This window comes from Citrobacter sp. S55_ASV_140 (assembly GCF_018919505.1).
Classification (GTDB): Bacteria; Pseudomonadota; Gammaproteobacteria; order Enterobacterales; family Enterobacteriaceae; genus Citrobacter; species Citrobacter werkmanii.
The window spans coordinates 1-106,140 of record NZ_JAHLQZ010000001.1; the positions used below are offsets into that span (position 1 = coordinate 1).

98 protein-coding genes and 3 pseudogenes are annotated in these 106,140 nt (G+C 51.6%); 38 read left to right on the plus strand and 63 right to left on the minus strand.

Annotated features, from left to right (window positions below):
* Both KQJ18_RS00005 and ansP read left to right on the plus strand, forming a co-directional pair.
* Positions 1 to 294 (plus strand): annotated as a pseudogene (locus KQJ18_RS00005) (hypothetical protein); the annotation flags it as partial.
* A 281-nt stretch (positions 295 to 575) separates the two neighbouring features.
* Positions 576 to 2,018 (plus strand): L-asparagine permease, encoded by a 1,443-nt coding sequence (gene ansP, locus KQJ18_RS00010; protein ID WP_038640693.1) that lies wholly within the window; start codon positions 576 to 578, stop codon positions 2,016 to 2,018.
* A gap of 43 nt (positions 2,019 to 2,061) precedes the next feature.
* Here ansP and KQJ18_RS00015 read toward each other — a convergent pair whose 3' ends face one another.
* Entirely contained in the window at positions 2,062 to 2,283 is a 222-nt protein-coding gene (locus tag KQJ18_RS00015) for a YgdI/YgdR family lipoprotein (protein ID WP_038640695.1), read from the minus strand.
* Positions 2,284 to 2,419: 136 nt separating this feature from the next.
* Positions 2,420 to 3,481: a YncE family protein gene (locus KQJ18_RS00020; RefSeq protein ID WP_038640696.1), complete on the minus strand. Its 1,062-nt coding sequence runs from the start codon at positions 3,479 to 3,481 to the stop codon at positions 2,420 to 2,422.
* 261 nt (positions 3,482 to 3,742) lie between these two features.
* On the opposite strand from KQJ18_RS00020, the gene pqqU reads away from it, so the two are divergent.
* Positions 3,743 to 5,863, plus strand: coding sequence for a TonB-dependent receptor PqqU (gene pqqU, locus KQJ18_RS00025; protein WP_216421170.1), 2,121 nt, complete (start codon positions 3,743 to 3,745; stop codon positions 5,861 to 5,863).
* 31 nt (positions 5,864 to 5,894) lie between these two features.
* Here pqqU and KQJ18_RS00030 read toward each other — a convergent pair whose 3' ends face one another.
* Together KQJ18_RS00030 and KQJ18_RS00035 are read right to left on the minus strand one after the other, a co-directional pair.
* Positions 5,895 to 6,932 (minus strand): NADP-dependent oxidoreductase, encoded by a 1,038-nt coding sequence (locus tag KQJ18_RS00030; RefSeq protein WP_216421172.1) that lies wholly within the window; start codon positions 6,930 to 6,932, stop codon positions 5,895 to 5,897.
* Positions 6,933 to 6,989: 57 nt separating this feature from the next.
* Positions 6,990 to 7,565, minus strand: a complete 576-nt coding sequence (locus KQJ18_RS00035; RefSeq protein ID WP_204525135.1) for an XRE family transcriptional regulator — start codon at positions 7,563 to 7,565, stop codon at positions 6,990 to 6,992.
* A 37-nt stretch (positions 7,566 to 7,602) separates the two neighbouring features.
* Here KQJ18_RS00035 and mddA point away from each other — a divergent pair, with 37 nt between their 5' ends.
* Both mddA and KQJ18_RS00045 read left to right on the plus strand, forming a co-directional pair.
* Positions 7,603 to 8,121, plus strand: a complete 519-nt coding sequence (mddA, locus tag KQJ18_RS00040; protein WP_216421173.1) for an L-methionine sulfoximine/L-methionine sulfone acetyltransferase — start codon at positions 7,603 to 7,605, stop codon at positions 8,119 to 8,121.
* Positions 8,118 to 8,567 carry a DMT family transporter gene (locus tag KQJ18_RS00045; RefSeq protein ID WP_042308290.1) on the plus strand — a complete coding sequence of 150 codons (450 nt, stop codon included), beginning with the start codon at positions 8,118 to 8,120 and terminating at the stop codon, positions 8,565 to 8,567. Before mddA ends, KQJ18_RS00045 begins: the two co-directional genes overlap by 4 nt.
* An 80-nt stretch (positions 8,568 to 8,647) precedes the next feature.
* Here KQJ18_RS00045 and KQJ18_RS00050 read toward each other — a convergent pair whose 3' ends face one another.
* A complete protein-coding gene (locus tag KQJ18_RS00050; protein WP_216421176.1) occupies positions 8,648 to 8,881 on the minus strand; it encodes a YdcY family protein in 234 nt (77 codons plus the stop codon).
* Between the two features lie 17 nt (positions 8,882 to 8,898).
* A complete protein-coding gene (locus KQJ18_RS00055) occupies positions 8,899 to 10,497 on the minus strand; it encodes an ABC transporter substrate-binding protein (RefSeq protein ID WP_216421178.1) in 1,599 nt (532 codons plus the stop codon).
* Between the two features lie 282 nt (positions 10,498 to 10,779).
* Between KQJ18_RS00055 and KQJ18_RS00060 the strand changes: the two genes are divergently transcribed.
* The 3 genes from KQJ18_RS00060 to KQJ18_RS00070 are packed head-to-tail and all read left to right on the plus strand — an operon-like array spanning position 10,780 to position 17,229.
* A complete protein-coding gene (locus KQJ18_RS00060) occupies positions 10,780 to 12,087 on the plus strand; it encodes an SrfA family protein (RefSeq protein WP_216421180.1) in 1,308 nt (435 codons plus the stop codon).
* 4 nt (positions 12,088 to 12,091) lie between these two features.
* Positions 12,092 to 15,073, plus strand: coding sequence for a virulence factor SrfB (locus KQJ18_RS00065; RefSeq protein WP_216421182.1), 2,982 nt, complete (start codon positions 12,092 to 12,094; stop codon positions 15,071 to 15,073).
* Positions 15,070 to 17,229: a virulence factor SrfC family protein gene (locus KQJ18_RS00070; RefSeq protein ID WP_216421183.1), complete on the plus strand. Its 2,160-nt coding sequence runs from the start codon at positions 15,070 to 15,072 to the stop codon at positions 17,227 to 17,229. The genes KQJ18_RS00065 and KQJ18_RS00070 overlap by 4 nt, the downstream gene beginning before the upstream one ends.
* 10 nt (positions 17,230 to 17,239) lie before the next feature.
* On the opposite strand, the gene KQJ18_RS00075 is transcribed toward KQJ18_RS00070, so the two are convergent.
* Positions 17,240 to 17,413, minus strand: coding sequence for a GhoT/OrtT family toxin (locus tag KQJ18_RS00075; protein WP_069324931.1), 174 nt, complete (start codon positions 17,411 to 17,413; stop codon positions 17,240 to 17,242).
* Between the two features lie 192 nt (positions 17,414 to 17,605).
* On the opposite strand from KQJ18_RS00075, the gene yncL reads away from it, so the two are divergent.
* Positions 17,606 to 17,701 (plus strand): stress response membrane protein YncL, encoded by a 96-nt coding sequence (yncL, locus tag KQJ18_RS00080; RefSeq protein ID WP_071524268.1) that lies wholly within the window; start codon positions 17,606 to 17,608, stop codon positions 17,699 to 17,701.
* A 119-nt stretch (positions 17,702 to 17,820) separates the two neighbouring features.
* Here the strand turns inward: yncL and KQJ18_RS00085 are convergent.
* Positions 17,821 to 18,599 (minus strand): annotated as a pseudogene (locus KQJ18_RS00085) (helix-turn-helix transcriptional regulator).
* 101 nt (positions 18,600 to 18,700) lie between these two features.
* Between KQJ18_RS00085 and KQJ18_RS00090 the strand changes: the two are divergent.
* Entirely contained in the window at positions 18,701 to 19,825 is a 1,125-nt protein-coding gene (locus tag KQJ18_RS00090; RefSeq protein WP_216421186.1) for a multidrug effflux MFS transporter, read from the plus strand.
* Positions 19,826 to 20,020: 195 nt separating this feature from the next.
* Here KQJ18_RS00090 and patD read toward each other — a convergent pair whose 3' ends face one another.
* The 8 genes from patD to KQJ18_RS00130 form a co-directional block, all read right to left on the minus strand.
* Entirely contained in the window at positions 20,021 to 21,448 is a 1,428-nt protein-coding gene (patD, locus tag KQJ18_RS00095; RefSeq protein ID WP_038640724.1) for an aminobutyraldehyde dehydrogenase, read from the minus strand.
* A 21-nt stretch (positions 21,449 to 21,469) separates the two neighbouring features.
* Positions 21,470 to 22,276 (minus strand): ABC transporter permease, encoded by an 807-nt coding sequence (locus KQJ18_RS00100; RefSeq protein WP_003020204.1) that lies wholly within the window; start codon positions 22,274 to 22,276, stop codon positions 21,470 to 21,472.
* Complete coding sequence (locus tag KQJ18_RS00105) at positions 22,266 to 23,210, minus strand: ABC transporter permease (protein WP_216421187.1); 945 nt, start codon at positions 23,208 to 23,210, stop codon at positions 22,266 to 22,268. The genes KQJ18_RS00100 and KQJ18_RS00105 overlap by 11 nt, the downstream gene beginning before the upstream one ends.
* Positions 23,211 to 24,227, minus strand: coding sequence for an ABC transporter ATP-binding protein (locus KQJ18_RS00110; protein ID WP_121529078.1), 1,017 nt, complete (start codon positions 24,225 to 24,227; stop codon positions 23,211 to 23,213).
* A 16-nt stretch (positions 24,228 to 24,243) separates the two neighbouring features.
* Positions 24,244 to 25,389 (minus strand): putative ABC transporter substrate-binding protein YdcS, encoded by a 1,146-nt coding sequence (ydcS, locus tag KQJ18_RS00115; RefSeq protein WP_069324934.1) that lies wholly within the window; start codon positions 25,387 to 25,389, stop codon positions 24,244 to 24,246.
* 329 nt (positions 25,390 to 25,718) lie between these two features.
* Entirely contained in the window at positions 25,719 to 27,128 is a 1,410-nt protein-coding gene (locus KQJ18_RS00120; protein ID WP_069324935.1) for a PLP-dependent aminotransferase family protein, read from the minus strand.
* Between the two features lie 92 nt (positions 27,129 to 27,220).
* The gene (locus KQJ18_RS00125; protein ID WP_087856629.1) at positions 27,221 to 27,637 is read right to left on the minus strand and encodes a type II toxin-antitoxin system HicB family antitoxin; all 417 of its coding nucleotides are present in this window, start codon (positions 27,635 to 27,637) and stop codon (positions 27,221 to 27,223) included.
* A 46-nt stretch (positions 27,638 to 27,683) separates the two neighbouring features.
* Entirely contained in the window at positions 27,684 to 27,860 is a 177-nt protein-coding gene (locus tag KQJ18_RS00130) for a type II toxin-antitoxin system HicA family toxin (protein ID WP_137347305.1), read from the minus strand.
* A 263-nt stretch (positions 27,861 to 28,123) separates the two neighbouring features.
* On the opposite strand from KQJ18_RS00130, the gene KQJ18_RS00135 reads away from it, so the two are divergent.
* The 4 genes from KQJ18_RS00135 to KQJ18_RS00150 all read left to right on the plus strand — a co-directional run bounded on the left by KQJ18_RS00135 (position 28,124) and on the right by KQJ18_RS00150 (position 31,082).
* Complete coding sequence (locus KQJ18_RS00135; RefSeq protein WP_085048164.1) at positions 28,124 to 29,527, plus strand: cytochrome ubiquinol oxidase subunit I; 1,404 nt, start codon at positions 28,124 to 28,126, stop codon at positions 29,525 to 29,527.
* Positions 29,527 to 30,537: a cytochrome d ubiquinol oxidase subunit II gene (gene cydB, locus KQJ18_RS00140; protein WP_199952054.1), complete on the plus strand. Its 1,011-nt coding sequence runs from the start codon at positions 29,527 to 29,529 to the stop codon at positions 30,535 to 30,537. Before KQJ18_RS00135 ends, cydB begins: the two co-directional genes overlap by 1 nt.
* Positions 30,537 to 30,662, plus strand: coding sequence for a DUF2474 domain-containing protein (locus KQJ18_RS00145; protein WP_064507023.1), 126 nt, complete (start codon positions 30,537 to 30,539; stop codon positions 30,660 to 30,662). Before cydB ends, KQJ18_RS00145 begins: the two co-directional genes overlap by 1 nt.
* A gap of 189 nt (positions 30,663 to 30,851) precedes the next feature.
* The gene (locus KQJ18_RS00150) at positions 30,852 to 31,082 is read left to right on the plus strand and encodes a DUF2554 family protein (RefSeq protein ID WP_038640744.1); all 231 of its coding nucleotides are present in this window, start codon (positions 30,852 to 30,854) and stop codon (positions 31,080 to 31,082) included.
* Here KQJ18_RS00150 and KQJ18_RS00155 read toward each other — a convergent pair.
* Together KQJ18_RS00155 and KQJ18_RS00160 are read right to left on the minus strand one after the other, a co-directional pair.
* Complete coding sequence (locus KQJ18_RS00155) at positions 31,079 to 33,040, minus strand: U32 family peptidase (protein WP_110498016.1); 1,962 nt, start codon at positions 33,038 to 33,040, stop codon at positions 31,079 to 31,081. The two genes, KQJ18_RS00150 and KQJ18_RS00155, sit on opposite strands and share 4 nt — an antisense overlap.
* 79 nt (positions 33,041 to 33,119) lie before the next feature.
* On the minus strand, positions 33,120 to 33,656 hold the full coding sequence (locus tag KQJ18_RS00160) for an XRE family transcriptional regulator (RefSeq protein ID WP_216421188.1): 537 nt from the start codon (positions 33,654 to 33,656) through the stop codon (positions 33,120 to 33,122).
* Between the two features lie 105 nt (positions 33,657 to 33,761).
* Between KQJ18_RS00160 and KQJ18_RS00165 the strand changes: the two genes are divergently transcribed.
* On the plus strand, positions 33,762 to 34,928 hold the full coding sequence (locus KQJ18_RS00165) for a benzoate/H(+) symporter BenE family transporter (protein WP_085048161.1): 1,167 nt from the start codon (positions 33,762 to 33,764) through the stop codon (positions 34,926 to 34,928).
* On the opposite strand, the gene KQJ18_RS00170 is transcribed toward KQJ18_RS00165, so the two are convergent.
* Positions 34,911 to 35,780, minus strand: a complete 870-nt coding sequence (locus KQJ18_RS00170) for a helix-turn-helix domain-containing protein (protein WP_085048160.1) — start codon at positions 35,778 to 35,780, stop codon at positions 34,911 to 34,913. The genes KQJ18_RS00165 and KQJ18_RS00170 overlap by 18 nt on opposite strands.
* A 185-nt stretch (positions 35,781 to 35,965) precedes the next feature.
* On the opposite strand from KQJ18_RS00170, the gene KQJ18_RS00175 reads away from it, so the two are divergent.
* Entirely contained in the window at positions 35,966 to 36,874 is a 909-nt protein-coding gene (locus KQJ18_RS00175; RefSeq protein ID WP_216421190.1) for a DMT family transporter, read from the plus strand.
* Positions 36,875 to 36,912: 38 nt separating this feature from the next.
* Here the strand turns inward: KQJ18_RS00175 and KQJ18_RS00180 are convergent, their stop codons facing one another.
* The 3 genes from KQJ18_RS00180 to tehA all read right to left on the minus strand — a co-directional run bounded on the left by KQJ18_RS00180 (position 36,913) and on the right by tehA (position 39,340).
* Complete coding sequence (locus KQJ18_RS00180) at positions 36,913 to 37,587, minus strand: DUF3313 domain-containing protein (RefSeq protein WP_038640757.1); 675 nt, start codon at positions 37,585 to 37,587, stop codon at positions 36,913 to 36,915.
* A gap of 155 nt (positions 37,588 to 37,742) precedes the next feature.
* Positions 37,743 to 38,339 carry a tellurite resistance methyltransferase TehB gene (gene tehB / locus KQJ18_RS00185; RefSeq protein WP_160956186.1) on the minus strand — a complete coding sequence of 199 codons (597 nt, stop codon included), beginning with the start codon at positions 38,337 to 38,339 and terminating at the stop codon, positions 37,743 to 37,745.
* The gene (tehA, locus tag KQJ18_RS00190; protein WP_085048156.1) at positions 38,339 to 39,340 is read right to left on the minus strand and encodes a dicarboxylate transporter/tellurite-resistance protein TehA; all 1,002 of its coding nucleotides are present in this window, start codon (positions 39,338 to 39,340) and stop codon (positions 38,339 to 38,341) included. The genes tehB and tehA overlap by 1 nt, the downstream gene beginning before the upstream one ends.
* Positions 39,341 to 39,453: 113 nt before the next feature.
* Between tehA and ydcK the strand changes: the two genes are divergently transcribed.
* Positions 39,454 to 40,434 (plus strand): YdcK family protein, encoded by a 981-nt coding sequence (ydcK, locus tag KQJ18_RS00195; protein ID WP_216421192.1) that lies wholly within the window; start codon positions 39,454 to 39,456, stop codon positions 40,432 to 40,434.
* Here ydcK and rimL read toward each other — a convergent pair.
* The 5 genes from rimL to KQJ18_RS00220 form a co-directional block, all read right to left on the minus strand.
* Positions 40,426 to 40,971 (minus strand): 50S ribosomal protein L7/L12-serine acetyltransferase, encoded by a 546-nt coding sequence (rimL, locus tag KQJ18_RS00200; RefSeq protein ID WP_199966912.1) that lies wholly within the window; start codon positions 40,969 to 40,971, stop codon positions 40,426 to 40,428. The two genes, ydcK and rimL, sit on opposite strands and share 9 nt — an antisense overlap.
* 100 nt (positions 40,972 to 41,071) lie before the next feature.
* Positions 41,072 to 41,296: a YdcH family protein gene (locus KQJ18_RS00205; protein ID WP_038640766.1), complete on the minus strand. Its 225-nt coding sequence runs from the start codon at positions 41,294 to 41,296 to the stop codon at positions 41,072 to 41,074.
* Positions 41,297 to 41,462: 166 nt separating this feature from the next.
* Positions 41,463 to 43,118: a glucan biosynthesis protein gene (locus KQJ18_RS00210; RefSeq protein ID WP_038640767.1), complete on the minus strand. Its 1,656-nt coding sequence runs from the start codon at positions 43,116 to 43,118 to the stop codon at positions 41,463 to 41,465.
* 193 nt (positions 43,119 to 43,311) lie between these two features.
* Complete coding sequence (locus KQJ18_RS00215; protein ID WP_069324946.1) at positions 43,312 to 44,655, minus strand: VOC family protein; 1,344 nt, start codon at positions 44,653 to 44,655, stop codon at positions 43,312 to 43,314.
* A gap of 121 nt (positions 44,656 to 44,776) precedes the next feature.
* Positions 44,777 to 45,679, minus strand: coding sequence for a manganese-dependent inorganic pyrophosphatase (locus KQJ18_RS00220; RefSeq protein ID WP_216421194.1), 903 nt, complete (start codon positions 45,677 to 45,679; stop codon positions 44,777 to 44,779).
* Between the two features lie 230 nt (positions 45,680 to 45,909).
* On the opposite strand from KQJ18_RS00220, the gene KQJ18_RS00225 reads away from it, so the two are divergent.
* On the plus strand, positions 45,910 to 46,833 hold the full coding sequence (locus tag KQJ18_RS00225; RefSeq protein WP_087856565.1) for a LysR substrate-binding domain-containing protein: 924 nt from the start codon (positions 45,910 to 45,912) through the stop codon (positions 46,831 to 46,833).
* A gap of 39 nt (positions 46,834 to 46,872) precedes the next feature.
* On the opposite strand, the gene KQJ18_RS00230 is transcribed toward KQJ18_RS00225, so the two are convergent.
* The 5 genes from KQJ18_RS00230 to KQJ18_RS00250 all read right to left on the minus strand — a co-directional run bounded on the left by KQJ18_RS00230 (position 46,873) and on the right by KQJ18_RS00250 (position 52,688).
* A complete protein-coding gene (locus KQJ18_RS00230; RefSeq protein WP_159121777.1) occupies positions 46,873 to 48,561 on the minus strand; it encodes a methyl-accepting chemotaxis protein in 1,689 nt (562 codons plus the stop codon).
* A gap of 169 nt (positions 48,562 to 48,730) precedes the next feature.
* Positions 48,731 to 49,849, minus strand: coding sequence for an S-(hydroxymethyl)glutathione dehydrogenase/class III alcohol dehydrogenase (locus KQJ18_RS00235; RefSeq protein ID WP_038640779.1), 1,119 nt, complete (start codon positions 49,847 to 49,849; stop codon positions 48,731 to 48,733).
* A gap of 32 nt (positions 49,850 to 49,881) precedes the next feature.
* The gene (locus KQJ18_RS00240) at positions 49,882 to 50,157 is read right to left on the minus strand and encodes a metal/formaldehyde-sensitive transcriptional repressor (RefSeq protein ID WP_003833178.1); all 276 of its coding nucleotides are present in this window, start codon (positions 50,155 to 50,157) and stop codon (positions 49,882 to 49,884) included.
* A gap of 112 nt (positions 50,158 to 50,269) precedes the next feature.
* A complete protein-coding gene (locus KQJ18_RS00245; RefSeq protein ID WP_216421196.1) occupies positions 50,270 to 51,463 on the minus strand; it encodes an MFS transporter in 1,194 nt (397 codons plus the stop codon).
* Between the two features lie 88 nt (positions 51,464 to 51,551).
* Entirely contained in the window at positions 51,552 to 52,688 is a 1,137-nt protein-coding gene (locus KQJ18_RS00250) for an alpha/beta hydrolase (protein WP_087856561.1), read from the minus strand.
* A gap of 175 nt (positions 52,689 to 52,863) precedes the next feature.
* Between KQJ18_RS00250 and KQJ18_RS00255 the strand changes: the two genes are divergently transcribed.
* Positions 52,864 to 53,748 carry a LysR family transcriptional regulator gene (locus KQJ18_RS00255; protein ID WP_085048147.1) on the plus strand — a complete coding sequence of 295 codons (885 nt, stop codon included), beginning with the start codon at positions 52,864 to 52,866 and terminating at the stop codon, positions 53,746 to 53,748.
* A gap of 18 nt (positions 53,749 to 53,766) precedes the next feature.
* Here KQJ18_RS00255 and KQJ18_RS00260 read toward each other — a convergent pair whose 3' ends face one another.
* From KQJ18_RS00260 to cybB, 3 genes are all read right to left on the minus strand, one after another.
* Positions 53,767 to 55,032, minus strand: coding sequence for a Y-family DNA polymerase (locus KQJ18_RS00260; protein ID WP_216421198.1), 1,266 nt, complete (start codon positions 55,030 to 55,032; stop codon positions 53,767 to 53,769).
* Between the two features lie 2 nt (positions 55,033 to 55,034).
* Positions 55,035 to 55,454 carry a translesion error-prone DNA polymerase V autoproteolytic subunit gene (locus KQJ18_RS00265; protein ID WP_087856558.1) on the minus strand — a complete coding sequence of 140 codons (420 nt, stop codon included), beginning with the start codon at positions 55,452 to 55,454 and terminating at the stop codon, positions 55,035 to 55,037.
* Positions 55,455 to 56,236: 782 nt separating this feature from the next.
* Positions 56,237 to 56,767, minus strand: a complete 531-nt coding sequence (gene cybB, locus KQJ18_RS00270) for a cytochrome b561 (protein ID WP_137351444.1) — start codon at positions 56,765 to 56,767, stop codon at positions 56,237 to 56,239.
* Between the two features lie 189 nt (positions 56,768 to 56,956).
* On the opposite strand from cybB, the gene gap reads away from it, so the two are divergent.
* Positions 56,957 to 57,958 carry a type I glyceraldehyde-3-phosphate dehydrogenase gene (gene gap / locus KQJ18_RS00275; RefSeq protein WP_216421200.1) on the plus strand — a complete coding sequence of 334 codons (1,002 nt, stop codon included), beginning with the start codon at positions 56,957 to 56,959 and terminating at the stop codon, positions 57,956 to 57,958.
* Between the two features lie 86 nt (positions 57,959 to 58,044).
* Here gap and aldA read toward each other — a convergent pair whose 3' ends face one another.
* The 3 genes from aldA to hrpA all read right to left on the minus strand — a co-directional run bounded on the left by aldA (position 58,045) and on the right by hrpA (position 64,464).
* Complete coding sequence (aldA, locus tag KQJ18_RS00280; protein ID WP_137347880.1) at positions 58,045 to 59,484, minus strand: aldehyde dehydrogenase; 1,440 nt, start codon at positions 59,482 to 59,484, stop codon at positions 58,045 to 58,047.
* Between the two features lie 199 nt (positions 59,485 to 59,683).
* Complete coding sequence (locus KQJ18_RS00285) at positions 59,684 to 60,481, minus strand: YdcF family protein (RefSeq protein ID WP_185655821.1); 798 nt, start codon at positions 60,479 to 60,481, stop codon at positions 59,684 to 59,686.
* Between the two features lie 80 nt (positions 60,482 to 60,561).
* Complete coding sequence (gene hrpA, locus KQJ18_RS00290; RefSeq protein ID WP_216421202.1) at positions 60,562 to 64,464, minus strand: ATP-dependent RNA helicase HrpA; 3,903 nt, start codon at positions 64,462 to 64,464, stop codon at positions 60,562 to 60,564.
* Positions 64,465 to 64,665: 201 nt separating this feature from the next.
* On the opposite strand from hrpA, the gene azoR reads away from it, so the two are divergent.
* Positions 64,666 to 65,271 (plus strand): FMN-dependent NADH-azoreductase, encoded by a 606-nt coding sequence (gene azoR / locus KQJ18_RS00295; protein WP_006684422.1) that lies wholly within the window; start codon positions 64,666 to 64,668, stop codon positions 65,269 to 65,271.
* Positions 65,272 to 65,313: 42 nt separating this feature from the next.
* On the opposite strand, the gene KQJ18_RS00300 is transcribed toward azoR, so the two are convergent.
* The 5 genes from KQJ18_RS00300 to KQJ18_RS00320 form a co-directional block, all read right to left on the minus strand.
* Complete coding sequence (locus tag KQJ18_RS00300; protein ID WP_042308220.1) at positions 65,314 to 65,505, minus strand: hypothetical protein; 192 nt, start codon at positions 65,503 to 65,505, stop codon at positions 65,314 to 65,316.
* Positions 65,506 to 65,645: 140 nt separating this feature from the next.
* On the minus strand, positions 65,646 to 65,972 hold the full coding sequence (locus KQJ18_RS00305; RefSeq protein WP_038640808.1) for a YdbL family protein: 327 nt from the start codon (positions 65,970 to 65,972) through the stop codon (positions 65,646 to 65,648).
* A gap of 7 nt (positions 65,973 to 65,979) precedes the next feature.
* Positions 65,980 to 66,171 carry a YnbE family lipoprotein gene (locus KQJ18_RS00310; RefSeq protein WP_038640810.1) on the minus strand — a complete coding sequence of 64 codons (192 nt, stop codon included), beginning with the start codon at positions 66,169 to 66,171 and terminating at the stop codon, positions 65,980 to 65,982.
* Complete coding sequence (locus KQJ18_RS00315) at positions 66,168 to 68,807, minus strand: YdbH family protein (protein ID WP_216421204.1); 2,640 nt, start codon at positions 68,805 to 68,807, stop codon at positions 66,168 to 66,170. The genes KQJ18_RS00310 and KQJ18_RS00315 overlap by 4 nt, the downstream gene beginning before the upstream one ends.
* A gap of 165 nt (positions 68,808 to 68,972) precedes the next feature.
* Positions 68,973 to 69,185 carry a hypothetical protein gene (locus KQJ18_RS00320; RefSeq protein ID WP_074458538.1) on the minus strand — a complete coding sequence of 71 codons (213 nt, stop codon included), beginning with the start codon at positions 69,183 to 69,185 and terminating at the stop codon, positions 68,973 to 68,975.
* Between the two features lie 246 nt (positions 69,186 to 69,431).
* On the opposite strand from KQJ18_RS00320, the gene KQJ18_RS00325 reads away from it, so the two are divergent.
* Both KQJ18_RS00325 and hslJ read left to right on the plus strand, forming a co-directional pair.
* Positions 69,432 to 70,421 (plus strand): 2-hydroxyacid dehydrogenase, encoded by a 990-nt coding sequence (locus KQJ18_RS00325; RefSeq protein ID WP_038640813.1) that lies wholly within the window; start codon positions 69,432 to 69,434, stop codon positions 70,419 to 70,421.
* 112 nt (positions 70,422 to 70,533) lie between these two features.
* Positions 70,534 to 70,953 carry a heat shock protein HslJ gene (hslJ, locus tag KQJ18_RS00330; protein ID WP_137351439.1) on the plus strand — a complete coding sequence of 140 codons (420 nt, stop codon included), beginning with the start codon at positions 70,534 to 70,536 and terminating at the stop codon, positions 70,951 to 70,953.
* 13 nt (positions 70,954 to 70,966) lie between these two features.
* Here hslJ and KQJ18_RS00335 read toward each other — a convergent pair whose 3' ends face one another.
* Positions 70,967 to 71,233 carry a DUF333 domain-containing protein gene (locus KQJ18_RS00335; protein WP_003833199.1) on the minus strand — a complete coding sequence of 89 codons (267 nt, stop codon included), beginning with the start codon at positions 71,231 to 71,233 and terminating at the stop codon, positions 70,967 to 70,969.
* 274 nt (positions 71,234 to 71,507) lie between these two features.
* Between KQJ18_RS00335 and nifJ the strand changes: the two genes are divergently transcribed.
* The 5 genes from nifJ to ttcA all read left to right on the plus strand — a co-directional run bounded on the left by nifJ (position 71,508) and on the right by ttcA (position 78,560).
* Positions 71,508 to 75,032: a pyruvate:ferredoxin (flavodoxin) oxidoreductase gene (gene nifJ / locus KQJ18_RS00340; RefSeq protein ID WP_216421206.1), complete on the plus strand. Its 3,525-nt coding sequence runs from the start codon at positions 71,508 to 71,510 to the stop codon at positions 75,030 to 75,032.
* A gap of 366 nt (positions 75,033 to 75,398) precedes the next feature.
* Positions 75,399 to 76,553 carry a porin OmpC gene (ompC, locus tag KQJ18_RS00345; protein WP_110497982.1) on the plus strand — a complete coding sequence of 385 codons (1,155 nt, stop codon included), beginning with the start codon at positions 75,399 to 75,401 and terminating at the stop codon, positions 76,551 to 76,553.
* A 146-nt stretch (positions 76,554 to 76,699) separates the two neighbouring features.
* Entirely contained in the window at positions 76,700 to 76,912 is a 213-nt protein-coding gene (locus tag KQJ18_RS00350; protein ID WP_069324961.1) for a KTSC domain-containing protein, read from the plus strand.
* An 81-nt stretch (positions 76,913 to 76,993) separates the two neighbouring features.
* Complete coding sequence (gene uspF / locus KQJ18_RS00355; protein WP_085048138.1) at positions 76,994 to 77,428, plus strand: universal stress protein UspF; 435 nt, start codon at positions 76,994 to 76,996, stop codon at positions 77,426 to 77,428.
* 196 nt (positions 77,429 to 77,624) lie between these two features.
* Complete coding sequence (ttcA, locus tag KQJ18_RS00360; protein WP_038640822.1) at positions 77,625 to 78,560, plus strand: tRNA 2-thiocytidine(32) synthetase TtcA; 936 nt, start codon at positions 77,625 to 77,627, stop codon at positions 78,558 to 78,560.
* Positions 78,561 to 78,608: 48 nt separating this feature from the next.
* On the opposite strand, the gene dbpA is transcribed toward ttcA, so the two are convergent.
* From dbpA to KQJ18_RS00380, 4 genes are all read right to left on the minus strand, one after another.
* A complete protein-coding gene (gene dbpA / locus KQJ18_RS00365; RefSeq protein WP_085048137.1) occupies positions 78,609 to 79,982 on the minus strand; it encodes an ATP-dependent RNA helicase DbpA in 1,374 nt (457 codons plus the stop codon).
* Positions 79,983 to 80,010: 28 nt separating this feature from the next.
* Positions 80,011 to 80,193 carry a hypothetical protein gene (locus KQJ18_RS00370; protein ID WP_071888136.1) on the minus strand — a complete coding sequence of 61 codons (183 nt, stop codon included), beginning with the start codon at positions 80,191 to 80,193 and terminating at the stop codon, positions 80,011 to 80,013.
* Between the two features lie 274 nt (positions 80,194 to 80,467).
* Positions 80,468 to 81,451, minus strand: coding sequence for a zinc transporter ZntB (gene zntB, locus KQJ18_RS00375; RefSeq protein WP_038640826.1), 984 nt, complete (start codon positions 81,449 to 81,451; stop codon positions 80,468 to 80,470).
* A 162-nt stretch (positions 81,452 to 81,613) separates the two neighbouring features.
* On the minus strand, positions 81,614 to 82,723 hold the full coding sequence (locus KQJ18_RS00380) for a methyl-accepting chemotaxis protein (RefSeq protein WP_216421211.1): 1,110 nt from the start codon (positions 82,721 to 82,723) through the stop codon (positions 81,614 to 81,616).
* Positions 82,724 to 83,436: 713 nt separating this feature from the next.
* On the opposite strand from KQJ18_RS00380, the gene KQJ18_RS00385 reads away from it, so the two are divergent.
* Positions 83,437 to 84,669, plus strand: a complete 1,233-nt coding sequence (locus KQJ18_RS00385) for a sensor domain-containing diguanylate cyclase (protein WP_087856155.1) — start codon at positions 83,437 to 83,439, stop codon at positions 84,667 to 84,669.
* Positions 84,670 to 84,681: 12 nt separating this feature from the next.
* Here KQJ18_RS00385 and smrA read toward each other — a convergent pair whose 3' ends face one another.
* Positions 84,682 to 85,245, minus strand: coding sequence for a DNA endonuclease SmrA (gene smrA, locus KQJ18_RS00390; RefSeq protein ID WP_199951033.1), 564 nt, complete (start codon positions 85,243 to 85,245; stop codon positions 84,682 to 84,684).
* Between the two features lie 213 nt (positions 85,246 to 85,458).
* Here smrA and ogt point away from each other — a divergent pair, with 213 nt between their 5' ends.
* The 3 genes from ogt (at position 85,459) to uspE (ending at position 88,023) form a co-directional block, all read left to right on the plus strand.
* Positions 85,459 to 85,974, plus strand: coding sequence for a methylated-DNA--[protein]-cysteine S-methyltransferase (gene ogt / locus KQJ18_RS00395; RefSeq protein ID WP_137347874.1), 516 nt, complete (start codon positions 85,459 to 85,461; stop codon positions 85,972 to 85,974).
* A 194-nt stretch (positions 85,975 to 86,168) separates the two neighbouring features.
* Positions 86,169 to 86,921 carry a fumarate/nitrate reduction transcriptional regulator Fnr gene (gene fnr, locus KQJ18_RS00400; protein ID WP_003020397.1) on the plus strand — a complete coding sequence of 251 codons (753 nt, stop codon included), beginning with the start codon at positions 86,169 to 86,171 and terminating at the stop codon, positions 86,919 to 86,921.
* Between the two features lie 151 nt (positions 86,922 to 87,072).
* Positions 87,073 to 88,023, plus strand: coding sequence for a universal stress protein UspE (gene uspE / locus KQJ18_RS00405; protein ID WP_038640838.1), 951 nt, complete (start codon positions 87,073 to 87,075; stop codon positions 88,021 to 88,023).
* 47 nt (positions 88,024 to 88,070) lie between these two features.
* Here uspE and KQJ18_RS00410 read toward each other — a convergent pair whose 3' ends face one another.
* A complete protein-coding gene (locus KQJ18_RS00410) occupies positions 88,071 to 88,331 on the minus strand; it encodes a DUF2534 family protein (RefSeq protein WP_038640840.1) in 261 nt (86 codons plus the stop codon).
* Between the two features lie 244 nt (positions 88,332 to 88,575).
* Between KQJ18_RS00410 and KQJ18_RS00415 the strand changes: the two genes are divergently transcribed.
* Positions 88,576 to 89,607 (plus strand): mechanosensitive ion channel family protein, encoded by a 1,032-nt coding sequence (locus tag KQJ18_RS00415; protein ID WP_087856154.1) that lies wholly within the window; start codon positions 88,576 to 88,578, stop codon positions 89,605 to 89,607.
* 38 nt (positions 89,608 to 89,645) lie between these two features.
* On the opposite strand, the gene KQJ18_RS00420 is transcribed toward KQJ18_RS00415, so the two are convergent.
* The 3 genes from KQJ18_RS00420 to KQJ18_RS00430 all read right to left on the minus strand — a co-directional run bounded on the left by KQJ18_RS00420 (position 89,646) and on the right by KQJ18_RS00430 (position 91,912).
* Positions 89,646 to 90,698, minus strand: a complete 1,053-nt coding sequence (locus tag KQJ18_RS00420) for an NAD(P)-dependent alcohol dehydrogenase (protein ID WP_085048132.1) — start codon at positions 90,696 to 90,698, stop codon at positions 89,646 to 89,648.
* A gap of 29 nt (positions 90,699 to 90,727) precedes the next feature.
* The gene (locus tag KQJ18_RS00425) at positions 90,728 to 91,408 is read right to left on the minus strand and encodes a carboxymuconolactone decarboxylase family protein (protein ID WP_256444606.1); all 681 of its coding nucleotides are present in this window, start codon (positions 91,406 to 91,408) and stop codon (positions 90,728 to 90,730) included.
* A 120-nt stretch (positions 91,409 to 91,528) separates the two neighbouring features.
* The gene (locus KQJ18_RS00430) at positions 91,529 to 91,912 is read right to left on the minus strand and encodes a VOC family protein (protein ID WP_087856151.1); all 384 of its coding nucleotides are present in this window, start codon (positions 91,910 to 91,912) and stop codon (positions 91,529 to 91,531) included.
* A gap of 117 nt (positions 91,913 to 92,029) precedes the next feature.
* Here KQJ18_RS00430 and KQJ18_RS00435 point away from each other — a divergent pair, with 117 nt between their 5' ends.
* Entirely contained in the window at positions 92,030 to 92,800 is a 771-nt protein-coding gene (locus KQJ18_RS00435; protein WP_121529105.1) for a DeoR/GlpR family DNA-binding transcription regulator, read from the plus strand.
* Between the two features lie 26 nt (positions 92,801 to 92,826).
* On the opposite strand, the gene KQJ18_RS00440 is transcribed toward KQJ18_RS00435, so the two are convergent.
* Together KQJ18_RS00440 and KQJ18_RS00445 are read right to left on the minus strand one after the other, a co-directional pair.
* Positions 92,827 to 93,096 carry a Rho-binding antiterminator gene (locus KQJ18_RS00440; RefSeq protein WP_199978512.1) on the minus strand — a complete coding sequence of 90 codons (270 nt, stop codon included), beginning with the start codon at positions 93,094 to 93,096 and terminating at the stop codon, positions 92,827 to 92,829.
* Between the two features lie 66 nt (positions 93,097 to 93,162).
* On the minus strand, positions 93,163 to 93,393 hold the full coding sequence (locus tag KQJ18_RS00445) for a glutaredoxin domain-containing protein (RefSeq protein WP_087856150.1): 231 nt from the start codon (positions 93,391 to 93,393) through the stop codon (positions 93,163 to 93,165).
* Positions 93,394 to 93,509: 116 nt separating this feature from the next.
* Between KQJ18_RS00445 and KQJ18_RS00450 the strand changes: the two genes are divergently transcribed.
* Positions 93,510 to 94,073, plus strand: a complete 564-nt coding sequence (locus KQJ18_RS00450; protein ID WP_137347868.1) for a MarR family transcriptional regulator — start codon at positions 93,510 to 93,512, stop codon at positions 94,071 to 94,073.
* A gap of 85 nt (positions 94,074 to 94,158) precedes the next feature.
* Here the strand turns inward: KQJ18_RS00450 and KQJ18_RS00455 are convergent, their stop codons facing one another.
* From KQJ18_RS00455 to KQJ18_RS00465, 3 genes are all read right to left on the minus strand, one after another.
* Positions 94,159 to 95,028 (minus strand): aldo/keto reductase, encoded by an 870-nt coding sequence (locus KQJ18_RS00455; protein WP_150345074.1) that lies wholly within the window; start codon positions 95,026 to 95,028, stop codon positions 94,159 to 94,161.
* A 406-nt stretch (positions 95,029 to 95,434) separates the two neighbouring features.
* Positions 95,435 to 96,844, minus strand: a complete 1,410-nt coding sequence (locus KQJ18_RS00460; RefSeq protein WP_216421208.1) for a hypothetical protein — start codon at positions 96,842 to 96,844, stop codon at positions 95,435 to 95,437.
* A gap of 613 nt (positions 96,845 to 97,457) precedes the next feature.
* On the minus strand, positions 97,458 to 98,060 hold the full coding sequence (locus tag KQJ18_RS00465) for a helix-turn-helix transcriptional regulator (RefSeq protein ID WP_160955946.1): 603 nt from the start codon (positions 98,058 to 98,060) through the stop codon (positions 97,458 to 97,460).
* A 43-nt stretch (positions 98,061 to 98,103) separates the two neighbouring features.
* Here KQJ18_RS00465 and KQJ18_RS00470 point away from each other — a divergent pair, with 43 nt between their 5' ends.
* Together KQJ18_RS00470 and KQJ18_RS00475 are read left to right on the plus strand one after the other, a co-directional pair.
* Positions 98,104 to 98,799: a B3/4 domain-containing protein gene (locus KQJ18_RS00470; RefSeq protein WP_216421209.1), complete on the plus strand. Its 696-nt coding sequence runs from the start codon at positions 98,104 to 98,106 to the stop codon at positions 98,797 to 98,799.
* Positions 98,800 to 98,820: 21 nt separating this feature from the next.
* Positions 98,821 to 99,714 carry a dihydrodipicolinate synthase family protein gene (locus KQJ18_RS00475; RefSeq protein ID WP_216421210.1) on the plus strand — a complete coding sequence of 298 codons (894 nt, stop codon included), beginning with the start codon at positions 98,821 to 98,823 and terminating at the stop codon, positions 99,712 to 99,714.
* Positions 99,715 to 99,765: 51 nt separating this feature from the next.
* On the opposite strand, the gene KQJ18_RS00480 is transcribed toward KQJ18_RS00475, so the two are convergent.
* From KQJ18_RS00480 to dpaL, 4 genes are all read right to left on the minus strand, one after another.
* Positions 99,766 to 100,929: a M20 aminoacylase family protein gene (locus KQJ18_RS00480; protein ID WP_087856145.1), complete on the minus strand. Its 1,164-nt coding sequence runs from the start codon at positions 100,927 to 100,929 to the stop codon at positions 99,766 to 99,768.
* A 19-nt stretch (positions 100,930 to 100,948) separates the two neighbouring features.
* Positions 100,949 to 102,187 carry a Zn-dependent hydrolase gene (locus tag KQJ18_RS00485; RefSeq protein WP_087856144.1) on the minus strand — a complete coding sequence of 413 codons (1,239 nt, stop codon included), beginning with the start codon at positions 102,185 to 102,187 and terminating at the stop codon, positions 100,949 to 100,951.
* Between the two features lie 25 nt (positions 102,188 to 102,212).
* Positions 102,213 to 103,505: an aromatic amino acid transport family protein gene (locus KQJ18_RS00490; protein WP_137347863.1), complete on the minus strand. Its 1,293-nt coding sequence runs from the start codon at positions 103,503 to 103,505 to the stop codon at positions 102,213 to 102,215.
* Between the two features lie 119 nt (positions 103,506 to 103,624).
* Positions 103,625 to 104,827 (minus strand): diaminopropionate ammonia-lyase, encoded by a 1,203-nt coding sequence (gene dpaL, locus KQJ18_RS00495; RefSeq protein WP_087856185.1) that lies wholly within the window; start codon positions 104,825 to 104,827, stop codon positions 103,625 to 103,627.
* Positions 104,828 to 105,161: 334 nt separating this feature from the next.
* Here dpaL and KQJ18_RS00500 point away from each other — a divergent pair, with 334 nt between their 5' ends.
* Positions 105,162 to 105,623 (plus strand): Lrp/AsnC family transcriptional regulator, encoded by a 462-nt coding sequence (locus KQJ18_RS00500; protein ID WP_038640872.1) that lies wholly within the window; start codon positions 105,162 to 105,164, stop codon positions 105,621 to 105,623.
* Positions 105,624 to 105,970: 347 nt separating this feature from the next.
* On the opposite strand, the pseudogene KQJ18_RS00505 reads toward KQJ18_RS00500, so the two are convergent.
* Positions 105,971 to 106,140 (minus strand): annotated as a pseudogene (locus KQJ18_RS00505) (oligopeptide ABC transporter substrate-binding protein OppA); the annotation flags it as partial.

Below are 106,140 nucleotides of genomic sequence, written 5' to 3' on the forward strand. Positions count from 1 at the left end.
AAGAACGTCGCCAACGTTAACAGCGGCGTCAAAATGGTGGAGCGAACGGAAACGCATCTCACCGGGATGATTGGTGATGTCCTGCAGATGTCGATGATGATCAAAGAGATTAGTCTGGCCACGCGAGAGCAAACCCAGGCGCTGGATCTGATTAACGATTCAATTTCACGCGTGGGCGCCATGACACACAATAACGCCGAAATGGTGGAACGTGTTACTGATGCTACCGCCGATCTGACCCAGCGATCATCACGCTTACAGCAGGCCGTTCAGGTCTTTGGCGTATCAGCATAACGTTACGGCGCTTATCGGGCGAATGTCTTAATAAGCGCACTCCTCTCCCTGGTTAAAACGCCCCTTTCTTTTATTGGCTGAATCGAGGCCACACCGCGCCAGTTCCGGCAGCACAAAAATGCTGAATTCTTGTTATCGGGGCTTTGCGCAAGTGAACAATTGAATGTAGGATGCTCGGCCGGCAGTTTTCCCCCGTAACACAATGAAGGGTAACGCTGTTTTCGCCGCAGCAGGTGCGGCAAAAAGGATTTTGTAAATCAGTCAGGTCAACAGGAAACGTAATGAACACACACAACACGCAAGCCGCGGAACAACATGCGGCGAAACGACGCTGGTTGAATGCTCACGAAGAGGGGTATCACAAGGCGATGGGCAATCGACAGGTACAAATGATCGCCATTGGCGGCGCGATTGGTACCGGATTGTTTTTAGGGGCAGGCGCACGTTTGCAGATGGCTGGCCCCGCTTTGGCGCTGGTCTATCTGGTGTGCGGTATTTTTTCGTTCTTTATTCTTCGCGCGCTCGGCGAACTGGTTTTGCACCGCCCTTCCAGCGGTAGCTTTGTCTCCTACGCCCGCGAATTTTTAGGTGAGAAAGCCGCCTATGTGGCGGGCTGGATGTATTTCATCAACTGGGCGATGACCGGTATTGTCGATATCACCGCAGTTGCGCTGTATATGCATTACTGGGGCGCATTTGGCGACGTGCCGCAGTGGGTGTTCGCCCTCGGGGCGCTGGCCATTGTCGGCACCATGAACATGATCGGCGTGAAGTGGTTCGCAGAGATGGAGTTTTGGTTTGCGCTGGTCAAAGTGCTGGCGATTGTGATTTTCCTGGTTGTGGGTACCGTTTTCTTAGGTAGCGGAAAACCGCTGGATGGCAACGCCACGGGTTTTCACCTGATAACCGACAACGGCGGATTTTTCCCGCATGGCCTGCTGCCAGCGCTGGTACTGGTTCAGGGGGTCGTCTTCGCGTTTGCCTCCATCGAACTGGTCGGCACTGCCGCGGGTGAGTGCAAAGATCCGCAAACGATGGTGCCGAAAGCGATCAATAGCGTTATCTGGCGTATCGGTCTGTTTTACGTGGGTTCGGTGGTCCTGCTGGTTCTGCTTCTGCCCTGGAACGCCTACCAGGCGGGGCAAAGCCCATTTGTCACCTTCTTCTCCAAACTTGGCGTGCCATATATCGGCAGCATCATGAATATTGTAGTGCTCACCGCGGCGCTTTCCAGTCTGAACTCCGGCCTGTACTGCACCGGGCGTATTTTACGTTCCATGTCGATGGGCGGTTCCGCGCCAAAATTTATGGCTAAAATGAGCCGCCAACAGGTGCCATGGGCCGGGATCCTCGCCACACTGGTCGTGTATGTCGTAGGGGTATTCCTGAACTATCTGGTGCCGTCGCAGGTGTTTGAGATCGTGCTTAATTTCGCCTCGCTGGGCATCATTGCGTCGTGGGGATTTATCATGGTTTGTCAGATGCGTCTGCGCCGGGCGATTAAAGAAGGTAAAACCGCAGACGTCAGTTTTAAACTGCCGGGTGCGCCGTTTACCTCCTGGCTCACGTTGCTGTTCCTGCTGAGCGTGCTGGTGCTGATGGCGTTTGATTATCCAAACGGCACTTATACCATCGCATCATTACCGTTAATCGCCATCCTGCTGGTTGCGGGCTGGTTCGGCGTGCGTAAACGCGTAGCGGAAATCCACCGCACCGCGCCGTAAGGATAAAAAGGCCTGATAGCTTACCCCTTCAGGCCTTCTTTTTTTAGTCTGCTTCAATGAGCTGCGCAACATCGTTGCTATTAATTTCCCGCGCATTCCCATCCTGATCGGTATAGCTGGTCATTCCCGTATCTTTATCCAGCTTTGGCTTGCCTTGGGTGGTAATCGTTTGTCCGCTTTTGGTCGTCATAACGTAATTGGTTGTGCAACCTGCCAGCGTAAACAGCATGACGCCTGCACAAAGACACATAAATGGCTTTTTCATGGTATTCCCGTGTTATTCAGTTAGCCGTTGAGGGCGTAGTGTAAGTCCCTGAAGTTAGTCAGGCTACTGGCGGGGTGTAACGAGGCGTATCGTGAGGTTTAGAGAAATGACAGGAGGGGTTTCCCCCTCCGGTTAATTACAGCGCAATACGAATCACATCGTCCGGCTGAGTAGCTTCCTGCTCGCGGGTAGATTTCTGTTTCACGCTAACGTACAGCGTTTTACCGTCGGCGGAGAGCGCCAGGCTGTTCGGGAATGTTGGGGTCTCGAACGTTTTGACAACTTTGTAGCTTTTCGCGTCGATCACGCTTACTTTACCGGCCTGACGATGGGTCACATAGGCCTCGTTGCGCGCCGGGTTGAACAGCACGGCCAGGGATTCCGGCGCGGCGACTTTCGCCAGTACATTGCCGTTGCGGGTGTCAATAACCAGCACTTCCGCAGCCTTAGAGTCGGTAACAAATGCGCGGTTACCCGCCGTGTCCAGACTCAGGTTGATAAAGAAGTGCTCTTTTCCATCATCCAACAGCTTTTTACGGCTGAGAATTTTGTTATTGGTGGTATCGATAGTGATAAATTCGCCGTCCGCATTGGCGGTGTACAGGCGTTTAGCCTTGCTGTCGACAGCCAGAGCGGTGCTCATTTTGCCAGTATTTTGGATTGTGTCCTGAAGTTTGATCGTCTCACCGTCCACGACCCAAATTACGCTCTCTTTACCAATACCGCTAATGTAGACCGTGTTGGTCGCATCATCGGCGACCAGCTCACGCGGCTGCAGCGGGCGCACATCTTCAGAACGCTTACGCGCATCCAGCACCAGGCGCCCTTTCACCGCGCCTGTTTTGGCATCCATCGCCGTCACCGCGCTGTTTACCGTATTACCAAACCACAGCGTTTGCGTGGTGTTATTGATGGTGGCGCCAAACGGTTTGAGATCGTTATGGATAACCTGAGTCACTTCGAGCGTCACCGGGTCAAGACGGTAAACCACGCCCCCGGTATCCAGTTTGCGGCTCTGTGAGGTCGCCAGCCACAGCGCGTTCTCTTGCTGGCTGTATGCCATTTCATAGGCACCTTTGCCCACGGCTTTGCGCAGCAATTCTTCCGCAGCCTGTGTCGTAAAAGATGATGCCACGAGCAGTGAACCTAACAGTAAAGAACCACGCAGGCGCGGCGAAAACAGATGACGTAAAGACATGACGACTCCCTTTGATAAATTCGTTTGTTACTGCTTCACATAGCTTCAATGAGCAAAATCATGGTTTTGCCTTTTTAAGAATGAGAATAGTAATCATTATTCATCGCAAAGTGGAGCACTTCTTCACATATTGACTACACTCGTTTTCATTGCCCGAAAAATTACCGCAATTCAGTAGCGCTAAAATTCATCTTTTTTATAAAAAAATTCACATGCTTACCGTCCGTTTTCCGGCGTCAGCATCCTAAACTGGCCTTATTCATGACGATTTTTTCAGCCCGCTATACCGTCTTTCCTGTTTCATTACTGCCTGTCTTCCTCTCGACTTTTGCCGCGGCAGAAAGTGAGCTAAACGAGCAAACGCTGATCGTTAGCGCGACGCCACAATCCGTTTCAGAGCTGGATACGCCTGCCGCCGTCAGCGTCGTTGCCGGTGAAGATATGCGTCTGGCAACACCGCGCATTAACCTGTCCGAATCGCTGACCAGCGTCCCTGGACTACAGGTGCAAAATCGGCAGAACTACGCGCAGGACCTCCAGTTGTCGATTCGCGGTTTTGGTTCACGCACCACGTATGGTATCCGTGGCATTCGTATGTATGTAGACGGAATCCCAGCCACCATGCCGGATGGGCAAGGCCAAACATCCAATATCGATATCAGCAGCGTACAAAATATTGAAGTCCTGCGGGGTCCCTTCTCTGCGCTGTATGGCAATGCTTCCGGCGGTGTGATTAATGTCAGTACTGAAACAGGGCGTGAGCCGCCCACCATTGAAGCCAGCAGCTATTACGGTAGTTTTGGCACCTGGCGCTACGGTTTAAAGGCCACCGGAGCGCTGGGCGACGGTACTCAGCCAGGCGATGTGGATTACACCGTTTCAACGACCCGATTTACTACCCATGGGTATCGCGATCACAGCAGCGCGCAAAAAAATCTGGCTAATGCCAAACTGGGCGTACGCATTGATGACGCGAGTAAACTGACGCTGATTTTCAACAGCGTGGATATTAAGGCCGACGATCCCGGAGGCCTGACGAAGTCAGAGTGGAATGCCAATCCGCAGCAATCGCCCCGCGCCGAGCAATTCAATACGCGAAAAACCATCAAACAGACCCAGGCGGGATTGCGCTATGAACGCCAGCTTAGCGCGCAGGATGATCTCAGCATCATGACCTATGCGGGGGAGCGTGAAACCACCCAGTATCAGTCGATCCCAATGGCCCCACAGTTAAGACCCTCCCATGCCGGAGGCGTTATCACTCTACAACGTCATTATCAGGGGATAGATAACCGTTGGACTCACCGTGGCGAATTGGGGATCCCGGTGACCTTCACCACCGGCATAAACTATGAAAACATGAGTGAAAACCGTAAAGGCTATAACAACTATCGGCTTGATAATGGTGTGCCTGAGTATGGTCAGAAAGGCGACATGCGACGCAATGAACGTAACCTGATGTGGAACGTCGATCCCTATCTGCAAACCCAGTGGCAATTGACGGAGAAGCTTTCGCTGGATGCCGGCGTTCGTTACAGTTCCGTGTGGTTTGATTCCAACGATCGCTACATTACGCCGGGTAACGGCGATGACAGCGGGGACGCCAGCTATCACCAATGGCTCCCTGCCGGATCGTTGAAATATGCAATGACGGACGCCTGGAACGTCTATCTGGCTGCGGGGAGAGGATTTGAAACGCCGACAATTAACGAACTCTCCTACCGTTCCGATGGCCAAAGCGGGATGAATTTTGGTTTACAGCCGTCCACAAATGACACCATTGAAATCGGCAGCAAAACGCGCATCGGCGATGGGCTGTTTACCGCGGCCCTGTTCCAGACCAACACGGATGACGAAATCGTCGTTGATAGTAACAATGGCGGTCGTACGACCTATAAAAACGCCGGGAAAACCCGCCGTCAGGGAGGCGAGCTATCCTGGGACCAACGCTTTGCCACAAACTGGCGCGTAAAAGCGGCATGGACCTGGCTGGATGCAACCTATCGCAGCAATGTCTGCGGCGATCAAAACTGCAACGGCAACCGACTGCCCGGCATAGCGCAAAACATGGGATTCGCGTCACTGGGCTACGTGCCTGATGAAGGCTGGTATGCGGGAGCAGATGTGCGTTATATGGGGGACATTATGGCTAATGATGAAAATACGGCGAAAGCCCCGTCATATAGCGTAGTCGGCCTGAATACCGGCTATAAATTTTATTACAGCAACCTTATGATCGACCTGTTTGGCCGGGTGGATAACCTGTTTGATAAGACCTACGTCGGTTCGGTGATTGTGAATGAATCAAATGGCCGGTACTACGAACCGGCGCCAGGACGAAACTATGGCGTGGGTATTAATCTGGCCTGGCGTTTTGAATGATACTGGCGGGAATCGCTCCCGCCAGCACTCTTTACGCATCGTCTGCTACGCGAATAACCACCTTGCCGAAGTTTTTACCGGTCAGCAAACCGATAAAGGTCTGCGGCGCATTCTCCAGACCGTCAGTGACCTGCTCACGGTAGTGGATTTTACCCTCTTTAATCCAGCGCCCCATCTCCCGCTGAAACTCATGAATGCGGTGACCATAATCCTGACCAATGATAAAACCCTGCATCCGGATACGCTTTTTCAGTAAGGTTGCCATCAGCAACGGTAATCGGTCAGGGCCGGTCGGAAGCGATGTCGCATTGTAACCGCTGACCAGTCCGCAAAGCGGAATGCGCGCCGAGGTATTGAGTAACGTCAGCACAGCGTCAAATACCTTACCGCCAACGTTCTCGTAGTAAATATCAATCCCCTGCGGACACGCTTTTGCCAGTTGTTGAGCAAAATCGTGCGCATGGTGATCGAGACAAACATCAAAGCCCAGCACTTCGGTAGCATGCCGGCATTTCTCTGCCCCGCCCGCTACACCGATCACCCGACACCCTTTGAGCTTACCAATCTGTCCAACCGTTGCGCCCACCGGGCCAGTTGCAGCGGCAACAACCAGCGTTTCCCCTGCTTTCGGCTGGCCAATGTCCAGCAAACCCATATAGGCGGTAAATCCCGGCATCCCCAAAACACCCAGCGCCCAGGAGGGATGTTCAGGATTATCGCCAAGCTTCACCAGCCCGTTGCCGTCCGAAATGTCATAGTCCTGCCAGCCACTGTAGCTCAGCACCCATTCGCCAGGCTGGTAATCAGGATGGTTGGAGGACACGACGCGGCTCACGGTGCCACCGACCATCACACCGCCAATCTCAACGGGAGGCGAGTAAGACGGTTCATCGCTCATGCGCCCACGCATGTAAGGATCGAGAGAAAGGAAAACGGTGCGCAGCAAAACCTGACCTTCTCCCGGCGTTGCGACTTCATCTTCTTCAAGACGGAAGTTATCCGGGATTGGCGCGCCATGTGGGCGGGAAGCCAGTACCCAACGGCGGTTACGATTAGTCTGTTGACCCATGATGTGCTCCTCTGCTTTTGGCATGAATCCATCAATAGTAGCAGCCTGCGCCAGCATTTAGCTCACGACATGGTTTAATCGCACAACCAGATAAACGCAGGTTTGCGTGGTTTCATTGATAAACCGACAGTCATTCGGCGGCCCCAGTTCCAGACAATCGCCCGCTTTCATTTCATGACGCACATCGCCTTCCACAAAGACTAACTCCCCCTGCTGTAGCCAGATAAGCTGTCTGGCCTGCACGTAGGAGGATGCTGGCATTGGGATATTGCTTCCGGCGGGCAATTCGATTTGTACCAGGTCGATGGGGAGATCGCTGCGCGGTGAGACATGGCGTCGCAGATAGTGGCTCTGCGGATCGTGCCAGACGGGCTGGTCAGCGAGGCGCAGCAACTTGCCCTCCTGCATTTCGGCTCGTGCAATCAGCATCGACATGCTGATGCCAAACGCCCCGGAGAGCCTGCCCAGCAGCGTGGCCGTGGGGCTACTCTCACCACGCTCTATTTTATGGATCATTGCCCGCGACACGCCTGCACGCTCGGCGAGTTCCGTCAGAGACCAGCCGCGAGATTCTCGTTCAAGGCGAATTCTTGCACCGATCCGTTGATTTATGCTGTCTTCAATAGTATTCATATTGTAATACTATAGTGAACAAGCCCTGAGGTTCAACATGTCAATTCGATTTGCCAGCAAAGCAGACTGCGCCGCTATTGCTGAAATTTATAACCACGCGGTACTGCATACGGCGGCTATCTGGAACGATCAAACGGTCGATGCCGAAAACCGTATCGCCTGGTTCGAAGCCCGCCAGTTGATGGGCTATCCCGTGCTGGTAAGTGAAGAAAACGGCGTAGTCACTGGATATGCTTCGTTCGGCGACTGGCGTAACTTTGACGGATTTCGTCATACCGTTGAACATTCGGTGTATGTCCATCCTGATCATCAGGGCAAGGGCCTGGGACGAGCGCTGCTCAGCCGACTAATAGAAGAAGCGCGCACGTGCGGCAAACATGTGATGGTGGCGGGGATTGAGTCTCAGAATCAGGCGTCGCTGCATCTGCACAGTACGCTGGGATTTAACATCACCGCACAAATGCCGCAGGTTGGCACCAAATTTGGTCGCTGGTTGGATCTGACCTTTATGCAATTGCAGTTAGACGATCGTCGCGATCCGGATGCCGGCAGATGAACCAGACGCTGACCCTCTCCTTTCTGATTGCCGCAGGTATTGGTCTGGTGGTGCAAAATACCTTAATGGTGCGTATCACGCAGACCTCCTCGACGATCCTGATTGCCATGCTGCTGAACTCACTGGTTGGGATTGTGCTGTTTGTCAGCATTCTGTGGTTTAAGCAAGGCGCAGCGGGGTTTGGCGAACTGGTCTCCAGCGTGCGCTGGTGGACGCTGATCCCCGGTTTACTGGGGTCTTTTTTTGTTTTTGCCAGTATCAGCGGCTATCAAAATGTGGGGGCTGCCACCACGATTGCGGTACTGGTCGCCAGCCAGTTAATTGGCGGACTGGTGCTGGATATTCTGCGCAGTCATGGCGTACCCCTCCGTGCGCTGGTGGGGCCAGTTTGCGGCGCGGTGCTGCTGGTCGTCGGGGCCTGGCTGGTCGCGAGACGCTCTTTTTAACTGCCGGATGGCGCTTCGCTTATCAGACCTACGGAATTTATCCAGCCTGAACATACAGGCCGGATAACAGTAATAACGAATTAAAGGATTGTGCCGCCTTTGGTCAACTGTTCGCGACGGGCTTCCATATCCTCTTTATGCTGACGACCATGATGTGCGATAGCCGTACGCAAACGCTGTTGCTGGGTGTAGCGATCTTCCCGGCTCAGCGCGGCATCATCGCTGAGTTCAATCAGCAATTCATTCATATGCGTAATGACGCTCTCTTCAATGGCGGCATCAACACGTGCGCTGACCTCATCCAGATGCGGCATAACCTCTCCTTAACTCATTAATTTAATTTTGCTTTTGAAAAATCACTGCCCATCAGGCTGACGCTGTATCCGCTGACGTTGCTACGCGTGGCATAGAACGTTTTGCCATTTGCCAGGGCTATCCACGGAGCCTGCTGGTAGAAAATCTCTTGCGATTGCTGGTACAGCGCGGCGCGTTCTTCAGGTTTGCTCACCAGTTTCGCCTTTTGAACCAGAGAATTATACTCTTTATCGCACCAACGCGCGGCGTTAGATCCGGTTTTAATGCTGTCGCAGCCCAACAGTACATCCGCGAAATTATCCGGATCGCCGTTGTCTGACATCCAGCCGAACAGCGCGGTGTCATGCTCGCCTTTGCGCATTCCGGAGAGATATTCGCCCCACTCGTATGACACTATTTTTGCCTTTACGCCGACTTTTGCCCAATCGCTCTGGATCATCTCGGCAATACGTCGGGAGTTCGGGTTGTATGGACGCTGAACCGGCATTGACCACAGCGTCGCTTCAAATCCGTTTTCCAGCCCAGCCTGTTTCAGCAGATCTTTCGCTTTTTGCGGGTCGTAAGCGTAATCTTTTAGATCGTTATTGAACCCCATCATATTCGGTGGAATCGGCGATTTTGCCACCGTACCGGAACCTAAAAAGACGGCGTTAATAATGGCTTTTTTATCGGTCGCGTAGTTCAACGCCTGACGCACCAGCACGTTATCAAACGGTTTTTTCTCGGTATTAAACGCCAGATACCCGACGTTCAGCGCTTCAACCGAATGCAGCGTCAAATCTTTATTCTTGTTGATGTCGTCAAACTGGATTGGCGCAGGCGCTGGGATAATCTGGCATTCGTTAGTTTGCAGTTTTGCCAGTCTGGTCTGTACATTTGGTGTGATCGAGAATATCAGGTGCTTCGTCGGGACGGCGCCATCCCAGTAGTTCGGGTTGGCCAGATAACGGATTTGGGAATCCTGTTTGTACTGCTGCAACACATATGGCCCGGTGCCAATCGGCCAATTATCAACGTTTTCCGGGGTGCCTTTTTGCAGCATCGCGTCAGCATATTCCGCAGAAAGAATGGAAGCGAAATCCATCCCCCAGTCGGCAAGAAACGCGGCGTTAGGTTCATTCAGCACAAACTGAACGTGATAATCATCCACCTTCTTCACTTCTTTGATCAGTTTATCCAGACCGACATCGTTAAAGTATTCGTAGCTGCCCTGAGAAACCTTGTGGTACGGATGATCGGCATCTTTCTGGCGCAATACCGAGAAAACCACGTCATCGGCGTTGAAGTCGCGGGTAGGTTTAAAGAATTTATTACTGTTGAATTTCACCCCCTGGCGCAGGGTAAACGTGTAAGTCTTCCCATCGGGAGAAATTGTCCAGTCCGTTGCCAAAGACGGTATTGGGGTATTCTTTACCGGATCAAAGTTAATGAGTCGGTTGTAGAGCACCTGTGAACTTGCCACAAACGACGGACCGGAACTGGCGATTTGCGGGTTAAATGACTCCGGCGACGCTTCTGAGCAGTAGATGATGGTGTCAGTGCTGGCCGCGAACGCAGCGCCTGAGGGTAAGGCGGCGCTGAGCGCCAGCGCGAGTAACGTTTTCCTTGCAATCATGGTTATAAGCCTTCTTATTTTATTATTAACCGGAATATCAGAGCATAGCTGACAAAAACTGACCAATAACAAATCACTATCAGGTTATTCTAATCCGGTGGTTTTCGCTGAATTATTCATCACCACAAGCGAATTAATTTCCCTTAAGTCTTTTTCAAAACGTCAAGATTTTTCCCGGCACTCTATGCCATGAAAATTCGCCCCTTTTTGCCTCTCTTCCGTCGTTTGCTCGTTTTTATAAACCGTAAAGTAGATGTGTGAAGAAGTCTAAGGGGTAACAACGTGGCAAAAACTCTCTTACGCAGCGGCAATTTGGATGACTATCAGGCCGTGGGTGGCGGTGGTCAGGCCGTGTTTGATTCAGCACTGCAAATTCGTGAAACGCTTCGCTTGCGTAAGCAGCAGGCGATGGTGGATTGTCTGGCGATCCCACAAATTAACGACAACGGCGATCGGGTTGACTGGTATTCTCCGGTTGAAGGAAAAGTCGTTGCGTGGAAAGCCGCTGATGAAGAGGCTCGTTTTCGTGCGCTGCGCTATCTGGGGAGCACGCTGGAAAATGCGGCGGCCCTGAGCCGTAAAAGCCTGCAATCGGGGAAAACCGCCCTCCAACTGTTTGGTTCATTGCTCGAAAAAGCCATCCAGTTTCCTGGCGAGAATCACGTGTTTCTGGTTGATGGTAAACCCGTTATTACGTTCTGGGGCTTCGTCAATCTGAATGAAAATCCCCGCGACGATGTGCTCGATTGCCTGCGCCTTGCCGATATACCACCGGTTGTCACTGTGACAGAGCCTGACCCGGAAGAAGATACTTCACCTGAAATCACCTTCACTGAGGCCGATGCCCCTTTACTGACGCCGGTCGTTGAACCGCCAAAACCGGTTGAACCTGAATCACAACCGCTGGCCATGATCAGCGAACCGGAAGTCACACCGCCACCGGTACAGGTGAAGCCCGCACGTCGCCTGCCACTGTGGAGTCTACCCGTTGCCGCCGTAATTATCGCAGCCATTGTCGGACCGTTGCTGTGGAAACAACAAGCCGTTATCCCTACCCCCTCAGTTGCCCCCATTGCAGTGGCTAAAGCAGACATGACGCCGTTGCCGGAACTGACCTCTGCACTACCTTTGCATCGGGCTGAAGTCATTCCGGTAGCGAAAAAAGAGAAACCTGACGCAGGACCGGTAGTGATTGCCGCTATTCCCAAAGATGCGCTGGTCATGGATGCCAGCCAGATGAAGGCAGGAACGACGCGTTTCCTCAACGGTAACTGGCGCGTCATGGTCGACGTGAAAGATCCGGTCAGCGGCAAAGCGCCGTCGCTGCGTTATCAGATCCAGACGAATAAAGGCACTGCACGCGTCGTTCATGGCGACAATATTGTTTGTCGTGCCGAGATTTTCTCTGGTTTGCATCAGACTGGCGAATTAATGATTAAGAGTCGCGGCAATGCCCGTTGCACGGACGGATCACGTTATCCGATGCCTGAAATTACCTGCAAAGCGGGAACCAATGACGTCGCCACCTGCACCGCACGATATGACGATCACGCGGAAATCCCTCTGACGATCAAAAAGATAGGTGCCTGATTTTATGTTGGTGAATCTGTGTGACTACAAACAAAGCGTGACGCTCATTGCCAATAGCGGTGTGCAATTTCTGGATTTTGGCCTGACGCCGCAGGAATCTGCGCATCATGGCCGCTTTGTGCGCAAAACGGCCAACGGTCCCCTTCTACGGCTGGACTTCGATCTGACAACGGGACGCTATACCTTGCCGGGCAGCACCGGCGGTCAGCCCGAAGTGGTGAAGCCGGAAAGCACCCAGACGCTGCATTATTCTCTGGACGTGCTCGACGGCATCTGGCTACCGCTGCCGTTCCTGCGCTTTAATCCGCCGCGTACGTTTGTTGAAGGCCCGGATAACTGGGCGCGTGTACAGGTGCGAAAACTGGCGCAACCTGACAGCGCGGGCAACACTCACCGCGTTACCCTGGCGCTGGACAGCCAGCTCACTGAAAATGCCCCGGCAGCGTTAACCCCCAACGCAAATGACCTGCTTAACGGTACGCGATTTGCACTGGCCTGGCATGATAACGAAATTGCCGATTTCCTCGACCAGACCTGGATTGACGGCTGGCTGCGCGAATCCTTTATGCATCATGTCACGCAGCATGAGAATCGCTCAGAACATGAGATCCAGCAGGCGCTGCGTAATTTTGAATATCAGGCGCACTGGTTAAATTTGTTAACCCTGTTAGGCGAACAGCTTTCTATTCCGGAAGTCAAGCTGGTCACACATACGCTCAGTACACCGGCGATTCCCGTCGATCTGATCCTGGACATTGGTAATACCCATACCTGCGGCGTCCTGATTGAGGATCACGGCGATGCCAATGATGGACTGCGTCAGACCGCTGAATTACAGGTGCGGTCATTAAGCGAGCCGCAGTTTCTTAACGATCCACTATTCACCAGCCGACTGGAGTTTTCCGAAGCGCGGTTCGGTAAACAGCACTTTTCCGTTGAGAGCGGTCGTGATGACGCCTTTATCTGGCCGTCGATTGTTCGCGTGGGCGATGAAGCCCGAAAGCTGGCGATGCAACGTATGGGTACGGAAGGCAGCAGCGGGATCTCCAGCCCGCGCCGTTATCTGTGGGATGAAACGCCGGTGCTCCATGACTGGCGCTTTAGCCAGATGAATGGCAAAACCCAGCGCGAACCGCTGGCTACCGCCTTCCCGCTGATGAATCTCATGAATGATGACGGACAACCGCTGTTCAGCCTGCCGCAGGATGACCGTCTGCCGGTGTTCTCACCGCAATACAGCCGCAGCACGTTGATGACGCATATGCTGTGTGAGATCCTGGCTCAGGCGCTGGGTCAAATTAACAGCGTGGCGACGCGTTTGCGCCTTGGTTTCCCGGCCTCTCCTCGCCAGTTGCGCACATTGATCCTGACCCTACCCTCAGCGATGCCAAAACAGGAGCGCGAGATTTTCCGCCTGCGTATGTTTGAAGCCATTGCACTGGTCTGGAAAGCAATGGGCTGGCACCCGCAGGATGAAGACTTCACCACCCGTAAGCAGCAGGAAAAGAGCGTGGTTCCCGTCCCCGAGATCCAGATGGAGTGGGATGAGGCCAGCTGCGGTCAGTTGGTGTGGCTGTATAACGAGGCGATTTCCCACTACGATGGTCACACGGAATCGTTTTTTAATGCCCTTGCCCGTCCGGACCGTCTGCCGGAACCTGGTGAGATAAAAGGCCGTGCGCTGCGCGTGGCATCCATCGATATTGGCGGTGGGACCACGGATATGGCCGTCGTCCATTACCAACTTGATGACGGCGTTGGCGCGAACGTCAAGATCACCCCGCATTTGCTGTTTCGCGAAGGCTTTAAGGTCGCAGGCGATGACATGCTGCTGGACGTGATTCAGCGTTGCGTACTACCTGCCCTGCAAACCCGCTTGCAGCAGGCTGGCGTGACCGACGCCGCCGCATTACTGGCTACGCTGTTTGGCGATTCCGGACGCATCGATACTCAGGCGATCCTGCGTCAGCAAACGGCATTACAACTCTTTATGCCGCTCGGTCATGCGGTACTCTCCGCCTGGGAACAAAGCGATATTAACGATCCGGTAGCCGGACTGCATGCCACCTTTGGCGAGCTGCTCAGCCAGCAACCCACGCGTAACGTGATGAACTATATCCAACAGGCTATCGATCATGCGTTGCCGTCTGGTTCGCCAGCGTTTGATGTTTTGAGCGTGCCGTTACAGGTGCAGTTCAGGCAGTTACAAGAAGCGTTACTGGCGGGGCAATTTACCCTGACCTCGCCGCTGCACGCGGTTTGTGAGGCTATTTCACATTATCGTTGCGATATTTTATTAGTGACCGGCAGACCCGCTTGTTTACCGGGCGTACAGGCGTTGATCCGCCATCTTCAACCCGTTCCGGTTAATCGTATGATCTGGATGGATAACTATCGGGTGCACGAGTGGTATCCGTTCAGTCAGCAAGGGCGGATTGGCAACCCCAAATCCACCGCAGCAGTCGGTGCAATGCTATGCAGCCTGGCGCTGGATCTGCGTTTACCGCGCTTCAATTTTAAAGCTGCCGATATCGGCGCTTACTCGACCGTACGTTATCTTGGCGTGCTGGATAATACGGTCAACACGCTACGCGATGAGAACATCTGGTATCACGATATCGATCTGGATAAACCCGGCGCGAAGCTGGATACCCGTTTGCACTTCCCGCTGCGCGGCAATGTAACGTTAGGCTTCCGCCAATTGGCAAACAGCCGCTGGCCTGCCACGCCGCTGTATACGCTGAGCATAAATTCTGCCGAACTGGCAAAAAGTATCGCCGGAGATGGCGTGTTAAATGTACGGCTGCAGTTACGCGGCGGCAGCAAAGAGAGCGGCCCGGAATGCTTCGTACTCAGCGATGCCTGGTTACAGGATGGCACCCCCGTTGCCGCCAATGCCTTAACGTTAAAATTGAATACCCTGGCGGATCGTCGCCATAGCGGTAGCCATTACTGGATTGATAGCGGGAGCGTGTACCTGAAATGAGTAAGATGTTAAACACCGCGCAGGCCGTCATCGAGTGGGTAACAGAGACCCGCCAGCGTTCCGTACGTCTTGATGATGAGGCGGATGCCCTGCTGACACAACTTACGTTAGCCGCGGTTAATGAATCTGCGCTGACAGCGACCTTTTCAGCACGAGGCTGTGTTGGGTTATATGGGCACTCACAATCAGCGAAAGCGCATCTGCTCGCGGCATTGTGCAGCAATGCCAATGGCAAAGTGAACATCGTGACCCCGGATCGCAGTTTTGATTATTTTTCGCATATTAATCCGGGGCATGCACCGACCAATATGGCGATTCGCTTTACGCGTGAAGATAATCCGCTCAATAGCGAATGGCCGCTGCGCTTACGCTTACTCAGTGAAGCCGAACTGGTACAGCTGTTTATCACACAGTTCTGTGCGCTCCCGGACAACCGCCAGGTTGAGAAATCGATTATTGAGGCGCGCCTGGAAAAATGGCAAACCCTGCGTCAGCGTCATCCGGTGCAAGGCATCACGGCTCAGGATGTCGCGGCAATCGGTCGTTTCTGGCGCTCCTGCGTACCGGCTAATCAGCAGCAAATTGACGATGCGCTATGGCATCAGTTTGCTACGCTTCTCCCCGCTCTGGATCTGACGACCCGGGCAAACGCCTGGGCATTATTGTGGGGAGAACAACCAGAGCTAACGCAGCAGTGGCTGGCGCTGGCGCATACGCTGCAACAAACCGGGAACGCGCAAGAACTGGCGGCTCCGCTGAGCCTGTTGGTTGACCATTTTGGTTTACCTGCTGAGAGTTTTCTCACTCAGGTGGCATTGCACGGGAGTGAGGCGCAAAGTGATGTGGTTGTTCATCCAATTGAAAACCATCAGTTGCTCAATGCGGTCAGTCTCTCACAGGCATCACTAGCGCTGTTGACGCGCGAGCTGATCCTGACGGTGGAAGATGCTGTGCTGGAGAATGTCGATCTGCTCGATATCCCTCTCGCCCCGGATGCCCATCCCCATCCGCTGTGGCAGGCAAAATTAGGCTGGATGCTGGAGCATTATCGCCAGCAACTGCAACCGGATGTGCTCTTAATCTGCAATGCGGTATCTACCCGCGCCCAGACGCCAGCCATTACCCGCAAGCTGCTGGGCTGGGTCAACGATACGCAACCCGTACATGACGCCGCATTACCGGGCGTAGTCTGGGCCATCACCCCACAGGATGCGCGTTTTAGCACCCAGCAAAACCTGGATGAGTCCGTACAGCAATTAATGGGCAAACCGGGACTGCACTGGGGTACGCTGCAGGCGCTGGATAACCACAGCTTACAACGCCTTGTCGAATGGCTGACTCAGGCGACTTCACCACAACAGCGTCAGGCCAGGCTGACCTCTCTGCGCGAACAACACCAACAGCGCATCCGCGAAACGCTGATGAGTTGGATTAACACCCGCGCTGATGAGTCAGGTAGCAGCGAGTCGGTGATCCGCCAGTTACAATCCCAGGCGGCAAAACATGGCGAGCTACTGGAGGGGTTACTGCCGCCAATGCGCCTCTTTGAGTCGCTGCTGCGTGTTCATCAGCCGCGCGAGGAACAGGTGAACGGGCTATTTAATGAAGAGATCGACCTGTTTGCTGAAGTGCGTGACATACCGCACTCGCCGGAAAGCAAAGAAACTGGTTATCTGGCACACAAAATGTGGGTTAATCACGTACGTCAGTGGTGTCGCGATGAAAATAATGCGCGCCGTTTAGGTCTCGATCCTCGTACGCTAAGGCAGGTGGCTGACATTCTTGTGACCACCAGTTATCGCCTGGAGATGCCGCAACGCTTACAGCGCATGATGCAGCGCGAAAACGTCTGTGCGGCGCAGCTACATGCCGATATTGGGGATTTTATTACCTGGCTTGGATTTACCAACGTTGCTGAGGAACAGCGCCCTGCCAGCAGGATCCAAAAAGGCGCGGCTATTTTTAGCGCGCCAAAGCAACAACCGATGTCGCGCCTGGCCAAACTGGAAGAACAGCCCTCGCACGGCGCAAGCCGCTATGTTTACGACTGGCTGGTTGCTTTGTACACCCGCGCGAATGAGAACGTGGGATATCAGCACCCACAGGATGTTACTGAAGCCGACAAAAAACGTTTAGATGCCCTGCTTTCCGTCTGAAACGGCCTCATCAGAAAAGTGAAAACATCAGCGCGACGGGAAAGCTCATTGGCCAGGTCGCCCCGACTAATACCGCGCTGAGAAAACGAATCCGCTTTTTCTCGCGTGACAGAAACCAGGTGATGATTGCCGTAATAGCGGCCATCACCGCATAAAAGACCAACATTTTTTGGTACAGAGACATGTAAGGCATCCTGGCCGGAAGGTAAAATCGCGCGCAATATGCTCTTTTTCATGACTCACATCAAGTTTTATTAATTATTTTAAGAGAAACGGCGGTAAAACAACCCGTTTTCATTATGTTCAGAATTCGTACTATTGCGGATAGTTATAACCCGTACTATACCCATAGGGGTTAAAACGAAAGGTGGCACAAATGAATGTTTCCAGTAAAACTGTGGTGCTGATAAATATATTTGCTGCTGTAGGACTTTTCAGTCTGATTTCCGCAAGGTTCGGCTGGTTTGCTTGATGTGACTCTTCTGAATTAATTGCAGCGTCCACTGGCAGAGAGGGTTTTCTCTCTGCCATTAGCCAACGATCTTCCCACTCTACCTTCATCCGGTAAATCATCCTTAGGATGTAATATCCCTAATCCTTCTGCGGCATTATTTGCCAGTAAAGCGGGCTGGCGTGGTGCCGGTATGCTGACGGAAAAATGCAATAAAAGCACTGTCACTGACAAATTCCAGATGTTGCGCCACCTGACTACCAGGACTCCCGTCAGCCAGCATTTCCATGGCTTTTAACAGTCTAAATTGCTGCCGCCAGTGCTGATAATTCATCCCGGTATCTCTGATGAAGATCCGGCTGATGGTCTTCTCACACGCCCCAACCCGTTGGGACAACTGATTCAGTCGCGGTGGCAACGCCCCCATGCGCAATTGCTCAAGCCATACGTCCAGCCGTGGATCTGAGGGAAATTGTAATGTCCAGTTTTCACTACGTGAGGCCCGCAATTCCTCACAAAAAACGGTGATGAGGCTGGCCTGTTGCACCGCAGGCATATCCCATGACCAAAAGGCCATGCGTTCTATGACTTCGAAAAAAAGTGGATTAACCTCGACGATATGCATTGGCAGATCGGATAACGGCAGCGAGGATGAAAAGTACAAAGAACGATAAGCCATTACGCCACGCATGATGGCGCGATGAACCGTACCGGCTGGGATCCAGACCGCACGCCGTGGCGGCAGCAGGCACAGGGCCTGCTCCAGTTCAATCGTGATGCTCCCCGCCGCCGAAAAAAGGAGTTGATGACGAAGGTGGCTATGTCGTCCGGAATCGTGTACGCCCATATCGGCGGCAATCCCAATTACCGGGTTATCAAAGCTATCCGCATCGAAAATTTCATCGGGGGCAATTTTCATTATCTGTCCGATATTTGATATATAAAGTCCTGATAATAGTAATAAGACAGCCCGCTTTCAGCAATAATTCCCGCCTGTTTTCGGTCTCTTCGGATATTGCTATGAATATTCTTCGTCGTCCGCCGCTTTGGCTGCTCACTCTGCTGATAATGTTTCCGCAACTGGTGGAAACCATTTACAGCCCGGCATTGCCAGGTATCGCTACCGCTTTTCACATAAGCAGTGAACGTGCAGCTCAAACACTCTCCGTTTACTTTGTGGCCTTCGCCGTCGGTGTGGCGATGTGGGGCTGGCTGAGCGACAGTATCGGACGACGGCGGGCGATGCTGGCAGGACTAATCTGCTACGGCACAGGTTGTGCATTGGCCATTGTTGCCACCAATTTCAACGTGTTGCTGCTGGCGCGGATGGTGTCAGCCATCGGAGCGGCTGCCGGGTCAGTCGTGGTACAGACCATATTGAGGGACTGTTATGAATCAACCACGCTATCCCGCGTCTTTTCTGTGATGGGCGCTGCGCTGGCCCTGAGTCCGGTTTTCGGCCTGCTAAGCGGAGGTTGGCTGGTGTGCCTGTATGGTCATATCGGTGTATTCGTTGCTCTTGTTTTGCTGGCGATATTACTGCTCATACTGACAGCAACCCGTTTGCCGGAAACAAGGCCGGAGAATACGATCCGCCCGCGGATGGCTGTGCTCCTTCTCCGCATGGCACGGGACGATGAGCTGTGGAAAAATGCTATGCTGATCGCCCTGTTAAATACCATGCTGTTTAGCTATTACAGTCTGGCGCCATTTCTTTTCAGACAGTTGGGATGGAGTTCCAGAGCCTTTGGCTGGACGGGGGTGTTACTTGCGCTTGCTTCGCTGTCGGGAAGCCTGTTGAATCGGCGTCTGTTAACGACAGGTCTGACGCCGCAACAGCTGGTACGTCATGCCTGTGTGCTGGCCATGTTCTCAGGTCTGGCGGCGTGGTGGCTACAGCATACTGCATGGATCCTGATACCGGTGTTTGGGGTGGTACTGGCCTATGGTATCGCCATTCCCAATGTATTGAGCCAGGCACTGCGTCGCTATCGTGAACAAGCCGGGGCCGCTGGTGCTTTGTTCGGGTTAAGCTATTACCTGTTGCTGGGAATGATGCTGGGATTGGCTGGCATGGTGCAACAACTGGGGCTGGTGCTGAGCGTCTGTGCGCTACTTGCCTGGCTTTGCAGCTACCGCCGCTGATAACTGGACGGTATACCTGAAAGCACAAAGCCCCGGCGTTAAGCTGGGGCTTTGTCGTATCAATTAGCCTGACCTCGCGGATATTTCCAACTTACCGCCGTCCGATGGCGACGAGGCCAGTGGCGCGAATAGTATAGAGACCCGTTTGCTAATTTTTAGCTATCCGTGCCTCATTAGGAGTTCACGTCTAAATTGTTACTCATGCTTGATCATGACATGGCGAACAATCGTGTAATCCTCAAGCCCGTACACCGACATATCTTTGCCATAACCAGACTGTTTTTGCCCACCGTGCGGCATCTCGCTGACCAGCGTGAAGTGGGTATTGACCCAGGTGCAACCATATTGCAGACGAGCACTGAACCGATGCGCGCGGCCGACGTCCCGGGTCCAGACAGAAGATGCCAGTCCGTATTTCGAATCATTCGCCCACGCCAGTACCTGGTCTTCATCATCAAATACGGTCACGCTGACCACCGGACCAAAAACTTCCCGCTGCACGATGGCATCTTCTTGCTTTGCCCCGGCCAGCAGCGTTGGGGCAAAGTAGTAGCCTGCGCCGTCCACTTTTTTACCACCGGTGATAACCTTAATATGCCCCAGGGCTTTGGCCTCATCGACCGCTTTGGCCACGCGATCAAGATGTGCCTGCGAACTTACCGGTCCCAGCTCCGTCGATTCGTCGTTCGGCGCGCCAATTTTCAGGCTGGCAACCGCCGCGCCAAGTTTCTCAACCAACGCGTCATAAATGCCTTTCTGGGCATAGATTCGACAAGCGGCGGTACAGTCTTGTCCGGCGTTGTAATAACCAAAGGTTCGCACGCCGCTCACTACCGCATCCAGATCCGCATCATCAAAAATGATGACCGGGGCTTTGCCGCCCAGTTCCATATGTGTGCGCTTAATTGAAGACGCGGTATGCTGGATAATATGTTCGCCGGTGGCAATAGAGCCGGTCAATGAAACCATGCGGACCTTTTCATGTCCGGTCAGCGGATCGCCCACGGTTTTTCCACGGCCAAACAGCACGTTGACAACGCCTGCCGGATAAATATCTTTGGCAAACTCGGCCAGTTTAAGCGCGGTCAATGGGGTAATTTCCGACGGTTTAATCACCACGCAGTTCCCCGCCGCCAGCGCCGGAGCCAGTTTCCACGCCGCCATCATCAGCGGATAGTTCCACGGGGCAATAGAGGCGACCACGCCCAGCGGATCCCGGCGAATCATTGACGTATGCCCTTCCAGATACTCTCCGGCGGCCTGTCCTTGCAGGGTGCGGGCCGCCCCGGCAAAGAAGCGGAAAACATCGACGATGGCCGGAATTTCATCGTTGAGCACACAATGCAGCGGCTTACCGCAGTTGAGCGATTCCAGCTCAGCGAAGGTTTGCGCGTTATCCGCGATAGCATCCGCCAGTTTCAGCAGTAACTCGGAACGTACTTTCGGTGTGGTTTGTCCCCAACTGGCAAAGGCACTGTCGGCCGCACGGACCGCGGCATCAACCTGCGTGGCTGAGGCCTCGGCAATCTCCAGAATGCATTCACCAGTTGCAGGGTTATAGACTGGCTGCTTTTCACCTTCACCGTTGACCAGCTCGCCATTAATCAGTAATTGATGTTGCATAGCAATTTCCCATATCGTCGTTTATTTACCGTTTCCGGCGAGAGTGTCGCCTTCACGCGTTAGCCACCAGGCCCCTAAAATTGGCAGTGTAGTCACCAGCATTACCAGCAATGCCACAACGTTGGTGACAGGCACATCCCGTGGACGACCCAGTTGATTGAGCAGCCACAAAGGAAGTGTTCTTTCATGTCCGGCGGTGAACGTTGTCACGATGATTTCATCAAATGACAAGGCAAACGCCAGCATTCCGCCCGCCAGCAGTGCTGATGCCAGGTTCGGCAGCACCACGTAACGAAAGGTTTGCCAGCCGTTGGCGCCAAGATCCATAGACGCTTCAACCAGACTCCATGAGGTACGGCGAAAACGCGCCACAACGTTGTTAAACACCACCACCACGCAAAACGTCGCATGCCCCACCACGATCGTGAGAAAACCCGGTTCCAGGTTGATGGTTTTAAACGCCGTCAACAGCGCCAGACCGGTGATGATCCCCGGTAACGCGATTGGCAACAGCAGCAACAGCGATATTGCACTCTTGCCAAAAAAGTCCCTGCGCCACAGCGCGGCAGCGGCCAGCGTCCCCAGAACGAGAGCAATAGCCGTCGACAACGCAGCGATTTTAAGTGACAACGTCACAGACTCCAGAATATCGCTACGCTGCGCCGCAACGCTAAACCACTTCAGCGTCAACCCCTGCGGTGGAAAACTAAAAGCAGCCTCCTCAGTATTAAAAGCATAGGTGGCGATGATGAGGATGGGAAAGTGCAGGAAAATAACCCCGCCCCATGCCGCCAGTTTGAGTAACCAGGGTGCGCGTTCAGAGTGCATCGAAAGCTCCCAGACGCTTCACGAACGCCAGATACAGTGCGATTAACACAATCGGCACCAGAGTAAATGCCGCCGCCATCGGCATATTGCCGATCGCCCCTTGTTGCGAATACACCATGTTGCCGATGAAATACCCCGGCGGTCCCACCAGTTGCGGCACGATAAAATCGCCCAACGTCAGAGAGAAAGTAAAGATAGATCCCGCCGCGATACCGGGTATTGCCAGCGGAAAAACCACATAGCGGAAGGTTTGACGCGGGCGCGCGCCCAAATCAGCGGAAGCCTGTAACAGTGACGGCGGAAGCCTCTCCAATGCGGCCTGTACCGGGAGGATCATAAACGGCAACCAGATGTAAACGAACACCAGAAAGCGCCCTAACCCTGAGGTCGACAACGTATTGCCGCCGACAGCTGGTAGCGTCAGGAACGAAAGCAGCAGCGGCTCCAGCCCAAGATGGGTTAAAAACCACTGCGCCACACCGTCTTTCGCCAACAGTAACGTCCACGCGTAGGCTTTAACAATGTAACTGGCCCACATCGGCAGCATCACCGCAATGTAAAAAAAGGCTTTCATTTTGCCGCTGGTATAGCGCGCCATATACCACGCCATCGGAAACGCCAGAATCGCGCTGGCAATGGTGACCGCTATCGCCATCGTCAGGGTACGCAAAATGATGTCGTAGTTGGCGGGATTAAACAGCGCCTGCAGATTCGCCAGCGTCAGGTCCGGCGTGACCGACATGGTGAAATCGTCGAAGGTATAAAAACCTTGCCACAACAGCGTCAGCAGTGAGCCAAAGTAGACGATACCAAACCACATCAGCGGCCCGAGAAGCAGTAAAAACAGCCCCAGCCCCGGATTACGCCAGAAGAAACCGGAGATCTTGTTCAGATTTGTCGGTTGCGATGGCGAATGTAAGATGTTCATAGCCATTCACCTCTCCTCAACCAACGGCACCATCACGTCGCGTGACCACGATGCCATCACCTGCTGACCCGGCGACAGCGTTGACGGCAGCATTTCTCCCGTCAGGTTCGCCTGGCTCACCAGTAATTTTTCACCGCCAGCCAGTTTCAGTTCAAACCGTGTCGCCGCGCCCTGGTACTGCACCGCCTGGATAACGCCCGGAGCCTGGACGTCTCCCCCGGCATCATTCAACCGAATGTGTTCCGGACGCAGGGAAAACATTCCCTGTAGCCCGCAAACGTTCGCTGACATCGTGGCATCAAAGACATTGGACGTCCCGACGAAGCTCGCCACAAACGGTGTCCGTGGACGCATGTACAGTTCACGCGGAGAATCCACCTGTTCGATACGACCGTTATTAAACACCGCCACACGGTCAGACATCGACAGCGCTTCGCCCTGATCGTGAGTGACAAAAATGAAGGTGATACCGAGAGATTGCTGTAACTTCTTCAGCTCTAATTGCATCTGTTCGCGCAACTTAAGATCCAACGCCCCGAGCGGCTCATCCAACAGCAGAACGCGCGGTTCATTGACCAGCGCCCTGGCAATCGCCACGCGCTGACGTTGTCCGCCGGAAAGCTGTGACGGTTTGCGCTCATGAACAAAACCGAGTGCGACTTTATCAAGCGCCTCACGGGCTTTGGCGTGACGCTGTTTTTTATCAATCCCTTTGACCATCAGCCCGTAAGCGACGTTGTCGAGGATCGACATATGTGGGAATAGCGCGTAGTCCTGAAATACCGTATTGACGTCCCGCTCCCAGGGGGGCAATTCGCTGGCCTGTTTTCCAAAAATGGTGATTGCGCCGCCTGAAAGCTGCTCGAACCCGGCAATCAGACGCAGGCAGGTGGTCTTGCCGGAGCCGGATGGCCCCAGCATTGAGAAAAACTCCCCGTCGTTAATCGCAATACTCACGCCATCAACTGCACGAACATCCCCGTACAGACGCGAGACGTTATGAAACTCTACTGCGTACGTCATAAAACCCCCAGCGGAATTAACGACCGCCCATAATGGCGATGTAATCCTGCGTCCAGCGACTGTAAGGAACGAATTTGCCGCCTTCCGCAATTGGCGTTTTCCAGAAAGCGATTTTGTCAAAGTAGCTATAGCCGTTGGTTTCACAGCCCTTTTCACCCAGCAGCGGGCTGGCTTTACATCCTTCAGGCACCACTGGCAGAGAACCAAACCAGGCCGCTACGTCGCCCTGTACTTTCGGGGTTAATGACCAGTTCATCCATTTGTAAGCACACACCGGGTGTTTCGCTGCACTGTGCAGCATGGTGGTGTCAGCCCAGCCGGTAACCCCTTCTTTTGGGAAAACCGTGGCAACAGGCTGACCTTCGGCTTTCAGGGCGTTAGCCTGATAAGGCCAGGCGCTGGATGCCACCACGCCTTCGTTTTTGAAGTCACTCATTTGCACAGTGGTATCGTGCCAATAGCGATGGATTAGCGCATGTTGATCGCTCAGGACTTTGATAACCGCCTGGTACTGTTGTTCGGTGAGTTGGTAGGGATCGGTGATGCCTAATTGCGGCTGGGTGGCTTTAACGAATAACGCGGCATCGGCAATATAGATCGGACCATCATAGGCTTGCACGCGTCCTTTATTGCTTTTTCCATCCTCGAGTTTTTGCTCAACAAACACCACGTTCCAGCTATCCGGCGGCGTTGGGAAGGTTTTGGTGTTATACATCAGCAAGTTTGGTCCCCACTGATACGGGGTGCCGTACACTTTTCCGCCAACGTTAAACCACTCGCCTTTCACCACGCGTGGATCGATAGTTTTCCAGTTTGGGATCAGCGCGGTATTAATCGGCTGCACGCGTTTACCCATAATCAGACGCAGTGAAGCGTCACCGGACGCGGTCACCAGGTCGTAGCCGCCTTTTGCCATCAGGCTGACCATCTCATCCGATGTGGCCGCCGTTTTCACATTGACCGCGCAGCCGGTATCTTTCTCAAACTGCGAGACCCAGTCATATTGTTTATCGGTTTGTCCGCGTTCGATATAACCCGGCCAGGCAATAATATCCAGGCGGCCTTCTGGTTTATCTAATGATGTCGGGGGTTCGGCTGCCTGTGCAGTCATCAGCGTCATACTGAGCGCACACAGGCTACTGAGGGCAAATTGCTTGCTCATAACATCTTACTCCTGTCTAAAAAATATTGAGCGGCAGCCTTGCCGTAAATATATGTCCTTTCCTAAAAATAGTCGGGGTGTGCTAAGCGTTCCTGCTGGCGCAAGGAAATTTAATCAGGTTGTGAGCTAACGCTCATTACGCTACTGATTCAGACTGGGTGTTTTAATCTTCTGGAGTATAGACAAGGAGTTAGCTGCAAAGGTGGCAATAGTTAGAACTATTGATTTTTTGTATGGTAGCACCCGATATAAATAACATCAGGGTTCGGTATTCTCTATTTCGAAAATAAGAACGCACTATTCTTTTATATTGAATAGCGCGTTACATTTTATTTCATCATGTCGCGAATTAATTTTCCAAGCTGTTTCACCGCCAGTTCCTCGCGTTCCCCCCAGTGCCATGCGGTATTAAAGCGAAAGAAACGTGTCCAGCTTCCCGAGGTTGAGAACATTTTTCCCGGCGCAATGCTGATGTGGTGCGCCAGCGCTTGCGTACTGAGCTCTCCCGCATCCAGCGGTTCCGGCAGTTCGAGCCACAGAAAATAGCCGCTGTCGTTGTGGTGAATTTTGACCTCCGCCGGAAGATGGCGCAGTAGCGTTTGCCAGGCCTGCTGTTTGCGTTCCGCAAGCTGACGGCGTAAACGACGCAAATGCGCGTCATAGCGTCGTGTTGACAGATAGTCGACGAGTGCAAGCTGCATGGGAGAACTGGTGGATAAGGTGCTCATTAGCTGGAGTCGCTGAATGCGCCGGGCATGTTTCCCCGCCGCCACCCAGCCAATGCGAAATCCGGGCACCAGGCATTTTGAGAATGATGAGCAATGCAGAACGCTATCGCTGCGATCCCAGGCTTTAGCGGGGAGCGGTTTTTCCCGGCCAAAGTAAAGTTCGCTATAAACATCATCTTCAATCAGCATCACATGATATTTCTCCAGTAATGCAACCAGATGCGCTTTTTTCTCTGCGCTGAGCGTAAACCCCAGCGGATTTTGGCTGTTGGTCATCAACCAGCACGCTTTTACCGGATACTCCTGCAACGCCTGCTCCAGCGCGGCCAGATCGATCCCCTCTTTGACATCAGTGGCAACAGACAGCGCCTTCAGACGTAATCGCTCCAGTGCCTGCAATGCGCCATAAAAACAGGGGTTTTCGACAATCACCCAGTCCCCCGGTTCAGTGACCGCCTGCAGACTCAGGTTGAGAGCTTCAAGCGCACCGGTGGTGATCACAATTTCGTCAGGTGAAATGGTCATTCCCTGTTGGGCATAGCGACGGGCAATGGCATGGCGCAATTCATGATTCCCCGGCGGCAGGTTTTCAATCACGCTCATAGCCGTGGCCGTTTTACTCACCTGCGCCAGCGAGCGGTTTAACTGCTGAAGGGGAAACAGACGCGGGTCAGGGAATGCAGAGGCAAATGGCATTACTGACGCATCCCGGCTGGCCTGCAGCATATCAAAAATGTAGGTGTTGATATCCACCGCTTCGTCGCGCATCACCTGCACCTGAGGTGCTGCAGAATGACGTTCAGGGCGCGCGGCAACATAATAACCCGACTGGGGGCGGGCAATAATCCGCCCCTGGCTTTCCAACAACTGATATGCGTGGCCAACGGTCATAAAACTCATCCCGCTACTGACCACCTGCTCACGCAATGAAGGCAGACGATCGCCGGGTTGCCATACGCCAGACGCGATTTGATCGCGAATTTGCTCTGCCAGTCGCTGGTACTTTTTCATCTTTCGTCCTGATTACCGGTGTTGGTGACAACCACTATATATATCAGTTTACATAATCAAGACATTTTTTATAACTGTTATAGTTAACAGTTTTACAACATCGTTACCGACAGTTCTTTTCCTAAAGCGCGGGCAGCTATCTGCACAGCATCAATTTTTGTCGCGTGCTTTAAATCGAATAAACGGGTGATTTCCTGCTTAGGCCTGCCGATCCTGTTTGCCAACTCCTGCTGGGTAATATTCGATTCAAGGAAGGCATTTAACAACAGAACCTTAGACGCAACGCTCAGTGGTATTTCCACATAGTCAGCGCCAGCGACAACCGCTGAAGGCAAAGGAATCGGTTCGTTATCGTCGAAATAGAATTCAAAAGCGGTGACCAATGCGGCCTGCGCAGCCTGCAAAGCATCATGGCGAGTTTCTCCCTGAGTTAATGCTTCAGGAATATCCGGAAAAGACACCATGAACCCACCTTCTACGGCGGGTATTAGATTAACGGGATAACGCATAATTTTCTCAAAATTTCTCATATAGTCAGCCTTATAGAGATGATGATTACTGTAAGCCAGGCTGCTTTTGGATCGCTTTTCGCAGGGCCTCTTTTATCTCATCACCAGGATGCCTGGGCATAACGCTACGCCTTCCCTGATACCTCAACTTCAGATGATTTGAGCCGTTTGTAACTTTAACTCCCTGAGATTCAAGCCAGCGTCTGAACTCACTTTGCTTCACTGCGCCTCCCTGTCGTCTATTATATACACAAAGTAAACATTTATGCTTACTTTTTGATTGTGTTGCTATTAATAACGCAACATCACTAGCGTGGGGAGGACGCTATTTAATAACAGGAATCCAGCTTCCAGATTTCATATCAGCCAGGCCAACCTATAACAGAGCGACAACTGTTATGGTTAAAAAGAACTGTTCTGTTTCTGCCCTCCATTGCTTCCCAGGCTTAGAATTGCGCCAAATCAATTTTGCCTGCGGAGTTAAGCATGTTCGGTCTTGACGCGTTTCACCTGGCGAGGATCCAGTTCGCGTTTACGGTATCCTTTCACATTATCTTTCCGGCCATTACCATCGGCCTCGCCAGTTATCTGGCAGTGCTCGAAGGGCTGTGGCTAAAAACGAAAAATCCCACCTGGCGCTCGCTATATCATTTCTGGTCGAAAATATTCGCCGTAAACTTTGGTATGGGCGTGGTTTCCGGGCTGGTGATGGCCTATCAATTCGGCACCAACTGGAGTGGTTTTTCCGAGTTCGCCGGGAGCATCACCGGACCGCTGCTGACCTATGAAGTGTTAACCGCCTTTTTCCTCGAAGCGGGTTTCCTGGGCGTAATGCTGTTCGGCTGGAATCGCGTGGGGCCAGGCCTGCACTTCTTCGCGACCTGTATGGTTGCGTTGGGTACCATTATTTCTACCTTCTGGATCCTCGCCTCCAACAGCTGGATGCAGACGCCGCAAGGCTACGAAATCGTTAATGGTCAGGTTGTTCCCGTCGACTGGTTCGCTGTTATTTTCAATCCTTCATTTCCTTATCGTTTGCTGCATATGTCCGTTGCCGCCTTCCTCAGCAGCGCGTTATTTGTCGCCGCTTCTGCGGCGTGGCATTTGCTGCGCGGAAATAATACGCCAGCTATTCGCGCTATGTTTTCGATGGCGCTGTGGATGACATTAATCGTCGCCCCGCTCCAGGCATTGATTGGTGATATGCACGGTTTGAATACGCTGAAACACCAGCCGGCAAAAATTGCGGCGATTGAAGGACACTGGGAAAATCCGCCCGGTGAACCCACTCCGCTATTGCTGTTCGGCTGGCCGGATATGGAACAGGAGCGTACCCGCTATGGACTGGAAATCCCGGCGCTGGGCAGTCTGATCCTGACCCACAGTCTGGATAAACAAGTCCCGGCCCTGAAAGAGTTTCCTAAAGAAGACCGGCCCAATTCAACCATGGTGTTCTGGTCGTTTCGCATTATGGCAGGGCTAGGCATGCTGATGATCCTGCTGGGCGCGATCGCCCTGCGGCTACGTTACAAGCAGCGGCTATACACCTCACGTCCTTTCCTGCGTTTTGCATTATGGATGGGGCCCTCCGGTCTGATTGCTATTCTGGCTGGCTGGGTAACCACTGAAGTTGGCCGTCAACCGTGGGTGGTCTACGGTCTGCAACGTACTGCGGATGCAGTTTCCGCGCATGGCGATTTACATATGAGCATCAGCTTGCTGTCATTCTTTGTGGTGTACAGCTCCGTATTTGGCGTCGGTTACAGCTACATGATCCGCCTGATCCGTAAAGGGCCACAGGAACATGAACCGTCAACGCCGCCATCCGGCACGCCTGCACGACCGCTTTCTGCTGCAGTTCTCGATTCTCAACCGGAGGCTCACCGCTAATGGGTATCGATTTATCAGTTATCTGGTTTGTCATTATCGTGTTCGCCACGTTGATGTATATCGTGATGGACGGTTTCGATCTCGGTATCGGCATTTTATTTCCTGCTATTCAGGATGCGGATGACCGTGATGTGATGGTGAATAGCGTCGCCCCCGTGTGGGACGGCAATGAAACGTGGCTGGTACTGGGCGGAGCCGGACTATTCGGCGCTTTCCCCCTGGCCTATGCGGTGATTGTCGATGCGCTGACGATCCCACTCACCCTGATGCTGCTCGGCCTGATTTTTCGCGGCGTCGCTTTTGAGTTTCGCTTCAATGCCACGCCGGCACATCGACCATTCTGGGATAAAGCTTTTCTCGGCGGTTCAATTCTGGCGACATTCACTCAGGGCATCGTAGTAGGTGCAGTACTTAACGGATTTTCTGTCACCGGACGCAGCTACAGCGGCGGCCCTTTCGACTGGCTGACCCCGTTCACGCTGTTCTGCGGTGTTGGCCTGGTCGTGGCTTACGCCCTGCTGGGGGCCACATGGCTGGTGATGAAAAGCGAAAATCCGTTGCAGGATAAAATGCGCCGTGTGGCCAAAAAACTGCTGCTGGCGATGCTGGTTGTTATCGCCATTATCAGCCTATGGACGCCGCTGGCGCACAGTGCGATTGCCGAGCGCTGGTTTAGCCTGCCTAACCTGTGGTTCCTGATGCCGGTTCCGCTGCTGGTGGTGTTGTTCAGCATGTGGTTGTGGCGCTCGCTGGACCAACAGCACAGCCATGCACTGCCCTTTGTTTTGACGCTGGGATTGATCTTCCTTGGGTTCAGCGGTCTGGGGATCAGCATATGGCCGCATATCATTCCGCCATCCATTACGCTCTGGCAGGCGGCAGCGCCTGCGCAAAGTCAGGGCTTTATGTTGGTTGGCGCACTACTGATTATCCCGATAATCCTGGTGTATACCTTCTGGAGCTACTACGTTTTCCGCGGCAAAGTTCAACATGGTGAGGGGTATCATTGATGCAACAATCAATCTGGAAACGCCTGATGTGGCTGGTGATCCTCTGGGGCGGCAGCGTACTGGCCCTGGCCGCCGTCGGTATGTTCTTTCGTTTACTGATGACGGCTGCTGGCTTTAAGTCCTGATTCCCTCCCTGAAAACAACCGGGCAGCGCAATACTACCCGGTTGTAACAAATCCCAACGTTGACCAAACAAAAATGCAAAAAACATCTCATTGGCAAAACAGAGATTGCCATTTCCCCGATTAAAATATTGAATAGTCACCTGGCGAAATTATCGCCACTTCCGCTGCTAACGTACCAGAGGGTTCACGATGTTTAAGAAAGGGTTAACGGTGTTATTGCTGGCCAGCGCGCTTTTTTCGGGTCAACTTCTCGCAACCAATCAGGGACATGAGTATCTTCAGGTGCAGGATGCCGATCACGTATTACGGCACACCGCCGACAGCGATGAACTGCGCGTGACGGCGGAAGAATCCGCCGCCGATCTTCGCGAACATCATTACTGGCAAAAATCACGCAAACCTGATACTCACCAGGGTTAAGGTTTACGCTTTGGCAATGTTTTCATCAGTTCTTCGGGACTGACGGAAGCGACGATGCTGCCCGGCAACGGCATTTTCAGAATATGATGTTTCATCTTGCCGATTACATGCATTTCGCACGGTCGGCAATCAAATTTCAGCGTCAGAACTTCATCGCCGTTTACCAACTGCATCGGTGTCGCTTTCCAGCTCTTGATGTTTCCTTTCGCCTGTTTCGGACACAGGTTAAATGCAAAACGCAGACAATGTTTGGTGATCATCACCGGCACATCGCCCTTTTCTTCATGCGCTTCATAGGCCGCATCAATCAACTGAACGCCATAACGGTGATAAAACTCACGCGCTTTATGGTTGTAGACGTTTGCCAGGAAGCTCAGATGCGTTTGTGGATACACCGGCGCCGGCTGTGACACCGGTTTGCGACTGCCGCGCTGATAGTTTTGCAAACGCGCCGCATCCAGCATGTCGACAGCTTCACGTCGCAGTTGATTGAGTTGACCGTTTGGCACAAACAGCGCCCCCGGGAGATTAACCTGAATATCGCGGGCGTAATAAAGCGTTTGTCCAAGTTTGGCCAGACCATCCTGCAGGTTGCTTAACGCTTTTTCCGCATTGTTCGCTTCGTCAAAGTGGCCGTCCAGCGTATGCGTGATGCTCACCCCCTCTTCACTGGTGAGCGTCAGGATCAACTGCTCCTGCCAGCCGCCCAGTTCAATATCAACCGCGATACGACGTTCGCTGGAGGTTTTGGTTAACGCCTGCTGCCAGTTATGATCGAGATTACGGTTCAGCGGATGATGCGCACGCACTTTGTGCAAATCGGCTGGCATTTCATTCGGCCACACCCGATATCGATTGTGCCCCGTTTTTTCAACGGTATTGGCACGGAAACCAACCACCTCACGCTTGATTAACACGTTCAGACCATCGCCGTTCGCCAGCGGCTCGGTGACCTCAACATCCAGATGATCTTTCGCGACCTTCAGGACTTCACCAACCGGCAGACCAATGAATTTTGGCGAGTCAAACGCGCCGATATCGCCCTTACGCGCATTGACAAAATAATCGGTGCTACCGCGATGGAAGGTTTTTTCCGTAGAGGGGGTAAAGAAATGTTCGGTGCGTCCGGCTGATGAACGGGCAAGGTCGCCGCGCTCTTCAATGATGGCGTCGAGCATCTGACGATAATGCGCGGTAATATTCTTCACATAGCTCATGTCTTTGTAGCGCCCTTCGATTTTGAAAGAGCGCACGCCTGCATCAATCAACGCGCCCAGGTTGGCGGTCTGATCGTTATCTTTCATCGACAGCAGGTGTTTTTCATAGGACACCACGCGCCCCTGATCGTCTTTCAGGGTATACGGCAGACGGCAAGCCTGGGAACAGTCGCCGCGGTTAGCGCTACGTCCGGTTTGCGCATGTGAAATATAACACTGACCTGAATAGGCAACGCACAACGCACCGTGAATGAAAAATTCAATGGTCGCGTCCGTGGCCTGGTGGATGGCGTTAATTTGCTCAAGGCTCAGTTCCCGCGCCAGGACAATCTGGGTAAATCCGACATCAGACAGAAACTTCGCCTTCTCGACGCTGCGAATATCACACTGCGTGCTGGCATGCAGCTCAATGGGGGGAATATCCAGCTCCAGAATCCCCATATCCTGCACAATCAGAGCATCAACACCGGTCTGGTACAGATCGGTAATTAATCGCTGTGCGGGCTCCAGTTCATCATCGTGCAAAATCGTATTCAGCGTCACAAAGATTTTCGCCCCGAAGCGATGAGCGAATGGCACCAGTTCGGCGATATCTTTCAGGCTGTTGCTGGCGTTATGACGCGCGCCAAATCCCGGTCCGCCAATGTAAACGGCGTCTGCGCCGTGCAGAATGGCTTCGCGCGCAATGGCGGTATCCCGAGCCGGGCTTAACAATTCAAGGTGATGAGGTTGCTGGCGCATACAGTTGTTACCATCCACAAGCGGTAAAAATGGCGGCTATTGTAGTCACAAGCGCGGCATTTCGGAATAGTTTTCCCGATCAACTGCGCGGGTAATGGATCAGCGAATGAAAGTGAACCGTTTGTTCACCGCTGTTACGGTAACTATGGGCCGTATCGCCGGCAAAACGGACACCTTCACCGGCTTTAATGGTATGCCATAGACCATCAATGCACATATCCAGCAGTCCACTAATCACCACTACGTGCTCTATAACACCGCTTTCGTGTGGCGTGGATTCACTAAGCGCGCCGGGCGCCAGCAGTATCGAAAAGTGATCGAAACACAACTGAGGATCCCATGGGAACAGCGGCGTGACGACCATCGCCTGGTGTTGGGGATCGAAAGACGGCGTGCCGTCTGACTCAGGTGGTGAAATAAACGTCGAAAATGGGACATTCAGCCCGGTGGCGATTTTCCACAATGTCGCCACTGTAGGGCTGGATTCATTGCGCTCAATCTGCCCCAGCATCGCTTTTGACACGCCGGTTTCCTCCGCCAGACGCGAGAGGCTCCATTCCCGCTGGTGGCGCAGCGTTCTGAGCGTCGTCGCCAGATAGTGAGTTAAGTTATCCATGTTTCTCCTCCTTCGCCCTTCCTTCTCAAGGCTACAGCTTAGCACTTGTACGCTATAACGCACAGTGCTACAGTGGCTGACCGTTATAACGCACACGGAGTTGCTATGCGCACATTTTCAATCCCTCTGCCTACCGTGCTATCAGGTTTTGTCGCGGTGCTGGTCGGTTATGCCAGTTCGGCAGCCATTATCTGGCAAGCGGCGCTGGCCGCAGGTGCGACGACAGGGCAAATTGCGGGTTGGATGACCGCGCTGGGAATAGCGATGGGCGTTAGTACGCTGGCGCTGACATTATGGTATCGCGCCCCTGTTCTCACTGCATGGTCAACGCCCGGCGCCGCACTGCTGGTTACGGGCCTGCAAGGGGTAACGATTCAGGACGCGATCGGTATTTTCATCGTGGCTAACGCCTTAATTGTGCTGTGCGGCGTAACCGGACTCTTTGCCCGACTGATGAAAATAATCCCCCACTCGCTGGCGTCAGCCATGCTGGCCGGGATCCTGCTACGCTTTGGCCTGCAGGCGTTCAGTAGCCTTAATAGTGAGCTTATCTTATGCGGTAGCATGCTGGTGGCATGGTTAGCATTTAAAGTCATTGCCCCACGGTATGCGACAATCGCCGCGATGCTGATAGGTATAATCATCGCGCTGATAAAAGGTGACATTGTCACTAATGAGGTAAGTTTATCTCCAGTGTTACCTGAGTTTATCGCCCCGCATTTTTCATTTGCCCACAGCATTAGCATCGCACTGCCGCTGTTTCTGGTCACCATGGCCTCACAAAATGCTCCTGGTATCGCCACCATGAAGGCGTCAGGCTATGCGTTACCCGTTTCACCGTTGATTGTCTTTACCGGTCTGCTGGCGCTGCTGTTTTCCCCTTTTGGCGTCTATTCCATTTGCATTGCCGCCATAACCGCGGCAATTTGCCAAAGTCCCGAAGCGCATCCTGATGCAACGCGACGTTGGCTAGCCGCGGCGGCGGCGGGTGTCTTCTATCTTTTGGCTGGGGTTTTTGGCGGTTCGGTCACCGGACTGATGGCGGCCTTGCCCGTAAGCTGGATCCAAATGCTGGCGGGCCTGGCGCTGCTTGGCACGATTAGCGGCAGCTTATACCAGGCATTACATCATGAATCCGAGCGTGATGCGGCTATCATTACTTTTCTGGTCACTGCCAGTGGCCTGACGCTATGGGGGGTTGGGTCTGCATTTTGGGGGCTGATCGCCGGAGGTGTGTGCTACGCGGTGTTTGCTTTATTTCGCCGCACGTAACTGCGTTGGCGTTTTACCCGTCACCTGCTTAAACCGGTTGCTGAAATGGCTCGCTGAACTGAACCCGCAAGCCATCGCAATATCCGACAAACTGCGGGAAGAATGACAGACCAGATGCTGGGCTAATACCATACGTCGTTGCATAACGTACTGATGCGGCGCCATATTCATTGACTGGCGAAACATTCTGGCAAAATGGAACTCACTCAGCGCCGCCTCACTTGCCAAATCGCTCAGGGTAATGGGGTACGCCAGATGCGCTTCTATGTAGGCCAGCACATTGCGCAATGTGGCAGGCGCAAGTCCCCCGGTGACAACGGGCAACTGCCATTGGACGTTGCTGTAATGCTGGATCAGATGCGTGAGCAGTAGCGAAGACGCGGCGCTGAGCGTGAGATGGTTGGCCGGTTGTTGCCAGTCATTCCCGAGTAAAAACTGACGATAAACCGCTGTTATCCCCGGATCGCTGCCAAACGTATGCTCATCCAGCGTGAAGCTATAAGGGCTTTTGTCCCAGACTTTTTCACCCACTTCGCGCAAATGGCCGTCCGTACAATAGAGATGAACAAAGGAAAGATCGTCACGAATATCCCAACTGGATTCGCTCTCTTTCGGCATCAGGCAAAAACGGTCCGGCCCACCGCCATTCTTCCAGCCGCCGGCCGTCTTGTGGTAACTCTCGTAACCATCGGCGATGTATAAGCTGAGGGTATGGTGATCGCAATACTGGGTAATGGTATCACGCTTATTTGACCAGGCCGCCAGTTGGATCCCTGAATGTAACGCAACCGACTCGTGCAGCACGGCATTGTGTTTGCGTAAGTTTTCAAAGGCACCGTAGGGCTGAGACATACCATCACATTCAAAATAAGTTAGCAGGCTTTCAGTCTATATCAGCTACATATTGTTAACAGCTTCCTTTTCACATTTGCGCGAAAAAAAGCGCAAGATTTTGCAAGTCCACCGCAATCTGATGAAAGCCCCCTGCTACCCAACGTGACACAGTGTGCGCCTGAAGATCAAAAAGAGAGAGTTGTATGAACGCGCTATTGTACTGCCTGGTGGTGGTGATTTGGGGGACGACATGGATTGCCATTTATCTGCAACAAGGACCGGTTTCAGCGCCGGTTTCTATCTTTTGGCGCTTTGCCGTTGCCAGCTCGGTAATGATAATAATCCTGTTGGTTAGCGGTAAATTACGCAAACTATCTGGTCGTGACCATCTGTTTTGTCTGTTACAAGGCGGATGCGTTTTTTGCTTTAACTTTTGGTGCTTTTATACGGCTGCGGCGTGGATTAACACGGGCCTTGAATCGGTGATTTTCTCGATGGCCGTCCTGTTCAATGCGGTCAATAGCTTTCTGTTTTTCGGTCAAAAACCGCCGATGCGCTTTTATATTGCCGCCAGTCTCGGTCTGACTGGCATTGTCACCCTGTTCTGGCAGGACTTACTCAACAGTGGGTTCAACCATTCACTTCTGCTGGGCATCGGCTTAAGCGCTCTGGGAACCTTTGGTTTTTCATTGGGCAACATGATAAGCCTGCGCCATCAGAAAAAAGGGCTGGAAGTATTGACCACCAATAGCTGGGCCATGTTGTACGGTACATTGCTGATCGCCGCTATTGCGCTGGTGCGTGGCGATGACTTCACTCCGCAGTGGACTTTCAGCTATCTTAGCGCACTGCTGTACCTGGCTATTTTTGGTTCGGTGATTGCCTTTGGCGCCTATTTCACACTGGTCGGTCGCATTGGTCCCAGTAAGGCCGCATACAGTACGCTGCTTTTTCCTCTGGTCGCACTGACGCTGTCAACATTGTATGAAGGGTATATCTGGCAGGTAAATGCGATTGTGGGATTAGTATTGATTTTGCTGGGGAATCTGGTGATGTTTGCCCGACCAGAAGCGCTGATGGGTAAGCTCGTATATCGTCGCCGGACGGCATAAAAAAAACGCACCATCCTTAGATGGTGCGTTCATCATTATTATTGTGTTTTTTTGTTCACGTCAAACATGGAAGCATCAGTCGCCATGTCATCAACAACTTTCTTCAACGTTTCGAACGCCATCGGCGTGCTTTCGTTGTTCAGATCTTTACCTTCACCCTTACGTACAACCTTAACAACCGGTTTATTGGTCGCCGCATCAATCAACTCACCCTCAAAGTAGAGGTTGGTATCCATGGTACGGTGGCCCGTTGCCATTTGCGTTCCCGCAACCAGCAGCGCAACCGGGATCACTTCGTAGAACTGCAGCCCTTCTTTACTGGTCGCTACACCGGTAATTGCCCCGCGGAAAATCAGGCTACGTGGCCCAGGGGTAGTCACCAGGGGTTTACGTTTACTGATTGCGGATTTCAACTGTGTATTGGTATAGGTTAGTAGTTGATCAAGAACCTTCTGCCCTACCTGCGTAGTAGGTTTAGGAACCGGATAATACGTTACCGGGTTATATACAATGTTGTCATATTTGGATTCGTTGTAGTTCGGGTCAACCCAACGGAGTACCGTTTGTCCGGTTGCCGATTTTGTTTCCTTCAGATCAGAGTAATTTTTTAAAAACCCAGAATATTTATCCGGTTCGGTCACTTTTGACGCACAGCCGGATAATGCCAACAAGCCAGTAAGCACTGCAACTTTAAATAAAGTATGAGTACGCATGAAACGATCCCTTTAGTTTTCGCAATGATGCCTAAAAAGAATAGCAAAACAGATTCATTTTGGATGCACTAAAAATGGTAAGGACCGCACAATTTTATCTTTGCGCTCAACATAAAAAATGCTGAACGCAGAGAGAGTTAACCCAGACAGGAGGTTCAGACAGTTTTGCGTGCCAGCATAGTGGCAAAGCGCAGTTTAATGCGATTACCATTTTCATCCGTACGATGAAGTTCACCCACGTCTTCGTTGTATTTCAGCAGATCCCACCCGCTGTAATAGTTGCGTAATTCACCCGTTTTAAACGCAAACGGAAAACCAACCGTGCACGGGAAATCATCAGTGTCCATTGCCGCAACGATTAAATTATATCCGCCTGGCTTCGTGCAGCGCTGCATATTATCTATCAGTCCCGGGATAGTTTTAGCCTCAAGGAACATCAGCACAACGGTAGAAAGAATAAAATCATATTCGCCATCAAAGCGTAAGGCGTTAAGATCCGCGACTTGCGCATGCAGGTTGGTCAGTCCTTCCGCCGCTTTAATACGTTCAAGGTTCGCTATGCTCATGGGGTTTTTATCCCATGCGGTAACGTCATAGCCGTTTGCCGCAAGGTACAGGCTGTTACGACCATTACCGCAGCCCAGATCTAATGTTTTACCTGGCGCGACCACTTTTGCCGCTTCAACAACATCGGAATGCGTACGGGTTAAATCGTATTTCTCAGTAAAGTAGTTTTCGTCGCAATGAGTCATCATTTATCCTCAGATTTCAGTAATGCAGCACGTTCTGTGCGGATAAGCAGCTTTCCCTGCAGCAGCAAAGCAAGCGTACGTATCAGTAATAATGCAATGATAAAATTGGTAAAAATAAACAGAGGGATAGACAGCGTATGAAAAAATCCTGATTCGCTGCCGTGTCCCAGATGCAGGCCCGTCGTCGCCAGGGCCGACACGCCAAACGAGAAGCTCCAGAACGAGGCATTAAATGGTTGCGACAGATACCATGGCATGAGACGTAGCATAAACAGAAGTTGCAGCAGACCATAGCCGAACAGCATTTTGGCTAACGTATCCCCCTCACCGCCGTTGACGCTAAGCCAGGCGCTGCAAGCGACCAGTGCGGGCGCCAGTTGAATGCCAAGCGAAGTCCGTAAGACCGCTGGCAGTTCCCCGCAGCTACGTAAACGTTGCAGGATCACCGGTTCCAGGCTGAGCCAGGAAAATACGCCAGCCCCCAAAAACACCATTCCGGCATCATTGAAACCAAGCGCACCACAGGCCATTGCGCTGATAAAGTTATTGGCGACGGTCGGCAGATACAGACCCGGCGTGGTGGCTTCCTCTGGATGCGCTCCACGCCATAATCCTGCCGTTTGCCAGGCCGCGTACGCCAGTTGTATCACCACGCCAATGCTGAATAACCCGATCGCCAGCGGTCGATACCAGGGAACAAAGCCAATTGCTACCAGCATGGTTGTGGCCGGAAACAGACTGACAAAGCTACTCATCACCGGGTGACGAATTTCAGCCAGTACGCTGTGCGGGAAGTGCAGCAAGCGATACATAAAAGCCAGCGTCAGCAGCCCCCAAATGGCCATGGCGAGAATCACTAAACCGTCGCCAATCCAGTGGCTCACCGGCCAAATCTGGCTGGCATAGCGCCAGGCGAATCCCATCCCGATAGTACCCAGAACCATGCCAAAATAACCGGCCGGAAGATTGAGGACCCGTTCACTCTGTTTGCTCTTACTCATTTTGTTTATTTTTTAAAGTATATTTGAAATGCATTTTATGGAATTTCAGCGGGTTTAGCCAGTACGGAAAACTTTGCTACGTTTAACTAAGGTGCGCAACATGGAAATGAGCAATGACCAAATATCGACTCAGCGATGAGCTTCGCTCCTTTAGTTACCAGGATAATGGCAATAAAAAAAGCGTATTACTACGCCAAATCATTGCGCTCATTGATTTTAATGATGTTACCGCCGGTACGCCTGGCGGCTGGATTGATGACGAAAGCGTCTTGTCGCAACGCGGTGATTGCTGGATTTACGATGTAAATGCGCTCGCATTTTCCGGCGCATCGATAACCGGAAACGCCCGGGTTACTCAGGCAAGTGTCGTCAGAGATGGCGCGCAAATAGGCGATGCCGTGTGGATTGACCGGGCAGAAATCAGCCATTACGCACAAATACGTGACAACGTCACGATACAGGATTCGGTTATTCGCGGCGAGTGCCTTCTCTGGGGTAATGCACGCGTTGTATGTGGCTCCGAAATCATTGCCGCCAGGGGACTCACTGTTGAAAACGACCAGTTGTTGCAGATTTACGATCGGGCGACCATCAGCAACTCACGCGTAGTGCATCAGGCGCAGATCTATGGCGATGCGAAAATCAACCACGCCTTTATTGAACATCGGGCGGAAGTTTTTGATTTTGCCCAGGTGGAAGGTAATGAAGAGAATAATGTCTGGATTTGCGATTGCGCCAAAGTCTACGGGCATGCGCGCGTCATCGCCGGAACCGATGAAGATGCTATTCCTACCCTGCGCTACAGCTCACAGGTGGCAGAACACGCGGTAGTCGAGGGTAATTGCGTGCTGAAGCACCATGTGTTGGTCGGGGGACATGCTACATTACGCGGCGGACCAATCCAGCTTGACGATCACATCCTGGTTGAAGGTCACGCCTGCGTTCTTGGAGAAGTGTTGGTCGAGAATCACATTGAGATAACCGGCCAGGCGCACATTGAAGCGTTTGATGGCGATGCTATTCATCTGCGCGGGCCGAAGGTGATCAATGGTGAGCAGCGCATTACGCGCACACCTATCGCAGGCTTATTCTGAGGGACTATCAATGATGCGGGCATAGAGATTCACATCATAGTAATCGCCATTGAGGAACTCTGCTTGTCGTAAACATCCTTCCAGTTGGAAGCCATTGCGCAATGCCACCCGGTTGCTCTCAACGTTTTCTACGCGGCATTTAATCACAAAGCGGCGAATTTCCTGGCGCTGCGCATAATGATGAATCAATGCCTGTAGCGCCAGGGACATAATGCCCTTACCCTGATGAGCTTCATCCAGCCAGTAACCAATATAGGCCGCTTTGTTCAGCGGCTCTATCTGGTTAAACGCGATGACGCCCACCAGATCCTGTTGTGCAAAAATCAGGAACATTTTGGCGTAGCCGCGCTGGTGCAACATCATATTTCCCTGCACGTTTTTGCGCGTGTCGTCCTCGGATTCGACAAACTGCGGCCAGTTCAGCGACTGCTGGAGCCAGGTTTTATTTTTCAGCACCAACTGATGCAGAGGGGTGACGTGTTGTTCTTCGACGGCACGCAGTTCCAGCGAATCATTAATGGTTATCACTTCTGGCATTTTCTTTCCGTTACGATCGTTAAGCAGCTAATTCTGCTCATCATAAAACAGGAAGGGCTTCCCTGTTGGAAGCCCTTTTACACAGCAAGCGCTGTTTTACTTAGCTCTCACCGACACTCTCTTTTTGCAAAATTTTGAGCAGATCTTCCTTCAGGTGGAGTTTCTGTTTCTTAAGGCGAACAATGTCCAAACTATACCCCCGACCATCCGCACCTTCCAGTCTGGAGATCTCATGATCAAGGCTGTTGTGTTTTTCGAATAAGGACAGAAAGCGAGGGTTCTCGGTTTTCAGTCGGGAAATAAGGTCTCTGTATTCTGGAAACATACTTTCTCCCTGTTAGTGGACAAGAACGTGTATAAGAAATACACAGCTCCAGAGTACCCATTTCCCATACAGAAAAATGCGAACAGGATCGAGTAAATAGCGTACAGACTATTTTCAGAAAGATTGCAGATACGGCTCCCCCTCAGGAGAGCCGTAAAAGGAGTGATTAACGCATCTCACGGTCGTCAACGTACTGACGTTTATCCGGCGCTGGCGGGAAGTACTGATACAGCCAGGTTTCGCTGATGGCGTCGCCCTGGCAACGCAAGAACATACGCATATCTACCGGGTCGGTTGAGTCAGACGTCGGATACCAGTCAAACTGGATACGGTAGCCGTCGATAGGCTCCACGTAGAGGATCTCAATCTGTTTTGCTTCACCGCTGGAGAGCGTTATCACCGGCTCAATGCCTTTCGGCGCAGCGGCTTTCAGATCGCCACCGACGAAGTCAACGGCAAAACGACGCGCCCATTTCTCCGGGTAGTGCTCGCCCGGCGCCCATCCTTCCGGGAAGCCGCCCATGCCTGTACGGGTCGCCATCACGCGAGCCAACGGCGAACGTACCGGCGGCTGCGCGCTCCAGTACAGACGATATTTAAATTCCAGCTCATCGCCGGCTTTAATCGACTTCTCCGGCTGCCAGAAGCAGACGACGTTATCCAGCGTTTCGCCAGTCGTCGGGATCTCCATCAGGCCGATGGTCCCCTTGCCCCACTGGTTACGCGGTTCGACCCACAGGCTCGGACGCTTGTTATACCAGCCCATGATGTCCTGGTAATGAGAGAAGTCGCGATCGAGCTGCAGTAAACCAAACCCTTTCGGGTTGTTATCGGTATAGGCATTGAACTGCAGTTTTTGCGGGTTATTCAGCGGACGGCAGATCCACTCGCCGTTGCCCCGCCACATCGCCAGACGATCGGAGTCATGAATCTGCGGGTGAATGGTGTCGCACATCCGACGTTCATTGTTGCCGCAACTGAACATGCTGGTCATCGGCGCAATGCCGAGTTGCTTGATGTCTTTACGCGCGTAGATATGGTTTTGTACATCCATGATCACCTGCGTTTTCTCGCAGTGGATCACGAACTTAAAGGCACCTGTTACGCTTGGGCTATCGAGTAGCGCATACACGGTAAAGGAGGTCGCGCCCGGTTTAACCGTTTCGAACCAGAAAGCGGTGAAATCAGGAAACTCTTCTTTGCTGTCGGTATAGGTATCTACCGCCAGACCACGCGCCGATAAACCGTACTGGTAGGTGTCATCCACAGCGCGGAAGTAGCTGGCGCCGAGGAAAGAAACCACATCACGACGAGCCAGTTCTGGCGCTTTAAATACGCGGAAACCCGCGAACCCGAGGTCGGTTTGCCCTTCCAGTTGTTTGGTATCCACACCCGCGTCGTTGTATTTAAACAACTCCGGACGGAAGTGGATTTCACGCGCCATATGCGTACTGTCATCGACCGAGAACATGCGAACCCGGCGGCGGAATCCCATTCCCACATGGAAGAACTGCGCATCAAGCTGACGATTTTCAACATTGTTCCACAGAGACTGCTCTGCGTCATATTGAATGCTGTTGTAGGCCTGCGGCGTCAATTTCGCCAGCGTGTCGGGTAACGCACGCGGCTCGCCGCCCCAGGGTTTCTGTGCTAAGTCGTGGGCCATCGATTGCAGAACGGAAAAATCAAAACGTACGGTTTTTCCGTCTGCAATGTCAGACTCTGCCGCAAAGGCGGCGCGGGAAAAGAGTGATGCAATACCACTGGTTCCGCACACGGCGGCCATTGCCATTGAACCTTTAATAAATCGTCTGCGATTCATGCCTGAAAGTGAGTCCTTCTGGTCGTGTAAATGGTCCCGCGCCGGTCAAAATCTGCGGCAAGAGAGTGCACATTTCTGACCGCTCACTCTAGACAAAATTCATTAATAATCCAATTGTTGGTCGCCGATTATCTGTACAAAATCGAAAATATTTTATGTCGATGGGAACAGACTGAATCCCGTGTAAATTCTGTTAAAGTAAACCACACCGCCGTTTACTTCGCTCTTCAGCCTCCTGATACAGCATAAATTCGTCATATACCTTGCAACCCAGTGCCTCTTCAAACGCGTCGCGACTGGAATTCCCATGGCTGCGAGCCTGAGTTTCATTACCCAGATTTGACTGGAAAATCCCCGCTGCGCTAACCGGTAAGAAATCTTCGTAGGTGATAGGTTGCGCAACCAGCCAGCCGCGCTCAATGAGCGGTTGCGGATCGTCATCCGGGCGAATAGCCTGGCGATGCGCCTCGCCTGACGGCGTCAGTCGATAACGAAACCAGGCGAGTCCCTGTTGGCGCAGCAGAAACTCGCTATCCGGGAATGCCTTGAATACCTCCTGAAGATGCAACTGGTGCGTCAGATTGTCTTTTCCCGTTCCCGCTTTATTCAACAGTTCGTCATACAAGGCTCTGCCTTTCGGTGTGAGCGCTACGCCGCGCTGTTCAATCTCGCCAAAACGCGCCGTGTGAGTGCCGCGCATTTCACCGGCAAACAGCACCGGTTCTTCCAGCGCTTTGAAACTGGTCTGACGTAATAAAATCGGCACCTCGCGGCGCGGCGGCCCTTCAATCAATATTTTCGGCTCTATGCCGCATTCCGGCATCATGGACTGTACCCGGTCAATATCCAGCGTGCGCGGCGTCAGATGGTTGATGTGACAACCAGGGAAACACACCACATCGGCAATCAGCCGGTGTTCGTTGTGTAATGCATGATAGGTCGCTTCATCTACCGTGGCGTGCTGATGCCAGCGAAAGGTTTCCAGTGCTTCATGGACAAACTCCTGCGCCTGCTCAGGCGTAAAACTGCCCTGCGCATCAAACTCATCCAGCAGTTCATGACAACGACGAGTGAAAATGTCGCGTTTTGCAAGGATCTCCGCAGCCTTTTGCCGCAGCGCTACGTTCTCGATTAATTCGAGCCGTAATAACGAGGTGAATACCCGAAACGGGTTGCGCGAAAGCGAGGCATCGTCGATGGGCCGAAAAGCCGTGGAATGTACAGGGACGCCGGCCTGAGAGAGGTCGTAGTAACTCACCGGATACATGCCCATAATGGCAAACATCCGGCGCAGCGTAGCAAGCTCCTGCGCAGTGCCCACCCGGATGGCGCCGTGGCGCTCAACGTTTAGCCGGGCCAGTTCATCCGCATTAGCCAGTTTTTCATGCAGCGTCGGATTATTTTCCAGTACCGCCAGATTCACATCAGCGACAAGTTCCAGCAACGTGCCATACTGCGGGACTTCCTGCTGGTACATTGCTGACATTGCCTGCGAAAATTGTTCCCGAATCTCATCTGCCGTGATGGTGTTCGCCATAATGTCATGCCTCCAGTGAATATTACCTGGAGTGTAGAGAACGCTGCAAAGTCCGGTGGGAAGAATTTACAAAGTGTGACCCCGCGTAAGTTTCCCACCCCATACAGACGGCGAACCGAACCTACTGGCGTGGTTTTAAATGACTTTCCAGCCAGGGGAGCATCTGTTTTTTACGGCTGAGCATACCTTCCACCTTGCAGGGCTGCGGGATGTCAGAAAGCTCAGAACCGGCAAACCACAGACTGGTGTCGCCCAGATTAATATCGGTGAGCATGAGCACAACCAGTGCGGCATTCTTTTCCTGCGCATAGCGCGTCATTTCCTGGCGTAATTCATCCAGCACTGTATCAACCTGTTGCAGCGCGTACAGTTCAAGCTGCGCCACACAGACCTGATGCCCATGGATAGTGAAGGTTTTAATGTCTTTCTGCAGGAGTTCGCGGGCGCTCATCCCTTCCACGCTCGTTTTGGCAGACAGCAGGTCGCGACTGAAGGCGTCCAGGTCTACACCGGCCTTTTGAACCAGCGCATCGACCGCTAAACGATCATCAGCGGTGGTCGTGGGCGAACGAAACGTGACAGTGTCACTCAGCACGGCACCCAGCAACAAAACGGCCTCCGCGGGAGATAACTGGCTACGCTCATCTTCCGACATCAGTTGCCATAACAGCGTCGCGCTACTGCCGACAGGCTTCACCCACACTTCTGGCGGCAGACGGGTGACTAATCCACCGAGTCGGTGGTGATCGATAATCCCCACGACGTTACTGTCTGCCAGCGATTGCGGCCCCTGGGCAGGTTCGGTGAAATCAACCAACCAGACGTCACGATCGGTCAACTCAAACGTCAGCCGTTCAGGAAGTGCCAGCCCCGCTTGCGCAAAGATAAACTGCGTTTCGCGGTTAGGTTCACCCAGACGCCATGCTGTGGCCTGCTGACCGCGTAAGGTAAGCCAACGCGCCGTCATTGCGGCAGTGCAAATAGCATCGCTATCGGGATTCAGGTGTCCTACTACATGTATCATTAATCAGTGCCTTGTGAGTGAAAGGGTGCAAAAGCAAACAATATTCAAAGTATAACGACTGGGTGCATTCCCTTCCATGATCCCACCACCCTGCCTGGCTGTACAAAACATGAGCAAAATAAATAAGTTGTAAGTAAAACATGATAAATGTTAATAATATTTTGCTATCAAGTTATCAAAAACGAACAACTTCACTTGTCACCGACACGGCTCTGTTTTTAACATCGCTTATGGAAAAAAATGTTCTGTTCAATCAGCGCATTCGCTTGCGCCACCTGCATACTTTTGTCGCCGTTGCACAACAGGGAACGTTGGGGCGCGCGGCTGAAACCCTTAATCTGAGCCAGCCGGCCCTCTCCAAAACACTGAATGAACTGGAGCAGTTGACCGGTACCCGGCTGTTTGAACGCGGTCGCCTTGGCGCGCAGTTAACATTGCCCGGCGAGCAGTTTCTTACCCACGCGGTGAGAGTACTGGACGCGCTCAATACTGCCGGACAGGCGTTAAACCAGCGCGAAGAGTCGCAGACGGACGTCATACGGATTGGGGCCTTACCCACCGCTGCGCTGGGTATTCTTCCGGCGGTAATCGGTCCGTTCCATAAGCAGCAAATGGAGACGACGCTGCAAGTTGCCACCATGAGTAATCCCATGATTCTGGCCGGTTTAAAATCGGGAGAAATCGATCTCGGTATCGGTCGGATGGCCGATCCGGAATTAATGGTCGGTCTGAATTACGAGCTGTTGTTTCTTGAGTCGCTCAAACTGGTAGTGCGGCCTAACCACCCGTTGTTGCAGGAAACCATCACGCTGAGTCGGGTGATGGAATGGCCCGTTGTGGTGTCACCAAAAGGAACCGCTCCTCGTCAGCACGCGGAAACGCTGCTGCAAAGCCAGGGTTGCAAGATGCCGCCGGGCTGCATCGAAACGCTGTCAGCATCGCTTTCCCGCCAACTGACGGTTGACTACGACTATGTATGGTTTGTACCGTCAGGCGCGGTCCGGGAAGATTTACGTCAGGCGACGTTGGTATCATTGCCGATTCCCACCCACGGGGCGGGTGAACCTATTGGCATTCTTACCCGTGTAGACGTTCAGCTTTCCTCTGCCGCGCAAATCCTCATTGGCGCGATACGCAAAACCATACCGTTTTGATACCCAAAATTAAGGGACCATCTGGTCCCTTATAGCGTGTTAAAACGTTTCCCAGTTATCATCACTGACCGTTGCTGCCTGCAAACTTGAATGGCCCGATATTTTGGTACCAGCAGCGCGCTTTATTGCGCTTCCCCCATTTAAGCGGAATGTACCGACGGCTTCAGTTAAACGTGCCGCCTGTTCTTCCAGCGATGCCGCTGCGGCCGACGCTTCTTCAACCAGAGAGGCGTTTTGCTGCGTCACCTTATCCATCTCCGAAATCGCCTGGCTCACCTGCACAATGCCCCGGCTCTGCTCATCAGAGGCCGCCGCAATTTCCAGCATGATATCCGTCACGCGTTTTACCGCATCGACAATATCCGTCATGGTATTGCCCGCCGCGACCACTTCATCGGATCCCTGGTCAATGAGTCGTACCGATTCGCTAATCAAACCCTCAATCTCTTTTGCCGCCTGCGCGCTTCGGCTCGCCAGCGTGCGTACCTCACTGGCGACCACGGCAAACCCGCGTCCCTGCTCTCCCGCCCGCGCCGCTTCTACCGCCGCGTTCAACGCCAGGATATTCGTCTGGAAAGCAATGCTGTTTATAACGGCTGTGATTTCAGAGATTTTCTTCGAACTACCTGAGATATTGCCCATGGTTTTCACCACGCCAGAAACCATCTGACCGCCACGACTCGCCTTGCCGGAAGCGTCTTCCGCCAGCTTGCTCGCATGGTGCGCGTTGTCAGCGTTTTGCTTCACCGTAGCCGTTAGCTCTTCCATACTGGCCGCCGTTTCTTCAATCGCCGCGGCCTGTTGCTCTGTACGTGAGGACAAATCGGTATTCCCTGCAGAAATCTCACTGGTACCGCGATAAATTTCCTCTGCCCCCTGGCGCACCGTGCCCACGGTTTTCACCAGCGAATGCTGCATAGTTTGCAGATGACGACTCAGGCGACCAATTTCACTGCGCCCGGTCGGTTCCTCTGGCATGGTCAGGTCGCCTGCCGAAATTTGCTCGATGCGCAGGGCTGCACGTAACAGAGGATGGATAACGGTGCGGCGCAGAACGATAAACGTCATCACGGTGAGCACCAACGCGAGGGCAAATGCGCCGAGCATAAACGCCATACCAAGTTGTGTACGTTGGTGCGCCTGCTCACTAAGGTTATTCGCCCTGGCAGTACGAATCTCAATGGCTTTCAGCAGCACCTTGTTGTAAGCGGAATCCAGCGGTCTGGCCTGTTCATTTTCATGGTTGATAATCGCTTCAAACATGCCGTTTTTAGCGTATTTCAGCATCGGCTGTAAACCGTCGGTATAGGCTTTGAAACTGGCGCTTAATTCGGCGTCTAACGCTTCATCAGCAGACGTTTTCACCGTACGCGCCATATAAGCATTGAAGCCGTCCTGCGATTGCTTAATCCGTTTTTCTGCCTCGGCGATATTGGCCTTCATGTCATCCATTTCGGCAATACGGCTCGCCGCGCCGGCATGGATCATGTTGATACGTGCGGTGCGTAAGTGGTTAGAGCTGTTAGATAACCCCATCCTGACCTGAATCTCATCGGTCACGTCGCGCTGATCGCGATCGGCCTGCATAAGAAAATAGCTTGCCAGCCCTGAACTTAAGGCGAACAACAGAAGGATGCCACCGAGAATGGAGGAAAACAGCGGAACCAGTCGGATTTGATGCAGAAATCCCAGTTTATGCTGGGCCTGCATCGATGTTGTGTTGTCCATGACCGTCGACTCTCTTGTAGGGTTTATGCGTGAAAACACGCCCGTTAGATAGTCATCGGCAATCCGTGAGGTTTACTTACCGTAAAAAGCGCCGGATTCGTCACACTTTCACAACATAATTCTAAAAAATTCAGGAAAGTGCCAGCGGATAAATCCGCTGGCCAATGAATCAGTTATCGCCAAAGTGGATAACGGTACGGATGGACTTACCCTGATGCATTAAATCGAATGCTTCGTTAATCTGCTCCAGCGGTAAGCGATGGGTGATAAACGGATCCAACTGGATTTTTCCGCTCATCGCTTCTTCGACCATTCCCGGGAGTTGAGTGCGCCCTTTCACGCCGCCAAACGCCGAACCGCGCCAGACTCGCCCGGTAACCAGTTGGAACGGACGCGTTTTGATTTCTTGTCCGGCGCCTGCCACGCCGATGATGATGCTCTCGCCCCACCCTTTATGGCAGCATTCCAGCGCCGCACGCATTACGTTAACGTTGCCGATACATTCAAAGCTGAAGTCCACACCGCCATCGGTAAGCTCAACAATCACATCCTGAATCGGTTTATCGTAATCATTCGGGTTGATGAAATCCGTCGCGCCCATTTCACCCGCCAGTTTGAATTTCTCCGGGTTGGTATCAACGGCCAGAATACGTCCGGCTTTCGCCTGCACCGCGCCCTGAATCACCGCCAGGCCGATGCCGCCAAGACCAAATACGGCCACGGTATCGCCTTCTTTCACTTTCGCGGTGTTATGTACTGCCCCGATCCCGGTAGTGACGCCACAGCCCAGCAGACATACTTTGTCCAGCGGCGCCTGCGGGTTAACCTTCGCCAGTGAGATCTCCGCGCAAACGGTATATTCACTGAAGGTACTGGTGCCCATATAGTGATAAATCGGCTCGCCGTTATATGAGAAACGAGTCGTGCCATCCGGCATCAACCCCTTGCCCTGGGTGGCGCGTACAGCCTGACACAGGTTGGTTTTCCCTGACTTACAGAACTTACACTCACCGCATTCTGCCGTGTACAGGGGGATGACATGGTCGCCCGCTTTCAGGCTGGTGACGCCTTCACCCACTTCAACCACAATACCGCCGCCTTCATGGCCAAGCACCGCCGGGAACACCCCTTCCGGATCGTCGCCTGAGAGCGTAAAAGCGTCAGTATGACACACGCCAGTGTGGGTAATTTTAACCAGAACTTCACCTTTCTTTGGCGGTGCGACGTCGATTTCGACAATTTTTAGCGGTTGGCCGGGGCCAAATGCAACTGCTGCACGTGATTTCATTTGTCTCTTCCCATTATTGCGAGGTGATGGTGTTATTTTAGATAAGCGCGAAGAAGATGGCCGATTTCAGCCATACGCACGGCTCGCTGGTCTGGCGTTGTCTCGCCGCTGACCAGTTCGTCTTTCAGGTGGATCTCCACCATTTCGCCCATCAGGCCATTGGATGCGCCGCGTACAGCGGCAATTTGTTGCAGGATCGCAAGGCACGGTTCGCCGGACTCCAGCGCCCGCTCAAGCGCGTCAACTTGACCGCGAATACGGCGAACACGGGTGAGGATACGTTTTTTATCTTCAGGTGAATGTGGCATACGCCCTCCAGATACTATAGGGGGGTATACTATCAGGATTTTTACATAATTGTAAAATTGAAGGGTTATTTATTCTCCGTCACTTAATCCATACAGATTTGCTGATGGTGTATTAGTGACGCTGGCGTATTTGGCGGAACGTAAGAAACGTTACGGCTAGCGCACCAACAAGTAGTAGAGCGCTGAGTCCAAAAGAACTTTGCCATCCCAGACGGTCGAACATTAGCCCCCCAGCCGTTGAACCAAGCGCAATCGAAAGCTGGATGACGGCGACCATCAGACCACCGCCCGCCTCAGCATCCTCGGGCAGCGTCCGCGCCAGCCATGTCCACCACCCCGTTGGCGCAGCAGTAGCGAGCATTCCCCACAGGCTTAATAGCACAGTAACAGCCCAGGCACAGTGCCCGACCAGGAGTAACATTCCGGCAATGATAGCCATCAGTAGTGGTATAGCCATAAGTGTTTGATAAAATCTGGCGTTCAGGAATGTCGTCACTATAAGCGTACCAGCCAACCCCGCGATGCCAATTGCGAGCAAAATCAAAGATAGACCAGAAGCATTTACCCTGGTCACCGTCTCCAGAAACGGACGGACGTAGGTAAATAATGCAAACTGCCCCATAAAGAAGAGTCCGCAGGCCAGCAGACCGCTTGATACAATGGAGACACGAAACAGACGAAGTACCGACCCACGCGTCTTGTGCACCGTATCCTTTTTCATTTCGGGCAAACTGATGCTTTGCCAGATGAACGCCGTTATCGCAAGAGGCACGAGGCATAAAAAGGCCCCACGCCAGCCGACGGTTGCCCCCAGGTAACTGCCCAGCGGGGCTGCCACGACGGTTGCCAGCGCATTCCCGCCATTAAAAATAGCCAGCGCCCGGGGAACCTGGTGCTGCGGTACCAACCGTATTGCCGTTGCTGCCGACAATGACCAAAAGCCGCCAATGACAATACCAATTGTGGCTCTTCCCAACATATAAAGCGGATAACTGGGAGCTAATCCGATCATTATTGCCGACACAGCCATTAAAATGGTCAACCCCAGCAGAAGATATTTACGATTCAGATCCCCGGCAACATGTGAAATGGTCAGGCTGGTTAGTACTGCCAGCACGCCGGAAATCGCTATTCCCTGACCAGCCAGTCCCTCTGAAACGTGCAAATCTCTGGCAATCGGCGTCAATAAACTGACCGGCATAAATTCTGAGGCAATAAGAATAAAGACGCAGAGCGTCATGGCAAATACGCCGCCCCAGTGTGCGTGCGTTTTATTACACAAGGTATTATGGCTCAGTGTGGACATTATTATTTTCTCTGTATATTGCCGGGGCAAAACAAGGGCAAAGCCACCTGCCAAACAGGTAGCTTTGTTAAGTTTTCCGGCCAGGAATTTATCTTAAGGAGGTTTTGAAAAACTGCTCAAATTTGCTGAATGGTATTTTACCGGCCACATTGTCATATAAATCAACATGGTTAGCCCCCGGAACGACCACCAGCTCTTTATCTTTACTACCAACGGCCTTAAAGGCGTCTTCGGCAAAATAACGTGAGTGAGCTTTTTCACCCGTTACGATCAGCACAGGAACAGTAATTTCATTGGCGTAGCTTAGCAGCGGCATATTCATAAACGACAGGGGCATTGTTGCGTTCCATGCGCCTGTTGAATTGACAGAACGCGCATGGAAACCACGTGGCATCCGGTAATAATCGTAAAACTCTTTCAGTACCGGATGCGGATTTGCAGGTAAGGTTTCCGGCAGAATACGATCCCCTGCACTGACATTACCTTTTTCGTCAACATTAATGTCATGTCCACCCGGGGCAAATGTGCCCTTTTCCGCATCTTTCCAGCGCTGCGCATTCAGATACTGCAATACCGCGTGGCGGTCTGCGGAGGTATACCGGTCTTTGCCATCACCGACGCCATGGCCCATTGCGCGACTCATGTCATACATTACGCTAGTCGCAACGGCCTTAACACGTGTATCCATTGCTGCGTCATTTAACGCCATCCCGCCCCAACCGCAGATACCAAGTAAGCCGATGCGATTGCGATCCACTTCTTTTTGTAGGCCAAGGAAATCAACCGCCGCGCTGAAATCCTCGGTGTTGATATCAGGAGAGGCAACATTACGTGGAATACCGCCGCTTTCGCCGGTATATGAAGGATCGAAGGCCAGCGTCACAAAACCCTGTTCAGCCAGCGTCTGCGCGTACAGTCCACTGGACTGCTCTTTTACTGCGCCAAAAGGACCGCTAACCGCAATTGCCGCCAGTTTGCGTTCGCCTCGATCTTTTGGAATATAGAGATCTCCAACTAACGTGATCCCATAGCGGTTCTGAAAAGTTACCTTGCGATGATTGACTTTCGTACTCTCGGCGAAGGTTTTATCCCATTTTTCGACCATCGAAACGGGCGCGTTTGGGTTGGTTGTATCAGCATAACTCATCGTTGTGACTCCATTTAATGATGCGCATAGCAGCATGGCAGGTAGGGTGGTCGACAGTTTTCTGGTGAAAGCTTTCATCACTTGTTCCCCTAAAAATAGGTTGTGGGTACAGGTCTTATACGGACAACATTGCTGTGCCTGGTTGCAATGCGCTCATTATAGGTAGCAGTATTCGTTCTGATTAGAGGGTGTAAAATGCTAGAATTAATATCATATTGTTATAAATGGCGGCATATCAGGCGAGGACTGAAGAATGGCAAAACGGGAAAACTATAACGATCTCTACCTGTTTATGCAGGTAGTGCGGGAAGGCAGTTTTACCGCGGCCGCACAACGACTTGGGTTGGCGCAATCAGGCATCAGCCGTTCAGTGCGTGAGCTGGAGCAGCGTCTGGGGGTTCAGTTGCTGGCCCGTACTACGCGTAAATTGTCGTTGACGCATGCCGGCGAACAGCTCTACCGGACTGTAGAATCGGGGTTTGATGCTTTGAATTCAGGACTTTCCACTCTGGCGTACTATCGTAATACTCCCTCAGGTACGGTACGTATCAATGCCAGCCAGCACGCCATTGATAAAGTACTCCTGCCGAAGCTGGCGGTATTTAAACAACGCTACCCCGATATCCGACTTGAACTTATTAGCGAAAGTCGGTTCGTCGATATTATTGCTGAACGATTTGATGCGGGCGTCCGCCTGGGTTCAGAAGTAGGTAGTGGCATGGTCGCGGTGCGCATTTCACCCGATATGGAGATGGCGGTAGTTGGCACGCCGGAGCATTTTCGTCGCTACGGCTTTCCCCAAACACCAGCAGATTTAGTGATCCACCCCTGCATCGCATATCAGTTTGGTGATGGAAGCCTGTATGCCTGGGAGCTCAACGATGGTGGTAAAAGAATCACCCACCGGCCGCAGGGACAGTGGGCCTTTGCTGACAGTTACATGGAAGCAAAAGCAGCCAGACTGGGCCTGGGGCTGGGTTATGTCCCCGAAGAGTTGATTGCCGATGATTTAGAACGAGGCACGCTTATCCGGGTTCTGCAACGTTACAGTCAGCGTCTGGATGGTTCATTTCTGTATTACCCGCACCGTAACGTGTCACCTGCCTTGCGAGCCGTCATCGATACATTAAAAATTTGAATCAGCAGGTATTAAGACTCACCTGACGCGCAGTAAATCAGTAAAACGCGTCGTATAGCGGGGGGAGAGCATCTCTCGTTTCATTTGCCACGGCTGTTCAATCCCCTGCCCGGCAAACCAGATTGTCCCACGTCCCTTTTTATTCAACCGATCAATCACCATCATTAATTCCGCGCTGTGGCTCCGGGGGGCGTTGCCATCAAACAGATTCAGTTGCGCCACGCCAGAACTGAAAAAATCGCCCAACATCACACCCGCTTTTTGATAATGTTGCCCCTCTCGCCAGATAGCGTCCAGGCTGCGCGTTGCCGCACTCATAATTTCCCGGGTGTCCTGGGTCGGGATCAGCAGCTTTACCGACGCGCTGTTAGCGTAATACGGTTCCTTCAAGGCAAATGGACTGGTTTTGATAAATACAGAGATAAACCGACAGAACTGATGCTCCCCGCGCAGCTTTTCCGCCGCACGTGAGGCATAGGTGCAAATCGCCTCACGCATCGCGTTGTAATCCGTGAGTTTTTCACCAAACGATCGTGAACAGACGATTTCCTGTTTAACCGGCGAAAACTCTTCCAGCGCCAGGCACGACTCACCGCGCAATTCCCGTACGGTTCGTTCAAGAACTACGTTGAAGTGTTTGCGAATAAAGCGAATGTCGGTATCAGCCAGGTCACGGACGGTTTTAATCCCCATCGCGTTCAGTTTTTTACTGATACGGCGGCCCACGCCCCACACTTCACCGACAGGGAGTGCGGCCATCAGCTTACGCTGGTGGTCAATATTTGATAAATCCACCACTCCGCGAGTCTGTTGCGGCCATTTTTTGGCGGCGTAATTCGCGAGCTTTGCCAGCGTTTTGGTCTGGGCGATGCCAACGCCAACCTGAAGGCGTGTTTTCTGTAGAATTGTGGCCCTGATTTCGAGACCAAAATCCGTCAGTTCCCTACAATTTCTTACTCCCGTCAAATCGCAGAAGGCCTCATCAATACTGTACCTTTCCACATGTGGAGAGAGGTCTTCCAGGATAGACATGACCCGACTGCTCATATCCGCATACAGTTCATAGTTGGAACTAAAACACACCACGCCGTAGCGCCGAAACAGATCTTTCTGTTTGAAGTACGGAGCGCCCATTGTGATGCCAAGCGCCCGAGCCTTCGCGCTACAGGCGATAACACAACCGTCGTTATTGGAAAGAACGACAACCGGTTTGTCTTTCAGATCGGGCCGGAATGCCATCTCACAACTGGCGTAAAACGAATTAACATCCACCAGGGCAAACATAATCAGCCAGCCGCCTTAACGATAAAGGTCACCACGCCAAAGATATCCAGCGAGTCCTCGCTGCCGATGATAATGGGCGCGTAGGTTCTGTTCTCTGGCTTGAGCATCACAATTGGATGCAATTGCAGACGTTTAACGGTGAACTCTCCCCCAATGGCGGCAATCACGATGTCTCCATGAGCCGGGTTTCTGGCGCTGTCGACAATCAGCAAATCACCCTCACCGATCCCCGCCCCGACCATAGAATCACCCGATGATTTTACAAAATAGGTTGCGCTGGGATGCTGTACCAGCAGGTCATTGAGATCGATACCTTTTTCAACGTAATCCTGCGCCGGAGAAGGAAAACCACAGGGCACAAGGTCGCTGAACAGGGGAAAATTTTTCGTTTGTCGACGTTTTGCAGGCTGGAAAAACAACATAATAATCTGCCTCTCACTTAACTGTATTTATATACAGTAGTTTTAATGAGGACGGCGATCAAGTGACGAGAGTAGCGAACTGGGTATTGTTTAATCATCTCGTCGGTAAGCTTTTATCGTGTCTGGAAAAATAATTTTTTGTTTTATTCCGCAGAGGAAGATGTTCATTTAACCGGAACGATAAGGACGGTATTGGCGTAGGTAATAAACATGCTATTTCAGGGAAAGGGTTCCGTTCACCTCAGCCGTATCTCTTCTCTGTACACTGAACGCCAGTGAACGTGTTAAGGGTACTATCGCCGTACCCTTAACAATCCCGGCTCCCGGCGGGAAAATTGCCGCTCCGCGGTCCCCTCCGTTTATTCCTCCAGGCGACCGGGCCGGGCGCGAGGTAGCGTCCCTGCAAAGCGCGCCCTGAGCCAGCATCCATGCTGGCTCTCCCGGCCTTACGGAAACACGTCGGCAATTTTCAGCCGGACCAGCCACACCTGACCTCCTGTGTTTTTATTTGAATATGTTGAACAGCAAAAAAGATTTTACTGAAAGTCAGAGCGTTGAAGCGATGACCCCGACCCGACAGGCAGACAGCATAAGACGAATAGCTCGCGCAGCGACGATTTTCCCGCCGGGAGCCTGGGATGCAAGGGAGGCGGCGGTGAGCCTCCCTTGCACGTTCACGAGTATCTGTGCTTTAGAAAAGTGATACGGCTGAGGTGAACGGAACGCTGATCAAGAATCACATGTTCAACCTGAACGACATTGCGCGCTTGCGGGGCTTTACGTCAGGAACGCTTACGCGGCATCATGCGCAGCAACGTATTATCCTTCCAGAAGTAGTGATGCATCAGGGCGGCTGCGGCATGCAAACCAATAACAAAATAGCCCAGGTTTGCCAGCGTCACGTGCCAGGACTTCAGCATCTCCACAAGATCAACGTTGGCTTTTGCCGCATATGGCATGACGATGCCAAATGCCATCCACGGATTGCCCCGGTTGTACATCATCACCAGACCAATAATCGGCAACGCAATAAACAACAGATAGATGACCAGATGGCCCAGATGCGCCATTCCGGTCATCATCGGTTTCGGTTTTGGTACAATCGGCGGCGCCGGATATTTCAGCCTGACCAGCAGACGCGCCACCATCAGCGTTAAAATCGTGATGCCACAGGATACGTGCACCATGTTGAACAAGGGACGATAGCTACGCGGGAAAAATCCGCGAAACTCCATGGCGCTGTAGGCCACAATGACCAACAAAAAAACCAGCCAGTGAATACCAATTTGCAGGCCAGAATACTTATTCCCCATAACACTTCCTGAATAAAAACAATAATGCGTCAACATAACGGGCTTTTGTTAAAAATTCATTAATTTTTGTTCATCCATTATCAGTCAGTTACGTTTAAGCGCAAAAACAGCTATTGCCCCGGATGCCTGACTGGACTATGCCTGGTAGGGAAAATATGTCGTACCGCCTCATCCTGACAGGAGAAAACCATGAGTAAAATTGGCATTAACGGCTTTGGTCGTATCGGTCGTCTGGTATTGCGTCGACTACTGGAGGTCAAAAGCAGCGTGGAAGTCGTCGCCATTAATGACCTGACCTCGCCCAAAATTCTCGCCTATCTGTTAAAACACGACTCAAATTACGGTCCATTTCCCTGGAGTATCGACTTTACCGAAGACGCGCTGATTGTCGACGGTAAAAGAATCGCTGTTTATGCAGAAAAAGAGGCCAAAAATATTCCGTGGAAAGCCACTGGCGCAGAGATCATCATCGAATGCACCGGTTTTTACACCTCAACAGAAAAAGCCAACGCCCACCTGGACGCAGGCGCCCAAAAAGTCCTGATATCCGCCCCTGCCGGGGATATGAAAACCATTGTTTTTAACGTGAACGACGACACGATGGATGCGAACGATCGAATTATCTCTGTCGCATCGTGCACCACTAACTGCCTGGCGCCGATGGCGAAAGCCCTGCATGACAACTTCGGTATTCAACTGGGCACTATGACAACCATCCATGCCTACACAGGGACACAATCGCTGGTAGATGGCCCTCGCGGAAAAGATCTGCGCGCCTCGCGGGCGGCGGCGGAGAACATCATTCCCCATACCACCGGTGCAGCGAAAGCGATTGGCCTGGTGATTCCGGCATTGAGCGGAAAATTAAAAGGCCACGCCCAGCGCGTACCGGTGAAAACCGGATCCGTCACGGAACTGGTGTCGGTATTGAGTAAAAAGGTCACCGCTGAAGAGGTTAATAACGCGCTGAAAAAAGCCACGCTGAATAATGAGTCATTTGACTATACCGACGAGGAGATTGTCTCGTCAGATGTGATTGGCTCACATTTCGGTTCGGTATTTGATGCGACACAAACTGAGATTACCGAAGTGGGCGATCTGCAACTGGTAAAAACCGTCGCCTGGTACGATAACGAGTACGGTTTTGTGACCCAACTTATTCGCACGCTGGATAAATTTATCAAGCTCTGACGTTGTGGCGGAGGTCGAATGCACGGGATAGCCGCCAAAGTGTAAAAATTACGCCGGGTGACGTACAAACTCACCCGGCTAAAAGCTTAGGACTGCAGATAAACCACCTGCGTTTGCAGATATTCATTCAGGCCGTGTTTACCGTCTGCCCCACCAATCCCGGACTTGCGCCACCCCGCGTGGAAACCCTGCATTGCCTCGAAGTTTTCACGATTAATATAGGTTTCGCCAAACTTCAGCCCCTTAATCGCCTTCATCGCGGTGTTCAAATTTTGCGTGTAAATTGATGAAGTCAGCCCGTAGTCGCTGTCGTTGGCCATCGTCAGTGCCTCTTCCAGCGTATTAAACGCCACCACCGGCAGCACCGGACCAAAGGTCTCCTCGTGCATAATCGCCATCTCCTGACGCACATCCAACAGTAATGTCGGCGGATAGTAATAGCCTTTGCCTTCTACCGCCTTACCGCCCAGCACTACTCTGGCCCCTTCCTGCACCGCTCGCGCAACTTTCTGCTCCACTCGTTCCAGCGCAGCGGCGTTAATCAACGGTCCCATCGCAATGTCATTGCGCTCAGCCGGATTGCCGAACTGTACGGCTTTCATCGCTTCACCCAGACGATTAACGAACTGGTCATAAATACCTTTCTGGACGTACACGCGTTCGGCGCAGTTGCATACCTGCCCGGTATTGATCACCCGTGAGTCAACAATTGCCTTCACGGCCAGCTCAAGGTCAGCATCATCCATCACGATAGCTGGGGCTTTGCCCCCCAGTTCCAGGCAGACTTTAGTGATGTTTTTGGCCGCTGCAGCCATAATTTTCTCGCCCGCTCCGACGCTACCGGTCATGCTGACCATTGCCACTTTCGGGTTTCCGGCCAGTTCCTGGCCGACCGTTTCACCGCGTCCCAGGACCAGATTAAATACCCCGCGAGGCAAGCCGATATCATCAACAATTTTGGCAAAGGCGATGGCGTTGTTGGGCGTAAACTCACTCGGTTTAATGACAATGGTATTGCCCGTCAGCAGCGCGGGGGCCAGTTTGCGAGCAATCAGGAAGAACGGAAAATTCCACGGCAGAATGCCCGTTGTCACGCCCAGAGCGCGCTTAAACAGCAGGATATTCTCACCCGGGCGATCGCTTTGCAGGATCTCGCCTTCATAACGGCGTGCCCACTCGGCCATGTAATCGATATAATCGGCGGTAAATGCGACTTCAACGTCGGCCAGTTGCTGTATTTTCCCGCCTTCAGCCACTATCAATGCGCTGATTTCGCTGGCGCGTTGACGGATACCCGCAGATATTTTGCGTAGCCAGTTCGCCCGTTCAATGGCAGGCAGCGCTTCCCATTCAGGCTGAGCGCGCTCGGCGGCGTCTATCGCTTTACGCGCATCTTCGGCACGTCCATCCGGAATACGCGAGATAACCTCTTCCGTGGCCGGATTGACGACATCAATCCAGGCGTCATCGTGCCAGGTCACAAACTGCCCATCGATATACATAGGATGTTGTACGGGTACTGACATGCGCTTCTCCTGTGATTGATTTGTTTTTAACAAGTAAAACTATTGTTAATTAATATCAATCATGCCTGACGAATTATCACTACAGTGACTGTTCTGTGAGCGGCTTCATAAAAGCGTCTGGCAACGCGCTGATGAAAGGAAAAAACGGGCGGGATTTATGCCCGTTTGCAACAAAACGCTTACAAACGGGCAGCGGGGATCACAGAGAGCGGCTCTCCAGTAAGTCTGACAGCGCGGTATCGCTTTTCAATTGCTGCCAGGCGGCCTCAACGTTACCGGGAATATCCACGTGCACGATAAAATCGCGGCCACAGGGACCATAGCCATTAACATCGTCCCGCAGACGCGGCAACTCTCCGGTAATGAGCGAAAGATAGCGATCCACTGACCATAGCCCTTCGGCCGTCGGCGCAAAGTCCACGCCGTCGCCCTGTTGGACCAGCTCAGGAACGAATCCCGGGAAACTCAACCAGCGCGGCGCATGCGGCTCATCGCGGGTTACGCGCTGAAACGTGGCCATCGTGCGGCGTTGCATGGTCGGATCCTGCACCACAATGACGGTATGCATGCTTGCTGTCGCCTGGCTCAGTAACGCACAGCTAAATCGGGCATTCTCACCGCAGTTTGTTGACTGGTCTTCCACCCAAATCTTCTCCCCCGGAATGTGCCAGAACTGGTGAGCGATATCGGCAAGGATCGCCGCTTCCGCACGTCCGGTGGTTCGAATGATATTGTAGCGAGGATGTCGGGCAATCGCGTCATACAGAAAGCGCGTGGAATGGCCGATGCCCCCACTAATCAATAAGGGAACCTGTTGGTCTTTCGCGATCCGGCAGGCGGCATCGATGGTCGGGATCACCGCGTTCCCCGCCAGAATTACGCAATCTGACTGAACCGTGATGTCCCCCGTAAAATCGCTCTGCGCCAGCCATTGCCCTACAGTATTGATCGCCGCCAGCGTGGTCGCGGAGAGCGTCGGAAACTGACTCATATTCATGACTCCTGGTGTTTATTCTTTACCGGGTACAGAGGCCGGATGGCGGTTACGCCTTGTCCGGCCGGTGGTTCAGCGCGGCGTTATCCCGTGATCTGATCCATCGCCTGCAGAATACGTTTATCTGAAATAGGGTACGGCGTACCAAGCTGCTGGGCAAAGTAGCTGACGCGCAGCTCTTCTATCATCCAGCGGATCTCTTTGACGTCGTCATCTTCACGGCGCGCAGGCGGTAGTTTATTGAACCATTGCTGCCAGGCCTGCTGCACACTATCCACTTTCAGCATCTGTGCACGGTCACGGTGCGGATCGATGGCCAGTTTTTCCAGACGCTTTTCAATAGCCTGCAAATAACGCAACGTATCGCCCAGGCGTTTGAAACCATTACCAGTGACAAATCCGCGGTACACCAGCCCGCTCATTTGCGCTTTGATATCTGAAAGCCCTAACGCCATGGTCATATCCACACGCCCTTTCAGACGCTTATTGATATTAAACACCGCGGTGAGGATCTGTTCGACCTGCTTCGCGATATCCACCACCGTATCGTTCAGTTCAGCCCGTACCTTCTCATGCAACGCCGCAAAGCCCTCTTCCGTCCACACGGGACCACCATGGGCGTCGATCAACCGATCCACACCGCAGGAGATACAGTCGTCAATCAACTCCAACACTTTGCCATACGGGTTAAAATACAGCCCCAGCTTGGCTTTGTTAGGCAACTTCTCGTGTAAATATTTGATCGGTGAAGGAATGTTCAACAGCAACAGGCGGCGTAAGCCGCACCACATAGCCTGTTGCTGCTCCAGCGGATTATCAAACAATTTGATGGCGACGCTGTCACGCTCATCGACCAGCGCTGGCCACGCTTTTACCTTATAGTTACCGCGTTTTTGCTCGTAACTTTCCGGAAGCTGTCCGAAGCTCCAGATATGCAATCCGCTCTGTTCGATACCGTCATCCGCCACCGCGGACAGCGTTTCCTGAACCTTACCCTTCAAGGCGTCTTTCAGATCCTGTAGCGAACGCCCTTCCTGTAGCTTCTTGTTCTTGTCATCCACCACCCGGAAGGTGATTTTTAGGTGATCGGGTACCTGATCCCAATGCCAGTCATCGCGGTCAACGGTAACGCCGGTCATCCGTCGCAGTTCACGTTCCAGCGCGTCCAGCAGCGGCAGTTCCAGCGGCGTCACGCGGCCTAAAAATGCCTCAGCATAGTTCGGAGCAGGAACAAAGTTACGTCGTACCGGTTTCGGCAACGACTTAATCAGGGCGATCACCAGCTCGCGGCGCAGGCCAGGAATCTGCCATTCAAAACCGCTCTCTTCGATCTGATTGAGCAGTGGGAGCGGAATATGCACGGTCACACCGTCCGCATCGGCTCCCGGTTCGAACTGGTAGCTCAAACGCAGTTTGAGATTGCCCTGATGCCAGAAGTTCGGATAATCCAGCTTACTGATTTTTTCCGCGCCCTCTTTGATAAGCATGCTCTTTTCAAAGTTGAGCAGGTCCGGGGTCTCGCGGGAAACTTTCTTCCACCAGCTATCAAAGTGGCGAGCAGAAATCACATCATGGCTAATACGCTGGTCGTAAAACTCAAACAGCGTTTCATCATCAACCAGGATGTCGCGACGGCGCGATTTATGTTCTAACTCTTCCACCTCCGCCCGCAGCTTCAGGTTGTCACGGAAGAAAGCATGGCGCGTTTGCCAGTCTCCCTCCACCAGCGCATGACGAATGAACAGTTCACGTGACAGCGCCGGATCGATCTGGCTGTAGTTCACCTTACGGGCAGCAACAATCGGTAAGCCGTAGACGGTGACCTTTTCTGTCGCCATGACCGCGCCCTGCGCGCGTTCCCAGTGCGGTTCGCTGTATGAACGTTTGATCAGATGCTGCGCAACGGGCTCCACCCACTCGGGATCGATACGCGCGGCAATACGTCCCCACAGGCGGCTGGTTTCCACCAGCTCCGCCACCATCGTCCATTTCGGCGGTTTTTTGAACAAACCGGAACCCGGGAAGATTGAGAAACGGGCGTTACGCGCACCGGTAAATTCCTGCTTATCGGCATCTTTCATCCCAATATGGGACAGTAAACCGGTCAACAATGCGACGTGGATCTCCCGATATTCAGCGGGTTCGCTGTTGACCGGAATGCCCAACTCTTTTACCACCTGGCGCAGTTGTGTGTAGATATCCTGCCATTCACGTACGCGCAGATAATTAAGAAAGTCGACTTTACACTGACGGCGGAACTGGTTTGACGACAACGCTTTTTGCTGCTCGCCGAGGTAATTCCATAAGTTCACAAACGCCAGGAAATCAGACTCTTTGTCATGGAAGCGGCGATGCTTCTCGTCGGAAGCTTGCTGCTTGTCCATTGGACGCTCGCGCGGATCCTGAATGGACAGCGCCGAGGTGATGATCATCGCCTCACGCACACAGCCATGTTTTTGCGCTTCCAGCACCATACGCGCCAGACGCGGATCCACCGGCAGTTGCGACAGCTGGCGGCCCAACGGCGTTAATTTGTAAGCGGTTGCCTGTTCATCGGTGGTTATCGCACCCAGCTCTTCGAGCAGGCGCACCCCGTCCTGAATATTGCGTTTATCCGGCGCTTCAACAAACGGGAACGCCGCGATATCCCCCAGCCCCAGCGCGGTCATCTGCAAAATAACGGACGCCAGGTTGGTACGCAGGATCTCCGGATCGGTAAACTCCGGACGCGACAGGAAATCGTCCTCAGAATACAGACGAATACAGATCCCTTCCGAAACGCGACCGCATCGGCCTTTACGCTGGTTGGCAGAGGCCTGCGACACCGGTTCAATCGGCAAACGCTGGACTTTCGTGCGATAGCTGTAGCGACTGATACGCGCGGTGCCAGGATCAATGACATACTTGATACCCGGTACGGTCAGCGAGGTTTCCGCCACGTTGGTGGCCAGCACAATACGACGACCGCTGTGCGAATGGAACACACGGTTCTGCTCGCTATTGGAGAGACGTGCATACAGTGGCAGCACTTCGGTGTGACGCAAATCCAGCTTATTCAGGGCATCAGCGGTATCGCGGATTTCGCGCTCGCCGCTCATGAAGATCAGTATGTCGCCCTGACTTTCACGGCCTAACTCATCTACGGCATCAAAAATTGCCTGCAACTGGTCACGCTCGGTGTCATCTGCGTCTTCAACAATCGGGCGATAGCGAACTTCCACCGGATAGGTGCGACCAGAGACTTCGATAATCGGCGCATTGTTGAAATGCTTAGAAAAGCGTTCCGGGTCAATGGTCGCCGAAGTGATGATAATTTTTAGATCCGGACGACGCGGCAGGAGTTCTTTCAGGTAGCCAAGCAGAAAATCAATATTCAGGCTGCGTTCATGCGCTTCATCGATGATGATGGTGTCGTACTGCATTAGCAGCCGATCCTGCTGGATTTCCGCCAGCAGGATACCGTCCGTCATCAGCTTAACCATGGTGTTGTCACTAACATGATCGCTAAAACGGACCTTATAGCCGATACAGCCGCCCGGCTCGGTTTGCAGCTCTTCCGCAATACGATTCGCCACGGTACGCGCCGCCAGACGACGCGGCTGAGTATGGCCGATCAGCCCTTTCACCCCGCGCCCTAGCTCCATACAGATTTTCGGCAACTGGGTGGTTTTACCTGAACCGGTCTCACCAGCCACAATCACCACCTGATGGTCGCGAATGGCTTCCAGAATATCCTGTTTTTTCTGGCTGACAGGCAGGTTTTCCGGATAGCTGATGACCGGACGCGCCGCTTCACGCAGCACAACTTTACCGGCTGCCTGGTCGATCTCATTTGCCATTTCCTGGTAAATGGCCTGTTGTGCATCAGGATTTTTAACCTTCTTCACGCCGTGCAAACGGCGGGTAAAACGCTGTCTGTCACGCAGCATCAGCGAGTCCAGCTGTTGCTGCAACATGTTGAAGGTTAATTTTGGTTGTTCTGTCATAGCGTTAAAAGGCAGCGATCTGCCGGGTTAAATCTCTTTTAGATGATAGATATAGAGTACCACATCGGGGCTTTTCATGTGTTGTTCAATAATTTCGAACATAGGATTCGATATATTGCGCTATCACTGCGACAGGATTGTGAATAAAGTGTCAACAAGCAACGGGGCACTACCCCTTCAAACACATAAAAGGAAACACCCATGAGCAAAGTATTAGTTCTTAAATCCAGTATTCTGGCAGGGTACTCTCAGTCTGGTCAGTTGTCTGATTATTTTGTTGAACAGTGGCGTGAAAAGCACTCTGCTGATGAAATCACCGTCCGCGACCTCGCTGCAAACCCGGTTCCGGTACTGGATGGCGAACTGGTGGGTGCGCTGCGCCCAAGCGATGCGCCACTGACGCCGCGTCAGCAAGAAGCGCTGGCGCTGTCTGACGAATTGATCGCTGAACTGAAAGCGCATGATGTGATTGTTATCGCCGCGCCAATGTATAACTTTAACATTCCGACGCAGTTGAAAAACTACTTTGACCTGATTGCCCGTGCCGGCGTGACCTTCCGCTACACCGAGAAAGGTCCGGAAGGTCTGGTGACCGGTAAACGCGCAGTGGTGCTGACCAGCCGTGGTGGTATTCATAAAGATACGCCGACTGACCTGATCACACCGTATCTGAACGTGTTCCTGGGCTTTATCGGTATCACCGACGTGAACGTGGTCTTTGCTGAAGGTATCGCTTACGGCCCGGAAGTGGCATCTAAAGCCCAGTCCGATGCGAAAGCCGCTATCGACAGCGTGGTTGCTGCCTGATAATTCACCCTCTCACCATCCGGTGGGAGGGATTCTCGGTACTTACTTCTTTGCCCGCACATGTACCTGCTTGCCGTGAATGCGATTAATATCACGCCAGATGGTGGCATACTCCCTGCACTTCGCCAGATTTTCTTCCCAGCAATGAAGTAAAAATTGTTCCGGCTCCGCGACATCCCGGCTTAATAGCTTGAATACCCAACGATTCCAGACATACCATTTGAGAAGCCACATGATTTCACTCCACGACGCGACCGGTGTTGAACTATATCAACATCCGTTTGATGCCGTGTGGCAACTATTGCGATGTCGATGAATAATCCGGAAGGATCCTCCACTTGTAATACCATTCCCCCAGTGGCGTTCAGAAATGATTATTCTTTCCTCAACCACTTACCATTAATACCTTGCACGTACTCCCCCGGTTTAGCGCGAGCGACTAACTTTTGTCCGGCCATTTTTGCCACTTCCTCTGGCGGAATATTATTGCTCTCAGCCAGTTGCTGATAACTGGCGCTTCGCGCCTTATTAATCTCACTCACCAGCGCCTGCGTTTCAGCATCGGTTTGTAATGCCACCAGATAACCATTGAGTGTTTCCCCCACTCGCCCCTGAGTTCTGGCTTCATTCAGGGTCAACGCCCATGCATTGCTGGTGATAAAACTCAGCGCCACCAGGATCGCTGCAAGCTGTTTTTTCATCATTACCTCAGAACAGATCGCTGCGCGATTTCAATAAGCTCTCGACGTCTTTATCAACTTTGATATGAATCTCATGTTCGATTTTGACGTTCATATTAATCGTGATCGGCTCTTTTGGCGCAGCCACTTCGATTCTCGGGGTACAACCTACCACCAGAGATGAAGCCAGCAACCCCAGCATGGCGGCTATCGTTTTCATTGTTGTTCCTCACATTCCTTGCCTTCCAGGCAATGGGTTTCCGGCAGCGTTGCATTTTGCTCAAGCCATGCCTGTAAATTGTCGCCAAAACGCAAACTGCGCCATAGCGTAAAGACGTTTTCTTCGTGGGTGTAATTCAAATTAACCGTCCCCACTTTGCCATCTACCCGGCTATTGCCAGTAACGGTTGCCTGCATCGTTAAGACACCCAGGTTATCCAGGTTTATTTTCGTCCAGGAATGGGTTATTTCCATATAGCGCAGCCAGTTAATTGCCGCGCCAGCCGCCATATTATCTTTAACGACGGCATCCGCCGTGTCTTTATCAATACGCAGCGTCATCGGACCTGGGTTGGTTAACCAGCCGTCTTTGATGATCCACTTTTCGTTATCCAACCATAATGGCAACGCGCCGCTGACCGGACCCGACATAGCGAACTGCTTGGGGTTAACCGCGCTAATAAGCTCGCTGGAGGAGATATTCTGCACCCGTAATAAGGCCGGGTCGTGCTGTGGCATCCGCAGTTGCCGCATGATGACTTTGCCTCCCAGCAGTTCGGCGCTGACATCGCTCAGCAATAACGGATTGCCTTCACTCCAGGGGTACGCTCCCTGTAGATCGGCAGTAATATTTTTCGCCGTCACCTGATTCACGATTTCCGCAATACGCAGTGAAACAGGCCCACGCGTACCCAACTGCCATGCGCCTTCGCTAAACCGAAACGGTAAGATAAAATCGACGCCATTAATTTGGTTATCAGGCATCCAGGCGCTACCGCCTTTTAATACCCCATGACCGCCCGCTTCAAAGCCCTGTTCCGGCGCGGCCGAGAATGCGACCTGCGCATAGAGATCACCTTCACGCAGTTTCATTTTCCAGTCAGGCGGGAGCAGCGGCTGGAACACGGTGAGTGATTGTTTTGGCCACCAGGCCTGTCCGCGCAGACGGATCCCGTCCCAACGGCCATTTAGCTGTACGGGGCCAATCGCACCCGCGTGAAGCTGGCCCTTGAACTGGAAAATCGTCGGGTCGCTGCCTTCCACGCTGAACTTTAGCGTTGAGGGAGGTAAGACGCTTCCGCCGGTGAAGACGGTTTTTCCTGCGTCCAGTGACAGTGCGCCGCTAAACGTCGGTTTGGTCGCGTCCCGTACCCATACGATCGGTTCGTCCATTACCAGGCGTGGGTTTTCCACCGTCATGGTGCCGTATTGCAAGTGGTCAAATCCGGTGGAGAGATCAAAGAGCTTCAGCGTGTTGTCATGCCACTCTCCCTTACCCGCCACGTCCCAGCGGGCATGCATCGGCGTAAAGCTGCCTTCGCCCCAGTAGCGCCATTGCCAACGACCAGCATCAGGAAGAAAATTATTTGCCAGACCATCCAGGTGCAGTTCAAAGCCACCCATCTGGTTTTCATGCGCACGCAAAATAGCCTGTAGACGACCATCCACACCGCGTTGTGTTACCTTTACGCCCGCCAGCGGCCAACGAATCTCGTCAATATCCAGCGAATCAATTACCCGCCCCCGCGAACGCAACAGCGCCCCTGGCTCAAACGCCAGTTGCGGATCGTTCAGGCTACCGGTGAGTTTGGCGGGTAATTTCGCGTAGAAGATCAGATCGCCCTGTTTCGCTTCGCCGATTAGCTGTAACGGCATCTCGTTGTTATCGATACCCAGCTTACCCGGCCCCAGCGTTAAAACAGCGTTTCCTTTACCGGCATCGCCTTGCGTCAGAATGTTCAGACGCCCGCTCACCACCGCGTTTTCCAGCCCGGCCTGCCAGTTTTCAACTTTCATGCCCAGCCGTCCGCTTAACGGGAATCCCTGATAAGGCCAGTTCCAGCGACCGTCGCTGATAGTCAGTTGTTGACGGGTTATTTCCCACGGAAGATCGAGCAGCGGATCGGCACTATCGCGCGCCATGACGATCAGTTGTCCGCTGTTTTCTTGCCACTCCAGTTCGGCGTCCACAAGCGTAGGCTCCTGCGGCAAGTTCAGCGTCGCAACGGCATGACCGCTCACCGGTAACCCATCAGGAACCAGCGGCATGGTAAATTCACCGACCAGTTTTACCGGCGGTTGCCCTTCAAATGCAGCGACATCCAGCTCATTTACCGTGAGATTTTGCCCGTGCAGCCGCCCCTGGAATTTAACCTTTTCCCCCTGGTAGCGCAGTTGCTGAGTAGAGGGCGTTAGCGAAAGCGACAGTTTCCCCTGCCATTCCTGCCAGGGAGAGAGAATAAGTTTGTCGATGTTAATCCAGGTATTGGGCAGCATCGATTGCCATTCAGCCAGCGTTTTGGGTGCTACCGGAGACGCTTCTGTCTGCGGTAATTTGGCCAGGCAAGCGGAATCCAGCTCAATTGTCCCGACATTGAGCAACCAGCGGCTGGGATGGGACAGGTCCGCCTGAGTAATGCGCGCCAGCGGGCAATCATCGACCAGATAGCGGAGTTCCGGGATATGCAGCCCATGCCGTGTCAGCCGTGGACTCTCATCCAGCGCGATACGTGTCCCCACAGGTAACCAGACGCCCACCAGGGTCGGGACCCACAGGCCAAGCGTCATCACCAGCGTCAGCGGCACGAGAATCAATAATAAGAGGAGTGCCAGAACGGCTTTATATTTACCCTTCATGGGTAGTTAATATCCTGAATTAGCAAAATTTAAGCCGGTTTAGGCCTGTATTGTGGCATGTTTAACTGCATATTCCCACATTAAGGACAGATAACAGCGCTATGTGGCACGCTGTTACACGTGCCGTCAGGAATGATTCCAACACAGTAGCGCGTGGATTCGGACTCAATGATGGTTCAGTTGTCCATCGCTATGTTTAGGTCCTATCCGACCAGCCTCTATCAGTATTTCTTCTATAAGTTCTTCAAGACACTCCTTGCCATGATGATCACAGACTAAATGCACCTGGCGGGAAATTTCTTCAGGTTTCATTCCATCGCATAAAGCCGCCTTAAGCATTAAGGTGGCCCATCGTTTTGCTTCAGAGTGAGTTAGCATAACTCCTCCCGATATCTGCTACCTGTATAAGCGTAGCTGTCTGGATGTGAATCACCTGGCTTTTTGCCCACACTACCTGCTCAGCGAATGGAAAATATCCAGTTGTTGAAATCGCGTAACCTGCCCACACTAACAAAAGATACGCTTTAAACATTCATTACTTCTATGACTATCAATAACTTTTTAGATTTTGTAAAATAATTTTAATTGGATTAATGTGACGTCAAAATCACTGGAGAAAGTCTTATGAAACTCGCCATCTATAGTACAAAACAGTACGACAAAAAGTATCTGCAGCAGGTTAACGAGGCTTTTGGTTTTGAACTTGAATTTTTTGACTTTCTGTTGACGGAGAAAACAGCTAAAACAGCCCATGGTTGCGAAGCTGTATGCATCTTCGTCAACGACGATGGCAGCCGACCGGTTCTGGAAGAACTGAAAAAGCTGGGTGTGAAATATATCGCCCTGCGCTGCGCCGGGTTCAATAACGTCGATCTCGACGCGGCAAAAGAGCTGGGTCTGCAGGTGGTACGCGTCCCTGCCTATTCGCCTGAAGCCGTCGCTGAGCATGCGATTGGCATGATGATGACCCTGAACCGCCGTATTCATCGCGCGTATCAACGTACCCGTGATGCCAACTTCTCTCTTGAAGGGCTGACCGGCTTTACCATGTATGGCAAAACGGCCGGGGTGATTGGTACCGGTAAAATCGGTATTGCTGCGCTGCGGATCCTGAAAGGTTTTGGTATGCGCCTGCTGGCGTTCGATCCCTACCCAAGCGCCGCTGCTCTGGAATTAGGCGTGGAATATGTCGATCTTAAAACGCTGTTTGCTGAGTCCGACGTTATCTCCCTGCACTGCCCGTTAACGCCGGAAAATTATCATCTGCTCAATCAGGAAGCCTTTGAGCAAATGAAAAACGGCGTGATGATTATTAACACCAGTCGCGGAGCGCTGATCGATTCACAGGCGGCTATCGATGCCCTGAAAAACCAGAAAATTGGTTCTCTGGGTATGGATGTGTATGAAAACGAACGCGATCTGTTCTTTGAAGATAAATCCAATGATGTGATTCAGGATGATGTGTTCCGTCGCCTGTCAGCCTGCCATAACGTGCTGTTTACCGGGCATCAGGCGTTTCTGACCGCCGAAGCGTTGACCAGCATTTCTGAAACGACACTGCAAAATCTGGAACAAATCTCCAAAGGCGAAACCTGTCCAAACGCCCTCTTTTAATCCCTGTGCTCCCCTGATTTAAGGGGGGCATTTTCAGACAATTGCCGATGATAAAACAGTCAGTATCATTATCATATTGAATGTATTCCGGTCATGAAATTAGAGAATGTTAATGAAGAAAGTTGTCACGTTGATTGCCCTCAGCACGCTGATGGCTGGCTGTGTGAGCAGTGGAAACATTTCCGTCAATCGCGACCAGTTACAGCATCACCGTTTCGTTTTGCAGAGCGTGAATGGTAAAACCGTTACCGTCGCTAACAACCCACCCGAATTGAGTTTTGGCGAAAACATGACGGTATCGGGAAAGATGTGTAATCAATTCCACGGTCAGGGCAAGTTGTCCGACGGCGAGTTGAAGGTGAAAGATATGGCGATGACCCGCATGATGTGCGCCGATCCACAGCTTAACGCGCTCGACGGTATCGTCAGCGAAATGTTTAAGCAAGGCGCACAGGTAGATTTGACTGCTGACCAGTTGACACTGGCGACAGCAGAACAAACGCTGACGTATAAACTTGCGGATTTAATGTAATTAACGCGCAGGCTCAATAGCTCCCACAGCTTCCGGCGGCAAGCGACTGCTCACTACAGCGTTTGCCGTTGGGTAGCGCGCACATCCCGATGGCTGAGCCATCCAGCTGACGGGCAACGGAGAGCGAACCACCAATCATGGCGCAATTAGCTTCTCCAGAACTGGACATTGCTGCCTTCATGCCCGGTGCGACATGTGCTGCCGTTGCCTGCTGAACAGGTTCACTGCTACACGCCGATAATAATAACGCGGCACACCCTACCCAAAACGCTGCGCGCATCTTACTCCCCTCTGAAGATTAACCAAACGACACAGCCATAAATAATAGGCAGCAGAGACACCGCCGTCGAGAGGCAAACCACGCATTTATGCGCGCTGTTTACATTTTCTGGCAATTTTTTGGCTGCTCCTTTGATCAAACCATACATTCTCTTTATTCCAGGGACACAAAAGCGAAAATGCGCCTGAATGGCTTTTGCTAAAATAGAAGGATAATTACAGGACTCGCAACGCTTTCGCGAGTCCCTCTTTTTGCGCAATGTAAGGGTGTCAGTATGATCACAATTGACGGTAATGGTGCGGTTGCTTCGGTCGCATTTCGTACCAGCGAGGTTATCGCCATCTACCCGATTACGCCCAGTTCGACGATGGCGGAACAGGCCGATGCCTGGGCCGGAAATGGGCTTAAAAACGTGTGGGGAGATATCCCTCGCGTCGTAGAAATGCAGTCGGAAGGCGGTGCGATTGCGACCGTTCACGGCGCGTTGCAGACCGGTGCGCTCTCTACGTCGTTTACCTCATCACAGGGTTTGCTGTTGATGATCCCAACGCTGTACAAACTGGCCGGTCAGTTGACCCCGTTTGTACTGCACGTTGCAGCGCGAACTATTGCCACGCACGCGTTATCGATCTTTGGCGATCATTCCGACGTGATGGCTGTACGCCAAACCGGATGCGCGATGCTGTGCGCCAGTAGCGTTCAGGAAGCGCAGGATTTTGCGCTAATTTCGCAAATGGCCACCCTGAAAAGCCGGGTTCCGTTTATTCATTTCTTTGATGGATTCCGTACATCACATGAAATCAATAAAATTGTGCCGCTGGCTGATAACACCATCCTCGGGCTGATGCCTCAGGCGGAGATCGATGCTCACCGCGCTCGGGCACTAAATCCAGAGCATCCGGTTATCCGCGGTACATCAGCGAATCCGGACACCTACTTCCAGTCACGCGAAGCGACAAACCCATGGTACAACGCGGTTTACGATCACGTAGAACAGGCGATGAACGACTTCGCCGTAGCCACGGGCCGCCAGTACCAGCCATTTGAATATTACGGTCATCCGCAGGCAGAACGCGTCATTATTTTAATGGGCTCGGCGATTGGCACCAGTGAAGAAGTTGTCGAAGAGCTGATGGCGCACGGCGAGAAAGTGGGTGTGCTGAAAGTCCGTCTGTTCCGCCCCTTCTCCGCCAAACATTTACTGCGCGCGCTGCCGGAAAGCGCGCGCAGCATCGCCGTTCTGGATCGCACCAAAGAACCCGGCGCGCAGGCAGAACCATTATATCTGGATGTCATGACCGCGCTGGCGGAAGCTTTTAACTGTGGCGAACGAGAAACCTTACCGCGTGTGATTGGCGGACGCTATGGTCTTTCGTCCAAAGAGTTTGGCCCCGACTGCGTCATGGCGGTCTTTAATGAGTTGAATAGCACGAAACCTAAACCACGCTTCACGGTCGGTATCTATGATGATGTCACCAATCTGTCATTGTCGTTGCCGGAAAACACCCTGCCCGGCACCGCTAAGCTCGAAGCGCTGTTTTACGGCCTGGGTAGCGATGGCAGCGTGTCGGCCACCAAAAACAATATCAAGATTATCGGTAACTCTACGCCATGGTATGCGCAGGGTTATTTCGTGTATGACTCGAAAAAAGCAGGCGGCCTGACCGTCTCCCACCTGCGCGTCAGTGAGCACCCCATTCGTTCAGCGTATCTGGTTTCACAAGCCGATTTTGTCGGCTGCCACCAGTTGCAATTTATCGATAAGTACCAGATGGCCGAACGCCTGAAACCTGGCGGTATATTCCTGCTTAATACCCCATACAGTGTGGATGAAGTCTGGGCGCGTCTGCCGCAGGAAGTTCAGGCGGTGCTGAATCAGAAGAAAGCCCGTTTCTACGTGATTAATGCGGCTAAAATCGCCCGTGAGTGTGGTCTGGCGGCGCGTATAAACACCGTGATGCAAATGGCGTTCTTCCACCTGACGCAAATTTTACCAGGCGACAGCGCGCTGGCAGAGTTGCAGGGGGCGATTGCGAAAAGCTACAGCAGTAAAGGCCAGGATCTGGTCGAACGTAACTGGCAGGCGCTGGCTCTGGCGCGTGAATCCGTCGCCGAAGTGGCCCTGCAGCCTGTTGATCCGCATAGCGCCAACCGCCCACCGGTGGTTTCTGATGCCGCACCAGATTTCGTGAAAACCGTCACCGCAGCAATGCTTGCCGGTCTGGGCGATGCGCTGCCCGTTTCCGCGCTGCCGCCGGACGGTACCTGGCCAATGGGGACTACGCGTTGGGAAAAACGCAATATCGCCGAAGAGATCCCAATCTGGAAAGAAGAGCTGTGTACGCAATGTAACCACTGCGTTGCCGCCTGCCCGCACTCGGCTATCCGCGCCAAGGTGGTTTCCCCAGAAGCGATGGAAAACGCCCCTGCCAGCCTGCATTCTCTGGATGTGAAATCACGCGATATGCGCGGCCAGAAATATGTCCTGCAGGTTGCGCCTGAAGATTGCACCGGTTGTAATCTGTGCGTCGAAGTGTGCCCGGCGAAAGATCGCCAAAATCCTGAGATCAAAGCCATCAATATGATGTCGCGCCTTGAGCATGTCGAAGAAGAAAAAGTTAACTATGACTTCTTCCTCGAGCTGCCGGAGATTGATCGCACCAAACTGGAACGTATTGATATTCGCACCTCGCAGTTGATTACACCGCTATTTGAATATTCCGGCGCCTGCTCAGGCTGTGGTGAAACGCCGTATATCAAACTGCTTACGCAGTTGTACGGTGACCGCATGTTGATTGCGAATGCCACCGGGTGTTCATCAATTTATGGCGGTAACCTGCCCTCAACGCCATACACCACCGATGCCAATGGGCGTGGGCCAGCATGGGCAAACTCGCTGTTTGAAGATAACGCCGAGTTTGGTCTGGGCTTCCGTCTGACGGTGGATCAACACCGGGCGCGCGTTATGCGTCTGCTGGAGCAGTTTGCCGATAACATCCCGGCTGAACTCAATGACGCTTTGCACGCAGAAGCCACGCCGGAGGTCCGTCGTGAGCAAGTCGCGGCCCTGCGCGAGCATCTGAAAGATGTCGAAGGCGCACAGCAGTTGTTAACCGATGCTGATGCGTTAGTCGAGAAATCTATCTGGCTGATTGGCGGCGATGGCTGGGCCTACGATATTGGCTTCGGCGGGTTGGATCACGTTCTTAGCCTGACCGAGAACGTCAATATTCTGGTGCTGGATACCCAGTGTTACTCCAACACGGGCGGACAAGCGTCAAAAGCCACGCCTCTTGGGGCCGTCACTAAATTTGGGGAGCACGGCAAACGTAAGGCTCGTAAAGATCTTGGCGTCAGTATGATGATGTACGGGCATGTTTATGTCGCGCAGATTTCCCTGGGTGCCCAGTTGAACCAGACGGTGAAAGCTATCCAGGAAGCGGAATCCTATCCGGGGCCGTCGCTGATTATCGCGTATAGCCCTTGTGAAGAGCATGGTTATGATCTCGCGTTGAGCCACGATCAGATGCGTCAGCTCACGGCAACCGGATTCTGGCCGCTGTATCGCTTTGATCCGCGTCGTGCAGACGAAGGTAAACTGCCGCTGGCGCTGGATTCTCGCCCGCCGTCAGATGCTTTGGCTGAAACTTTACTTAACGAGCAACGCTTCCGCCGCTTAAATGCCCAACAGCCTGAAGTCGCTGAACAGCTGTGGAAAGACGCAACAGCCGATCTGCAAAAACGCTACGATTTCCTGGCGCAACTGGCAGGTAAAGCGGAAAAGAGCGGAACCGAGTAATACGTTTAGATCACTATTAAAGTGGAACGAAAAAAAAGCCCGAACAGTTGTTCGGGCTTGTCAATTTATTCGCTGGCTAATTAATATTGGCTATCAATACGACAACGAAAAAATAAAACGTGACAATAAAGGCATATAACACGCGCAGAATAGCTCAACAAAATTCACTTGTATAATTTTTATTTTATATATATTAAATCCATACATTCATAATAATTATCACTGTTTCTGTAGAATTATTTATTTAAGGTTTTACTTAAGACGTAACAATTCATATTTATCTGTTTACGGAACTTCTCCTTTAGCATGCTTTTACTCCCTACATGGGTAGTCACAGGTTAATAAAAAAACTAAAGGATTATTTCAATGAACAGAAAAGTACTGGCTCTCGTAATTCCTGCCCTGCTGGCTGCAGGCGCGGCTCACGCTGCTGAAGTTTATAATAAAGACGGCAACAAATTAGATCTCTATGGCAAAGTAGACGGCCTGCATTACTTCTCTGACGACGCGAACAGCGATGGCGATCAGACTTATATGCGTATGGGCTTCAAAGGCGAAACCCAGGTTAACGATATGATCACCGGCTATGGCCAGTGGGAATATCAGGTTCAGGCTAACACTACCGAAAACGATAAAGGTAACTCCTGGACTCGTCTGGCGTTCGCGGGTATTAAAGTTGGTGACTACGGCTCATTCGACTACGGTCGTAACTACGGCGTACTGTACGATGTGGAAGCCTGGACCGATATGCTGCCAGAATTCGGTGGTGACTCCTACACCAAAGCGGATAACTTCATGACCGGTCGTGCTAACGGCGTAGCGACCTACCGTAACACCGACTTCTTTGGTCTGGTTGACGGTCTGAACGTTGCACTGCAGTACCAGGGTGCTAACGAAAATCAGGTTACCAACGAGCAGGAAGGCACCAATAACGGTGGCGACCGTAATATTAAGAACTCCAACGGTGACGGCTTCGGTATCTCCTCTACCTACGATCTGGGCATGGGCGTAAGCTTCGGTGCTGCCTATACCTCTTCTGACCGTACCAACGAGCAGGTGAACCATTCTACCGCTGGTGGCGATAAAGCTGATGCGTGGACTGCTGGCCTGAAATACGATGCGAATAACATCTATCTGGCAACCATGTACTCCGAAACCCGTAATATGACTCCGTATGGCGGCTCTGACGGTAGTGATAATACTATTGCCAACAAAACTCAGAACTTCGAAGTTACTGCGCAATACCAGTTCGATTTTGGTCTGCGTCCGGAAGTGTCTTTCCTGATGTCTAAGGGTAAAGATCTGAATATGCCTGGTAATGCTGCAAGCCCTGCAGGAACTACTGGCGATAAAGATCTGGTTAAATATGCTTCTGTAGGTGCGACTTACTTCTTCAACAAAAACTTCTCCACCTACGTTGATTACAAAATCAACCTGCTGGACGAAGACGACAGCTTCTACACTCGCAATGACATCTCTACCGATGACACTGTAGCTCTGGGTATGGTTTACCAGTTCTAATTTTGTCAGCCCGCCGGCAACGGCGGGTTTTCTTTCTGTTATCGCAATTCTGTTTTATCCAGATCAAAACATTATATCTGTTGCTTCAAAACACATCCCTGATAGATGATATATTGCATAAAAACCTGTAGTAGAGGATACCTGCAATGAATCATCACCCTGTAAAATCATCCCGTATTGCATCCGTCGGTTATGACGAATCCTCCTGCACGCTTGAAATTCGCTTTCATCAATTGTCTACGCTGCAATACCAGCATGTGCCTGCCCGTATTTTTCGTGATTTCCTGAGCGTAGTCTCTAAAGGTCGATTTTATGATGGGGTAATAAAAGGAAAATTCCCTGAAATCAAAATAAAGTGATGCCAAAATGTGATCTTTGTCATTGTACATAAAGTGCCATTACGCGGTAAGCTTTAGATGGATACTTAAACAGGAGGTTTTATGAACAGAACGATTCTTGTACCCATCGATATTTCAGACTCAGAATTAACTCAACGCGTTATTGCCCATGTTGAAGCAGAAGCAAAAATTGACGATGCGCAGGTCCATTTTTTGACCGTTATTCCGTCACTGCCCTATTACGCTTCCCTGGGACTGGCCTACTCGGCAGAGTTGCCGGCCATGGACGATCTGAAAGCCGAAGCGAAATCTCAACTGGAAGAGATTATCAAGAAGTTCAATATCCCAACGGACAGAGTGCACGTTCATGTCGCGGAAGGTGCGCCGAAAGATAAAATTCTGGAGATGGCTAAAAAATTACCGGCTGATATGGTCGTTATCGCTTCTCACCGACCTGACATCACCACTTACCTGCTGGGTTCTAACGCCGCGGCCGTGGTGCGTCATGCTGAGTGTTCAGTTCTGGTTGTCCGCTAAGCTGTTTGGCCCGCACATCGTGGCGGGCTTTTTGTTTTCCCCTTCATACCCCCGATTCCTGTCCTAAATGTGCTGACATTTTTCCCGCTTATCCGTACCATACACGCCACGGTTTTTATATCAGACTTCTTTTGCCGGACTATCCGGCGTGATGCATACTCTTCTGATGCCACACTATGAATTGAGCCTCTATTAAATGTCGCAAAATCAAGATATTAGTAAGAAAGAACAATACAACCTGAACAAATTGCAAAAACGTCTGCGTCGCAACGTGGGCGAAGCGATTGCCGACTTCAATATGATCGAAGACGGCGATCGCATTATGGTGTGCCTTTCCGGAGGGAAAGACAGCTATACCATGCTGGAGATCCTGCGTAATTTGCAGCAAAGCGCCCCGATCAGTTTTTCCTTAGTTGCGGTTAACCTCGATCAGAAACAACCCGGCTTCCCCGAGCATATTCTGCCGGAGTATCTGCAACAGTTGGGTGTTGAGTATAAAATCGTCGAAGAAAACACCTACGGGATCGTCAAAGATAAAATTCCTGAAGGCAAAACGACCTGCTCGCTCTGCTCTCGCCTGCGTCGCGGCATTCTGTACCGCACGGCAACCGAGTTAGGCGCCACCAAGATTGCGCTCGGCCACCATCGTGATGACATCCTGCAAACGCTGTTTTTAAACATGTTCTATGGCGGGAAAATGAAAGGTATGCCGCCGAAGCTGATGAGCGATGACGGTAAGCACATCGTGATCCGTCCACTGGCCTACTGCCGTGAGAAAGATATTGAGCGTTTCTCCGAAGCGAAAGGTTTCCCGATTATTCCGTGTAACCTGTGCGGCTCCCAGCCTAATCTGCAACGTCAGGTCATCGCTGATATGCTGCGCGACTGGGACAAACGCTATCCAGGCCGCATTGAAACCATGTTCAGCGCAATGCAGAACGTTGTGCCTTCTCATTTGAGTGATATCAATCTGTTCGATTTTAAAGGCATCAAACACGGTTCAGAGGTGGTGGACGGTGGTGATTTAGCGTTTGACCGCGAAGAGATCCCGCTGCAACCCGCGGGCTGGCAGCCAGAAGAGGATGATACCCAACTGGATGCGCTGCGCCTGAACGTGGTGGAAGTGAAGTAACTTATCATGCCAGATAAGCGGAGCGCCATCAGGCGCTCCGACGCGCATTTATTTCAATAAACGAACGCGGCAGGTCTTGCCTTTAATCTTACCGTTTTGCAATTGTTTCCATGCCTTATGCGCCACAGTCTGGCGAACAGCGACGTAAACATGCGCCGGATGGACGGCGATTTTGCCGATATCAGCGCCAGCCAGACCAATATCACCGGTCAGAGCGCCCAGAACATCGCCGGGACGCATTTTAGCCTTTTTACCGCCATCAATGCATAACGTAGCCATCTCAGCATCCAGCGGCAGAATTGAACCATTGCCCGGCGCTGGCAACCAGTTCAGTTTTAGCTGCAGCATTTCAGCCAGGATATTGGCACGTTGCGCTTCTTCCGGCGCGCAGAAACTAATCGCCAGACCGCTGTTGCCAGCGCGAGCGGTACGGCCAATACGATGGACATGAACTTCCGGATCCCACGCCAGTTCGAAATTAACCACCAGTTCCAGCGACTTGATATCCAGGCCACGCGCGGCCACATCGGTAGCGACCAGTACACGTGCGCTACCGTTGGCAAAACGTACCAGCGTCTGATCGCGATCGCGCTGTTCAAGATCGCCATGCAATGAGAGTGCGCTTTGCCCCGCCGCATTCAGTGCATCGCATACGGCCTGACAATCTTTTTTGGTATTACAAAAAACCACACAGGATGCAGGCTGGTGCTGGCTGAGCAATTTTTGCAGCAACGGAATTTTGCCGTGGCTGGACGTTTCAAAAAACTGCTGTTCAATAGCTGGCAGCGCATCAACCGTATCAATTTCGATCGTTAGCGGATCTTTCTGTACCCGGCCGCTGATGGCGGCAATCGCCTCCGGCCAGGTCGCAGAAAAAAGCAAGGTCTGACGTGATGCAGGCGCAAAGCGGATCACCTCATCAATCGCGTCGCTAAAACCCATATCCAACATACGGTCGGCTTCATCCATCACCAGCGTATTCAGGGCATCCAGAGAAACGGTGCCTTTTTGCAGGTGGTCAAGTAAACGCCCCGGCGTGGCGACAATAATATGTGGCGCATGTTGCAGGGAGTCACGCTGTGCGCCAAAGGGCTGGCCGCCGCACAGGGTTAAGATCTTAGTATTTGGCAGAAAGCGCGCTAAACGACGCAGTTCCCCTGCCACCTGGTCGGCAAGTTCACGCGTTGGGCACAACACGAGAGACTGCGTCTGAAACAGCGCGGCATCAATATGCTGCAACAACCCCAGACCAAAAGCAGCCGTTTTGCCACTGCCGGTTTTAGCCTGCACGCGAACATCCCTCCCCGCCAGGATTGCCGGTAACGCAGCAGCCTGAACAGGCGTCATTTCAAGGTAACCCAGCTCGTTGAGGTTCTCGAGTTGGGCGGCAGGTAAAACATTCAGGGTTGAAAAAGCGGTCACAATTTAATCTCGCGGTAAAAACTCACATTCAGCAGGCGCGTATCCTCGCAGATCTGCGCCCGCGATGCGACAATTTAATCGGCTCCTCATCCGGTGGCGGATCCGGCATCGGCTGCGGACGAGGTAGCGGATCGGGAACAGGAACCGGGTCGGTGGGTAGCGAATCAGCGTTTGGTACTTGCCACTGTAGCATTGCAATCAGACAGGTCATATAGCCCTCCAGTCATCAGGTTGACTCTTTTAGGGTAGACGCTGATTTCCTGCAGGCAAAAAAAAGCCGACTAATCTAAGTCGGCGTCGTACGAATCAATTGTGCTATGCAGTAATTCAAAAAAGGAAGTAAGACAATATGGAGCGCAACGCCCATCGCTTGACGTTGCATTCACCTGCGAGTGAGATATTGCCCCGAATAGGTAGATGGTTTATTGACTTCGCTCAAAAACCTGGCCGTTTTCATGCGCAAAAGCCACTAAAAAATGTTGTTGTTACAACCATTTACTACGATGCAACCATAAAGTAACACCACCAATCAGGACCACTAACAGAATACAGAAAAATGAGAAACCAAACTGCCAGCCGCCGCCGGGGATACCACCGAGGTTAACGCCAAACAGTCCGGTTAAAAATGTACTGGGTAGGAAAACCATCGCCATCAAGGACATTGTATAAGTTCGGCGCGCCAGAGACTCCTGCATAACCTGCGCAATTTCGTCCGCCATGATACCGGTCCGGGCGATACAGGCGTCTATCTCATCCAGCCCTCTTCCCAGCCTGTCGGCGATATCCTGCATCCGTCGCCGATGATCGTCGGTCATCCAGGCTAAACGCTCACTCGCCAGGCGCGCATAGACATCGCGCTGAGGTGCCATATAGCGGCGCATCACAATCAGTTGCTTGCGCAGTAATGCCAGGAACCCGCGCGGGGGGATTTGCTGATCGAGCAGATTATCTTCCAGGTCTATAATCTTGTCGTGCAGTTGCTCGATAAACTCGCTGGCATGATCGGTTAACGCATCGCAGACATCCACCAGCCAGCTACCGCAGTCAGCCGGCCCTGTACCTTCCTGGAGATCGCTGACCACATCATCCAGTGCCAGTACTTTGCGCTGGCGCGTTGAGACAATCAGACGTTCATCCATATACAAGCGCATAGCGACCAGTTGGTCAGGTCGCTCGTCGGTGCTGCCATTAATACAACGCAGCGTGATCAACGTACCTTCCCCGACTCTGCTTACACGTGGGCGCGTACTTTCACCCGCCAGCGCATCACGCACATTATTAGGAAGCAGAGGCGTGGTCGCCAGCCATTGCGCACTTTCAGAATGGGTATAATTAAGATGCAGCCAGCAGGGATGCTGAGCGTCGATAACATCGTTATTTTCCAGCGTTTTCACCCCACCACGGCCATCCAGCAGCCAGGCAAACACGGCATCCGGCACATTAACATCCGTTCCCTTAATGGCTTCCACAGCGCCTCCACAAACATTCAGCTTTTTTCGATAGTCTAGCCGTCAGAATAGGTTAAGCAATATCTCATTGTCCCATTGCGCTGAAATGATTCATAAAAGTATCTGATAACAGAAAAAGCGCCGACGAATGCGACGCTTGTGGTGAGAGAGAGAGAGATCCTGTTATGCTCGCTGGCGTATTGCAGGCTCAAGATTTTTACTTAAGCGAAATTGATGGGTTCGGGACTGGAGATCAATCACCTGGTTTTTCAGGATGCCCGAGGAATCAGAAAGCTCATCCACCATGGCGGCATTACTTTGGGTTACGTTCTCCAGTTCGGCCAGAGCATGAGTGATCCTGATAATCCCTTTCTCCTGCTCCTGGGTAGTCGTTAATATCTCGCCCATCAACTGGTTTAATTGTCCGGCGCCCCCGACGATATCCTGCATATTTTTTTCTGCTTCGCGTACGATAGCCGCGCCTTGCTGAACATTTTGATGGGTTTGGGCAATCAGCTGTTTAATATTTTTAGCTGCATCTGCGCTGCGGTGCGCCAGCTTCCTTACTTCACCAGCCACCACGGAAAACCCTTTTCCATGCTCCCCGGCCCTCGCCGCTTCCACCGCTGCATTCAATGCCAGAATATTTGTCTGGAATGCGATACCATCTATCAGCGTAATAATTTCGGTCATCTGCTCCGCGCATTCGGTGATTGAACGCATATTTGCCGCCACCTGCACCATTAATTCGCCTCCCTGTCGGGCGCACTGCGTAGCAATTGTCGCCTGAGCGCTGGCTATTTGCGTGTTATCAGCATTATTTCGCGTATTCACCGCGATCTCATCCATGTTGGCAGCCGTCTGCATTAATGCTCCGGATTGCTGTTCTGTTTTCACTGAAAGCTCAGCGCTGCGTTCTGCAAGCTGTTCTGAGAGCGCCATCGCCGTTTGTGAGGATATCCTGATCTCATTCACAAGTGTTGAAATATTACTTGATAAGCTATTGATGCCTGGTATAAGTCTACCCGCGCAATTATTACCAAATTCTGGAATGCTGATCGCCAGATTTCCGGACGTAACCTCTTCAATACTTCTTTTAACCGTATTAATCGGCATCACCAGATATTTGGTCATATACCACCACAGACATAATAGAGAAATAATGCTTACCGAATTGCTGCCAATAATAACATCAATACCGGCTGCAAGTATTATCTCCACCACATTAAGAGTCACTGCTGTTATTACCAGAAATAAAACAATAAAAGTCCTGACGCTAATATTATTTAACATTTTAGCCCTGTTTACCAAGAAAATGAGGTGAATATTATTTTTTATAGCACCTGCCATGCAAATTGCCATTACCCTGATACAAAAGGCGAATATTCAATAAGAGTCGGCAGCCCTTTCACTTAAATCACAGAATGATGCTGATTATTTGTCTTAATCTGGTGGTTTGTTCTACCAAAAATGATTGCCAGGCTTGTTATCAGATTATTGTGATGGTGAGCACGCAGAGAATACAAAATGTACAGAATTATAATTAGCATGAATACTTATATAAGCATTACCGCATTAATATCAATATTTTCATGTTCTAACTAATACACATTGTAAAAGCATGAGTACAGCAAGGTGGCGATCTCTGGCCGACGTTGATCTACCTTCTGGCGGGTATCTGGTGGCGCGACAGTGTGTATGGGGATCACCATTTTTGTTGATGATTCCAGCGCCATTCATTCAAATATACTGATAATTAAATCACGTCCGGCACTGACATTAAAAATTGGAAGTCTATTTGCCAAAGATTTTAGCGATAACAGTAAAAATACCAAAATAGTGTCTACTATTATTGGCATAGCCTGTAGCATGAATTGATAACAACATCAGACTAAAGCCAGTTGTACCCCCTTGTCTCACCGACAATCAATAACATCATGAGACGGTAATATAAAAACATTCGCCATTAAATGGGCAACACAGCAGATAAGATAACGGGATTATCGATGAGTATAAACGCGCTGCACTCACTGGACTTATTAACTCTTCCGGTGTGGATTGTTTCACCACATACCGAAGAACTTGTGTTCGCTAATACCGTTGCACGGGAGCTAATGCAGGATTCCTGTTTTGCTACACTGCGAAAAGGCATATTCTCAACATATGCCCAAAATGATTTAACCATGTATCTCAGTGACTTGAAAAATCATCACTCTATTGTGGAAATTCTCACGGTTTATCGCAACGGTGAGGAAATCGCGATGGCCAGCCGCCTGTCCATTAAGTCGCTCCCGGATATGGGGGACATCATTATTTTCGAAGGCATTGAAACACCGACCGCGCAGGGATTGAAAGCCAGTCGTTCTGCGAACTATCAGCGAAACAAGCAGGGATTTTACGCGCGCTTCTTCCAGACCAATGCGGCGCCGATGTTACTTATCGATCCGTCCCGCGATGGTTTGATCGTCGATGCGAATCTCAGCGCACTGAATTTTTATGGTTACAGCCATGATGTGATGTGCCAGAAACATACATGGGAAATCAACATGTTGGGCCGTCATATCCTACCGGTGATGCATGAAATCGCCCATCTGCCCGGCGGTCATAAGCCATTGCATTTTGTCCATAAGCTTGCAGATGGCTCCTTACGTCACGTACAAACTTATGCCGGACCGATCGAAATCTACAGCAATAAGCTCATGCTGTGCATTATTCATGACATTACTGAACAAAAAAGGCTGGAGCAGGAACTCGAACAAGCGGCCCTGCGTGACGCCCTGACCGGATTACTGAACCGCCGACATTTTTATCAGGTAACCGAACCACAACAGACGCACGCAATGTCATTGACGCAGGACTACAGCCTGCTATTAATCGACACCGATCGCTTTAAAAGCATTAACGATCTCTTCGGTCATTTAAGAGGTGACGATGTGCTTTGCGCTCTGGCGCGAACGCTGGAGTCCTGCGCGAGAAAGGACGACCTGATTTTTCGCTGGGGAGGTGAAGAGTTTGTACTCCTTCTGCCGCGAACCTCACTGGAGGTTGCCCTTAATCTCGCAGAAGTAATACGCGCGGCGGTGGCCAAGGTGACGCTTCCTGGCCTTCCCCGCTTTACCGTCAGCATTGGCGTTGCGCGGCACGAAACCAATGAAAGTATCGATGAGCTATTCAAACGCGTAGACGACGCGCTGTACAAAGCCAAAAACGAAGGGCGGAACCGGGTGCTGGCCGCCTGATGTTTATGTCGGTCAGCGACTGCGCTTAGCGTGACGCTCCCAGTTCTCCTGTTTTGCCTGCGCGGTTTTACGTAATGCCACATAGCATGCTCCGCTGCCGCCGTGATGCGGCAGTGCGGCGCAGTAGGCTTGTACATCTTCAAATTCCGTCAGCCAGCGCGCTACATAGCTGCGAATAATGTTGGCATGAGAATTATCGTCGCGCCCCTTGCCGTGTATCACCAACACGTTACGCAACCCTTCTTGCTGCGCCTGCAGAATAAAACTGAAGAGCATCTGACGGCAGGTTTCAACGGGCTGACGGACGAGATTGAGACTCGCCTGCTGCGGATATTTACCGGTTCGTAGTTTGTCAGTCACACCGTGCTGCAAACCTTCGCGGCGAAACTCCAATGGTACGCTCAACGGGACAATATCGAGAAAACCCGTTGAGAGAAAATTATCCAATTGCAGCGTATCAATACGAGCCGGAGCGCGGAGATTGCGTGTAGGCTGCCAGTGCACCTCGGTGCGGTTTTTCAGCGGTTGAACATCCCCCATCGCGTCAAGAAACAACGATGCGTCATCAAGGTTCATGTTTCATCCTCCAGCGTATTGCGACGGGTCTTATCATAACCGTGCACTATTATACCGACAACGGTTTACGATTATTTCCAATAATTCACCAGGTTCACGTAGTGGAAGCGATCTACTTCCAACAAACGGATATCCATTTTAGAGGTATAGCTGCGACGATAACTGGCGTGATAATGTGTCATCTTGCCTGTAATGTTGCAATGAGAGAAACGGATGCTGAACTTACTGGAAGACACCATCGCCACGCCGCTGGGCCCGCTGTGGATCATTTGCGATGAGCAATTTCGTCTGCGCGCGGTCGAATGGGATCAACACAGCGATCGTATGGTGCAGTTGCTGGACATTCATTACCGCACTGAAGGTTATCAGCGTATCGCTGCCAAAAACCCCGGTGGATTGAGTGATAAGCTGGCTGAATATTTTGCCGGAAACCTTAGTATTATTGACACGCTGGAAACCGCCACCGCGGGTACCCCCTTCCAGCGTGAAGTCTGGCAAGCGTTACGTACCATTCCCTGTGGACAAGTCATGCATTATGGTCAACTGGCCGAACAACTGGGACGCCCTGGCGCTGCCAGAGCCGTCGGAGCGGCGAATGGGTCAAACCCGGTAAGTATTGTCGTGCCTTGTCATCGCGTCATTGGGCGTAACGGTACTATGACTGGATATGCCGGCGGTGTGCAGCGAAAAGAGTGGCTATTGCGTCATGAAGGCTATTTACTACTCTAGAATCCAGGCAATTAATGCCTTATTCATCACACTTCCACATAATACAGCCTTAAATAAAGTACGGTTAATCAGGTAGATACAAACATTCAACCCAGTTATGCCTGAATTATTCTCTATTGGGAGTAGCTCAGGCTTACGTGCTCACCAAAAAGATGTTAAAATTGACAAATATCAATTACGGCTTGAGCAGACCTATGATCCCGGAAAAGCGAATTATACGGCGCATTCAGTCTGGCGGTTGTGCTATCCATTGCCAGGATTGCAGCATCAGCCAGCTTTGCATCCCGTTCACACTTAACGAGCATGAGCTTGACCAGCTCGATAACATCATCGAGCGCAAAAAGCCTATCCAAAAGGGGCAGACGCTCTTTAAAGCAGGTGATGAACTTAAATCACTCTATGCTATCCGCTCCGGAACGATTAAAAGCTATACCATTACCGAGCAAGGCGATGAGCAAATCACCGGTTTCCATCTGGCAGGTGACCTGGTAGGTTTTGACGCGATTGGCAGCGGTCATCACCCGAGCTTTGCCCAGGCTCTGGAAACCTCAATGGTATGTGAGATTCCTTTCGAAACTCTGGATGACCTGTCCGGCAAAATGCCGAATCTGCGTCAACAGATGATGCGTCTGATGAGTGGCGAAATCAAAGGCGACCAGGACATGATCCTGCTGTTGTCGAAGAAAAACGCTGAAGAGCGCCTGGCGGCCTTTATTTACAATTTGTCCCGCCGCTTCGCCCAGCGTGGATTCTCGCCTCGTGAATTCCGTCTGACCATGACTCGTGGCGACATTGGTAACTACCTCGGTCTGACGGTTGAAACTATTAGCCGTCTGCTGGGGCGTTTCCAGAAAAGCGGTATGCTGGCGGTAAAAGGCAAATACATCACTATTGAGAATAGCGATGCGCTGGCAGTTCTTGCTGGCCACACGCGTAACGTTGCGTAATCGTTCTGCAAGTATCTCTGTTATCCTTCTGTCAAATCACTAAATTTTCCCGATTTATTGATCTGGCAGGAGGTTCTCCCCTGTTTCAATCCACATTATTGGGTTACTCTTTTAATTACAAACTGCGATGACAGTTGTAAGGAGACCCTGTATGGCTATGTATAAAAATATGCTGGTCGTCATCGACCCTAACCAGGACGATCAACCAGCATTACGGCGAGCTGTTTATTTGCATCAACGGATTGGTGGCAAAATTAAAGCCTTTTTGCCGATCTATGACTTTTCCTATGAGATGACTACCCTGCTGTCGCCCGATGAGCGTACGGCAATGCGTCAGGGTGTCATCAGCCAGCGAACAGCGTGGATTCGTGAACAAGCGAAATACTACATCGAAGCAGGGATCCCTATTGAGATCAAAGTGGTCTGGCACAACCGTCCCTTTGAAGCCATCATCCAGGAAGTCATCAGCGCCAGGCATGACCTGGTGCTAAAAATGGCGCACCAACACGACCGTCTGGAAGCCGTAATTTTCACCCCGACCGACTGGCATTTATTGCGTAAATGCCCAAGCCCGGTGTGGATGGTTAAAGACCAGCCGTGGCCTGAAGGCGGTAAAGCCCTGGTTGCGGTGAACCTCGCCAGTGAAGAGGCTTATCACAACGCGCTCAATGAAAAACTGGTCAAAGAAACGCTGCAACTGGCGGAACAGGTTAACCATACCGAAGTGCATCTGGTTGGCGCCTACCCTGTTACCCCCATAAACATTGCGATTGAGCTCCCTGAATTTGATCCCAGCGTATATAACGATGCGATCCGTGGACAGCATCTGCTGGCAATGAAGGCATTACGCCAGAAATTCAGTATCGATGAGAAAGTAACGCACGTTGAAAAAGGATTGCCTGAAGAGGTTATTCCTGATTTAGCCGAACACTTACAGGCGGGCATCGTGGTCCTGGGTACCGTCGGACGTACCGGTATCTCTGCTGCATTCCTCGGTAATACTGCTGAGCAGGTTATCGATCATCTACGCTGTGACCTGCTGGTTATCAAGCCGGATCAGTATCAGACGCCAGTTGAACTGGATGACGACGAAGACGACTAACCACACCATACAATGCCGGATGGATATTCATCCGGCATGACAAACACTTAGTGTTTCTCGTCGCCACCAAGGAAATAGATGCCCAGCGGAATGGCCAGCAGAATGGTAAACACCATGCTGTAGACACAAATCATTGCAGATTGAATGGCATACATTGAGGCGGTCCAGTCGGATAGCGGAATGTCATACTGTTCAATAACGCCGCCGATCGTCGCTCGCGTGACTACCGACGCTGCGATAATAAACACTCCAAGCAGGCACAACAAAAACTTTCGTCCCTTCGCTGTCTTCAGCTTAGCCATGATCATAGTACTGTCCTTTTGCAGATGAAAATCTTGTTACTTTGCGCTAACAATACCATGACATCAGCTTACTGTCTGCTACATAACGCCCCTTCATCAGTGACGCCTGCGTGATTGCGCTGAAAATAGCGCTGATTGCATTATTTCTCTCGCCCTTTGATTAATGATCTGAGCGCCAAAACTGCGTAAAATATCCGATGAGCGGGATGTCAGATGATATTTAGCAACCACGGAGCTGCCAGGAAGGATCATGATCGCTGAACTGTTTATGAATAATGCGTTTAATTTGACGGTAATTCTCAGCTGCTTTACCGCACTGGTGCTGATGAGCGTTTGGTTTCACCGTGGTGAAAGACGTTGCAAAGGGTTCATATTTCATGCGGCACAATTTTTCGTCTATGCCATTATCATTGGAACCTTCGGCAGTATTGCCAATAACGTGATCGAGAGTTACGACCTGAAATTTATCTCTCCCAGCGTAGTCGATTTTATCTGCACCTCGTTAATTGCGCTGATTCTGACAATCAAACTTTTTCTGGTGATTAATCAGTTTGAAAAGACGCAGATTAATAAAGGCAGAGATATTACCAGCGCGAGGATCCTGTCGCGGATCATTAAGATTACCATCGTGGTCGCCATCATTTTGCTGTATGGCGAACATTTCGGCATGAGCTTATCGGGTCTGCTAACCTTTGGCGGCATCGGTGGTATCGCTGTAGGTATGGCAGGTAAAGACATTCTGAGCAATTTTTTCTCCGGCATTATGCTCTATTTCGACAGACCGTTTAGCATCGGTGACTGGATCCGTTCCCCGGACCGTAATATTGAAGGCACAGTGACAGAAATTGGCTGGCGAATGACCAAAATAAACACCTTCGATCATCGCCCCTTGTACGTCCCAAACTCGATTTTCTCCTCAATCAGCGTAGAAAATCCAGGGCGTATGACCAACAGAAGAATCAAAACGGTGATCGGATTGCGATATGAAGATGCTGATAAAATTGGGGCTGTTGTCGAGGCGGTCAGACAAATGCTGCAAAATCATCCGGGGATAGACCAGAAACAAACTCTACTGGTCTATTTCAATGAATTTGCTGATTCATCGTTAAATATCATGGTGTACTGCTTCACGAAAACTACCGTATGGCAGGAATGGCTTGCGGTACAACAGGACGTTTATTTGAAAATTATTTCGATAGTCCAGACAAACGGCGCCGACTTCGCCTTCCCCAGCCAGACGCTGTATATGGATAATCCTGAAGTATCGCCATCGACACACTAACAAACGTAAAGACGCGGAAATCCGCGTCTTTTTTAGCGTTATTTCAGCGAGGCAATATCAATCACAAAGCGGTATTTCACATCGCTTTTCAACATCCGCTGCCAGGCGCTATTAATATCCTGAATATTAATCACTTCGACATCGGCTGTAATACCGTGCTGGCCGCAAAAATCTAACATTTCCTGCGTTTCTGCAATCCCGCCGATAACCGAACCCGCGACGGATTTGCGCCCGAGAATCAGTGGAACCGTATTCAGGAACGGATCCAACGCGCCCAGATAGCCAACCAGCACCAGCGTACCGCTTAGCGCCAACGTTGGGATATAGGGATTCAGGTCGTGGACATACGGGACAGTATCAATAATCAGATCAAACTGATTACCGGCGGCCTTCATCTGCTCAGGGTCAGTGGAAAGCACAACGTGACTGGCACCCAGACGTCTGGCATCTGCTTCTTTATCTGGCGAACGCGTGAACAGCGTAACTTCAGCCCCCAATGCGTTAGCGAGTTTGATGGCCATATGCCCGAGGCCGCCCAACCCAACAACCGCGACTTTACTGCCCTCTCCAACCTGCCAGTGACGCAGCGGCGACCATGTGGTGATCCCGGCACAAAGCAGCGGCGCCGCGCCGCGTAAATCTATCCCTTCTGGAACCTTCACAACAAACTTTTCGGTAACGACAATCTTGTCGGAATAGCCCCCGAAGGTAGGCAGGCCATCATGACGATCGATATCGTTATACGTGAGCGTGTTACCCTCTTCGCAATATTGCTCTAGCCCCTGTTCGCAGGCGCTACAGTGCTGGCATGAGTCAACCATGCAGCCAACCCCGGCGAGATCGCCTACGGCAAATTTGGTCACCGACTTCCCGACATGCACCACACGGCCAATGATTTCGTGTCCCGGCACCATCGGATACTTAGCCCCGCCCCAGTCATTATAGGCATTGTGGATATCTGAGTGACATACACCGCTGTATAAGATATCAATCACCACGTCATCTTCGCGCGGATCGCGACGAACAAAGCTGTGTGGAACCAGATCTTCTTTCACCGCCAGAGCGGCATAACCCTTCACGTTCATGACCATTAAGATTTCCTCAGGGATTAGGTATTACCTTAACCGCGACATTCATCAACCACCGCGCGGGCATTAGTTGCTATCTCACTACCACAATGCTGTTCGAGTATTGCAATAAATTCAATGAGTTGGTCAGTGGTAATGCCGATATTCAGACAGATAGCAAAATGGCTCTTCAGTTGACTGTCCACACCGCCTAATACCGCTAACGCAGAAATCGTCGCCAGCTCCCGCATCTTCCAGTTGAGGACATCACGCTGAAAAATATCGCCAAATAAATGTGCCTTTAGCCAGACATCAATGGCAGGCGCAAAATCGAACAGCGGCCCACTGACTGGATGTCCGACGAGCTGGGTCTGGGTGCAACTCCCCGCCAGGAAACTGTCCCAGCCCTCCGTCGGCGGCGTGGCCGGATTTCCCTCTGGGTCGGTAATTCCTCTTTCTCTACGGTTTTTAACCACGGACATTAAACAAGCAAGTCCGTTCAGGCTGCGGGGGAAACCGCAGTAAGCATAGAGCTGTTGCAGAATTTCCTTCGCTTCATTGACGGTGAGTCCCGCATCCAGCCCGGCATTTAATGCTGCATCCAGTTTTTCACTCTGACCTGTAGCAGTGAACGCGGCAATAGGTATGATTGCCTGCTGTCTGGCATCCAGATGATGTTGCATGTTTGATTCTCCAAAATAACGCCAGCGTACTGCCGGTGGGTACTGAAACAGTAAAATTATAGAGACCCAACGCACCGATGATTAGAGGGTTAAATAAGAACGAACCTATGAACAATACTCATCAATAATCAGCCACCGATGCCATTTATCAGCAGGGAAATTTGTACACCTTTAGGCGACAATCTCAATGAAATTACCATCAGGATCTCGTATTACCGCTTCGTAATAGCCATCACCGGTAGTTCGTGGAGCAGAAGTTAAAATCCCCTGTTCCTGCGCGCGTTTCGCGATGGCATCAACTTTTGCCGCGCAGCCGACAGAGAGTGCAAGGTGCACCCATCCGCAGGTGTTATTGTCTGGCTGCCATCTTGTCAGGCCCGGTTTGGTCATTATTTCAATCGCAATCTCATCACCAATACGAACAAAATAAGATTCAAATCCAGGGTTGGTTTTACTGCAGTATTTTTCGTTAATCTTGCCGTCAAAGAACGTGACCCAGAAACGCGCTTGCTGCTCGAGATCCTGTGTCCATAAAGCCATATGCGCAATCTTCATCGCGAACCTCTTCTCGTTGTATTCCGAACAGTATGTTCTCAAGAATGTTGACATTGTTAATCATAATGCACGATCATGCGTGATGCCGCTCGATATTTTTATTTAACTGGAGTATTCATGCTCGATTATGCTGCTTTCCCGGAACAGCGCCAGGCGCTTATCTATCAGATCTTGCAGGAAAACGGCAGAGTCATTTGTTCCGAGCTCGCCAGTCGGTTAGGCGTTTCTGAACATACGATCCGCCGCGACCTGCATGAGCTGAGTAAAGATGGCGTGTGTAAAAAGGTTTATGGCGGCGCGGTCATTACCCTTCCTGAATCCGAAGACATCGCCGTACGCAAGAGCATTAATGTGGCGAAAAAAAGCAGTATCGCGCAGAGGTGCGCCCGGTTGGTCAAATCCGGAAGCTGCATTTTTATCGACACGGGCAGCACAAATTTAGCGATGGCTGAAGCTCTGCCCGCCGAACTGGCATTAACCGTAGTGACCAACTCACCAGAGATTGCCGCCGTTTTGCTGGAAAAACCGCTGTTTGAGGTCATCATGTTGGGCGGCGCGGTGCAGAGATCCTCGGGAGGATGTGTGGGGTCCACCGCTACCGCACAAGTGCAGAACATCTTATTCGATCAGGGTTTTATTGGCGGCTGCGCGATGTCGCCAGAATCCGGCTTAACCGGATTTGATTATGCGGATTGCGAGTTCAAAAAGGCGGTAATCAAACAGTGCAATGAAACTATCGTCGCACTGACGGCGGAAAAGATCCCGGCCGTCGCCCGTTATGTCGTCACCGAAAGCAGCAATATTGATGTGATTGTCGTGGAGGAAAATATCAGCAAAGAGTATGCCACGGCTTTCCAGGCGCATGACATTCGTATTTATACCGTATAGCAGCAGCGAATTTGTTGCGTCGTTACTCAACGAAAGCTCACGACGCTAAACGTCGCCCCGGCCGTCAGCGTAGCGATCGCAGACAAACGATCCAGACGAATTTTTTGTTGGTTATCATGACATTCCACCAGCAGAAATTCTTCTTTATCTCTGGTGGTGCAGGTGGTCAACGCTCTGGCATTCATACACGTGCCATCGGTTAGCTCAATACGCAACCAATAATGGTACAGGCAGGCGACCTCCAGATAATCATGAAGATCGCAATCTATCGGATGGTATTTTCCCGTCGCATTCATAACGTCCCTTCCTTACAGCTCCGTATGTTCGGGAAATTGCTGATGCCACTTCCCGAACGCACCGGGTTATTTCAGCGCTTCAATGGGGGCGCCAAAATTGATATGCAGCACATTGCCGTCGATCACCAGCGCCGGAACGGACTTCACGCCAGCCAGTTCGGCTTCCGCAACCCGGCCAGGTTGTTCTCCCAGATGAATAACATCGATTGCAACATCAGAGGACAGATGCTGAAGCAGCGCCTGTTCTGCGGAAACGCAAACCGGGCAACCGGCATGATAAAAACGGGCTTTCGTCATGATGGATCTCCTTTTAACTTATAGTATCGACTCGATACTATAAGTTATGCTACGCCACTTTTATGCTTTGTCAATATAGTTTTTAATCGATACTATATGTCGAGGAGGAAGTTGTTATGCACGATATGTCACTTTTCGATGTCCTGGACAGGCTTTCCAGCCTGACACGGATGTGGTTTCGCCAACATCCATTACTGGCGGATCTGCAGCCGGTACAACTCAGCGCGTTAATGTATCTGGCCCGTTGCAACCGTTATTCCAATACGCCGCTTGGCGTAACGGACTACCTCGGTCTCACCAAAGGCACCGTATCGCAATCGCTGAAGCTCCTGGAAAGCAAAGGACTGATTGTTCGCAAGCAGGATGCCCGCGATAAACGCAGCGTACATTTACAGTTAACTGAATCAGCCGGTACGTTACTGGATGCCCTGCTCCCGCCGACGTTTTTAGTGGCAGGTGAAACGGCGATGGGTGAACGCGCGACGGTACTTAAAGAGCTACTATTTGAACTGTTACGTGGGATCCAGCAGACCAACAATGTGCCTGGCTTTGGTCTTTGCCATAGCTGTCGATTCCACCAAAAAACGGGTGGTCAGGGATTTTGTAATCTGACGAAAGAGGTGTTAAGTGAAGAGGATTCGTTGCTGATTTGCCGGGAACACCAGCCCCCGGAAACCTAAAATGGCTGGCGGAAAATCACACCAGCCATTTTAACGCAGGCAAAAAAGTTGTCCGTTTTACGAGCTCGCGACATTTTCAACACGGTCAGTCGTGGATTTTAACGCCAAGGCAGCCGCGAACGAATTCAGGATTAAAATGCTTCACCGCCTCACCCACATAGCCTAGATCCAGCGCGCTGATTTGCGCCATTTCACTATCCGTGAGTGAGAAATCCCAGATGGCAAAATTCTCTGCAATACGCTCCTGCCGGGTGGATTTAGGAATCACCGTCACGCCGCGCTGCACGTTCCAGCGCAGAACAACCTGAGCAACAGTTTTTTGATGGGCATCCGCAATTCCCTGAAGCATTTCATCTTCATATGGTTTATGCCTCCCACCGCCTAACGGCGCCCAGGCTTCAGGCTGAACGTTGTAGCGCTTCATCGTTTCAATGGCTACAGGTTGCGCAAAGTAAGGATGCAATTCTACCTGGTTCACCATCGGCTGAATTCTGACGGTTTCACAGAAGTTAGCTAACACATGCGCATAGAAGTTGGAGACGCCAATGGCCTTCAGTTTACCGGCTTCATAAGCCTCTTCCAGAGCGCGCCAGGCGCTGAAATAATCGCCCATGGCCTGATGCAATAAATAAAGATCAAAATATTCCAGTCCCGATTTTTTCAGCGACGCCTCAATACCGGCTTTAGCCATATCGTAGTTGGCCATATCCTGGACCCACAGCTTAGAAGTGATGAATAACTCCTCGCGAGTACACAAACCTTCAGCGATGGCTTCACGAACGGCCCCACCCACGGCATCTTCATTGCTGTATACGGCTGCGGTATCGATGAGGCGGTAACCGGTGCGAATAGCGCTTAAAACTGACTGCTTACACTCTTCCTTATCGGTGACCTTAAAAACGCCAAAACCAACCATCGGCATTCTGCAGTTGTTACTTAGTACTGAGTATTCCACGGCCAAGCCCCTGTCATGTTAAAACACTATTTTAGGCCAGAAACCCCGCCGTGATTACCCAGTCATCTCTGATTTGACCTATGCATGGCATTCATTAATACAGATGAGGTTGTTCTGTTAAAGATGAGGGTAAGAAAGGATAAAGGCTGCGATATCAGCTTTTATGAACGCATCAGGACAGGACTGGCTCTACGGAACCAACATGGCATATGAACCTAATTCATGGTTCCGGACATAGCTCCTTCAGGTCGACACTATAAATTCTGAGTAATGTTGTAGTCTGCATAACAAACTACAACATTCAGATGAGATCAAACTAATGATGCCACCTTAATGGTGGCACCTGATCTGTAATACGTAACCAACAGCCATCGTCTGTATCCGTTTAAAGGATCCAGATGATGGTTTACGGATTAAATCTTTCTTTAATGTGATTATCGCTTTTAACAAAAAAGTAGCACATCCCCATTACAACAAATATGAAACCGGAGCCGACGACCCAGTAACCGGGACCAAAGGCCTGGGGGTTCAGTATCATGTATATCAGGGATCCAATAGAGCAAAGCAAGACGCCTGTGCGTAAAACCCATTGGATAAGTTTTGTCTGTTCATCCTTCAGTAAATGCTGGGCAAACAACATAACAACCATAATAGCCGGAAATAATATCAAACTGACATCAAGATGCAGCATGCGGAATGCAAAACCATACTCCCCTAGTGGCACAGGGTTAGCTGAGTTATAAAGATCGGCTCGATACTCTTCCAGGAACCCCATACCTGCTACGGTAATCACTATGCTACACCATGTAAGGAAGATCCCCATAAGAGTGTACTTGCTGGATTTGTTTAGTTTGACGCCATTTTTCCCTTTTCCGAAAAGTATTGCGCCAATCAGAAGTAAACCGCCACATAAAATAAAGGTACCGATTGTAAAATCACCTAAATCAATACCAGCCACACTATGGCCTCTGGGTTCAAAGAATCCTTTTTCTGTAAATATATGAGGGATCTGTAAATGAGAACCACCGAAACCTGATACCACTAAAATAATAACAACAGCAACCAGCCCAAAAATAACCAGCCATTCACCAGTTGCTTTTATCTTTGCAGCATATCCGGATAAATATCTCCCGTATCTCCAGGTCACTGCCGACAGTATAAGACCAATGACAGCCACTACCATCATGTCAGAGTGAGAGCGTAGTAAATTGTCCTGCCATTCCGGTAGGGTATAACCAATCTTACCAGCATACCAACCTAATATTCCCAGCCAATCGCCAAAATCAAGAATGAACCCGGCTAAATCGCCAATCAGTGCGGCAATGACAGCTGTGCAGGATGCGGCTATAACCAGATAATATGTTCGTGATGACTTTAATTCTTTATTTTTTGACAGAATAAGTCCTGATAACATTGTTATCAGTATCACATCAAGCGATAAAAAAGAAAGAATTTGGTACCACAATGCAAGCTTGCTGTATTCCATAGAACGATTGATCGCACCACCACTTACACCAATTAAAATTGTGGCTATTGTGCAATAGAAAATAATTTTTTTGAATTTTCCGTCAAGACCATAAATCTGACTAACCAGTAGAGCAGTCAGACCAGCAAGACCTACAGACAAGCCATGAAAATACATTATTCTTGAGTAATCTACGGGAGTTACTCTGTCCACAAAAATAGAAAAAGGATTTGAAATAAAAACACTGCATACTGCATAAATGACCAGAATGATGAGTAGCCATTTGATTACCTGTGGCCAGCTATGTTTCCCCAGACCTGGTTCAGGTTCATAGTCCGTTGGTTTTATCATGTATGTTATCTCTGTTATGGCTTTTGCTGAGATTTTTGAACACGTGCCAGTGAGTCAAACTGACAGAGCAGTAAGACCAGTGGCTGCGTTTTCTTCTTCAAATTGCCTTATTAGTCCAAATATCTTTGTATAAAGTACCTTGATCCTGGGGTTCAGCCAGTGTGATCGTCAGGATCTACCGGTCATATTATTGGCATAATAAGGTCAACATATTGACCAGGATCTATAAATCTTTTGAAAGGTGAACCCAAAAAACGCAGATTATGTATGTATGACTCAGCAAGTCAGATACGTTAATGACAGAATAGGTATAACAATGAAAACCCATAAAATCATATGGTTATATTCATCATCACAGCTTTAAGGGAGGTGCTGTTGTCTGAGGATAGTCAAAACAATGCAGGTCAGTGATTGAACAGCATCGCTATGCGATGCAAATGCCCGGGAGGCCGGTATCCTTCACCAGCCTTCAGTTTCCGGAGATGACAAAGCACGGGATCTGACAGACAGGTATATCGGGAACAAAGCCAGCCCGTAGTTATCTCTGAGAAATAGATCTTGAGCGTATGTCCGGACGATTTTTATCCCTACACATCTCATTCTTACGAGTTACTCAGGATGCTTTCTCATTCACTGTCATGATAAATATCAGTGGGCTCTCACCCCGGTTTTCATAGAAATGAGGGACATCCGTTCTGGCCGTTGCAGAACAACCGGAATTAACCAGATACAGATGCTCTTGTACGCCAAGCGTGAGCGTCCCCGTTTGTACATAAAACAATTCAAGTGTTCCCGTAGAGTGACCGGGAGAAGCAAACTTTTCTCCTGGCTGCATTTCCCACATCCAGAGCTCTGTCATATCCGGCCCCCCGGAACCAGCAAGAAGCCTTGCTCTTCCTCCTTTGTCGCCTTTCCAGAGTTCAGGGATCTCACATTCAGCAATAAGATGGACGGTTGGTTTTGTCCCTACATCGACAAAATCAGCCACCGATACCCCCATTGCTGCAGCCAGACGGCATAACAGCGCAATACTGGGATTGGCCTTACATCCTTCAATCTCGACCAGCGCTCCCTTACTGACATTTGCCTGCCTGGACAGCTCATCAAGCGACATTTTTTTTTGTTTACGGTACTGCTTAATTCGCTGCGAAACAGCTTCATTGACGGTGCTGACATCTGCACCCGCATCGGTCATTAAGTTGACTTTTTTGGTCATTGGTCGATATCATAAAATAAATTGGTCATTACAGGATTATCCCGTGTTAACACATTCTCCGTCAATTGCCCCGGAAGTTTATCGTACTGCTCCCGGTTTTCGAGCGCTTAGTATCTACGTAAAAGCCGCGCCGGTACAGAATCCTGACGTTGGCAGGGCCGCCTTGCTGGAAGCTTGTGAGGCGGTTCTGGCAGGCAGACCGGAATGGGCGGAGTCTCATCTGGCCGCATGGGCTGGCGTTTTTCAATCATTTGGCGCCAAACCAAAGCGCACGCCTTGTTCAGCTGATGCGCTACGTAAGCGCGTGCTTCGTGATGGCATGATGCCAGCACTGGATCCTGTTGTTGATCTTTATAACGCCGTCAGCCTCCGCTATGCCGTTCCGGTTGGTGGCGAGAATATTTCCGCTTACCAGGGTAATCCGCGTCTGACCATTGCGGAAGGTACCGAGCCCTTTGACACGATGAAAGAAGGCGCACCTGTTATCGAGTATCCCTCCCCCGGAGAGGTTATCTGGCGTGACAATGCTGGCGTCACCTGCCGTCGCTGGAACTGGAGGCAAGGGATAAGGACACGTTTAAGTGTTGAAGCGCAGCAAATGTGGTTTATTCTGGAAAGTCTGCCACAGATGCCGCTGGAAAAGCTTCATGAAGCAGGACGAATGCTGACTGACGGTCTGGAAAAAATGATGCCAGGTCTGTGGTTTGAAATTACTCTCATCGAAGATCAGCACCAGTAATCTTATTCAGGACAAACACCTATGTTTACTGGCTTGTCTGCGTTTCCCTTAACTCCAGTCACCACCAGCGGCGTGGATGAAAAGGGCTTCAGTCATATTCTTTCTCGCCTAACAGAAGCCCGGGTTGATTCTATGGGTATCCTGGGATCAACCGGAAGCTACGCTTATCTGACCCGAGAGCAACGCAAGCGCATCGCGATTCTGGCAACACAGCACGCCGGAGAGATCCCTGTCATGGTGTGTGTGGGTACTGTCAGCACGGAAGCCATCCTGCATCTGTCAGACGATGCGCAAGCCGCGGGCGCAAATGCCCTGCTGCTCCCGGCTTTCAGCTACCAGCCGCTCCGTGACGAAGAAGTCTTTGCACTATTTGAGACCGTTACCCGACACGCGTCTGTGCCGGTGTGCATCTATGATAACCCGGGCACCACACATTTTACCTTTACGGATGAACTGCACGGTCGTCTATCCTCACTTGAGGGGGTTCGCTCGGTCAAGCTCCCTGGTGTCCCGGATAGCCCGACTGCAGCGAGAGAGCGGGTCGAGGCATTACGTCAACACCTGCGTCCTGGCGTAACCATCGGTATCAGTGGGGATGCTTATGCCGGGCTGGGATTAAATGCCGGCTGTGAAGTGTGGTACTCCGTTAGCGGTGGTTTGTTTCCGGTGATGGCGAAACAAATTACTGACGCAGCGGCGGCGAACGATCATGAACGCGTTACTGCCCTGACAACGCGCCTTGAGCCATTGTGGGCGCTGTTCCGTAAACATGGCGGAAGCATCCGCGTTATTGCTGCTGCCGCAGGCGTGCTTGGACTTACCGATACGGACTGCCTCCCTCGCCCCCTGCAGCCTTTGTCAGCAGGTGATATCGCGGATATTGCCCGTGTGATAACCACACTGGAGCTGAAATAACCGCCCTTGAGGACCGGATGTCTGCCGGTCCTTCTGAAACCTGACCGGGCATTACTGCGACAGGCGGATTCTGACGATCTCGGCAAAATATTCCGCGCCGGTTAGTAAAATTTCATCGTTAAAGTCATAACAGGCATTGTGCAGCGGCGTATTGCCCTGCGGGTCTGACGCATCGCCGTTACCTAAAAAGACAAAGCAGCCTGGAATTTTCTGCAGGAAAGCGCCGAAGTCTTCCGAGATCATCATCTGCGCGACATTGCCATCGACGTTCTTCTCCCCCACAACGTTCTCTGCCGCGTTCACCGCCACGTCCACGCAATGTTGCCAATTCACCGTTGGCGCGAACTCGTGCGTATAAATAAACTCGCACTGCGCCCCATGCATCGCGCAAATGGCTTCGCTGATGGTTCGCATCCGTTCTTCCAGCAAGGTCTGCACCTCAGGGGAGTAGCTGCGGGTATCGCCCTTAATTTCAACATGGGTGGGAATGGCATTGCGGATGCCATCGGTGTGCAGTTCCGTACATGAAATAACCGCCGGCACGTTAGGATCGACGTTGCGCGAAACGATGGTTTGCAGCGCCAGAATAATCTCCGCCGCAATCACCAACGGATCTTTACTCATATGCGGACGTGCGGCATGTGCCCCCTGACCGGTAATGCGAATAATAAAGTTATCTTCACTGGCCATGATCCCCCCCACCCGCGTAGCGATGGTTCCAGCCTTCATGCCTGGCATATTGTGCAGACCATAAATCTCTTCAATGGCAAAACGCTCGATAACGCCGTCCGCCATCATCGCATTCGCACCGTAACCCGGCTCTTCAGCTGGCTGAAAAACAAAACAGACGTTGCCATTGAAGTTCTGACGCTGCAACAGCAACTGCGCAGCACCCAGCGCAATGCAGGTATGGCCGTCATGTCCACAACCGTGCATACGTTCAGCGGTGCCCGATCGATAAGACCGCTCGCCCTGTTCTGTCAACTGGATAGCGTCAATATCGGCGCGAATAGCGATAACGCCCTTTCCGTCACCGCATTTCAGCACACCCACCAGCCCGGTTTTACCAATGTTACGATGCACTTCGATCCCCATCGCCTCGAGTTTTTCGGCGATGAATTGCGCAGTTTTTACCTCTTCAAAGGCACTTTCCGGGTTGGCATGCAGATGACGACGCCATGCAATAAGCTGCTGCTTTAACTGTTCCTGATTCATATTATTCTCCTGTAAAACGCTATTCCGCGCGCTGGGCGCGTTGTAATACCACCTGCAGCAGCACGTTGGCACCGGCAATCAGGTCTTTGGCTTCGCTATGCTCTTTGACGTTGTGACTAATGCCATCAACGCAGGGGACGAAGATCATCCCGGCCGGGCAAACCGAGGCCATAAACTGCGCATCATGACCTGCACCGCTCGGCAGACGCCTACAACTCAGCGCCTGACGCTTTGCCTCGTCTTCTACGGCATTGACAATTTCATCGGCAAAAATAACCGGGTTAAAACGCACCAGCGAACGACTGGTTATTTCGACGCCCTCTTCTTGTGCCGTTCTGGCGACAAACTCGGCAAGCCGTTGTTCCGCCAGTTTTAAGGTCTCATTATCGGTATTGCGCAAATCCACCGTCATCACGACATGGTTGGGAATCACGTTAATCAGGTTCGGTTTAAAGACCATATGTCCGACAGTAGACACCTGATCGCCACCAAGAGTAAGCGCCAGTTCACGGGCGTATACGGCGATCTTCGCCGCCGCCAGTCCGGCATCGTGGCGCATATTCATCGGCGTGGTGCCCGCATGGTTGGAGACACCGGTCAACGTAAATTCCTGCCACGAAATCCCCTGCACGCCGGTTACTACTCCGATATCAATTCTCTCTTTGTCGAGGATCGGTCCCTGTTCGATATGCAGTTCAACGTAGCTATCCACCGACAGGTCACCCGGTCGACAAGCGCCTTTGTAACCAATCTCGCATAACGCCTCATCAAGAGTTACCCCATCAAGATCCTTCGCTGCCAACGCTGCATCAAGAGGATATTCACCAGCAAACACCACGCTGCCCATCATATCGGGCTGAAAACGTACGCCTTCTTCGTTGGTAAAGAAGGTGACCGCCAGCGGACGACGGGGACGAATGCCCGCCTCTAAAAGAGTGGCAATCACCTCCAGACCCGCCATCACGCCGTAATTGCCGTCGTACAAACCGCCAGTGCCGACGGTGTCAATATGCGAGCCCATCATGACCATCGGTAACGCCTCTTCACCGGCATAGACGCCAGTAACATTGCCAATAGCATCGATATAGATTGCCAGACCCAGCGCTTTCATTCTTGCAACGACAAAGTCCCTGCCCGCTTTATCCTCCGCGGTCGCCGCGAGGCGACAGACGCCCCCGCCCTCCAGCGCGCCACATTCGCCGAGCGCGAACAAAGAATCGATAAGCCGCTGGCCGTTAATCTGCAGATAATGACTCATAAAAACATCTCGCTATTCATCGTGGTTACTGGAACATGCCGTAAAAAATGGCAGATACGGTAATCAACCCAATCAGGGTGACAAAAATGTTGCTGGCTTTGCCGCGATACGGTGCCAGCACCGGTAATTTATGGATGGCATACATCGGTAACAGCAGTAGGATGGCCGCCCCAGTAGGGCCGCTGATGCACTCAATAATGCCGAGAATACTGGGGTTTTTATAGGCAGCGAACCAGCAGGTCAGAACCATAAAAACCAGGATAACAGCGTCAACCGCGCGAATACCTGGCTTTTTCCCCCGAGAGGCGGCAGCCTCAAGAATCAGGTCTCGCAGTGATTCATACGCGCCGATATAGTGGCCCAGAAATGATTTGGTAATGGCGACAAATGCGATAATCGGCGACAGCCAGGCAATAATTGGCGTGTCAAACTGGTTCGCAAGATACGAAAGTATTGAGAGGTTTTGCGCCTTCGCTTCCGCCAGTTGCTGTGGCGACAGACTTAACACGCAACTGAGGACGAAAAACAGCACGACCACTATCATCAACAGGATGCCATAGCGCTGAATCTGTGCGCATTTGCGCTCGGCAAGTTCCAGGCCGTAGCGCTGTTTCTGGCGCACGACCATCGGCGAAATAATCGGATAGTGGTTAAACGACATCACCAATACCGGAAACGTCATCCACAGCGTCAAGAAAATGCTGCGCCCATCCCCCATCGCGCTAATGCTTACGGTGTGAAAAATCGCGCCGTTCCAGTGCGGAATCAGAAACAGCGACATAAATATCAGCGAGATAATAAAGGGATAAACCAGGGTGCTCATCACTCGCATGATCAGCCGCTGCCCCAGGCGGACAATAAGCATCAGCCCGAGAATCAACACGATAGCCACCAGCGCCCGTGGCGGCTCCGCCAAGCCGAGCTGGTGGCGGATAAAACTCTGCGCAGTATTGGTGATCGCCACTGCATACATAATCAAAATGGTATAGACGGCGAAAAAATAGATAACGGTAAACACCTTCCCCGCCAGCGCGCCGAAATGTTCGCCGATAACATCGGTAATGGTGCTTTCCGGCGTATTCGAAGAGTAAATAAAGCGCGCCAGTCCGCGATGCGCCAGATAGGTAATCGGAAAAGCAAGAACGAAAACAATCAATAGCGGCCAAAAGCCGCCGATCCCGGCATTTATTGGTAGAAACAGCACCCCAGCGCCAATCGCCGTTCCGAACAGGCCAAGCACCCAAACGGTATCTTCGCCATGCCATTTTGTGGAATTACAATATCCTCTTTCTTCTGTAACAGCAGTTTCAGTATTCATCGGTCATGTTCTCTCAGCATTACGCGAAATCGCGTATGTTTTATTTATTGTCAGAACGCATGTCATACCAAGGGCATGTAGGGTAGGTAAGATGGCCCTCTTATTATTGCCGTTGGCGGTTAGCCATTGCGGCCAAACCAGACGATGTCTTCATAGACATCCGGGGAAGTGTCCCCTTCGGTACTGATTAACAGGACGTGCGCATCGGCATTGAGCCGCAGCGATTCGGCGAGATGGCGAAACTCCGGCTGGGTCATCAGCGCATACAGCACCCCCGCGCCGATAGCGCCGGATTCGCCGGAGATAAAGGGTTCATCAGTGCCGGGGCGCGGCGCAGCCAGCAAACGCATACCGTTGGCGGCAAGATGATCGTCAGCGGAGATAAAGCAGCGGGCATGGTCGCGCAGCATCGGCCAACTGGTGATGTTTGGCTCGCCGCAGGCAAGTCCGGCCATCAGGGTCGCCATATCGCCGCCGACGCTGTGCGGCTGACCATCATTAATGGTCGCCGAGCGGTATAGACAATTTGCTTTATGCGGTTCGACAATGACGATTGTCGGCGCTTGCTGCTGCATTTTTTCGACGAAATAGCCCATGATGCTGCCCGCGAAGGAGCCAACCCCAGCCTGCAAAAAGAGATGTGTCGGCAGCGGCGCCCCGCTTTGCATCAGTTGATCCCAGGCTTCAACGGCGAGCGTCATATAACCTTGCATGATCCAGGTTGGAATCTGTTCGTAACCTTGCCAGGCAGTATCCTGCAACAGCACCCATCCCCGCTCTTTAGCGGTTTTATCAGCCAGCCTCACGGTATCGTCGTAGTTAAGATCGGTGATGGTGCATTCAGCGCCATGTCGACGAATATTTTGCGCCCGCACCAGCGATGAACCTTTCGGCATGTAGACCACCGCCCGTAACCCAAGCTGCTCCGCCGCCCACGCCACGCCGCGCCCGTGATTGCCGTCGGTGGCCGTCACAAACACAATATCTTTAATGCGGGCTTTAATTTCCGGCGAATTAAGATCGGCGAAGCTCAGGGTATTAATGTCACGCCCGAGTCGTTCGGCGAGATATTTCCCCATAGCATAAGATCCACCCAGCCCTTTAAACGCATTAAGACCAAATCGCTGCGCCTCATCTTTAATATGCAGCGACCCCAGCCCCAGACGCTGGCTTAAATAGCCCAGCTTGCGTAGCGGCGTTACCCGGTAGTCAGGAAATTTCTGGTGAAAAGCCAGCACGTCTGCGCCGACACGGTCATTGAGCAGGCTGAGATCGACGCCCTGACCATAAACTTTTTGGCGAGAATTGAATTGGTATTTCATTATGTCCGTCATAAATACACCTTTTTTATTCATACCGTCATGCCGCGATGAATTAATTCCCCCCACTAAACAACAGGCGTAGAGCTCCACGCGGCCAAATTAAGCGCAGGCCGAATAACGGAATGAACGGGTTGTGAAATAATGTGGGTTGTGTCGTTATCGGCTAAAAAACACGATTTATCGTCTTCCCACTGATTGAGATGGTACACTGCCCCCAACGGTAAAATGGCGCAAAATTGCCCTAAGAGGCGCAATTTTCAATCTGATTTACCTATCTGGCGCAACAAAGTTGCATTAGTGAGGCGTATCACACTTTTATAAGGCCGTTGAAACGATGAAACTGGACACTTGGGATAAAAAAATACTCACACTGTTGCAGCGCAATAATCGCCTGTCGCAGCGAGAGATCGCCGATCTCGTCAGCCTTTCCCCCTCGGCAGTCAATCGGCGGATCGCTGCACTGGAAGAAGCCGGTATTATTAGAGGCAGCGTCAGCCTGATCGACGCCACTAAAGTTGGTCGCCCTATCACTATCATGGCGCAGGTCACCATTGAAAATGAGCGTCTCGATCTGCTGGAAGAAGACAAGCAGCGGTTCGTGAGTTGTCCGCAGGTGCAACAGGTTTATTACGTTACCGGCGATTTTGATTTCCTGCTGGTAATGAACGTCCGCGATATGGCGGAGTACGAGGCCCTGACCCGCGATCTCTTTTTCGCATCAGGGAATATCAAATCCTTCCGCACCCTCGTTTCGATGCAAAATGCCAAGCAGGAAATGACAGTGGTTATCGAGTAAAACGCCCGGCGGATGATGGCGGCAGGTCAGAAATTGGCCCATGTCTAATTTATTTCCGAAAGCCGCCCTTCCATATGCGAATTCTACTTGTCTGCCAGAAGATGACAGATAACATGACTATCCCCCCGAGTAACGGGGAAAACGATTTTTTATTGGGCTACAAACAGAGAGACTACAGAAAGGACACCGAATCCGCTGGCGTAACCAGAACATACAGGCCATCACGGTCTGCAATCTTGCAGTTTTTCTCTCTGGCTTTCAGATGCTAAAGAGAAACTAGCGCGGTAAACTGCGCCAGCTCTGGGTTTATCCGTGGTTACCTTGCGTTAACATGAGGCCAGTACTGATTAGTGCCTCACAATATACATTGTGCGGCTGTATGCGACATCTTCAGGGTTAGTAATCGGGTACCCTTTCAGCCACGGTTTAATTAACCGCCCGTTGGTATACTGATAAATTGGTGCAATAGGTGCCTGTTCCATCAGAATTTTCTCTGCCGTATTATAATCCGCATTCC

Bases quoted from the DNA above. Each gene is read 5' to 3' on its own strand.
- KQJ18_RS00410 (WP_038640840.1), bottom strand. From the start codon at position 88,331: ATGATCATGGCTAAGCTGAAGACAGCGAAGGGACGAAAGTTTTTGTTG.
- hslJ (WP_137351439.1), top strand. From the start codon at position 70,534: ATGAAGAAAGTTGTCACGTTGATTGCCCTCAGCACGCTGATGGCTGGC.
- pqqU (WP_216421170.1), top strand. From the start codon at position 3,743: ATGACGATTTTTTCAGCCCGCTATACCGTCTTTCCTGTTTCATTACTG.
- KQJ18_RS00175 (WP_216421190.1), top strand. From the start codon at position 35,966: ATGAACGCGCTATTGTACTGCCTGGTGGTGGTGATTTGGGGGACGACA.
- KQJ18_RS00385 (WP_087856155.1), top strand. From the start codon at position 83,437: ATGAGTATAAACGCGCTGCACTCACTGGACTTATTAACTCTTCCGGTG.
- ttcA (WP_038640822.1), top strand. From the start codon at position 77,625: ATGTCGCAAAATCAAGATATTAGTAAGAAAGAACAATACAACCTGAAC.
- KQJ18_RS00370 (WP_071888136.1), bottom strand. From the start codon at position 80,193: ATGACCTGTCTGATTGCAATGCTACAGTGGCAAGTACCAAACGCTGAT.
- KQJ18_RS00465 (WP_160955946.1), bottom strand. From the start codon at position 98,060: ATGACCAAAAAAGTCAACTTAATGACCGATGCGGGTGCAGATGTCAGC.
- KQJ18_RS00490 (WP_137347863.1), bottom strand. From the start codon at position 103,505: ATGAATACTGAAACTGCTGTTACAGAAGAAAGAGGATATTGTAATTCC.
- KQJ18_RS00435 (WP_121529105.1), top strand. From the start codon at position 92,030: ATGCTCGATTATGCTGCTTTCCCGGAACAGCGCCAGGCGCTTATCTAT.
- rimL (WP_199966912.1), bottom strand. From the start codon at position 40,971: ATGCCAGAAGTGATAACCATTAATGATTCGCTGGAACTGCGTGCCGTC.
- KQJ18_RS00020 (WP_038640696.1), bottom strand. From the start codon at position 3,481: ATGTCTTTACGTCATCTGTTTTCGCCGCGCCTGCGTGGTTCTTTACTG.
- KQJ18_RS00255 (WP_085048147.1), top strand. From the start codon at position 52,864: ATGGCAAAACGGGAAAACTATAACGATCTCTACCTGTTTATGCAGGTA.
- KQJ18_RS00460 (WP_216421208.1), bottom strand. From the start codon at position 96,844: ATGATAAAACCAACGGACTATGAACCTGAACCAGGTCTGGGGAAACAT.
- tehB (WP_160956186.1), bottom strand. From the start codon at position 38,339: ATGACTCATTGCGACGAAAACTACTTTACTGAGAAATACGATTTAACC.
- hrpA (WP_216421202.1), bottom strand. From the start codon at position 64,464: ATGACAGAACAACCAAAATTAACCTTCAACATGTTGCAGCAACAGCTG.
- KQJ18_RS00035 (WP_204525135.1), bottom strand. From the start codon at position 7,565: ATGAATACTATTGAAGACAGCATAAATCAACGGATCGGTGCAAGAATT.
- KQJ18_RS00485 (WP_087856144.1), bottom strand. From the start codon at position 102,187: ATGAGTCATTATCTGCAGATTAACGGCCAGCGGCTTATCGATTCTTTG.
- KQJ18_RS00225 (WP_087856565.1), top strand. From the start codon at position 45,910: ATGGAAAAAAATGTTCTGTTCAATCAGCGCATTCGCTTGCGCCACCTG.
- KQJ18_RS00075 (WP_069324931.1), bottom strand. From the start codon at position 17,413: ATGTCTCTGTACCAAAAAATGTTGGTCTTTTATGCGGTGATGGCCGCT.
- KQJ18_RS00210 (WP_038640767.1), bottom strand. From the start codon at position 43,118: ATGAATCGCAGACGATTTATTAAAGGTTCAATGGCAATGGCCGCCGTG.
- KQJ18_RS00305 (WP_038640808.1), bottom strand. From the start codon at position 65,972: ATGAAAAAACAGCTTGCAGCGATCCTGGTGGCGCTGAGTTTTATCACC.
- KQJ18_RS00335 (WP_003833199.1), bottom strand. From the start codon at position 71,233: ATGCGCGCAGCGTTTTGGGTAGGGTGTGCCGCGTTATTATTATCGGCG.
- dpaL (WP_087856185.1), bottom strand. From the start codon at position 104,827: ATGAAATACCAATTCAATTCTCGCCAAAAAGTTTATGGTCAGGGCGTC.
- KQJ18_RS00440 (WP_199978512.1), bottom strand. From the start codon at position 93,096: ATGAATGCGACGGGAAAATACCATCCGATAGATTGCGATCTTCATGAT.
- ydcS (WP_069324934.1), bottom strand. From the start codon at position 25,389: ATGAGCAAGCAATTTGCCCTCAGTAGCCTGTGTGCGCTCAGTATGACG.
- KQJ18_RS00055 (WP_216421178.1), bottom strand. From the start codon at position 10,497: ATGATTGCAAGGAAAACGTTACTCGCGCTGGCGCTCAGCGCCGCCTTA.
- cydB (WP_199952054.1), top strand. From the start codon at position 29,527: ATGGGTATCGATTTATCAGTTATCTGGTTTGTCATTATCGTGTTCGCC.
- KQJ18_RS00165 (WP_085048161.1), top strand. From the start codon at position 33,762: ATGCGCACATTTTCAATCCCTCTGCCTACCGTGCTATCAGGTTTTGTC.
- KQJ18_RS00110 (WP_121529078.1), bottom strand. From the start codon at position 24,227: ATGACGTACGCAGTAGAGTTTCATAACGTCTCGCGTCTGTACGGGGAT.
- nifJ (WP_216421206.1), top strand. From the start codon at position 71,508: ATGATCACAATTGACGGTAATGGTGCGGTTGCTTCGGTCGCATTTCGT.
- gap (WP_216421200.1), top strand. From the start codon at position 56,957: ATGAGTAAAATTGGCATTAACGGCTTTGGTCGTATCGGTCGTCTGGTA.
- KQJ18_RS00245 (WP_216421196.1), bottom strand. From the start codon at position 51,463: ATGTCCACACTGAGCCATAATACCTTGTGTAATAAAACGCACGCACAC.
- KQJ18_RS00205 (WP_038640766.1), bottom strand. From the start codon at position 41,296: ATGTTTCCAGAATACAGAGACCTTATTTCCCGACTGAAAACCGAGAAC.
- KQJ18_RS00310 (WP_038640810.1), bottom strand. From the start codon at position 66,171: ATGAAAACGATAGCCGCCATGCTGGGGTTGCTGGCTTCATCTCTGGTG.
- uspF (WP_085048138.1), top strand. From the start codon at position 76,994: ATGAACAGAACGATTCTTGTACCCATCGATATTTCAGACTCAGAATTA.
- patD (WP_038640724.1), bottom strand. From the start codon at position 21,448: ATGCAACATCAATTACTGATTAATGGCGAGCTGGTCAACGGTGAAGGT.
- uspE (WP_038640838.1), top strand. From the start codon at position 87,073: ATGGCTATGTATAAAAATATGCTGGTCGTCATCGACCCTAACCAGGAC.
- KQJ18_RS00015 (WP_038640695.1), bottom strand. From the start codon at position 2,283: ATGAAAAAGCCATTTATGTGTCTTTGTGCAGGCGTCATGCTGTTTACG.
- KQJ18_RS00030 (WP_216421172.1), bottom strand. From the start codon at position 6,932: ATGGGTCAACAGACTAATCGTAACCGCCGTTGGGTACTGGCTTCCCGC.
- KQJ18_RS00090 (WP_216421186.1), top strand. From the start codon at position 18,701: ATGAATATTCTTCGTCGTCCGCCGCTTTGGCTGCTCACTCTGCTGATA.
- KQJ18_RS00415 (WP_087856154.1), top strand. From the start codon at position 88,576: ATGATCGCTGAACTGTTTATGAATAATGCGTTTAATTTGACGGTAATT.
- KQJ18_RS00050 (WP_216421176.1), bottom strand. From the start codon at position 8,881: ATGCCGCATCTGGATGAGGTCAGCGCACGTGTTGATGCCGCCATTGAA.
- KQJ18_RS00265 (WP_087856558.1), bottom strand. From the start codon at position 55,454: ATGTTGTTTTTCCAGCCTGCAAAACGTCGACAAACGAAAAATTTTCCC.
- KQJ18_RS00250 (WP_087856561.1), bottom strand. From the start codon at position 52,688: ATGAAAGCTTTCACCAGAAAACTGTCGACCACCCTACCTGCCATGCTG.
- ansP (WP_038640693.1), top strand. From the start codon at position 576: ATGAACACACACAACACGCAAGCCGCGGAACAACATGCGGCGAAACGA.
- KQJ18_RS00430 (WP_087856151.1), bottom strand. From the start codon at position 91,912: ATGAAGATTGCGCATATGGCTTTATGGACACAGGATCTCGAGCAGCAA.
- ompC (WP_110497982.1), top strand. From the start codon at position 75,399: ATGAACAGAAAAGTACTGGCTCTCGTAATTCCTGCCCTGCTGGCTGCA.
- KQJ18_RS00220 (WP_216421194.1), bottom strand. From the start codon at position 45,679: ATGATACATGTAGTAGGACACCTGAATCCCGATAGCGATGCTATTTGC.
- KQJ18_RS00065 (WP_216421182.1), top strand. From the start codon at position 12,092: ATGTTGGTGAATCTGTGTGACTACAAACAAAGCGTGACGCTCATTGCC.
- ogt (WP_137347874.1), top strand. From the start codon at position 85,459: ATGCTGAACTTACTGGAAGACACCATCGCCACGCCGCTGGGCCCGCTG.
- yncL (WP_071524268.1), top strand. From the start codon at position 17,606: ATGAATGTTTCCAGTAAAACTGTGGTGCTGATAAATATATTTGCTGCT.
- KQJ18_RS00480 (WP_087856145.1), bottom strand. From the start codon at position 100,929: ATGAATCAGGAACAGTTAAAGCAGCAGCTTATTGCATGGCGTCGTCAT.
- KQJ18_RS00235 (WP_038640779.1), bottom strand. From the start codon at position 49,849: ATGAAATCACGTGCAGCAGTTGCATTTGGCCCCGGCCAACCGCTAAAA.
- KQJ18_RS00325 (WP_038640813.1), top strand. From the start codon at position 69,432: ATGAAACTCGCCATCTATAGTACAAAACAGTACGACAAAAAGTATCTG.
- KQJ18_RS00125 (WP_087856629.1), bottom strand. From the start codon at position 27,637: ATGCGTTATCCCGTTAATCTAATACCCGCCGTAGAAGGTGGGTTCATG.
- KQJ18_RS00350 (WP_069324961.1), top strand. From the start codon at position 76,700: ATGAATCATCACCCTGTAAAATCATCCCGTATTGCATCCGTCGGTTAT.
- KQJ18_RS00300 (WP_042308220.1), bottom strand. From the start codon at position 65,505: ATGTGGCTTCTCAAATGGTATGTCTGGAATCGTTGGGTATTCAAGCTA.
- KQJ18_RS00045 (WP_042308290.1), top strand. From the start codon at position 8,118: ATGAACCAGACGCTGACCCTCTCCTTTCTGATTGCCGCAGGTATTGGT.
- KQJ18_RS00420 (WP_085048132.1), bottom strand. From the start codon at position 90,698: ATGGTCATGAACGTGAAGGGTTATGCCGCTCTGGCGGTGAAAGAAGAT.
- KQJ18_RS00500 (WP_038640872.1), top strand. From the start codon at position 105,162: ATGAAACTGGACACTTGGGATAAAAAAATACTCACACTGTTGCAGCGC.
- KQJ18_RS00450 (WP_137347868.1), top strand. From the start codon at position 93,510: ATGCACGATATGTCACTTTTCGATGTCCTGGACAGGCTTTCCAGCCTG.
- KQJ18_RS00100 (WP_003020204.1), bottom strand. From the start codon at position 22,276: ATGCACTCTGAACGCGCACCCTGGTTACTCAAACTGGCGGCATGGGGC.
- KQJ18_RS00230 (WP_159121777.1), bottom strand. From the start codon at position 48,561: ATGGACAACACAACATCGATGCAGGCCCAGCATAAACTGGGATTTCTG.
- KQJ18_RS00240 (WP_003833178.1), bottom strand. From the start codon at position 50,157: ATGCCACATTCACCTGAAGATAAAAAACGTATCCTCACCCGTGTTCGC.
- KQJ18_RS00445 (WP_087856150.1), bottom strand. From the start codon at position 93,393: ATGACGAAAGCCCGTTTTTATCATGCCGGTTGCCCGGTTTGCGTTTCC.
- cybB (WP_137351444.1), bottom strand. From the start codon at position 56,767: ATGGGGAATAAGTATTCTGGCCTGCAAATTGGTATTCACTGGCTGGTT.
- KQJ18_RS00160 (WP_216421188.1), bottom strand. From the start codon at position 33,656: ATGGATAACTTAACTCACTATCTGGCGACGACGCTCAGAACGCTGCGC.
- KQJ18_RS00285 (WP_185655821.1), bottom strand. From the start codon at position 60,481: ATGAATATGAGTCAGTTTCCGACGCTCTCCGCGACCACGCTGGCGGCG.
- KQJ18_RS00105 (WP_216421187.1), bottom strand. From the start codon at position 23,210: ATGGCTATGAACATCTTACATTCGCCATCGCAACCGACAAATCTGAAC.
- KQJ18_RS00135 (WP_085048164.1), top strand. From the start codon at position 28,124: ATGTTCGGTCTTGACGCGTTTCACCTGGCGAGGATCCAGTTCGCGTTT.
- KQJ18_RS00380 (WP_216421211.1), bottom strand. From the start codon at position 82,723: ATGTTAAATAATATTAGCGTCAGGACTTTTATTGTTTTATTTCTGGTA.
- tehA (WP_085048156.1), bottom strand. From the start codon at position 39,340: ATGAGTAAGAGCAAACAGAGTGAACGGGTCCTCAATCTTCCGGCCGGT.
- KQJ18_RS00070 (WP_216421183.1), top strand. From the start codon at position 15,070: ATGAGTAAGATGTTAAACACCGCGCAGGCCGTCATCGAGTGGGTAACA.
- KQJ18_RS00150 (WP_038640744.1), top strand. From the start codon at position 30,852: ATGTTTAAGAAAGGGTTAACGGTGTTATTGCTGGCCAGCGCGCTTTTT.
- smrA (WP_199951033.1), bottom strand. From the start codon at position 85,245: ATGAACCTTGATGACGCATCGTTGTTTCTTGACGCGATGGGGGATGTT.
- mddA (WP_216421173.1), top strand. From the start codon at position 7,603: ATGTCAATTCGATTTGCCAGCAAAGCAGACTGCGCCGCTATTGCTGAA.
- KQJ18_RS00215 (WP_069324946.1), bottom strand. From the start codon at position 44,655: ATGGCGAACACCATCACGGCAGATGAGATTCGGGAACAATTTTCGCAG.
- aldA (WP_137347880.1), bottom strand. From the start codon at position 59,484: ATGTCAGTACCCGTACAACATCCTATGTATATCGATGGGCAGTTTGTG.
- KQJ18_RS00260 (WP_216421198.1), bottom strand. From the start codon at position 55,032: ATGTTTGCCCTGGTGGATGTTAATTCGTTTTACGCCAGTTGTGAGATG.
- KQJ18_RS00320 (WP_074458538.1), bottom strand. From the start codon at position 69,185: ATGCTAACTCACTCTGAAGCAAAACGATGGGCCACCTTAATGCTTAAG.
- KQJ18_RS00180 (WP_038640757.1), bottom strand. From the start codon at position 37,587: ATGCGTACTCATACTTTATTTAAAGTTGCAGTGCTTACTGGCTTGTTG.
- KQJ18_RS00155 (WP_110498016.1), bottom strand. From the start codon at position 33,040: ATGCGCCAGCAACCTCATCACCTTGAATTGTTAAGCCCGGCTCGGGAT.
- KQJ18_RS00170 (WP_085048160.1), bottom strand. From the start codon at position 35,780: ATGTCTCAGCCCTACGGTGCCTTTGAAAACTTACGCAAACACAATGCC.
- KQJ18_RS00145 (WP_064507023.1), top strand. From the start codon at position 30,537: ATGCAACAATCAATCTGGAAACGCCTGATGTGGCTGGTGATCCTCTGG.
- KQJ18_RS00475 (WP_216421210.1), top strand. From the start codon at position 98,821: ATGTTTACTGGCTTGTCTGCGTTTCCCTTAACTCCAGTCACCACCAGC.
- azoR (WP_006684422.1), top strand. From the start codon at position 64,666: ATGAGCAAAGTATTAGTTCTTAAATCCAGTATTCTGGCAGGGTACTCT.
- fnr (WP_003020397.1), top strand. From the start codon at position 86,169: ATGATCCCGGAAAAGCGAATTATACGGCGCATTCAGTCTGGCGGTTGT.
- KQJ18_RS00315 (WP_216421204.1), bottom strand. From the start codon at position 68,807: ATGAAGGGTAAATATAAAGCCGTTCTGGCACTCCTCTTATTATTGATT.
- KQJ18_RS00120 (WP_069324935.1), bottom strand. From the start codon at position 27,128: ATGAAAAAGTACCAGCGACTGGCAGAGCAAATTCGCGATCAAATCGCG.
- ydcK (WP_216421192.1), top strand. From the start codon at position 39,454: ATGACCAAATATCGACTCAGCGATGAGCTTCGCTCCTTTAGTTACCAG.